Source organism: Pseudoxanthomonas sp. P4_B2 (genome assembly GCF_056402315.1).
Genome location: NZ_JBFUHQ010000003.1, coordinates 169,259 through 278,686 on the forward strand (window position 1 = coordinate 169,259; position 109,428 = coordinate 278,686).

General features: G+C 60.4%; 118 protein-coding genes and 1 riboswitch (2 of these 119 only partly in view). Of the genes, 55 read left to right on the forward strand and 63 right to left on the reverse strand.

Annotated features, from left to right (window positions below; all coding sequences use genetic code 11):
* Nucleotides 1–1,119 carry the 3' portion of an NAD(P)/FAD-dependent oxidoreductase gene (locus AC1DTQ_RS09515; RefSeq protein WP_477849312.1) on the forward strand. Its footprint begins 168 nt before the window's first position, so only the last 1,119 of its 1,287 coding nucleotides appear in the window; its start codon lies off the left edge, out of view; the stop codon is at nt 1,117–1,119.
* Between the two features lie 74 nt (nt 1,120–1,193).
* Here AC1DTQ_RS09515 and AC1DTQ_RS09520 read toward each other — a convergent pair whose 3' ends face one another.
* A complete protein-coding gene (locus AC1DTQ_RS09520; RefSeq protein ID WP_477849313.1) occupies nt 1,194–2,477 on the reverse strand; it encodes an MFS transporter in 1,284 nt (427 codons plus the stop codon).
* 80 nt (nt 2,478–2,557) lie between these two features.
* On the opposite strand from AC1DTQ_RS09520, the gene AC1DTQ_RS09525 reads away from it, so the two are divergent.
* On the forward strand, nt 2,558–2,839 hold the full coding sequence (locus AC1DTQ_RS09525; protein ID WP_477849315.1) for a hypothetical protein: 282 nt from the start codon (nt 2,558–2,560) through the stop codon (nt 2,837–2,839).
* Nucleotides 2,840–2,875: 36 nt separating this feature from the next.
* Here the strand turns inward: AC1DTQ_RS09525 and AC1DTQ_RS09530 are convergent, their stop codons facing one another.
* The 3 genes from AC1DTQ_RS09530 to AC1DTQ_RS09540 form a co-directional block, all read right to left on the reverse strand.
* Complete coding sequence (locus tag AC1DTQ_RS09530; RefSeq protein WP_477849316.1) at nt 2,876–3,493, reverse strand: trimeric intracellular cation channel family protein; 618 nt, start codon at nt 3,491–3,493, stop codon at nt 2,876–2,878.
* 34 nt (nt 3,494–3,527) lie between these two features.
* Nucleotides 3,528–5,030, reverse strand: a complete 1,503-nt coding sequence (locus tag AC1DTQ_RS09535; protein ID WP_477849317.1) for an aldehyde dehydrogenase — start codon at nt 5,028–5,030, stop codon at nt 3,528–3,530.
* Nucleotides 5,031–5,195: 165 nt separating this feature from the next.
* A complete protein-coding gene (locus tag AC1DTQ_RS09540) occupies nt 5,196–5,744 on the reverse strand; it encodes a cupin domain-containing protein (RefSeq protein ID WP_477849318.1) in 549 nt (182 codons plus the stop codon).
* Between the two features lie 161 nt (nt 5,745–5,905).
* Between AC1DTQ_RS09540 and aptA the strand changes: the two genes are divergently transcribed.
* The 3 genes from aptA to ald all read left to right on the forward strand — a co-directional run bounded on the left by aptA (nt 5,906) and on the right by ald (nt 8,770).
* A complete protein-coding gene (gene aptA, locus AC1DTQ_RS09545) occupies nt 5,906–7,282 on the forward strand; it encodes an omega-aminotransferase AptA (protein WP_477849319.1) in 1,377 nt (458 codons plus the stop codon).
* A gap of 79 nt (nt 7,283–7,361) precedes the next feature.
* Nucleotides 7,362–7,592, forward strand: coding sequence for a hypothetical protein (locus AC1DTQ_RS09550; RefSeq protein WP_477849320.1), 231 nt, complete (start codon nt 7,362–7,364; stop codon nt 7,590–7,592).
* 62 nt (nt 7,593–7,654) lie between these two features.
* On the forward strand, nt 7,655–8,770 hold the full coding sequence (gene ald / locus AC1DTQ_RS09555) for an alanine dehydrogenase (protein WP_477849322.1): 1,116 nt from the start codon (nt 7,655–7,657) through the stop codon (nt 8,768–8,770).
* Nucleotides 8,771–9,003: 233 nt separating this feature from the next.
* On the opposite strand, the gene rlmKL is transcribed toward ald, so the two are convergent.
* The 3 genes from rlmKL to AC1DTQ_RS09570 all read right to left on the reverse strand — a co-directional run bounded on the left by rlmKL (nt 9,004) and on the right by AC1DTQ_RS09570 (nt 12,231).
* A complete protein-coding gene (gene rlmKL / locus AC1DTQ_RS09560; protein ID WP_477849677.1) occupies nt 9,004–11,139 on the reverse strand; it encodes a bifunctional 23S rRNA (guanine(2069)-N(7))-methyltransferase RlmK/23S rRNA (guanine(2445)-N(2))-methyltransferase RlmL in 2,136 nt (711 codons plus the stop codon).
* A 61-nt stretch (nt 11,140–11,200) separates the two neighbouring features.
* The gene (locus tag AC1DTQ_RS09565) at nt 11,201–11,746 is read right to left on the reverse strand and encodes a hypothetical protein (RefSeq protein ID WP_477849323.1); all 546 of its coding nucleotides are present in this window, start codon (nt 11,744–11,746) and stop codon (nt 11,201–11,203) included.
* Nucleotides 11,743–12,231 carry an MOSC domain-containing protein gene (locus tag AC1DTQ_RS09570; protein WP_477849324.1) on the reverse strand — a complete coding sequence of 163 codons (489 nt, stop codon included), beginning with the start codon at nt 12,229–12,231 and terminating at the stop codon, nt 11,743–11,745. The genes AC1DTQ_RS09565 and AC1DTQ_RS09570 overlap by 4 nt, the downstream gene beginning before the upstream one ends.
* 103 nt (nt 12,232–12,334) lie before the next feature.
* Here AC1DTQ_RS09570 and AC1DTQ_RS09575 point away from each other — a divergent pair, with 103 nt between their 5' ends.
* The 4 genes from AC1DTQ_RS09575 (at nt 12,335) to AC1DTQ_RS09590 (ending at nt 15,716) form a co-directional block, all read left to right on the forward strand.
* Entirely contained in the window at nt 12,335–12,916 is a 582-nt protein-coding gene (locus AC1DTQ_RS09575) for an N-acetylmuramoyl-L-alanine amidase (RefSeq protein ID WP_477849679.1), read from the forward strand.
* Nucleotides 12,917–13,028: 112 nt separating this feature from the next.
* Nucleotides 13,029–13,943: an acyl-CoA thioesterase II gene (gene tesB, locus AC1DTQ_RS09580; RefSeq protein WP_477849325.1), complete on the forward strand. Its 915-nt coding sequence runs from the start codon at nt 13,029–13,031 to the stop codon at nt 13,941–13,943.
* Nucleotides 13,944–13,945: 2 nt separating this feature from the next.
* Nucleotides 13,946–14,467, forward strand: coding sequence for a putative signal transducing protein (locus AC1DTQ_RS09585; RefSeq protein WP_477849326.1), 522 nt, complete (start codon nt 13,946–13,948; stop codon nt 14,465–14,467).
* An 85-nt stretch (nt 14,468–14,552) separates the two neighbouring features.
* Entirely contained in the window at nt 14,553–15,716 is a 1,164-nt protein-coding gene (locus AC1DTQ_RS09590; RefSeq protein WP_477849327.1) for an RNA polymerase sigma factor, read from the forward strand.
* A gap of 114 nt (nt 15,717–15,830) precedes the next feature.
* Here the strand turns inward: AC1DTQ_RS09590 and AC1DTQ_RS09595 are convergent, their stop codons facing one another.
* Complete coding sequence (locus AC1DTQ_RS09595; protein ID WP_477849329.1) at nt 15,831–16,421, reverse strand: EF-hand domain-containing protein; 591 nt, start codon at nt 16,419–16,421, stop codon at nt 15,831–15,833.
* Between the two features lie 144 nt (nt 16,422–16,565).
* Between AC1DTQ_RS09595 and AC1DTQ_RS09600 the strand changes: the two genes are divergently transcribed.
* The 4 genes from AC1DTQ_RS09600 to AC1DTQ_RS09615 all read left to right on the forward strand — a co-directional run bounded on the left by AC1DTQ_RS09600 (nt 16,566) and on the right by AC1DTQ_RS09615 (nt 19,745).
* On the forward strand, nt 16,566–17,153 hold the full coding sequence (locus AC1DTQ_RS09600) for a phosphatase PAP2 family protein (protein ID WP_477849330.1): 588 nt from the start codon (nt 16,566–16,568) through the stop codon (nt 17,151–17,153).
* 3 nt (nt 17,154–17,156) lie between these two features.
* Nucleotides 17,157–17,888, forward strand: a complete 732-nt coding sequence (locus tag AC1DTQ_RS09605) for an arginyltransferase (RefSeq protein ID WP_477849331.1) — start codon at nt 17,157–17,159, stop codon at nt 17,886–17,888.
* A 121-nt stretch (nt 17,889–18,009) separates the two neighbouring features.
* Nucleotides 18,010–18,423: a hypothetical protein gene (locus AC1DTQ_RS09610; protein WP_477849332.1), complete on the forward strand. Its 414-nt coding sequence runs from the start codon at nt 18,010–18,012 to the stop codon at nt 18,421–18,423.
* A gap of 110 nt (nt 18,424–18,533) precedes the next feature.
* Nucleotides 18,534–19,745, forward strand: a complete 1,212-nt coding sequence (locus AC1DTQ_RS09615) for an endonuclease/exonuclease/phosphatase family protein (RefSeq protein WP_477849334.1) — start codon at nt 18,534–18,536, stop codon at nt 19,743–19,745.
* A 217-nt stretch (nt 19,746–19,962) separates the two neighbouring features.
* Here AC1DTQ_RS09615 and AC1DTQ_RS09620 read toward each other — a convergent pair whose 3' ends face one another.
* Nucleotides 19,963–20,259 carry a hypothetical protein gene (locus AC1DTQ_RS09620; RefSeq protein ID WP_477849335.1) on the reverse strand — a complete coding sequence of 99 codons (297 nt, stop codon included), beginning with the start codon at nt 20,257–20,259 and terminating at the stop codon, nt 19,963–19,965.
* The gene (gene purT, locus AC1DTQ_RS09625; RefSeq protein WP_477849336.1) at nt 20,256–21,458 is read right to left on the reverse strand and encodes a formate-dependent phosphoribosylglycinamide formyltransferase; all 1,203 of its coding nucleotides are present in this window, start codon (nt 21,456–21,458) and stop codon (nt 20,256–20,258) included. Before purT ends, AC1DTQ_RS09620 begins: the two co-directional genes overlap by 4 nt.
* Before the next feature lie 117 nt (nt 21,459–21,575).
* Between purT and AC1DTQ_RS09630 the strand changes: the two genes are divergently transcribed.
* From AC1DTQ_RS09630 to AC1DTQ_RS09670, 9 genes are read left to right on the forward strand one after another with little or no spacing between them, the layout of a single operon-like run.
* Nucleotides 21,576–22,454, forward strand: coding sequence for an SPFH domain-containing protein (locus AC1DTQ_RS09630; RefSeq protein WP_477849337.1), 879 nt, complete (start codon nt 21,576–21,578; stop codon nt 22,452–22,454).
* Nucleotides 22,455–22,475: 21 nt separating this feature from the next.
* The gene (locus tag AC1DTQ_RS09635; protein WP_477849338.1) at nt 22,476–22,655 is read left to right on the forward strand and encodes a type II toxin-antitoxin system antitoxin; all 180 of its coding nucleotides are present in this window, start codon (nt 22,476–22,478) and stop codon (nt 22,653–22,655) included.
* The gene (locus tag AC1DTQ_RS09640) at nt 22,655–22,834 is read left to right on the forward strand and encodes a DUF4177 domain-containing protein (protein WP_477849339.1); all 180 of its coding nucleotides are present in this window, start codon (nt 22,655–22,657) and stop codon (nt 22,832–22,834) included. Before AC1DTQ_RS09635 ends, AC1DTQ_RS09640 begins: the two co-directional genes overlap by 1 nt.
* A gap of 32 nt (nt 22,835–22,866) precedes the next feature.
* Nucleotides 22,867–22,989 carry a hypothetical protein gene (locus tag AC1DTQ_RS09645; protein WP_477849341.1) on the forward strand — a complete coding sequence of 41 codons (123 nt, stop codon included), beginning with the start codon at nt 22,867–22,869 and terminating at the stop codon, nt 22,987–22,989.
* A 16-nt stretch (nt 22,990–23,005) separates the two neighbouring features.
* Nucleotides 23,006–23,602, forward strand: coding sequence for a PH domain-containing protein (locus tag AC1DTQ_RS09650; RefSeq protein ID WP_477849343.1), 597 nt, complete (start codon nt 23,006–23,008; stop codon nt 23,600–23,602).
* 9 nt (nt 23,603–23,611) lie between these two features.
* The gene (locus AC1DTQ_RS09655; protein WP_477849344.1) at nt 23,612–24,415 is read left to right on the forward strand and encodes a M15 family metallopeptidase; all 804 of its coding nucleotides are present in this window, start codon (nt 23,612–23,614) and stop codon (nt 24,413–24,415) included.
* Nucleotides 24,416–24,442: 27 nt separating this feature from the next.
* Complete coding sequence (locus tag AC1DTQ_RS09660) at nt 24,443–25,237, forward strand: DUF4328 domain-containing protein (RefSeq protein WP_477849345.1); 795 nt, start codon at nt 24,443–24,445, stop codon at nt 25,235–25,237.
* Nucleotides 25,234–26,271 (forward strand): NADP-dependent oxidoreductase, encoded by a 1,038-nt coding sequence (locus AC1DTQ_RS09665; protein ID WP_477849346.1) that lies wholly within the window; start codon nt 25,234–25,236, stop codon nt 26,269–26,271. The genes AC1DTQ_RS09660 and AC1DTQ_RS09665 overlap by 4 nt, the downstream gene beginning before the upstream one ends.
* A 26-nt stretch (nt 26,272–26,297) precedes the next feature.
* The gene (locus tag AC1DTQ_RS09670; protein ID WP_477849347.1) at nt 26,298–26,636 is read left to right on the forward strand and encodes a hypothetical protein; all 339 of its coding nucleotides are present in this window, start codon (nt 26,298–26,300) and stop codon (nt 26,634–26,636) included.
* A 10-nt stretch (nt 26,637–26,646) separates the two neighbouring features.
* Here AC1DTQ_RS09670 and AC1DTQ_RS09675 read toward each other — a convergent pair whose 3' ends face one another.
* From AC1DTQ_RS09675 to AC1DTQ_RS09695, 5 genes are all read right to left on the reverse strand, one after another.
* A complete protein-coding gene (locus AC1DTQ_RS09675) occupies nt 26,647–27,321 on the reverse strand; it encodes a DNA-3-methyladenine glycosylase family protein (protein ID WP_477849349.1) in 675 nt (224 codons plus the stop codon).
* A gap of 10 nt (nt 27,322–27,331) precedes the next feature.
* The gene (locus AC1DTQ_RS09680; RefSeq protein ID WP_477849350.1) at nt 27,332–27,703 is read right to left on the reverse strand and encodes a DUF423 domain-containing protein; all 372 of its coding nucleotides are present in this window, start codon (nt 27,701–27,703) and stop codon (nt 27,332–27,334) included.
* Between the two features lie 140 nt (nt 27,704–27,843).
* Entirely contained in the window at nt 27,844–29,007 is a 1,164-nt protein-coding gene (locus AC1DTQ_RS09685) for a polyketide cyclase (RefSeq protein ID WP_477849351.1), read from the reverse strand.
* A gap of 215 nt (nt 29,008–29,222) precedes the next feature.
* Nucleotides 29,223–29,864 carry a response regulator gene (locus AC1DTQ_RS09690; protein ID WP_477849352.1) on the reverse strand — a complete coding sequence of 214 codons (642 nt, stop codon included), beginning with the start codon at nt 29,862–29,864 and terminating at the stop codon, nt 29,223–29,225.
* A complete protein-coding gene (locus AC1DTQ_RS09695) occupies nt 29,861–31,090 on the reverse strand; it encodes a sensor histidine kinase (RefSeq protein ID WP_477849353.1) in 1,230 nt (409 codons plus the stop codon). The genes AC1DTQ_RS09690 and AC1DTQ_RS09695 overlap by 4 nt, the downstream gene beginning before the upstream one ends.
* A gap of 146 nt (nt 31,091–31,236) precedes the next feature.
* On the opposite strand from AC1DTQ_RS09695, the gene AC1DTQ_RS09700 reads away from it, so the two are divergent.
* The 8 genes from AC1DTQ_RS09700 (at nt 31,237) to AC1DTQ_RS09735 (ending at nt 39,027) form a co-directional block, all read left to right on the forward strand.
* On the forward strand, nt 31,237–31,830 hold the full coding sequence (locus AC1DTQ_RS09700; protein ID WP_477849355.1) for a GNAT family N-acetyltransferase: 594 nt from the start codon (nt 31,237–31,239) through the stop codon (nt 31,828–31,830).
* Nucleotides 31,831–31,855: 25 nt separating this feature from the next.
* The gene (gene minC / locus AC1DTQ_RS09705) at nt 31,856–32,653 is read left to right on the forward strand and encodes a septum site-determining protein MinC (protein WP_477849356.1); all 798 of its coding nucleotides are present in this window, start codon (nt 31,856–31,858) and stop codon (nt 32,651–32,653) included.
* Between the two features lie 75 nt (nt 32,654–32,728).
* Nucleotides 32,729–33,538, forward strand: coding sequence for a septum site-determining protein MinD (gene minD, locus AC1DTQ_RS09710; RefSeq protein WP_477849357.1), 810 nt, complete (start codon nt 32,729–32,731; stop codon nt 33,536–33,538).
* Between the two features lie 2 nt (nt 33,539–33,540).
* A complete protein-coding gene (gene minE, locus AC1DTQ_RS09715) occupies nt 33,541–33,795 on the forward strand; it encodes a cell division topological specificity factor MinE (RefSeq protein WP_310094278.1) in 255 nt (84 codons plus the stop codon).
* A gap of 84 nt (nt 33,796–33,879) precedes the next feature.
* Entirely contained in the window at nt 33,880–34,410 is a 531-nt protein-coding gene (locus AC1DTQ_RS09720; protein ID WP_477849358.1) for a hypothetical protein, read from the forward strand.
* Nucleotides 34,411–34,600: 190 nt separating this feature from the next.
* The gene (locus AC1DTQ_RS09725) at nt 34,601–35,278 is read left to right on the forward strand and encodes a YrbL family protein (protein WP_477849359.1); all 678 of its coding nucleotides are present in this window, start codon (nt 34,601–34,603) and stop codon (nt 35,276–35,278) included.
* A gap of 59 nt (nt 35,279–35,337) precedes the next feature.
* Nucleotides 35,338–37,323 (forward strand): M2 family metallopeptidase, encoded by a 1,986-nt coding sequence (locus AC1DTQ_RS09730; protein ID WP_477849360.1) that lies wholly within the window; start codon nt 35,338–35,340, stop codon nt 37,321–37,323.
* A gap of 252 nt (nt 37,324–37,575) precedes the next feature.
* Nucleotides 37,576–39,027, forward strand: coding sequence for a trypsin-like serine peptidase (locus AC1DTQ_RS09735; protein WP_477849361.1), 1,452 nt, complete (start codon nt 37,576–37,578; stop codon nt 39,025–39,027).
* A gap of 80 nt (nt 39,028–39,107) precedes the next feature.
* Here the strand turns inward: AC1DTQ_RS09735 and AC1DTQ_RS09740 are convergent, their stop codons facing one another.
* From AC1DTQ_RS09740 to AC1DTQ_RS09750, 3 genes are read right to left on the reverse strand one after another with little or no spacing between them, the layout of a single operon-like run.
* Nucleotides 39,108–39,494, reverse strand: a complete 387-nt coding sequence (locus AC1DTQ_RS09740) for a hypothetical protein (protein WP_477849362.1) — start codon at nt 39,492–39,494, stop codon at nt 39,108–39,110.
* A 60-nt stretch (nt 39,495–39,554) separates the two neighbouring features.
* Nucleotides 39,555–40,799 carry a multidrug effflux MFS transporter gene (locus AC1DTQ_RS09745; RefSeq protein WP_477849364.1) on the reverse strand — a complete coding sequence of 415 codons (1,245 nt, stop codon included), beginning with the start codon at nt 40,797–40,799 and terminating at the stop codon, nt 39,555–39,557.
* Complete coding sequence (locus AC1DTQ_RS09750) at nt 40,796–41,572, reverse strand: hypothetical protein (protein ID WP_477849365.1); 777 nt, start codon at nt 41,570–41,572, stop codon at nt 40,796–40,798. The genes AC1DTQ_RS09745 and AC1DTQ_RS09750 overlap by 4 nt, the downstream gene beginning before the upstream one ends.
* Nucleotides 41,573–41,776: 204 nt before the next feature.
* A riboswitch (glycine riboswitch) is annotated at nt 41,777–41,896 on the forward strand.
* 39 nt (nt 41,897–41,935) lie between these two features.
* On the opposite strand from AC1DTQ_RS09750, the gene gcvP reads away from it, so the two are divergent.
* The 3 genes from gcvP (at nt 41,936) to AC1DTQ_RS09765 (ending at nt 47,132) form a co-directional block, all read left to right on the forward strand.
* Nucleotides 41,936–44,842 carry an aminomethyl-transferring glycine dehydrogenase gene (gene gcvP, locus AC1DTQ_RS09755; protein WP_477849366.1) on the forward strand — a complete coding sequence of 969 codons (2,907 nt, stop codon included), beginning with the start codon at nt 41,936–41,938 and terminating at the stop codon, nt 44,840–44,842.
* Nucleotides 44,843–45,032: 190 nt separating this feature from the next.
* Nucleotides 45,033–46,682 (forward strand): pectate lyase, encoded by a 1,650-nt coding sequence (locus tag AC1DTQ_RS09760; protein WP_477849368.1) that lies wholly within the window; start codon nt 45,033–45,035, stop codon nt 46,680–46,682.
* Nucleotides 46,683–46,781: 99 nt separating this feature from the next.
* Nucleotides 46,782–47,132 carry a nucleotide pyrophosphohydrolase gene (locus tag AC1DTQ_RS09765; RefSeq protein WP_477849369.1) on the forward strand — a complete coding sequence of 117 codons (351 nt, stop codon included), beginning with the start codon at nt 46,782–46,784 and terminating at the stop codon, nt 47,130–47,132.
* A 40-nt stretch (nt 47,133–47,172) separates the two neighbouring features.
* Here AC1DTQ_RS09765 and AC1DTQ_RS09770 read toward each other — a convergent pair whose 3' ends face one another.
* The gene (locus AC1DTQ_RS09770; protein WP_477849370.1) at nt 47,173–47,421 is read right to left on the reverse strand and encodes a hypothetical protein; all 249 of its coding nucleotides are present in this window, start codon (nt 47,419–47,421) and stop codon (nt 47,173–47,175) included.
* 421 nt (nt 47,422–47,842) lie between these two features.
* Between AC1DTQ_RS09770 and AC1DTQ_RS09775 the strand changes: the two genes are divergently transcribed.
* The gene (locus AC1DTQ_RS09775; protein ID WP_477849371.1) at nt 47,843–49,000 is read left to right on the forward strand and encodes a sensor histidine kinase; all 1,158 of its coding nucleotides are present in this window, start codon (nt 47,843–47,845) and stop codon (nt 48,998–49,000) included.
* 50 nt (nt 49,001–49,050) lie between these two features.
* Here the strand turns inward: AC1DTQ_RS09775 and AC1DTQ_RS09780 are convergent, their stop codons facing one another.
* The 3 genes from AC1DTQ_RS09780 to AC1DTQ_RS09790 form a co-directional block, all read right to left on the reverse strand.
* Nucleotides 49,051–50,433, reverse strand: coding sequence for a glycoside hydrolase family 30 protein (locus AC1DTQ_RS09780; RefSeq protein WP_477849680.1), 1,383 nt, complete (start codon nt 50,431–50,433; stop codon nt 49,051–49,053).
* A 118-nt stretch (nt 50,434–50,551) separates the two neighbouring features.
* Complete coding sequence (locus AC1DTQ_RS09785; RefSeq protein ID WP_477849372.1) at nt 50,552–51,580, reverse strand: GGDEF domain-containing protein; 1,029 nt, start codon at nt 51,578–51,580, stop codon at nt 50,552–50,554.
* A 233-nt stretch (nt 51,581–51,813) separates the two neighbouring features.
* Complete coding sequence (locus tag AC1DTQ_RS09790) at nt 51,814–52,089, reverse strand: hypothetical protein (protein ID WP_477849374.1); 276 nt, start codon at nt 52,087–52,089, stop codon at nt 51,814–51,816.
* A gap of 233 nt (nt 52,090–52,322) precedes the next feature.
* On the opposite strand from AC1DTQ_RS09790, the gene AC1DTQ_RS09795 reads away from it, so the two are divergent.
* The 4 genes from AC1DTQ_RS09795 to AC1DTQ_RS09810 all read left to right on the forward strand — a co-directional run bounded on the left by AC1DTQ_RS09795 (nt 52,323) and on the right by AC1DTQ_RS09810 (nt 55,381).
* Nucleotides 52,323–53,270, forward strand: a complete 948-nt coding sequence (locus AC1DTQ_RS09795; RefSeq protein ID WP_477849375.1) for an aminotransferase class IV — start codon at nt 52,323–52,325, stop codon at nt 53,268–53,270.
* Nucleotides 53,267–54,010, forward strand: coding sequence for a sulfotransferase-like domain-containing protein (locus AC1DTQ_RS09800; RefSeq protein ID WP_477849376.1), 744 nt, complete (start codon nt 53,267–53,269; stop codon nt 54,008–54,010). Before AC1DTQ_RS09795 ends, AC1DTQ_RS09800 begins: the two co-directional genes overlap by 4 nt.
* A gap of 65 nt (nt 54,011–54,075) precedes the next feature.
* Entirely contained in the window at nt 54,076–54,810 is a 735-nt protein-coding gene (locus AC1DTQ_RS09805) for a class I SAM-dependent methyltransferase (protein ID WP_477849377.1), read from the forward strand.
* Between the two features lie 94 nt (nt 54,811–54,904).
* Nucleotides 54,905–55,381: an MgtC/SapB family protein gene (locus tag AC1DTQ_RS09810; protein WP_477849378.1), complete on the forward strand. Its 477-nt coding sequence runs from the start codon at nt 54,905–54,907 to the stop codon at nt 55,379–55,381.
* A 119-nt stretch (nt 55,382–55,500) separates the two neighbouring features.
* Here AC1DTQ_RS09810 and AC1DTQ_RS09815 read toward each other — a convergent pair whose 3' ends face one another.
* From AC1DTQ_RS09815 to AC1DTQ_RS09835, 5 genes are all read right to left on the reverse strand, one after another.
* Entirely contained in the window at nt 55,501–56,154 is a 654-nt protein-coding gene (locus AC1DTQ_RS09815; RefSeq protein WP_477849379.1) for an HAD-IA family hydrolase, read from the reverse strand.
* Nucleotides 56,155–56,392: 238 nt separating this feature from the next.
* A complete protein-coding gene (locus tag AC1DTQ_RS09820) occupies nt 56,393–57,499 on the reverse strand; it encodes an ABC transporter substrate-binding protein (protein ID WP_477849380.1) in 1,107 nt (368 codons plus the stop codon).
* A 145-nt stretch (nt 57,500–57,644) separates the two neighbouring features.
* Entirely contained in the window at nt 57,645–58,256 is a 612-nt protein-coding gene (locus AC1DTQ_RS09825) for a DUF2242 domain-containing protein (protein WP_477849381.1), read from the reverse strand.
* A gap of 123 nt (nt 58,257–58,379) precedes the next feature.
* Nucleotides 58,380–58,790, reverse strand: a complete 411-nt coding sequence (locus tag AC1DTQ_RS09830) for a VOC family protein (RefSeq protein ID WP_477849382.1) — start codon at nt 58,788–58,790, stop codon at nt 58,380–58,382.
* A gap of 134 nt (nt 58,791–58,924) precedes the next feature.
* On the reverse strand, nt 58,925–59,476 hold the full coding sequence (locus tag AC1DTQ_RS09835) for a YdeI/OmpD-associated family protein (protein WP_477849383.1): 552 nt from the start codon (nt 59,474–59,476) through the stop codon (nt 58,925–58,927).
* A 364-nt stretch (nt 59,477–59,840) separates the two neighbouring features.
* On the opposite strand from AC1DTQ_RS09835, the gene AC1DTQ_RS09840 reads away from it, so the two are divergent.
* Nucleotides 59,841–60,383, forward strand: coding sequence for a hypothetical protein (locus tag AC1DTQ_RS09840; RefSeq protein ID WP_477849384.1), 543 nt, complete (start codon nt 59,841–59,843; stop codon nt 60,381–60,383).
* Between the two features lie 15 nt (nt 60,384–60,398).
* On the opposite strand, the gene AC1DTQ_RS09845 is transcribed toward AC1DTQ_RS09840, so the two are convergent.
* The gene (locus AC1DTQ_RS09845) at nt 60,399–61,052 is read right to left on the reverse strand and encodes a TetR/AcrR family transcriptional regulator (protein ID WP_477849385.1); all 654 of its coding nucleotides are present in this window, start codon (nt 61,050–61,052) and stop codon (nt 60,399–60,401) included.
* 117 nt (nt 61,053–61,169) lie between these two features.
* Between AC1DTQ_RS09845 and AC1DTQ_RS09850 the strand changes: the two genes are divergently transcribed.
* From AC1DTQ_RS09850 to AC1DTQ_RS09865, 4 genes are all read left to right on the forward strand, one after another.
* Nucleotides 61,170–61,781: a hypothetical protein gene (locus AC1DTQ_RS09850; protein WP_477849386.1), complete on the forward strand. Its 612-nt coding sequence runs from the start codon at nt 61,170–61,172 to the stop codon at nt 61,779–61,781.
* Between the two features lie 68 nt (nt 61,782–61,849).
* Nucleotides 61,850–62,206, forward strand: coding sequence for a PDZ domain-containing protein (locus tag AC1DTQ_RS09855; protein ID WP_477849387.1), 357 nt, complete (start codon nt 61,850–61,852; stop codon nt 62,204–62,206).
* A gap of 224 nt (nt 62,207–62,430) precedes the next feature.
* On the forward strand, nt 62,431–62,763 hold the full coding sequence (locus tag AC1DTQ_RS09860; protein WP_477849388.1) for an autorepressor SdpR family transcription factor: 333 nt from the start codon (nt 62,431–62,433) through the stop codon (nt 62,761–62,763).
* Nucleotides 62,760–63,191 carry a hypothetical protein gene (locus tag AC1DTQ_RS09865; RefSeq protein ID WP_477849389.1) on the forward strand — a complete coding sequence of 144 codons (432 nt, stop codon included), beginning with the start codon at nt 62,760–62,762 and terminating at the stop codon, nt 63,189–63,191. Before AC1DTQ_RS09860 ends, AC1DTQ_RS09865 begins: the two co-directional genes overlap by 4 nt.
* Nucleotides 63,192–63,226: 35 nt before the next feature.
* Here AC1DTQ_RS09865 and AC1DTQ_RS09870 read toward each other — a convergent pair whose 3' ends face one another.
* The 4 genes from AC1DTQ_RS09870 to AC1DTQ_RS09885 form a co-directional block, all read right to left on the reverse strand.
* Complete coding sequence (locus AC1DTQ_RS09870; protein WP_477849390.1) at nt 63,227–63,526, reverse strand: hypothetical protein; 300 nt, start codon at nt 63,524–63,526, stop codon at nt 63,227–63,229.
* Between the two features lie 115 nt (nt 63,527–63,641).
* A complete protein-coding gene (locus tag AC1DTQ_RS09875; RefSeq protein ID WP_477849391.1) occupies nt 63,642–63,953 on the reverse strand; it encodes a hypothetical protein in 312 nt (103 codons plus the stop codon).
* A 297-nt stretch (nt 63,954–64,250) separates the two neighbouring features.
* Complete coding sequence (locus AC1DTQ_RS09880) at nt 64,251–65,279, reverse strand: NADP-dependent oxidoreductase (RefSeq protein WP_477849392.1); 1,029 nt, start codon at nt 65,277–65,279, stop codon at nt 64,251–64,253.
* A 50-nt stretch (nt 65,280–65,329) separates the two neighbouring features.
* Nucleotides 65,330–66,577: an MFS transporter gene (locus AC1DTQ_RS09885; RefSeq protein ID WP_477849393.1), complete on the reverse strand. Its 1,248-nt coding sequence runs from the start codon at nt 66,575–66,577 to the stop codon at nt 65,330–65,332.
* Between the two features lie 74 nt (nt 66,578–66,651).
* Here AC1DTQ_RS09885 and AC1DTQ_RS09890 point away from each other — a divergent pair, with 74 nt between their 5' ends.
* On the forward strand, nt 66,652–67,674 hold the full coding sequence (locus tag AC1DTQ_RS09890; protein ID WP_477849394.1) for an AraC family transcriptional regulator: 1,023 nt from the start codon (nt 66,652–66,654) through the stop codon (nt 67,672–67,674).
* Between the two features lie 190 nt (nt 67,675–67,864).
* Here the strand turns inward: AC1DTQ_RS09890 and sugE are convergent, their stop codons facing one another.
* The 5 genes from sugE to AC1DTQ_RS09915 all read right to left on the reverse strand — a co-directional run bounded on the left by sugE (nt 67,865) and on the right by AC1DTQ_RS09915 (nt 71,672).
* Entirely contained in the window at nt 67,865–68,194 is a 330-nt protein-coding gene (gene sugE / locus AC1DTQ_RS09895; RefSeq protein ID WP_477849681.1) for a quaternary ammonium compound efflux SMR transporter SugE, read from the reverse strand.
* A gap of 198 nt (nt 68,195–68,392) precedes the next feature.
* On the reverse strand, nt 68,393–68,791 hold the full coding sequence (locus tag AC1DTQ_RS09900) for a hypothetical protein (protein WP_477849396.1): 399 nt from the start codon (nt 68,789–68,791) through the stop codon (nt 68,393–68,395).
* A complete protein-coding gene (locus AC1DTQ_RS09905; RefSeq protein WP_477849397.1) occupies nt 68,784–69,113 on the reverse strand; it encodes a heavy-metal-associated domain-containing protein in 330 nt (109 codons plus the stop codon). Before AC1DTQ_RS09905 ends, AC1DTQ_RS09900 begins: the two co-directional genes overlap by 8 nt.
* Nucleotides 69,114–69,128: 15 nt before the next feature.
* Complete coding sequence (locus AC1DTQ_RS09910; RefSeq protein ID WP_477849399.1) at nt 69,129–69,782, reverse strand: hypothetical protein; 654 nt, start codon at nt 69,780–69,782, stop codon at nt 69,129–69,131.
* Between the two features lie 861 nt (nt 69,783–70,643).
* Complete coding sequence (locus AC1DTQ_RS09915; RefSeq protein WP_477849400.1) at nt 70,644–71,672, reverse strand: NADP-dependent oxidoreductase; 1,029 nt, start codon at nt 71,670–71,672, stop codon at nt 70,644–70,646.
* A gap of 180 nt (nt 71,673–71,852) precedes the next feature.
* Between AC1DTQ_RS09915 and AC1DTQ_RS09920 the strand changes: the two genes are divergently transcribed.
* Nucleotides 71,853–72,062 (forward strand): hypothetical protein, encoded by a 210-nt coding sequence (locus AC1DTQ_RS09920; protein ID WP_477849401.1) that lies wholly within the window; start codon nt 71,853–71,855, stop codon nt 72,060–72,062.
* 27 nt (nt 72,063–72,089) lie between these two features.
* Nucleotides 72,090–75,275 (forward strand): TonB-dependent receptor, encoded by a 3,186-nt coding sequence (locus tag AC1DTQ_RS09925; RefSeq protein ID WP_477849402.1) that lies wholly within the window; start codon nt 72,090–72,092, stop codon nt 75,273–75,275.
* Nucleotides 75,276–75,582: 307 nt separating this feature from the next.
* Here AC1DTQ_RS09925 and AC1DTQ_RS09930 read toward each other — a convergent pair whose 3' ends face one another.
* The 15 genes from AC1DTQ_RS09930 to AC1DTQ_RS10000 form a co-directional block, all read right to left on the reverse strand.
* A complete protein-coding gene (locus tag AC1DTQ_RS09930; RefSeq protein ID WP_477849404.1) occupies nt 75,583–76,314 on the reverse strand; it encodes a hypothetical protein in 732 nt (243 codons plus the stop codon).
* A 97-nt stretch (nt 76,315–76,411) separates the two neighbouring features.
* Nucleotides 76,412–76,921 (reverse strand): HIT family protein, encoded by a 510-nt coding sequence (locus AC1DTQ_RS09935; protein WP_477849405.1) that lies wholly within the window; start codon nt 76,919–76,921, stop codon nt 76,412–76,414.
* Nucleotides 76,922–77,461: 540 nt separating this feature from the next.
* Nucleotides 77,462–77,929 (reverse strand): hypothetical protein, encoded by a 468-nt coding sequence (locus AC1DTQ_RS09940; protein ID WP_477849406.1) that lies wholly within the window; start codon nt 77,927–77,929, stop codon nt 77,462–77,464.
* Between the two features lie 72 nt (nt 77,930–78,001).
* The gene (locus AC1DTQ_RS09945) at nt 78,002–78,409 is read right to left on the reverse strand and encodes a hypothetical protein (protein WP_477849407.1); all 408 of its coding nucleotides are present in this window, start codon (nt 78,407–78,409) and stop codon (nt 78,002–78,004) included.
* Nucleotides 78,410–78,518: 109 nt separating this feature from the next.
* A complete protein-coding gene (locus tag AC1DTQ_RS09950; protein ID WP_477849408.1) occupies nt 78,519–79,067 on the reverse strand; it encodes a DUF805 domain-containing protein in 549 nt (182 codons plus the stop codon).
* A gap of 341 nt (nt 79,068–79,408) precedes the next feature.
* Entirely contained in the window at nt 79,409–79,885 is a 477-nt protein-coding gene (locus AC1DTQ_RS09955) for a VOC family protein (protein ID WP_477849409.1), read from the reverse strand.
* A gap of 145 nt (nt 79,886–80,030) precedes the next feature.
* Nucleotides 80,031–80,426, reverse strand: a complete 396-nt coding sequence (gene arr / locus AC1DTQ_RS09960) for an NAD(+)--rifampin ADP-ribosyltransferase (protein WP_477849410.1) — start codon at nt 80,424–80,426, stop codon at nt 80,031–80,033.
* Nucleotides 80,427–80,544: 118 nt separating this feature from the next.
* Nucleotides 80,545–80,784 carry a hypothetical protein gene (locus tag AC1DTQ_RS09965; protein ID WP_477849411.1) on the reverse strand — a complete coding sequence of 80 codons (240 nt, stop codon included), beginning with the start codon at nt 80,782–80,784 and terminating at the stop codon, nt 80,545–80,547.
* A 592-nt stretch (nt 80,785–81,376) separates the two neighbouring features.
* Nucleotides 81,377–81,793, reverse strand: coding sequence for a hypothetical protein (locus tag AC1DTQ_RS09970; protein ID WP_477849413.1), 417 nt, complete (start codon nt 81,791–81,793; stop codon nt 81,377–81,379).
* 93 nt (nt 81,794–81,886) lie between these two features.
* Nucleotides 81,887–82,228, reverse strand: a complete 342-nt coding sequence (locus tag AC1DTQ_RS09975) for a hypothetical protein (RefSeq protein ID WP_477849414.1) — start codon at nt 82,226–82,228, stop codon at nt 81,887–81,889.
* Between the two features lie 109 nt (nt 82,229–82,337).
* Nucleotides 82,338–82,868 (reverse strand): GNAT family N-acetyltransferase, encoded by a 531-nt coding sequence (locus AC1DTQ_RS09980; RefSeq protein ID WP_477849415.1) that lies wholly within the window; start codon nt 82,866–82,868, stop codon nt 82,338–82,340.
* Between the two features lie 126 nt (nt 82,869–82,994).
* Nucleotides 82,995–83,378, reverse strand: a complete 384-nt coding sequence (locus AC1DTQ_RS09985) for a hypothetical protein (RefSeq protein WP_477849416.1) — start codon at nt 83,376–83,378, stop codon at nt 82,995–82,997.
* Nucleotides 83,379–83,443: 65 nt separating this feature from the next.
* On the reverse strand, nt 83,444–83,974 hold the full coding sequence (locus AC1DTQ_RS09990; protein WP_477849417.1) for a dihydrofolate reductase family protein: 531 nt from the start codon (nt 83,972–83,974) through the stop codon (nt 83,444–83,446).
* Between the two features lie 231 nt (nt 83,975–84,205).
* The gene (locus tag AC1DTQ_RS09995) at nt 84,206–84,676 is read right to left on the reverse strand and encodes a hypothetical protein (protein WP_477849418.1); all 471 of its coding nucleotides are present in this window, start codon (nt 84,674–84,676) and stop codon (nt 84,206–84,208) included.
* 879 nt (nt 84,677–85,555) lie between these two features.
* A complete protein-coding gene (locus AC1DTQ_RS10000) occupies nt 85,556–85,990 on the reverse strand; it encodes a hypothetical protein (RefSeq protein WP_477849419.1) in 435 nt (144 codons plus the stop codon).
* A gap of 598 nt (nt 85,991–86,588) precedes the next feature.
* Between AC1DTQ_RS10000 and AC1DTQ_RS10005 the strand changes: the two genes are divergently transcribed.
* Complete coding sequence (locus tag AC1DTQ_RS10005) at nt 86,589–86,921, forward strand: phage integrase N-terminal SAM-like domain-containing protein (RefSeq protein ID WP_477849420.1); 333 nt, start codon at nt 86,589–86,591, stop codon at nt 86,919–86,921.
* Between the two features lie 199 nt (nt 86,922–87,120).
* Complete coding sequence (locus AC1DTQ_RS10010) at nt 87,121–87,990, forward strand: pepsin/retropepsin-like aspartic protease family protein (protein ID WP_477849421.1); 870 nt, start codon at nt 87,121–87,123, stop codon at nt 87,988–87,990.
* 1,316 nt (nt 87,991–89,306) lie between these two features.
* Here the strand turns inward: AC1DTQ_RS10010 and AC1DTQ_RS10015 are convergent.
* Together AC1DTQ_RS10015 and AC1DTQ_RS10020 are read right to left on the reverse strand one after the other, a co-directional pair.
* Complete coding sequence (locus AC1DTQ_RS10015; protein ID WP_477849422.1) at nt 89,307–90,290, reverse strand: aldo/keto reductase; 984 nt, start codon at nt 90,288–90,290, stop codon at nt 89,307–89,309.
* Nucleotides 90,287–91,201 carry an EamA family transporter gene (locus tag AC1DTQ_RS10020; RefSeq protein WP_477849423.1) on the reverse strand — a complete coding sequence of 305 codons (915 nt, stop codon included), beginning with the start codon at nt 91,199–91,201 and terminating at the stop codon, nt 90,287–90,289. Before AC1DTQ_RS10020 ends, AC1DTQ_RS10015 begins: the two co-directional genes overlap by 4 nt.
* Nucleotides 91,202–91,266: 65 nt before the next feature.
* On the opposite strand from AC1DTQ_RS10020, the gene AC1DTQ_RS10025 reads away from it, so the two are divergent.
* Nucleotides 91,267–91,842 carry a CGNR zinc finger domain-containing protein gene (locus tag AC1DTQ_RS10025; RefSeq protein ID WP_477849424.1) on the forward strand — a complete coding sequence of 192 codons (576 nt, stop codon included), beginning with the start codon at nt 91,267–91,269 and terminating at the stop codon, nt 91,840–91,842.
* A gap of 153 nt (nt 91,843–91,995) precedes the next feature.
* On the opposite strand, the gene AC1DTQ_RS10030 is transcribed toward AC1DTQ_RS10025, so the two are convergent.
* Nucleotides 91,996–92,157, reverse strand: a complete 162-nt coding sequence (locus AC1DTQ_RS10030; RefSeq protein ID WP_477849425.1) for a hypothetical protein — start codon at nt 92,155–92,157, stop codon at nt 91,996–91,998.
* Between the two features lie 403 nt (nt 92,158–92,560).
* On the opposite strand from AC1DTQ_RS10030, the gene AC1DTQ_RS10035 reads away from it, so the two are divergent.
* Genes AC1DTQ_RS10035 through AC1DTQ_RS10045 form a run of 3 tightly spaced genes read left to right on the forward strand, consistent with a single transcriptional unit; the run spans nt 92,561 to nt 98,321 of the window.
* Nucleotides 92,561–94,342, forward strand: a complete 1,782-nt coding sequence (locus tag AC1DTQ_RS10035) for a hypothetical protein (protein WP_477849426.1) — start codon at nt 92,561–92,563, stop codon at nt 94,340–94,342.
* Nucleotides 94,339–97,704: an RHS repeat domain-containing protein gene (locus AC1DTQ_RS10040; protein ID WP_477849427.1), complete on the forward strand. Its 3,366-nt coding sequence runs from the start codon at nt 94,339–94,341 to the stop codon at nt 97,702–97,704. The genes AC1DTQ_RS10035 and AC1DTQ_RS10040 overlap by 4 nt, the downstream gene beginning before the upstream one ends.
* 14 nt (nt 97,705–97,718) lie before the next feature.
* Nucleotides 97,719–98,321 carry a hypothetical protein gene (locus AC1DTQ_RS10045; protein ID WP_477849428.1) on the forward strand — a complete coding sequence of 201 codons (603 nt, stop codon included), beginning with the start codon at nt 97,719–97,721 and terminating at the stop codon, nt 98,319–98,321.
* 140 nt (nt 98,322–98,461) lie between these two features.
* Here AC1DTQ_RS10045 and AC1DTQ_RS10050 read toward each other — a convergent pair whose 3' ends face one another.
* The 7 genes from AC1DTQ_RS10050 to hxsB all read right to left on the reverse strand — a co-directional run bounded on the left by AC1DTQ_RS10050 (nt 98,462) and on the right by hxsB (nt 106,743).
* Nucleotides 98,462–98,938, reverse strand: coding sequence for a hypothetical protein (locus AC1DTQ_RS10050; RefSeq protein WP_477849429.1), 477 nt, complete (start codon nt 98,936–98,938; stop codon nt 98,462–98,464).
* A 547-nt stretch (nt 98,939–99,485) separates the two neighbouring features.
* Nucleotides 99,486–100,430 carry a DUF4238 domain-containing protein gene (locus AC1DTQ_RS10055; protein WP_477849430.1) on the reverse strand — a complete coding sequence of 315 codons (945 nt, stop codon included), beginning with the start codon at nt 100,428–100,430 and terminating at the stop codon, nt 99,486–99,488.
* A gap of 72 nt (nt 100,431–100,502) precedes the next feature.
* On the reverse strand, nt 100,503–101,969 hold the full coding sequence (locus tag AC1DTQ_RS10060) for a nucleotidyl transferase AbiEii/AbiGii toxin family protein (RefSeq protein ID WP_477849431.1): 1,467 nt from the start codon (nt 101,967–101,969) through the stop codon (nt 100,503–100,505).
* A complete protein-coding gene (locus AC1DTQ_RS10065; protein ID WP_477849432.1) occupies nt 101,893–103,236 on the reverse strand; it encodes a hypothetical protein in 1,344 nt (447 codons plus the stop codon). Before AC1DTQ_RS10065 ends, AC1DTQ_RS10060 begins: the two co-directional genes overlap by 77 nt.
* A 149-nt stretch (nt 103,237–103,385) precedes the next feature.
* Entirely contained in the window at nt 103,386–104,120 is a 735-nt protein-coding gene (gene hxsA / locus AC1DTQ_RS10070; RefSeq protein WP_477849434.1) for a His-Xaa-Ser repeat protein HxsA, read from the reverse strand.
* Entirely contained in the window at nt 104,060–105,253 is a 1,194-nt protein-coding gene (gene hxsC, locus AC1DTQ_RS10075) for a His-Xaa-Ser system radical SAM maturase HxsC (RefSeq protein WP_477849436.1), read from the reverse strand. Before hxsC ends, hxsA begins: the two co-directional genes overlap by 61 nt.
* Nucleotides 105,253–106,743 carry a His-Xaa-Ser system radical SAM maturase HxsB gene (gene hxsB / locus AC1DTQ_RS10080; protein WP_477849437.1) on the reverse strand — a complete coding sequence of 497 codons (1,491 nt, stop codon included), beginning with the start codon at nt 106,741–106,743 and terminating at the stop codon, nt 105,253–105,255. The genes hxsC and hxsB overlap by 1 nt, the downstream gene beginning before the upstream one ends.
* 716 nt (nt 106,744–107,459) lie before the next feature.
* On the opposite strand from hxsB, the gene AC1DTQ_RS10085 reads away from it, so the two are divergent.
* From AC1DTQ_RS10085 to AC1DTQ_RS10095, 3 genes are all read left to right on the forward strand, one after another.
* Nucleotides 107,460–107,696 carry an XAC0095 family protein gene (locus AC1DTQ_RS10085; RefSeq protein ID WP_477849438.1) on the forward strand — a complete coding sequence of 79 codons (237 nt, stop codon included), beginning with the start codon at nt 107,460–107,462 and terminating at the stop codon, nt 107,694–107,696.
* Nucleotides 107,697–107,911: 215 nt separating this feature from the next.
* Nucleotides 107,912–108,424: a DUF2975 domain-containing protein gene (locus AC1DTQ_RS10090; protein ID WP_477849439.1), complete on the forward strand. Its 513-nt coding sequence runs from the start codon at nt 107,912–107,914 to the stop codon at nt 108,422–108,424.
* 1 nt (nt 108,425) lies between these two features.
* Nucleotides 108,426–108,683 carry a helix-turn-helix domain-containing protein gene (locus AC1DTQ_RS10095; RefSeq protein ID WP_477849440.1) on the forward strand — a complete coding sequence of 86 codons (258 nt, stop codon included), beginning with the start codon at nt 108,426–108,428 and terminating at the stop codon, nt 108,681–108,683.
* A gap of 303 nt (nt 108,684–108,986) precedes the next feature.
* Here AC1DTQ_RS10095 and AC1DTQ_RS10100 read toward each other — a convergent pair whose 3' ends face one another.
* A protein-coding gene (locus AC1DTQ_RS10100) for a phytochelatin synthase family protein (protein ID WP_477849442.1) crosses the window boundary here: on the reverse strand, nt 108,987–109,428 show its 3' portion. 275 nt of this gene lie beyond the right edge of the window; the window shows 442 of its 717 coding nt (coding positions 276–717); its start codon lies beyond the right edge, outside the window; the stop codon is at nt 108,987–108,989.

The following is a 109,428-nucleotide window of genomic DNA, read 5'->3' on the forward strand; positions in this document are numbered from 1 at the left end:
GTCGTCGTGCTGGAAGCCGAGCGCATCGGCTGGGGCGCCTCCGGGCGCAATGGCGGGCAGGCCATCGCAGGCTTCAGCTGTGGCGAGGCGAAGCTGGAATCGCTGGTCGGCTTCGACGACGCGCGGAAGATGTTCGACCTTTCCCGCGAAGGCTTGCAATGGTTGCGCGAGCGCATCCGCAGGCACGGCATCGCCTGCGACTGGCGCGATGGGCATGCCACCGTGCCGATCAAGCCGAGGCAGGAGCGCGAAGTGATGGCAGCGGTCGAAGACTTCAATACCCGTTATGCCTATCCGGTCGAATGGTGGGACCGCGAAAAGCTGCGTGGAGAACTCGCCAGCGATCGTTATCTGGGCGCACTGTACGACCCCAACAGCGGTCACCTGCATCCCCTGGAATATGCACTGGGGCTGGCGCGTGCCGCGATATCGGCAGGTGTGCGCATCTTCGAGCATTCTCGGGTGACGCAACTCGTGCGCGGGACGAAGCCCGTGTTCAAGACCGCGCAAGGCGAAGTGCGATGCGACTTCGCCATCGTCGCCGGCAATGCGCTGCTGCAGGGCATCGCACCGGAACTGGAATCGAAGATCATGCCCGTCGGCACCTACATCGGCGCGACCGTTCCGTTGGGCGAAGACCGCGCCCGCACGTTGATCCGCAATGACATGGCGGTGGCCGACACCAACTGGGCGCTGGATTATTTTCGCCGCAGCCGGGATCACCGTCTGCTGTTCGGCGGACGCGCCAGTTATTCCACCCTGCCGCCGCCCGACCTGCGCGGCACCATGACCCGGCGCATGCGCCGCGTGTTCCCGCAGCTTGCGGACGTGCAAATCGAGTACGTGTGGGGCGGCTACATCGACATCTCGCTCAACCGCGCGCCGCATTTCGGCCGGCTGACCCCCAACGTCTACTTCGCCCAGGGATTTTCCGGGCATGGCGTAGTCGCGACCGGGCTGGCCGGCAAGCTCATGTCGGAAGCGATACGCGGGCAATCGGAGAGGCTGGACCTGTTCGCCAATATCCCGCACCTGCCCTTCCCCGGCGGCCGCGCCTTGCGCACGCCGATGCTGGTCGCAGCGATGGCCTGGTACAAACTGCGCGACGCGCTCTGGTAGTTCCAGATGTTGTAGATCCGAGCTTGCTCGGACGCTTGCGGCACAGAGTCAGAAGCATCCGAGCAAGCTCGGACCTACAAAGAGTGTGCTTTGGTGCGTGGAGCCAGTAAAAGTGCGATCAAAGTGAGCGTGGCCGCTGCGGCGAGGTAATAACCTACATGCGAGACGCCATGCTTCGTCGCCAGATAGGTGGCGATGGAAGGAGTCAGCGATGCGCCCAGAATGCCAGCCAGGTTGAAGGCCAATGAGGCTCCGGTGTAGCGCACGGCGGTGGGGAACATGTCGGCAAGCAAGGTACCGCACGGCCCGTAGGTCAAGCCGGTCACCGTCATGCCGATGATCAGGAACAGCAACACGCCTGCGCCGCTGCCGACACTGAAAAGCGGTCCGTAGAACAGCCCGAATACGATGATCGAAAGCGTGGCCAGCACCATCGCCAAGCGCCGGCCATACCGGTCCGCCAGCAGCGCCGACACCGGAATGCCGGCTCCGAAGAACAGCACTGCGATCATCAACATCAGCAGGAATTGTTCGCGCGTGTAGCCGAGCTGTGTGGTTCCCCAGGACAGGTTGAACACGGTCATCAGGTAGAACAGAACGAAGGTGGACACCAGCGCAAACGTCCCGGCGAGCAAGGCTCCCGGGTGTTCGCGAAGCACGGTCAGCATCGGCAGGCGTACGCGTTCGCCCTTATCCAGCGTCTTCTGGAAATCGGGCGTCTCGGCGATGCGCAAACGCACCCACAGGCCTACGAAAACCAGCGCGGCGCTGGACAGGAACGGAATACGCCAGCCCCAGGCCAGGAACTGCGTGTCGTCCATCGCTTCGGTAAGCAACAGAAAGATGCCGGTCGAACACAGGAAACCGAGCGGCGCCCCGAGTTGCGGGAACATTCCGTACCACGCACGTTTTCCTGGTGGCGCGTTCTCCGTCGCCAGCAGCACCGCACCGCCCCACTCGCCGCCCAAACCCAGCCCCTGGCCGAAGCGGCAGATCGCCAGCAGGATCGGCGCCGCCACGCCGATGCTGGCGTAGGTCGGCAACAGACCGATGGCGATGGTGGAAAGGCCCATTGTCAGCAGCGCTGCGACCAAGGTGGCCTTGCGTCCTACCCGGTCGCCGAAATGACCGAATAGCGCCGACCCCACCGGCCGCGCGAAGAACGCCAGGGCGAAGGTGATCAGGGATTTAAGGGTGGCGGTGGCCGGATCGCTTTCGGGGAAGAACAGCTGCGGGAACACGATCACCGCGGCGGTGGCGTAGATATAGAAATCGAAGAATTCGATGGTGGTGCCGATCAGACTGGCGAACAGCACTCGGCGGGGGGAGTTGGCAACGGTCGGGACTGCTGTCGTCATCGTCTAAGATCTGGCTTGGCTGGCCCGATTCTGGCAGATTCCCTTGCGGCCAGCGTAGCCCTCACAGCAGGAGGCATGCCGTGGACGAAGATCTCGACCGACTGACCCAGGCGGAGCTGGTTGCAGAAGCGCGCAAATTGCGCGCCGCCATCCGCAAGCATCGCGACTCCACCCTGCACGAGCTTTGCTGGCACCATCCGGACCTGTGGAGTCTGTTGCCGGAGAAGACCGATCCCTTGCCCACGGTCCCGGAGTGGCCGCAATTCATGCGCGGCTGCATCCATTACCGCCAGTCGCTGGATCGCCAGTTGCCCGATGCCGAGCGTGCCAGCGTCGAGTTCAAGGAATCCGACAGGTCGTAGGATGTCGTGGAACGGCCCCATGCCGCCGAAATCACTTCAATCCCAGTCATCCTTGTAGACGAACTTCGGCATTTCCCAGTGATAGCGGATGGCTAGCATGCGCACGGCGAAGCCTGTCACCATTGCGGCCACCAAGCCCACGTCGTGATCGATGCCCACATGCGGTGCGGTCATATAGATCGCGCCGGCCAGTAGCGAGACGCTGGCGTACAGCTCCTTGCGGAACAATAGCGGCACCTGCGTGCAAAGCACATCCCGCAACACACCGCCGAAGGTTCCGGTGATCATTCCGCTAACCAGGATGATCAGCCAGTGCAGATGCAACCCCTTGGCGATATCGCAGCCGACCACGGTGAATACGACCAGACCGAGCCCGTCCAGCACCAGGAAACTGGTGCGCAGGCGCTTCATCATCGGCGCCACCAGGATCGTTACCAGTGCGGAAACCAGCACTATCACCAGATAGCTGGGATGCTCGATCCAACTCAGCGGGTGGCGCCCCAGCAGCACGTCGCGCAGCGTGCCACCGCCGAGTGCGGTGACCACGGCGATCACGCACACGCCCAGCCAATCCATCTGCCGCCGGCCCGCCACCAATGCCGCGCTCATCGCCTCCACCGCGATGCCGATCAGGAAAAGGATATGTAGAAGCATCTTTCTTCCTTCGCTTCCGGCGGCGCCGCGCGGATCAGCCGCCCAGATTGATCCAGGTCGCCTTCATCTCGGTGTACTTGTCGAAGGCGTGCAGCGACTTGTCGCGGCCATTGCCGGATTGCTTGTAACCGCCGAACGGTGCGGTCATGTCGCCGCCGTCCCAATAATTCACCCACACGCTGCCGGCGCGCAGTTTACGCGCCACGCGGTGGGCCCGGCTGATGTCCTTCGTCCACACGCCTGCTGCCAGGCCGTAGTCGGTGTCGTTGGCCATGCGCAACGCCTGCTCTTCGGTGTCGAAGGCGATCACCGACAGCACCGGCCCGAAAATTTCCTCGCGCGAAATGGTGTGTTCGTGCGCCACCTCGTCGAACACGGTCGGTTCGATGTAGCTGCCGCCGGGCACCGTGTCGGCACGCTTGCCGCCCAGCACCAGTTTGGCGCCTTCGGCCACGCCTTTTTCGATATAGCCCAGTACCCGGGAGGTCTGCGTCTCGTCGACCATCGCCCCCATCGGCGCGCCTGGCTCGAAAGGATGGCGCGGCTGCATCTTGCGTCCGGCCTCGACCACACGGGCCACGAACTCGTCTTTGATCGACCGCTCCACCAGCAGGCGCGACGCCGCGGTGCACACTTCGCCCTGGTTGTAGAAGATCCCGCTGGCCGCCGCTTCGGCCGCCTTATCCAGATCGTGAGCATCGGCGAAGATCAGGTTAGGGCTCTTGCCGCCGCATTCCATATAGGCGCGTTTGAGGTTGGAGCGCCCCGCGCATTGCAGCAACTGCTTGCCGACCGCAGTCGAGCCGGTGAATACCAGCCCATCCACGTCCATGTGCAGAGCCAGCGGTTCGCCCGCTTCCTTGCCGAAGCCGGGAACCACGTTGAAGACGCCGGCGGGAATGCCGGCTTCCATCGCGATTCCTGCCAGGCGGATCGCGCTGAGCGGCGATTTCTCGGAAGGCTTCAGCACCACCGAATTGCCCATCGCCAAAGCCGGTGCCAGTTTCCAGGCGGCCATCAGCAGCGGAAAATTCCAGGGCACGATGGCGCCGACCACACCCAACGGTTCGCGCGTCACCAGTCCGAGTTCGTCCGGGCCGGTCGCCGCGACTTCGCCATAGACTTTGTCCAGCGCCTCGCCGGTCCATGCCATGCAGCGGATCGTCGCCGCCACGTCGACCGCACGCGCATCGCTGACCGGTTTGCCCATATCCAGCGATTCCAGCAAGGCGAGTTCGTCGCCGTACTGTTCAATCAGCTGTGCGAACTTGAGCAACACTTTTTTTCGATAGGTGGGCTTGGCTTCGGACCATGCGCCGGAATCGAAACTGCGGCGCGATGCGATGACGGCACGTTCGATGTCCTCTGCCCCGCATTCGGCCACGCGGCCCAGCGAACGCCCATCGATGGGGCTGATGCAATCGAAACTCTTGCCGCTGGCGGAATCGACGTATTTGCCATCGATGAAGGCCTGGGTGCGGATTTGCAAGCCATCGGCAAGGGTTTGCCAGCTGTCACGGGTGCGGGGGGCGTTCATGGGTTGCTCCTGAGTTGTTCCCTTCTCCCACCGGGAGAAGGTGCCCGTAGGGCGGATGAGGGCATGGACTTTTAGTTTGACGGATGGTTTTTCGTGAGTTGGAATTCTCCCGCCCTCATCCGTCGCTGCGCGCCACCTTCTCCCGGCGGGAGAAGGAAATCAAAATCAAAACGTAGCCGGCGTATTGGCACTGAAAATCACCGCATCCACCTCGCCGATGTTGCGGAAGCGATGCGGAATCTTGCTCTCGAAATAATAAGCCTCGCCCGCGCGCAGGACCCGCACCTGATCGCCGACGGTCACTTCGACTTCACCTGCCACCACTACGCCGCCCTCCTCGCCTTCGTGCAACAGCATGCTATCGCCGGTGTCGGTGCCCGGCGGCATCACCTCGCGCAAAATGCACATCTGACGTTGCGGGCGGTGCTGGCCGACCAAGAAATAGTGGATGCCGTTGCTGCCGACGTCCGGCAATTCGTCGGCCGTGTAGAACGGGCTATCGGGCAGGCCGACTTCCAGATCCAGGGTAAAGAAATCGGCCAGCGAGATGGGGATGCCATCCAGCACCTTCTTCAACGAACTGACCGAAGGACTGACCTTGTTCTGTTCGATCAGCGAAATGGTGCTGTTGGTCACGCCCACCCGCTTGGCCAGCTCGCGCTGGCTGAGATCCTTGGATTTGCGAACCAGCTGCAGGCGCGCGCCGATGTCCATCCCTGCCCTTGTCTGTGAACCCGCGTTGTAACGGTGTTGCCGGATACTTTACACGGCATGGGGATACGGTCAATTTTTCGTCACATAACCCCACTGTTGTAAAGTTTTTTCAACGCGCTAAGCTGACGGCCTCCCCTTCCGCGACCCACGGAGCCAGCCGAATGAGCGCCGATTCCACTCCCGATCACGCCGCCCTGGCCGACCATTACGCCACCCAGGCGACCGCCGCGCCCGCATCCATGGACGCATTCTGGATGCCGTTCACCGCCAACAAGCAGTTCAAGGCCTCGCCGCGTCTGCTCGCCAGCGCCTCAGGCATGTACTACAAGACCGTGGACGGGCGCGAAATCCTCGATGCCACCGCCGGCCTGTGGTGCTGCAACGCGGGACATTCGCGGCCACGCATCGTGGAGGCGGTGAAGACCCAGATCGAGACCCTGGATTTCGCGCCCAATTTCTCCATGAGCTCGCCGCTGCCGTTCGTGCTGGCCGAGCGCCTGGCCGAACTGGCGCCGGGCAATCTCAATCATGTGTTCTATACCAACTCCGGGTCCGAGTCGGTGGACAGCGCGTTGAAGATGGCCATTGCTTATCACCGCGCGCGCGGCGAAGGCCAGCGCACGCGATTGATCGGACGCGAAAAGGGTTATCACGGCGTCGGCTTCGGCGGCATTTCCGTTGGCGGCCTGCCCAACAATCGCAAGTGGTTCGGCTTGGGCCTGCCGGGTGTGGACCATATGCGCCACACCCTGGATATCGGCCGCAACGCCTTCTCCAAAGGATTGCCCGAATACGGAATCGAACTGGCCGAAGATCTGGAGCGCATGGTCGCGCTGCACGATGCCTCCACCATCGCCGCGGTGATCATCGAACCGATCTCCGGTTCTGCCGGCGTGGTGATTCCGCCGGATGGCTACCTGAAACGCATCCGCGAGCTCTGCACCAAACACGGCATCCTGCTGATTTTCGACGAAGTAATCACCGGCTTCGGCCGCGTCGGCAACGCCTTCGCCGCGCAGCGCTTCAACGTACAGCCCGACATGATCACCGCCGCCAAGGGCATCACCAACGGCTGCGTGCCGATGGGCGTGGTGATGGTGTCCGACGACGTGCACGACGCGTTCACCCAGGGGCCGGACAACGCCATCGATCTTTTCCATGGCTACACCTATTCCGGACACCCCCTCGCCTGCGCAGCGGCCATCGCGACGCTGGACACCTATGCGGAGGAAAACCTGTTCGACAAAGCCATCGAACTGGGCGACTACTGGCAAGAAGGCATCCATTCCCTCAAGGGGCTGCCCAATGTCATCGATATCCGCAACTACGGGCTAATAGGCGCTATCGAATTGGCACCGCGTCCGGGCGCGCCCGGCACGCGTGCCTACGACGCCTTCACCCATGCCTTCCACAAGGGCAGTCTGCTGACGAGGGTTACTGGGGACGTAATCGCTCTTTCGCCGCCGTTGATCCTGGAGAAGTCGCATATCGACGATATCGTCAACCGGTTGGCCGACTCGATTAGGGAAACAGCCTGATACAAGCCCGTTACAATGGGTAACCAGTCATTGGCTATCTGGCTCGCTCCGTCATCACCGTCAACCATCAGGTAAACACATGCCTACGCTCTATCTGAAAGACAGCAATCAGCTCCTTACCGAGATCAGCGATGCGGATCTTTCGCACATGGTCAATGTGATGGAAGAGGAAAGCTCCACCGACAGGGATTATTTCATCGATCTCAATACGGTCGATCTGCTTAAGAACGCTGGCGCTTCCGAACAAGTGACCTCGGCGCTTGAGTCGGCTATTGCGGGTTCGGAAGGCATCGACGTCGTTTGGCGATAAGCGCCCCCAACTCGAACAGACAATCCAGAGCATTCAAGCACCAGCCCCGGGAGGGCAAAATCATGCTGATCGGCGTCCCCAAGGAAATCAAAAACCACGAATACCGCATCGGCCTCACGCCGGCCGGCGCCCGCGAACTCATCGCCAACGGCCACAGCGTCCTGATCCAGCGCGATGGCGGCAAATCCATCGGCTTGACCGATGAGATGTACGTGCGCGCGGGTGCGGAAATCGTGGAAAGCGCCGAGGAAATCTTCAAACGCGCCGACATGATCATCAAGGTCAAGGAACCGCAGCCGGTGGAGTGCGCGATGCTGCGCCCCGGCCAGGTGCTCTACACCTACCTGCATCTTGCGCCCGATCCGGAACAGACCAAGGCACTGGTGAAATCGGGCGCCACCTGCATCGCCTACGAAACCGTCACCGACCGCAAGGGTGGCCTGCCGCTGCTGGCGCCAATGAGCGAAGTGGCCGGACGCATGTCGATCCAGGCCGGCGCGCACGCGCTGGAGAAGGCGCAGGGCGGTTCCGGCGTGTTGCTCGGCGGCGTACCGGGCGTGAAGCCGGCCGAGGTACTGGTGATCGGCGGCGGCGTGGTGGGCATCAATGCGGCGCGCATGGCCATGGGCCTTAATGCCCAAGTAACCATCCTGGACCGCTCGCTGGACCGCCTGAAATATCTCGACGAGGTCTACGGCGACAGGCTGACCACGATCTATTCCACGCATGATGCGATCGAAGAACGTCTGCCCGACACCGATCTGGTGATTGGTGCCGTACTGATTCCCGGCGCCGCCGCTCCTAAGCTGATTTCGCGCGCGCAGTTGAAGCTGATGCGCCCCGGCTCGGTGCTGGTGGACGTGGCCATCGACCAGGGCGGTTGTTTCGAGACCAGCAAGGCGACGACGCATCAGAACCCGACCTACGAAGTGGACGGCATCGTCCATTACTGCGTCGCCAACATGCCCGGCGGCGTGGCGCGCACTTCGACGTTCGCACTGACCAACGCCACCCTGCCCTTCGCCGTGCAGCTGGCCAACAAGGGCGCGCGCCAGGCGATGTTGGACGACGAGCACCTGCTCAACGGCTTGAACGTGCACGACGGCAAGATCACCTACAAAGCCGTAGCCGACGATCTTGGCTACGAATACGTGCCTTCGACGAAAGCGCTGGGCTGATAGCAGGGGGAACCGTCCTCTGCAACAACTCTATCGAAAGAACCCTTCTCCCGTTTACGGGAGAAGGTGTCCGCAGGACGGATGAGGGCGCTTGTGCCCTTGTCAAAACGATCCCACGTGTTGAGTTCAAGCGAAAAGCGCCCTCACCCGCCCTACGGGCACCCTCTCCCGTTTACGGGAGAGGAGTTAAGCGCGGGTCCCTTCGCGACTTACGTCGCTCCTACAAACGATCGTCATTGGCGCATCAGGCGCCAGCAACGATGGATTCGCGCGTTGCGCTCGAAATCCGGCGGGATGGTCTGCGCGGTGATGTCCTCGCATTGCGCGAACTCCGCGACCGCTTCCATATCCAGCTTGAAGCGGCGGAAGTTGTTGGAGAAGTACAGCACGCCTTCGGTGGTCAGGCGATCCACGCAGGCACGCAGCAAGCGGACGTGTTCGCGCTGGATGTCGAAGTCGTCGGCGCGTGCGGAGTTGGAGAACGTCGGCGGGTCGCAGAAGATCACGTCGTAGCGGTTCTTCTCCGCTTCCAGCCAGCGTAAGGCGTCGGCCTGCACCAAGCGATGCTGGGCGCCGGCGAAACCGTTCAACGATAGATTGGCGGCGCACCATTCCAGGTAAGTGCCGGATAGGTCCACGCTGGTCGTCGAATCCGCACCGGCCACCGCCGCCTGCACCGAAGCGACGCCGGTGTAGCAAAACAGGTTGAGGAAGCGCTTGCCGCGCGCCTCCATAGCCATGTGCCGACGCAACGGGCGATGGTCCAGGAACAGGCCTGTGTCGAGATAGTCGAACAGGTTTACTTGCAACAAGGCCCCGTTCTCGCGCACCTGGAGCAGTTCGCCGCGCTGCTCGAATTTTCCGTACTTGCTGCCGCCCTTGCCGCGCTCGCGGGATTTCATCGCCACCTGTTCGGCCGGCACCGCGAACACCTCGCGCGCAGCAGCCAGCAACTCGTTGCGACGGCGGCGCACATCGGCCTCGGGGATCTCTTCCGGCGCGGCGTATTCCTGCACATGCAGAAAGGTGCGCATGTCGCCCTGTACTTCCCTGTAGACATCGATAGCCGCCGAGTACTCCGGCAGATCCGCATCGTAGACGCGGAAACAGCTCACCTCTTCGCGCGAGGTCCATGACTTCAGCTTGCGCAAGTTCTTGCGCAAGCGGTTGGCGACCATTATCGCGCCTTCGGAAAGCTCCCGCGGCACGCCGCTTTCCTGCTTCGGCACACCGACCGGATCGCAGACGATCAGGGCGCATTCGATGGCGCCGTTGAAAATCTGATACTTCTTGCTGGCGCGCAGGCCGGTGGCGTAGGCCAGCTCGGCATTGCCGCATAGCAGGCTGGCACGCCACTGCGGCACGGTGCGCTTGAGCGCATCGCCCAGCTTGCGGTAGAGCGCGTTATCGGCGGCCAGGCGTTCGTCGTAAGGCGGATTGCAAACCACAGTGCCGCGCTCGAACGGCGGTGCCTGCAGATCGCCGACCTCGCGCGTGCCGAACCAGATATCGTCGGCGACACCGGCCACTTCCGCGTTCTCGCGCGCGGCGCGGATGGCGTGCGGATCGACGTCGCTGCCGAACATCGTCTGCTTCAGGTTTGACCGCCCGGTTTCCTCGCGCTGCTTCGCTTCTTCGACCAGCTGTTTCCAGCCCGCGGCGTCGAATCCGAGCCAGCGGCTGGGCAGACTGCGTCCGTGCCGCTGTAACCCTGGAGCGACGTCCGCCGCCATCAGCGCACCTTCGATCAGCAAAGTGCCGCTGCCGCACATCGGGTCCAGTAATGCGCCACCCTCGTGATAGATCTTGGGCCAGCCGCCGCGCATCAATACGGCGGCGGCAAGATTCTCCTTCAACGGCGCATCGTTCTGCACGTTGCGCCAACCGCGGCGATGCATGGGACCTCCGCCCAGGTCGATGGAAATCGTGGCCCTGCCCTTGCGTAGCGACAGATTGATGCGCACGTCGGGATGGTCCACATCCACCGACGGACGCTCCTGCCCCTGCGCGCGCAGGGTGTCGACCACCGCGTCCTTGACCCGCTGCGCCGCGTAGCGCGCATGGGTGATGGCGTCGCCGGAGACGTGGGCATCGACCGACAGGGTGTGATCGGAACGCAGGTGCTCCTGCCAGGGAATGGCCGCAACGCCATCGTAGAGCGCTAACTCGTTCGGGCATTCGAATTCGGCGATCGGCCACAACACGCGGCTGGCCAGGCGCGACCACAACACCGCACGCTGCGCATCGGCGAGCTCGCCTTCGGTGTTGGCGCCGGAAACGGTGGCGGTGGCCTTTGCAACGCCTAGAGCGAGGAGCTCGTCGACGAGCAGGTATTCCAGGCCTTTGCCGCAGGAAACGAAGAATTTCAAAGTCATTCCTAAAATTTCGAGTCGTCATCCCAGCGAAAGCTGGGATGACGCAGGATGTTGCTCATTTGATCGATTGCAGCAACTGAGCGAACGCCTCCGCAGAAGCCTCCACATGCTCCGACAATCGATGCGTATCGTTCACCAGCAACAGGCGTCCGCGGCGTGCATGCGCCCAGTCGACCACCTGTTGCGCAGGTATCAGTTCGTCATCCCAGCCGTGGATGATCGAAATCGGCACCGATGCCGCATCGAGATTCGGCAGGCGCCCCATCGTGGTCGGCGGCGCCATCAGAAATAAGCCCAGCACAGGAACTTGCAGCGAAACGCGGGCGGAGATGTAGGCGCCCAGGCTGGAACCGGCCAGCACCAGCGGCCCACGGCTCGCGGCGGCGGTCGCCAGCGCCAGCAGGTGCGCCTGGCGCGCTTCCACGTCGCCCAATTCGCTGAGGTCGCGCCGTCCGTCGAAACTAGTGTAATCCGGACGCTCATGGGTCCAGCCCAAACGTTCGGCGGCGATGGCCAACGCCGCGACTTTGGTGGCATCCGGACCGCTTTCGAAGCCGTGCGAAAGAATGCAATGACCCCTTCCGGCAGAGGGCCGGCTCACAGCGCGACCACTTCGTCGCCCACGCGGAAATTTCCTCCGGACACGATGCGCGCGCAAAGTCCGCCCATGCCGCGCATGGCGTTGTAGCCGCCGGCGCCCAATGCGGTTTCCATCCGCGAACACGGATCGCAGGATTCGGTGCCTTGCAGCACCACTTCGCCGATGCGGAACTGGCGGTCCTTCAGCGCGATCAAGGGAATGCCCGACACGACCACATTTCGCCGCAACAAGGCCGGTTCAATTCCGCGTCCAGCCAGCGCCGCGATCGCGGGCAAGTGTTCGGCCTGGATCAGGGTGATGCCGCGCTTGCCGCTGCCGCCTTTGTAACGGTCGCCGCGCAGCCCGCCCTCGGTCACGGCCTCGACCGATTCGACCGCATCCATCCACTCATCGCGCGCCGGACGCAAGCCTATCCACTGCACCACGCCGACCTGCGGCAACGTGGCCATCAGCTTGGCGAGTTCGGAGTCGGGGTTGAGGGGCATCGGCGGCGTCCTGCGGCGGACAGGCGTCCACGCGAACCGCCAGTTTACTTGACCGCGCCTGCCTGGGCCGCTGCGCCCTGGGTCCCGCGAGCCGGGTGCTAGCATTCCGGACATGCTCCCAGACCCGCCGCCCGTGATCCAGTCGCCCCTGCCCTACGAATTGCTGCTGGACGAACGCCCGCGCAGTTGGATCGACCTGGTGGTGATCCACTGCACCGAACTGCCCGACCTGGCCGCTGCGCGCGGCTTCGGCGAACGGGCGCTGTACGACTCGGGCACGGGCAATAGCGGGCATTACTACCTAGACCGCGACGGCAGCGTGCATCAGTACGTGCGGGTGGAACGCGTCGCCCACCATGTGCGCGGCTACAACCCGCGCGCCATCGGCATAGAACTGGTCAACATCGGCCGCTATCCGGACTGGCTGGCGGCCGGCGGCCAGTCGATGCATGAGGCCTATACGGAGGAACAGATCGTCGCGCTGGTGGATTTGCTGCGATACCTGCAACAGGAAGTGCCCACGCTGAAGTTCATCGCCGGTCATGAGGAACTGGATGCCACCGAGGTCCCCGCCAGCGATGACGAGAGTGTGCTGGTCCATCGGAAACTGGATCCCGGTCCGCTGTTCCCGTGGGATCGCGTGATGCAGGCCATTACGCTGGAGCGCCTCGACCCCTCGTCTTAGGAGTGGCCATGGGCGCGAATTTTTGCGTGAATAGCCTTGAAAAAGCTCGCGCCCACGGAGCATTTCTACGGGGCCGGTATAATTTACCAATCGCACTCCACCGGAATTTCTCTTGTCCCCCAGCCCCGAACCCGTCGTCAGCGAACTGATCGAGCTGCTCTCGCTGGAGCGCCTGGAAGACAACCTGTTCCGTGGCCAGAGCCGCGATATCGGCACCAAGTACGTGTTCGGCGGCCAGGTGCTGGGCCAGGCACTGTCCGCGGCGCAGGCCACGGTGGAAGACAGCGGCCGCATGGCTCATTCGCTACATGCCTACTTCCTGCGCGCCGGAGATGTGGATCATCCCATCGTCTACGACGTGGACCGTACCCGCGACGGCGGCAGTTTTTCTGTTCGGCGCGTGACCGCGATCCAGCACGGCAAGGTGATCTTCTTCTGCGCGGCCTCTTTCCAGGGCGAGGAACCGGAAGCCCAGCAGCATCAGCTATCGATGCCGGAAGTGCCTCGTCCCGAAGACATCGAGCCCGCGCCTGCGGTTCCGGCAGAGGTGATGGCGACGTTACCGCCCAAGGTGCAGCGCTGGCTGTCGCGGCGCGGCCCGTTCGAATTCCGTCACGTCTACCCGCGCGATGAGCTCAACCCACCCAAACGGCCGCCGTTCCAGCAGGTCTGGTTCCGCCTGAGCGAACCGGTAGGAGACGCGCCCGAACTGCACCATGCCTTGCTCGCCTACGCGTCCGATTTCCAGTTGCTGGGCACGGCCAACTATCCGCACGGCATCAGCTATTACCAGCCCAATGTGCAGATGGCATCGCTGGATCACGCGCTTTGGTTCCACCGCCCGTTCCGCGCCGACGACTGGCTGCTGTATTCCATCGACAGCCCCAGCGCGCAGAACTCGCGCGGCCTGGCCCGTGGTCAGATCTTCACCCGCGACGGCAAGCTGGTGGCCAGCACGGCACAGGAAGGGCTGATCCGCGTCGTGCCCGATCGCGGCACTGCGGCTCTGGTTCCGGCCAAGGAATAGACATGCGTCAAGTCTTCACCAGCTTGCGGGTCGAAACCGTCGAAGGCGTGGCCAAACTGCTGGAGGACGCCGGCATCGAGGTCTACCTGGCCAACGGGCGCTCGTACCACAGCAAGCGCGGCGGCCAGTTCAGCTATGCCGAGCCGATGAAACTCAAGCAGCAACCCAGCGTCTGGGTGAAACGCGCCGAGGATCAGCCGCGGGCCCGCGAGATCCTGCGCGCGGCGGGATTGCTGGCGACGACTCGCCCGACCCAGGGCGAGCCGTTGGTTTTCGCGGGCGCCGATGCGCTCGATGAGCCGAAGAAGCGTCCGCTGGCCTGGCGCATCCGCATTGCCCTGCTGATCGCCATCGCTATTGCGGCGCTGGTGACGGTGCTGCGCCCCCGTCCAGTGCCGGACCCTGTTCCTCCCCCTGCGCCGGTTGCACCTTTGCCGGCGCAACCGGCGCCACAACCGGCACCGGCCGAGGAGGAAGAAGAAGTCCGCGTGCGCATCTCGGCGCCCACCCCCACCAAGCCGTAGCCGCAATGCCTGCCGCCCTCGTGGTCACATTTGCCGATGCGCGTCGTCCTGCCTGGTATCGACCCGAATGCCAGGACCGTATCCGATGAACGCCGACGCCCTCGGGCTCATGCTGCAACACGAACTGCCCGCCGCCGCCAAAGGCGACCACGGCGCCTACGGCCGCATCGTCGTTGGCTGCCAGAACACGGTCACCGCCATCGCCCTGGCGATCACGCGGGACGTGGCTGCGAGCGAAGATATCGCTCAGGAAGCCTTCCTGAAGGCCTGGCAGCAACTCAACCAGCTGAAGAATTCAACCAGTTTCCTACCTTGGCTGCGGCAGATCACCCGCAATCTGGCGCGCGATCATTTGCGTGCGAACCGTAACCGTCCGCTGTCGGGCGAGAGCGCAGACCTGGCCATCGAGATGGCGGCCGACCCCTCACCCACGCCGAGCGAACGACTGTTGCAGACCGAAGAGGAAGTAGTCGCCACCGACATCATTTCCGCTCTGCCCGAAGAAAGCCGGGAAACACTGCTTCTCTATTACCGGGAAGGTCAGAGTTCGCAACAGGTCGCCACACTGCTGGGACTGAGCGATGCCGCAGTCCGCAAACGCCTGTCGCGGGCGCGCGGCAGTGTGCGGGAGGAAATGCTCAAGCGATTCGGCGAATTCGCGCGTAATTCCGCGCCGTCGACCGCATTCGCCGCCGTGATCGTCAGTGCGCTCAGCGTGGCGAGCCCACCCGCCGCCGCGGCCAGCATCCTCGGCGTAAGTGCGACGGTAGGCGCCAAAACCATCGGCAAGATCGTGCTGGGATCGATGGGAGGCGTCGCGCTGGGGTTAGGCGCCGCATTCGCCGGCATGTACCTGGGATTGCGGCGCAACCTGCGGGGCGCCATCGACGCAGAAGAACGGCGTGCATTGGTCCGCAGCGCAGGCGTCAACGGACTGGCTACGATAGGTTTCATGATCGGCGTCGTGCTGGCCGCCAGATACTCGACTACGTGGATACCCCTGACAACGTTGGCAGCGGCTTTCTTCGCGGCCGTGCTCTGGCAATCCATGGTGGTGGAACCGCGCATCAAGGCGCGCCGCCACGCGTTGGAGGCGGCGCGTGATCCGGTGCGCGCCGCACGTTGCCGCCGACGTGAGCGCATCCTGGGCTGGCTGGGATGCATCGTGGGTTTCGGCCTAGGTGCCGCGGGATTGATCGTGGGAATGATCAACTCCGGGCGTATGCCGGGGTTCTGGATTTTCGGATGACGCTTGCTTCTGCTTCCGCTTAACCCCGCGAAGCGCCGCCGCTTCCTACGAACCTGCACGACAAAGCCCATGTCCTCATGAACATGGGCTCATGCTGCGGCCTCCCAAGCGCGATCAGTTCGTGGGTTCTTCCGGCGTCATCGGCGGACGCGGACCACCGCGTTCACCATGCTTGGGCTTGGCCGCATCCACTTCCGCACGGCTCAACTTGCCGTCTTTGTCGGTGTCGGCAGCGGCGAACCATTCGTCCTTGCGCTGCTTGGCGAGGATTTCATGGTCGGCTCGATCGACGTAGCCGTCCTTGTTCGCATCCATCTGGTCGAAACGCGAGGCCATCCTGCCCTCACCGGCCGTGGCTTCGGCACGGCTGATGCGGCCGTCCTTGTCGGTGTCCAGCCTGGACATCGCTTCGCGCGGGCCATGGCCACGCTTGTCATGACCATGTCCACGGCGCGCTGGCATTTCATCCTTGGTCAGCTTGCCGTCCTTGTTCTTGTCTAGTTCGTCGAACTTGCCGGCCAGGCGCGGATGCTGGGCCGCTTCGGTGCGGTCCACAATGCCATCGCCGTTGCTGTCGAGCTTGACGCGGGCAGCCGGCTGCGCGCTTGTCGCGGAAACGTCGGGGGCGGGAGCCGTGGCTGCGAAGGCGGTGTCGGCGGCCAGCGCGGTCAGTACGGCGAGGGTGAGCAGGGTCTTGCGGGTCATGCGAATCTCCTGGAAGGTGTGGCGCGGTTCCGCCACTGCCCCGGTTAACGCCCCGGCCGTGCGCGGGTTGACCGCCTCGCCTTCCTATTCATTTTGCGGACAGTCGCAACCCACGCGATACGCACCCCGCAGTATCCTGCCCCCATGAATCACGCCTTCGCTCGCGCTGTCTCCATCTCCGGACATCCGATGGTGGTGCTGCCGTTGGCAGCCCTGGCGTTGACGCTGGCGCGTGGGCAGTACCGGATCGCGTTGTGGATGGGGCTTGGATTCGCCGCGTTCGCGGGAATAGTGATGGCCTATTCGGGCTGGCAGGTACGACAGGGGCGCTGGTCGCATGTGGATGCCAGCGACCAGAACGAACGCAGATCGTTGAATCGCTTTCTGCTGATCGCGCTGTTGGTTTCCACCGCATTGACGTTCTGGCTCGACCTTTCCACGGAACTGACGCTCGGGCTGGCCCTTTCGGCGTCGATGGTGGCGATCGCCATGCTGACTTCGCGCTGGTGCAAGCTTTCGCTGCACATGGCGTTCGCTGTGTTCGCCGCCTTCCTGATGCTGGTCAATGCGCCCTGGTGGGCAGGCCTTGCGGGATTGTGTTTCGCAGCCACGGTGGCCTGGTCGCGCCTGGCCTTGCAACGCCACGTGCCGCGCGACCTTATCGCTGGCGCATTGACTGGCGCGCTCGCCGGTATTGCCTTCGCAATGTCCGTCGGCGCGGGAGCGGGCTGAGCGATGGGCAACGATCCGCAGCAACCCGCCGACGACCTGCGCCTGTTCCATACGGGCGAACATCCCTGTGGCTATTGGGAAGACCGCACCGCGCGCGATCTGGTGCTGGATCCGCGCGATCCGCGCCTGGCTTCGTTCTATCCCACTGCGTTGAGCTGGGGGTTCCGCCGCTCGGGCGATCTGGTCTACCGGCCGCATTGCGAAGGGTGCCGTGCCTGTGTGGCGGTGCGCATTCCGGTGCTGGAGTTCCGGCCCGACCGCAGTCAGCGGCGCTGCGCGGCACGCAATATCGAAGTCGAGGCGCGGGTCGTCGCCGCCGAACGCACCGACGAGCATCTGGCGCTGTACCGTCGCTACCTGGCCGCACGCCATCGCAACGGCGGCATGGACGACCACGGCGCGGTGGAGTTCGAGCAATTCCTGGTGGGCAGCTGGTCGCAAGGACGCTTCCTGGAACTGCGCGAACACGGAACGCTCATCGCGGTCGCGGTCACCGACATCACTCCGGATGCCTTTTCAGCCGTCTATACCTTCTTCGATCCGGATCTGGAAAAGCGCAGCCTGGGCACCCTGGCGATCCTGCGCCAATTGGAATGGGCCAAGCGCGAATCGCGCCGGCATCTGTACCTGGGCTACTGGATACAGGGCCACAGCAAGATGGATTACAAGCGTCGTTTCCAACCCTTGGAAGCCTTCGACGGCCGCAATTGGAATCGCTCGCAATTAACCGATTGAAAACATAAGCGATCCGGCTTTTGTGAGAGCATCGCGTGCTCGCTGGGTCGGCAGTTGCCGATCCGCGAGTAAACGAGGTGGATTACCTCGTCCATTCCCATCTGAATAAATGGAGTTTTGCATGATGAAATTGAACGCGCTTTTCCTGGTCGCTGCGGCCACTCTGGCTCTGGCTCTGGCTGCCTGCAAGCCTGCTGAAAAACCCGCTGAAGAAGCCCCCACTGCCGAAACGGCGCCTGCCGCCGAAGTTACGGCACCGGCCGCCGAACCTGCTGCTCCGGCGGCAACAGCTCCAGTCGCCGATACCGCCACCGCCAGCACCGGCGTGCCGGAATGCGACACCTACCTCGAGAAGGTCTATGCCTGCATCAGCGACAAGGTGCCGGAGGCCCAGCGCGCCGCCATGAAGCAAGGCATCGAGCAGACGCAATCCGGTTGGTCCACGGTCACCGACAAGACCGCGCTGGCCACCCAGTGCAAGACCGCCATGGAACAGGCCAAGACCAGCTTTGGCGCCATGGGTTGCACGTTCTGATCAAGCTCCGACAGGCTTAGCCTAGTCGTTAAGTCCTGAAAGCGCCCCGGGAAACCGGGGCGCTTTTCTTATGTCATCGCCAACGCATAGTCGCGTGTCAGAATCGGCGCATGCACAGACTCCTCATTGCCCTGCTCATGCTCCCCAACCTGACCGCCTGCGTGCATGTCAACGTACATGGAGACCCGTCGGCTTACGCAGCGGAAAACAAGATCCGTGTCGCCACCTACAACACTTCGCTGTACTCGGACGAAGACGGCGGGCTGATCCGCGAATTGGAAGGCGGCAGCGCGCACGCGCGCAAGATCGCGGCGGTGCTGCAACGGGTACGCCCGGACCTGGTGCTGTTGAACGAGTTCGATTACGACGACGCGCATCGCGCCGCCGATCTATTCCAGCGGCGCTACCTGGAAGTCGCGCAAGCGGGCGGTGGAGAAGCGCTGAAATATCCCTATCGTTATCTCGCGCCCGTCAATACCGGCGTTCCCAGCGGACTGGACCTAGACGGTAATGGCGAAGCCGGCGGCAACGGCCGCGCGCGCGGCAACGACGCCTGGGGCTATGGCTTGCATCCCGGGCAATATGGCATGTTGATGTTGTCGAAATATCCGATAGACGCTGCCCGCGTGCGCACGTTCCAACACTTGCGCTGGAGTGCGATGCCCGACGCATTGCGACCGATCGATCCGACCTCGCGCAAATTTTTCTACCCGGACGCTGTCTGGAAACAACTGCGGCTGTCTTCCAAATCGCATTGGGATGTGCCGGTTCAGACGCCCGGCGGCGTGACTCACTTCCTGGTATCGCACCCCACTCCTCCGGTCTTCGACGGTCCCGAGGACCGCAACGGCAAGCGCAACCACGATGAGATCCGGCTGTGGTCGGAATATATCTCGCCCGGCGACAAGCCCTGGCTATGCGACGACAAGGGCCGCTGCGGCGGTCTGGCCGGCGACGCGCGTTTCGTGATCGCCGGCGATCTGAACAACGATCCCATCGACGGCGACGGTTCCCACGAGGCGATCGTCGAACTGCTCGAACACCCGCGCGTGATGCGCTACGCCACGCCGCGCAGCGAGGGTGGCGCCGAGGCTGCGCGCGCCTATGCTTCGAAGGGTATCGAACATCACGGATCGCCCGCGCACGTGACCGGCGATTTCGGCCCCAAGACCGGCGCGATGCGGCTGGACTATGTGCTGCCGTCCACCGGCTTCGGCTTGATCGAAAGCGGAGTGTTCTGGCCGCCGACAGCAAGCGAAGACGCCAAGATCGCCGACGGCAGCGATCACCATTTAATATGGGTCGATCTTTCGGTTGAATAAAGCGGCTTTCCGGAGCTGAACCAGGACGCCGCACCGAAAACGACGTCATTCCGACCCAATAATGCGATGTCATCCCAGCGAAAGCTGGGATCCATTTTGACTTTGGCTCTTAAGTAATACCTGTGAATCGAGGTCAAGATCAAGATCAAAATGGATCCCAGCTTTCGCTGGGATGACGATCTATTTTTTCCGCTCGCCTCTCAAGCTCGATCGCTAGCTACATGCCAGCTGCAGGCTCGGCCTTGCGCGGCCCAAAACCGAAGCTGCCGTCGCTGTGCGCCGAGACGATCATGCGCACCATGCTGCCAGGCACCATCAGTTCGATCATCGAAGGCTTGCCGTCGACGGTATGGGACTGCAACGTCATTTCGATCAAGGCGCCGCCGGTGTCAACTTCCTTGCACAGTATGTGCACGCCGGCCGGCCCTTCGGCCAGGTACGGCTTGATGGCCTCGCCCAGTGCTTCCAGCGCTTGCGGGAAGAAGAACACCGCATAACCTTCGCTTCCGTTCATAGCTGTGTGCCTTCGGGTTCGAGTTCGATGGAAATCGCTTCACAGGCCTGCCGCGCGATTTGTCGCGCGGCGTCCAGCGTATCGGCGCGCGACAAGGTGACGCCGACGCGGCGATGCCCTTCCACCCGCGGCTTGCCGAACAGACGTAAGGCGGAGTCCGGCGCCTGCAGAGCGGCTTCGATATTGGAGAACACCGGCACGCCATGGCCGTGCGCCAGCATCGCGCAGGACGCGGACGCGCCGAGCTGGCGGATCGCAGGAATGGGAAGGCCGAGGATCGCCCGCGCATGCAACGCGAATTCGCTCAGGTCCTGCGAAACCAGGGTGACCAGACCGGTGTCGTGCGGACGCGGCGACACTTCGCTGAACCATACTTCGTCGCCTTTCACGAACAGTTCCACGCCGAACAACCCCCAGCCGCCCAGGTCGTCGGTGATCGTCTGCGCGATCCGCTGTGAACGCTGCAGCGCCGTCGGCGACATCGGTTGCGGCTGCCAGCTTTCGCGATAGTCGCCATCCTTCTGCCAGTGTCCGATCGGATCGCAGAATGCGGTGCCGCCGGCATGACGCACGGTCAACAGAGTGATTTCGTAATCGAAGTCGACGAAGCCCTCCACGATCACCCGACCCGCGCCGGCGCGGCCGCCGGTCTGTGCATACTCCCAGGCCGCATCGATATCGGATTCCATACGTAGGGTGCTCTGGCCCTTGCCGGAAGACGACATCACCGGCTTGACCACACAGGGCAGGCCGATGGCGGCCACGGCTTCGCGATAATCGGCGTGCGTGTCGACGAAACGGTAGGGCGAAGTCGGCAACCCCAGGGTTTCCGCGGCCAGCCTGCGGATACCTTCGCGGTCCATGGTCAGGCGCGCGGCGCGAGCAGTAGGAATGACATGCAATCCGGCTTCGGCTTCCAACTCCACCAGGGTCTGGGTGTGGATGGCCTCGATTTCCGGCACCACCAGATGCGGTTTCTCCAGTGCGATCAGCGAGCGCAAGGCCGCCGGATCCAGCATGTCCAGTACGTGCGAGCGATGCGCCACCTGCATGGCCGGGGCGTTGGCGTAACGGTCGGCCGCGATGACTTCCACCCCAAAACGCTGCAGCTCCAGCGCGACCTCCTTGCCCAGTTCGCCCGATCCGAGCAGCAGAACGCGGGTGGCGTGCGGGGAAAGCGGGGTGCCGAAGGTGGTCATGGGCGGGCCGGAGTTGGAGAAGTCGACATTTTAGCGGCCGACCCACTCAGCCGACGAACGGCTGTTGATTATTGATATCAAATTGATATCTAATTTACCGAACCCGGAGAAACCACCATGAAAGAAAATCCCACCCGCTCCCTGCCCGGCCTGCCTTTCCTGCTGGGCGTATTGGTTGTTGCTGTCCTGGCCGTCTGGCTTTTCATCAAGGGCACGGGCGTCGGCGACAACGCGCCCGACGGAATGTCGCTGCTTGCTGCAGTATTGGTAGGCATCCTCGACTTTTTCAGCCTGATCGGCCTGTACACCGTGCAGCCCAATCAGGCGGCGGTACTGAGCCTGTTCGGTAAATACATCGGCACGGTCAAGGACAACGGCCTGCGCTGGAACAACCCCTTCTACTCCAAGAAGAAGGTTTCCCAGCGTGTGCGTAACTTCGAGAGCGGCAAGCTGAAGGTCAACGAGTTGGACGGGAGTCCGATTGAAATCGCCGCAGTGATCGTGTGGCAGGTGGTGGATTCGGCCGAGGCTGTCTACAACGTCGACGACTACGAAAGCTTCGTCCATATTCAGACCGAGTCGGCGTTGCGGGCGATGGCCACCAGCTATCCGTACGACCAGCACGAGGAAGGCCAGGTCGCGTTGCGCAGCCATCCTGCGGAAATTTCCCAACACCTGAAAGAGCAACTGGACGAACGCCTGTCCGATGCCGGCGTCAGCGTCATCGACGCGCGCATCAGCCACCTCGCCTATGCGCCCGAAATCGCCCAGGCGATGCTGCAGCGCCAGCAAGCCAATGCGGTGATCGCCGCGCGCACGCGGATCGTCGCCGGCGCGGTAGGCATGGTCGAAATGGCGCTGGCCGAACTGCAGAAGAACGGCTTCGTGCAGTTAGATGAGGAACGCAAGGCGCAGATGGTCAGCAATCTGCTGATCGTGCTGTGTTCCGACCATCGCGGCGTGCAGCCTGTCGTCAACACCGGTTCGTTGTACTGAGCCGACGGGCCGGACGCTATCGTGGCAGAGAAGAAAGCCTACCCCCTGCGCATCAGCGCCGACGTATTGAACGCGGCGCAGCGCTGGGCCGATGACGACCTGCGCTCGTTGAACGCGCAGATCGAATACGTGTTGCGTGAGGCTCTGCGTAAGGCGGGGCGGCTGCCCAAAGCAAGCGAAGACAAAAAGGAGACGAAGTGATGAGTACGCGCTGGAGCTATCAGGTGGTCGAGATCAAGGCTCAGTTGTTCGGAACGACGATGACGGTGCGTGCCCAGGAAGAACTCAACCGGCTCGGACAACTGGGGTGGGAGCTGGTGTCGTCGGTGCAGTCCAGTGCAGCCGATGCCATCCGCCTGTTCCTGAAGAAGCCCGCATAGTCTTTATTCACCCAACAAAGGAGGCGCACCCCATGCTGCACCTCATGCCTCTGATCGAACGCCGTTTTCCCGGCAATGCACAGGCGCTGTGGCTTGCCCTGGTCTCGGCTTCGGCTGCGCTGCTCGGCGCCGGCGCGTTGCTGGTCCTGCAGTAACTGCGACGACAGGAACATGAGCACACAAACGCTCGACCCGCGTCTGCAACTGGTCCCGCCCGGTACCCAGCCCCGCCTGTGGATGTTCGGCCTGTGCGTACTGCTGCCCGTCCTGGTCACCGCCGCCGCGTTGCTGGCGGTCAAGACTGGCGATACGCATTGGGACTTCGCCGGCGGCGACCCGCTCATAGTGGGTGCGGCGATCATCGGCGCGGAGTCGCTCTTGATGTCTGCCATATGGGCGCTGCTGGACCGGGTCATGCGTCGACACCGGCTTGCGCTTTCGGCCGACTCCCTGGAAGTAAAGACTAGCTTCTACTCCCGGATCGTTCCGTTGTCGGAACTGAGACTCGATCAAGCGCGCGTGGTCGACCTGCACGAGCGCACGGAGTTCAAGCCGGGGCTGAAGACCAACGGCTACTCGGTGCCGGGTTTTCACAGTGGTCACTTTCGCCTGCGCAATCGCGAGAAAGCATTCGTCGCCGTCGCCGGAGAGCGCCGCGCGCTATGGTTGCCCACTGCCCACGATGCCGGCCTGCTACTACAACCACAACAACCCGATGCCCTGCTCAACCGCCTGCGCGAACTGGCGACATCCCCGCCGCGCCGCTAAGCTGCGCTGATGCGCGGCCAACCCCGAATACTGATCAATACCCCGGACGTGGAACTCTGGCCGGGCGGTTTGTTGCGTGCGCGCAGCAATGCCGATGCGCGGGTACTTTCGCGGGCCGGGCATGTATTGCGGCGCAAGCGGGATGGCCGTTATCTGGCTGCTGCGCTACCGGAAGGGATGCTGTCGCTGTCGCCGCGCTGGGCGCATGAACCCGGTGTCGAAGCCGCGCTCGACGCGCTCGATAGCCTGCGCACGGATCGCGGCTTCGACATCGATGCCTCGGGCGAGCTGCCGCTGGACCAGTTGATAGAGCGCCTGGACTCTCTGGGTCTGGACGAAAGCTACGGCGAGCAAGTCGGGCTTGAACTGGTGCCGGAGTCCGCCGCCCTCGCCTTCGCAGGATTCGACCGTTACCGGCGCCCGCTATGGCTCACCGCACGCGCAGCGCGAGCGTGGGAAGGCATGCGGCGTGTGGCCGGAAGCGAAGGAGTCGTGCTGGAAGCCATCTCCGGCTATCGCAGCCACCACTATCAGCTGGGCATTTTCGAACGCAAGCTCGCCCGCGGGCAGACGGTGGAACAAATCCTCACCGTGAACGCCGCACCCGGCTACAGCGAGCACCACAGCGGCAATGCGCTGGATATCGGCACTCCCGGCGAAGCGCCCGCCGAGGAATCGTTCGAAAAAACACCCGCGTTCGACTGGCTGACCGCGCATGCCGGAGATTTCGGTTTCGACATGAGTTATCCGCGCGACAATCCGCACGGCATCGTCTATGAGCCGTGGCATTGGCGTTACTCACGCGGCGGTTAGCCGCAGACCCGGGAACAGGGGAATCGAATGGACAATCCGTACAACGCGCCCGCCAGCGCCGTCACCGGAACCGTGGCCGGCGGCCGGTTCAAACACCCGGCTGTCCTGACCCATCTGGTCAGGCTCTGCCTGGTAGGCAGCGCGGTCATGGCCGCGACGACCTTCTTTGTTTCCTCCGCGCAACGCGCCCTTCTACGCGAAGGGGAAGCCGCCGGCCTGACCGTGGACGACACCTACGCGGACATGCCGTTGCACTTGGTGATGGCCCCGGTATTGCAACTGCTGGTACTGGTGGCCTGCTGGGTGATTATCGCCATGTGGATCTACCGGATGGCCAGCAATACGCGGTTCTTGGCCGGTGCCAACAAGATGGATTACACGCCGGGATGGGCGGTGGGTTGGTACTTCATCCCCTTCGCCAATCTCTGGAAACCGTACCAGGCGATGAAGGAAATCTGGACGCTTAACGTCGTCCGGGATCGCGATTCCAGCGAGCTGATCGCGATGTTGCTGCCGCTCTGGTGGTTCCTGTGGCTGGTCTGGAACTTCGTGTCCAATGCGGCCGGACGAATGAGTTGGCGCGCGACCAGTTTCGAGCAGAACGACAACGCCTTGCTGGCCAGCATGACGTGCGACGCGATCCATGTTCCTCTCTGCATTGTCCTGCTGCTGATCGCCAACCACCTGTACGCCGCGCAGGTCCGCGCGCACGCCGCAAGGCTCTCCGGGGGCATCGACCCCAGGGTGGCAACTCAAGGTCTTGCCACGCCGACGTTTCCGCCCATCCTTCCCTCTTCTACCGCACAGGAATCGACCCCGTGACCGCATTCGGAAACCTGCCCAACCACCAGATCCGACTGGCCAATCGTCCGGTTGGCATGACCACACGTGAGAACTGGCAATTCACCACCGAAGCGGTGACCGAGCCGGTCGAAGACGGCGTGCTGGTGAAGACGCTCTCGCTGTCGCTGGATCCGGCGATGCGCGGCTGGATGAACGAAGGCAAGTCATACATCGCGCCGGTCGAGATCGGCGAGGTGATGCGCGCCGGTGGGATCGGCAAGGTGATCGCTTCGAAGCACAAGAACTTCGCGGTCGGCGATCTGGTAACGGGCGGCCTGGGCGTACAGGAGTACCGTCAATTCGCGTCCGCCGAAATCAAGCGTCACGCCATCAGCAAGATCGACCTGCGCATGGGAACCATCACCCAATGGCTCAACGTGCTGGGCATGCCAGGCATGACCGGCTACTTCGGCCTGATGGACGTGGGACAGCCGAAGGAAGGCGATGTAGTCGTGGTCTCGGGCGCTTCCGGCGCGGTCGGTCAGACCGTGGGCCAATTGGCCAAGATCAAGGGCTGTCGCGTGGTCGGCATCGCTGGCGGCAAGGCCAAGTGCGACTTCGTGGTGAACGACATGGGCTTCGACGCCTGCATCGACTACAAGAACGAGGACGTGCGCGCCGGCCTGAAAACGCACTGCCCCGATGGCATCGACATCTACTTCGACAATGTGGGCGGGGAAATTCTGGACCACGTGTTGGCGCGCCTGCGCCGCAAAGCGCGCATCATCATCTGCGGAGCGGTTTCCCAGTACAACAGCGCCACCGGCGTACAGGGGCCGAAAAACTATCTGTCGCTGCTGGTCAATCGCGCACGCATGGAGGGCATCGTGGTGTTCGATTACGCGGATCGCTACCCGATCGCCATCGCCGAGCTGGCCGGTTACCTGAAAGACGGCCGCATGAAATCGCGCGAAGACGTGGTGGTCGGGCTGGATACTTTCCCGGAATCGCTGGTGAAGCTGTTCACCGGCGAGAACTTCGGCAAGCTGGTCTTGCAGGTCGCATCGGAATAGCGTGCAAATCCAACCAAGGAATGGTTATGGTCAAAGAACAACCGTCGACATCGCCAGGAAAACGCGCGCAGCTCGATCGAAAGGGTACGGCACGCATCTGCGGTATCGCATGCGTGGCTGTGTTGCTCTTGCTGTCTGCCGTCCTTGTCTATGCCCATGCAGGCGTGGGCTGCTACCTGGGTCTGATCCTGATGGCTGCTTCAGTAGTGATCTTGGGCGGTACGGCACTGGTTTTATTGGTGGCATCTGCTTGGTTGCGGCCCGCAGAACTGATCTGGCTAGGCGCCGCCGGCTTGCTGACCACTTTCGCCACCGGTCTGGCGATTCAGCTGCTGCCTGCTGTCGCCTGCGGCTACCCCGGATAGCGCGTTTCTGTCAGTCCTGCGAACGCTTGGTCGGCGTCTTCGCTTCGGCTGCGAAATCGGCGATGCGCCACAGGTACTGGCTCGCATAACTGCGATAAGGCCCCCAGCGCTCGCCGCGCGCGAGCAACTCCTTGGGCGTCGGCATGGCTTCCAGTTTGTCGACACGCTGGGCGCCTTTGCGGATGCCCAGATCGTCCACCGGCAGCACATCGGGCCGCCCCAGGCGAAACATCAGCATCATTTCCACAGTCCAGCGGCCGATACCGCGCACCGGCACCAGGGCGGCGACGATATCGTCCTGATGCATCGTCGACATCTGCCGCAGATTGGGGATTTCCCCGTTGGCTTCGCGGGCAGCCAAATCGCGCAACGCCAGGCTCTTGTTGCCGGAGACGCCACAGGCGCGCAAGGTCGCGTCATCGATGCGCCCCAACGTGTCGAAATGCAGCCGGGTGCTGCCGATGGCGGCCTCCACGCGACCCACGATGGTCGACGCCGCCTTCCCGCTGAGCTGTTGGTACAGAATCGCGCGGGCCAGGGCGTCGACCGGGTCGAATGGCTTGCGCCAACCGGCTTGCGGTTCGAGGTACCCGATGCGCTTCATCCACGCGCCAAGTTTGCGATCGCGTTTGCCCAGATGATCGAAGGCCTGTTCGGTATCGAAACCCCGGGCGTGGCGCGGCATGCAGGCAGACTCAGCGACGGATGGCGTCAAGGGCCCACAGCAGCCAGCCGAGCATCAACACAATGCCTCCTACCGGCGCCAGCTTGGTGCTGATTTGCGCGAGCGCCCCCAAGGCCAGGCTGCCCGAAAACAGCAGTATGCCTATCAGCAATAAGTACAGGCCGGCCCGCCCCAGCGACCTGGACGTACCCGCCGTAAGCGCGGCCAGGGCGACCCCGTGACCGAATGCGTATAACGCGGCAGTCTGCAGATTGGATTGCGCGTGCGCGTCGGCGACGCCATGGGCCGCATAGGCGCCGAGCGCGACGGCGAGCGCCGCGAACAAGGCGCCGGAAAAAGCGAGCAAAGAGGGTTTGCGTTGGCGACGATCGTAATTCAACAAAGCAGCGGCCTCTTCAGGAAGCGGCGTCCTGGCCGGTGGCGGATGGATCTCCTGTTCCGAAATGCAACGCGCCGCAAAAAGCGGCGCGTTACCTCCAAACCGCGCGCGGACCGGGGTCCGCGGCACGTTATTGCTTGCTCTTACTTGATGGCCCAATAGACGTCGAAGGCGCCTTCGGCGGTGAACGCCTGATCCACGCCGCCCTTCCAGGACTCGTAGGGGCGATCGGCCACTTCATATCCATTGGTCATCGCCCAGGCGCGCAGCGAATTACGCACGGCGTCCAGTTCAGCCATATAGCCGGTGTAGTTTGCGGAAGCGGCTCTGTGCGCCTCGACATGCACGTACTCGACCGGCGTACCGGAAACCGAAACCTTCAGCGGACCGGTCGATGCAGCCGGCGTGGCTGGCGGCGTGATCGGCGGCTCGGGCTTGGCCTTGTCGCCGCTGGCCGGCTTGGGCGCGGCGCCACTGCGCTTGCGCACCGGCTGAGCTACATCGAAGGCGTACTTTTCGGTGCCGAAATCGGTGGTGATGATGCGCACCGGACCGGCGGCCTCAAGACCGTTGGATTCCATCACGCGCTTGATCCACTCCTGATTCGCCTTGATCGAAGCCTTGATCATGTCGTTGTTGCGATCGATGTTGCCGGCCTTGACCACCAGCAGGTCTTCGGCGGGCACCTCGGCGATCTTCAGGCCGGTCAGCTTGGAACCTGCGATGCGATAGTCGAAGTTGGGTACCGTGGCCAGCATGTTGGTCAGCTTAGACAAGCTGGCCTTGACCGAATCGCCTACGTGACGGCTGACGTACATGCCGTTGAAACGACCGAACAGGTTCCAGCCGTAGTTGACGTCGTAGGCCTGGGTGACCTTGACGTTGCGGCCGTTCTTGCCGGCCGGCGCCAGGGTGAACACGGTCTTCTTGTCGCCGCCAGGCGTGCGGTCTTCGATGGCGTACGCCACCTTTCCGCCGCCGGTGCCGGCCGGGGCTTCACTCTCGGTGATTTCCCAGTGGCCCTTGCCCCAGCGCTTGTCGGCCGAGTTGAAGTCGACGCGCGCGCCGACGCCGGTGTGGTCTTCGCCGCCGCCGGTGTAGGTGAGCTCGGAAACCTTGCTGGGCATCAGCAGGTTCCAGTCCTTGAGCCGGCGGACGCTATTGATAGTGTCGAACACGATAGTCATGCGTCGGTTGGTCTCGGTGCTTTCCACCAAGTGACGCTTGGAAGGCAGCACCAGGCCGACCACCAGGAACAGCGCTAGGACAAGCGCCAGTGCAATCAGGAACTCGAGCAAACGGGTCATTCAGCAGTCTCCGGGGGCCGATCCCTTGGCCAGTGAAATAGGTGCAGGGCGCATCCTAGCAGGCTTGGCGGATTCGGTCAGCCTGTTGGTGCATCGGCGGGCGCTGCGCCGCAACGCAACGGAATCTTCACCGACCGGGCACTTAAGCAAAAACAGCGGGCCGAACCGGCACAGCCCGCCCGATCCAGCCCGCTTTCCCGCTCAAACCAGCTTGTTCAGACCAGCTGAAGTTCGAATGCCTTGAGCACGGCGCGGGTTCGATCGCGCACGCCCAGTTTGGACAGGATATTGGAGACGTGGTTCTTGATCGTGCCCTCCGCCACGCCCAGCGAATTGGCGATCTCCTTGTTGGAGAAGCCGCTGGCCATCAGGCGCAGGATCTCGGTTTCCCGGTCGGTCAGCGGATCGGGACGGTCCAGGCTGACGAAATCGTTGCGCATGTGCTCCAGACCCGACAGCAGACGCTGAGTCACGGCCGGCTGCACCAGCGAACCGCCAGAAGCCACGGTGCGGATCGCGCCCACCAGTTGTTCAAGCGAGACATCCTTCAGCAGGTAGCCCTTGGCCCCCGCCTTGAGCCCCGCCAACACCAATTGGTCGTCGTCGAAAGTAGTCAGGATGATCGCCGGGGGCAGCTGGTTCGTGGCGGCCAGGGCCTGCAACGCTTCCAGTCCGGACATCACCGGCATGCGCATGTCCATCAGCACCACATCGGGCTTGATCTGCGGTATCAGCTCCACGGCCTGGCGGCCGTCGGCGGCTTCGGCGACCACCTCGATGCCGTCGTCCAACCCCAGCAGCGAACGGATGCCCTCTCTTACCAAAGTTTGGTCGTCGACCAGGCAAACACGGATCATGCGGTACCTCCGGTAAGGGGCTCTGGGCGAAGCTCCAGGGCAAGGGGTTCGGTCGTATCAACGGGAAGCTGCAGGCATAGGCGGAAGCCACCGCCCAAACGGGATTCGATGGTCATGTTGCCACCATGCTGGCGCAGGCGTTCGCGCATGCCGCGCAGGCCGTTGCCGGCGATCACCACGTCGGCGCCGTGTCCATCGTCATGGGCATCGATAACGATCTGGCCGCCGTCGCGCCGGCAATGAATCCAGAGATTGCGCGCCCCGGCATGGCGTACGGCGTTGGTGATGATTTCCTGGGTGCAGCGCAGCAGCACGTGGGCGCGTTCGGCATCGTCCAGCGTCAGCGGTTCCTCGATATTCATGTGGATTGTCAACGCCGGCACCCGCTCGGTCAGCAGCAGCAGCGCTCCTCCCAAATCGATGGCATCGCCCTCGCGCAGCTGGCTGACCACCTCGCGCACGTCGGTCAGCAGCAGCTTGGCCAGGGCATGAGCTTGCTTGACGTGCTCCAGCGCGCGGCCTTCGGTCATATGGCCGGCGACTTCCAGATTCAGGCTGAGCGCGGTCAGATGATGACCCAGCAAGTCGTGCAGTTCGCGGGAAATGCGGGTGCGTTCGTTGACCCGGGCGCTTTCGGCCAGCAGCATGCGGGTGGCGCGCAGTTCCGCATTGAGCCGGCGCTGTTCGTCCCGTGCCTGCGCCTGCTGACGCGCCACGTACGCGGTGACCAGCACGAAGGCGGAGAATCCCACGTAGAAAGTCGACTGGAACAGCGCATCCCAGAAGCTGAAATCGTCGCGGGCCATGAACGACGGCACCAGCGGGATATGGGCCATCAGCAACCACGCCACCGCCGCCCGCAGGCTGAGTATCCAGGGCAGCACGCCCGCCATGACCAGCAGCAGCATCGCGCTCAGCCCGGTCTGGGTGAAATAACCCACGGCCACCGCCGCGGTAGTCAGCACCAGCAGCAGGACGAAATTGCCGCGGGTCGAAGCCACGGCGTCCCGGGAACCCAGCGAACGGGTGGCCAGCCAGTAGCAGAGCCCGAAAGCGAGATAGGAAACGACCGTCATGGGCACGTTGACGCCCAGCCCGGCCGTCTCGTCCACGCCACGCGAAGGCGGCAGGAACCAAATGTTCAGAATGATCGGGATACCCACCAGCGCCCATGTGTACAGACCGGCTGCACGCAGGAGGCGGGTGTGGCTGAGGCGATTCAACATCCATCCATCTTAGGCCGATTGCCCGGCGCCCACCCTGACCGAAAGTCATGCCTGCGCTCTCACAGTCGCCCCGCACCTTGCCGCGCATGCGATAATCCGGGCCGGTGGCTCGCGGCCACCCGTACCATCTCCCCGGAGCGAGCTGAATGTCGATTGTCATCCGCGACGTGCGCGAGCACGAGCTGGATTCCGTCCTAGCCCTGAACAACAACGCCGGACTGGCGATCCTGCCGCTGGATTCGGCCAGGCTGCACCGTTTCCATGAGCAGGCCGAATATTTCCGCGTCGCCGAGCGCGACGGCAACCTGGCTGGCTTCCTGGTCGGTTTCGGGGCCGATTCCGATCACGACAGCAGCAACTTCGCCTGGTTCCGCGAACGCTATCCGAAGTTCTTCTACATCGACCGCATCGTGGTGGCCAGCCGCCGCCGCGGCGGTGGCGTCGGCCGTGCGTTTTATGCCGATGTGCAGAGTTACGCCGAGTTGAGGTACCCGCAGCTGGCCTGCGAGGTATTCCTGGACCACGGCGCCGACCCGGCCCTGCTGTTCCATGGCAGCTTCGGTTTCAAGGAAGTCGGCCAGACCCAGATGCCCGATGCCGGCGTGCGCGCCAGCATGCTGATGAAGGAACTGTGCAGCTATCCGTGGGTGCGCGAGACCTACGGCGATGCGCTCCCCGACCTGCCCTGGGCGCGTAGCCGTCTGATCGCGGCGGCGGCGGAAAGGTCCACCGGAACATGAGCATGGTCTACATGAGCATGAGTCCATGAGCACGACCTCGGCGAACCTGGATTACGAACAGGCCGGCGAACTCAAGATCGGCCAGGTCGGCATCGCCAACCTGCGCGTACGTACCCTGGACGTGGCCCAGCTGTCGCGCGAAATGCGCGAACGCGTCGACCGCGCGCCCAAGCTGTTCGGCCGCGCCCCGGTCATCATCGATTTCGGCGGACTGGCGCAAATGCCCGACGTCGCCACCGCCCAGGCCTTACTGGAGGGGCTGCGCGGAGCGGGCGTGCTGCCAGTCGGCCTTTCCTACGGCACGCGCGAAACCGAACAACTGGCCGAACAGCTGGGATTGCCGCTGCTGGCGAAGTTCCGTGCGCAATACGAACCTGTCGGAGCCGCCGCACCCACAACCTCTGCCGCGCCGCCTGCTCGCCGGGAAAGCGCCGAGGCCGCTCCCGCAAAGACCGCGAAAGCGCCTGCCGCTAATGCGAGCAGTCCCGGGCTGGTGCAGAAAACGCCAGTGCGTTCCGGCCAGCAGCTGTATGCGGAGAACCGCGACCTCACCGTGCTCAGTACGGTCGGCGCGGGCGCCGAAGTCATTTCCGACGGTTCCATCCACATCTACGGCAGCTTGCGTGGCCGCGCGCTGGCCGGCGCGCAGGGCAACACCGATGCACGCATCTTCTGCCGCGAGTTCCATGCCGAACTCGTGGCGATCGCCGGCCACTACAAAGTGCTGGAAGACGTACCCAAGGAACTGCGCGGCAAACCCGTGCAAGTCTGGCTGGAACACGGCCCGGACAAGCAAGACCAACTCATGATTGCCGCCCAGTGACCTCGCTCCGCGCTCAGACGCAGACCGACCCTCTGAAGAAGCATTCCCCCGAACGTACAAGCAGGAGATACACCATTGGCTGAAATTATCGTTGTCACTTCCGGCAAGGGCGGCGTTGGCAAGACCACCACCAGCGCCAGCATCGCCTGCGGTCTGGCGCGTCGCGGCAAGAAGGTCGCGGTCATCGACTTCGACGTCGGCCTGCGCAACCTTGACCTGATCATGGGCTGCGAGCGTCGGGTGGTGTACGACTTCGTCAATGTCACTCATGGCGAAGCCACGCTGAAGCAGGCGCTGATCAAGGACAAGCGCTTCGATACGCTGTTCATCCTCGCCGCCTCGCAGACCCGCGACAAGGATGCGCTGACCAAAGAAGGCGTGGAAAAAGTGTTGAAGGATCTGGAAGCCGACGGCTTCGACTACGTGGTCTGCGATTCGCCGGCCGGCATCGAGAAAGGCGCCTACCTGGCCATGTATTTCGCCGATACGGCGGTGGTGGTGGTGAACCCCGAAGTCTCCAGCGTGCGCGACTCCGACCGCATCCTGGGCCTACTGGATTCCAAGACCCGCAAGGCCGAAAACGGCGAAACGCTCAAGCCCTATCTGCTGCTGACCCGCTACAGCCCCTCGCGCGTGGAAGGCGGCGAAATGCTGAGTATCAAGGATGTCGAGGAAGTGCTGGGTCTGAAGACGATCGGCGTGATCCCCGAATCGGGAGACGTCCTCAACGCCTCCAACAAGGGCGAACCGGTCATTCTGGAACTGGAGTCCACCGCCGGCCAGGCCTACGACGACGCCGTGGGCAGGCTGTTGGGCGAAGAACGTCCGCTACGCTTCACCACCGTGGAGAAGAAGGGTTTCTTCAACAAGCTGTTCGGAGGTTGAGCATGGGACTGTTCGATTTCCTCAAGCCGAAGAAAGAAACCGCCTCGATCGCCAGGGACCGCCTACGCATTATCGTGGCGCAGGAACGCACTACCCGAGGCGGCCCGGATTATTTGCCCATGCTGCAGCGCGAACTGCTGGAAGTGATCAAGAAGTACGTCAACGTGGATGCCGATGCGGTCAACGTGAAACTGATCAAGGAAGGCGAACACGACGTGCTGGATATCTCGGTGTCGTTGCAGGAAGGTAGCGCCTGAATTCTGCAGGGAGCGCCCTGGGTACGAGCGCTTGGCGATTTGCAGCCGAAGACTCGCGCCCAGGGCGCTCCTACAAAAGTCCCTATGATTCCCGCTATTGCCATCGTCGCCCCTCATCCCGATGTGTTGCGGGTCGCCGACCTGCCGTTCGACGATCTCGCTGCCCTGCTCGCCCGCCACGACTTGCGCTTGCAGACGGTCGAAGACGGACTTCCCATTCCCGGCAGCTTCTGGGGCGATCCGGAGGCCGGCGTGATCGGCAGCACCGTGTATGCGCGCGGCGACACGCCGGTGCATTCCCTACTGCACGAAGCCTGCCACCTCATCGTATTGCCGCCCGAACGTCGCGAGCAGGTGCACACCGACGCCACCGATTCGGATATAGAGGAAGACGCCACCTGCTACCTGCAGATCGTGCTTGCGGATGATTTGCCTAGTGTCGGTAGCGAACGGTTGATGGCCGACATGGATGCATGGGGTTATTCGTTCCGTCTGGGATCGACAAAAGCGTGGTTCGAGAAGGACGCTGAGGATGCGCAGGCATGGCTGATAGAGCGAGGCTTGCTGTCAGACCGGGAGCATTGCGACCTTTGCAAAGTCGGAAGCACAGCTTGAAGTGAATCGTCATCCCAGCGGCTTTCAACAGCCAAATGGCTGGTCAAGCTGGGATCCATTTTGCCTTTTGCTTTATGCGCCAAGTCGAAGATCAAGGTGGATCCCAGCTTTCGCTGGGATGACGGTTCATTTTTTGCAGGAATTAATTCGTCACTGCTCAATGGCGGGTTTTGTCAGGCAAAATTGCGGGATGCTTCCGCCCCCCCACACCGGCACAAACAACTGGCAAGGCCTGGAGGTCATTTCGCGCGGTGCCAACCGCTTGTGCGCCCGTGACCCCGGCGATCCTGCGCAGTGCCTGAAATTCGAGCTGCCACCGGCCGAACGCACGCGAGTAGGCGCGCGACAAAGCGCGCGCCGCTGGCTGGCGCGCCATTTCTCCCGGCTCGGCGAAAACGAGACGGAACTCAGCGCCTACCGCGAGCTGCGAGCGCGTCTGGGAGCTGGCACCGAAGGACGGCTGGCTGCCTGCCATGGCTTGGTCGACATGCCGCAGGGCACGGCATTGCGTTGCGATTGCGTGCTGCTCGAAGACAGCAGCCCCGCGCGCAGTCTTTACCATCACCTGTTCGTGGACCCAGGCTATCCGGCCGCAAGCCTATGCGCCGCGGTGGGTTCCTTCGAAGTCTGGTTGCTGGACAACGACGTCCCTTTGTTCGACCTCAATGCGGGCAATTTCGTAGTAGTCCCGTATGCCGACCGGGTCGAACTGATCTGCGTCGACGCCAAGTCCGTATTAAACGGCAAGGAAATTCTGCCCTTTTCGCGCTGGTCCAAGCGCCTGATGCACCGCAAGGTGGCGCGCCGCGCTCAGCGCCTGCGCGAGCGCATTCGCGCCGCGCTGCAGGACGGGGCGAACTTGCAGTAACTCCCCCGCTTCACTAGCCTTCGCGTTCCAGCGCTCGTCGCCGCCGCCAAGGACTTCCTGTGAAGCAACGCCACCTCCTGCTCGCGCTCGCCATCGGCGCGAGCGCGATTTCGCTTTCCGGCTGCAAGAAAGAACCCGCCGAACCGGCCACGACCGCGGCGCCCGCCGCGGCCAAAGGAGAAACGGCTGACGAGTTCATAGCCCGGGTGAACGACGAATACCGCAAGCTCTATCCGGAGATCAACTCGGCACAGTGGCTGTCTTCTACCTATATCAACGACGACAGCCAGATGCTGGCAGCCAAGGCCAACGAGCGCTATCTCACCCAGCTCAACGGCTGGATCGAACAGGCCAGGAAGTTCGAAGGCCAAAAAATGACTCCGGACACTGCGCGTTCCATCCAGTTGCTGAAACTGATGACAGCCATGCCCGCGCCCAAGGATCCGGCCAAGCTCACCGAGCTGACCCAGATCGCGACCAAGATGGAAGGCATGTACGGCTCCGGCAGTTACTGCACCGGGGAAGGCGCCGCCAAGCAGTGCCGGCAGCTGGGCGAACTGGAGGACGTGTTGCGCAGCAGCCGCGACTACGACAAACAGCTGGACGCCTGGCAGGGCTGGCACACCATCGCCCAGCCGATGCGCAAGGACTACACGCGCTTCGCCGAACTGGTCAACGAAGGCGCCAAAGAAATGGGCTTCGCCGATACCGGCGAAATGTGGCGCAGCGGCTACGACATGACCCCCGTCGAAATCGCCGCCGAAACCGATCGACTGTGGGGACAGGTCAAGCCGCTGTACGAACAGCTGCACTGCTACACGCGCACCAAACTGGAAGCGCAATACGGCAACGATAAAGGCCAGGTCAACGGCCTGCTGCCGGCGCACCTATTGGGCAATATGTGGCAGCAGGACTGGGGCAATCTGTGGGACATGCTGGAACCCTACAAGGGTGTCGGCAGCCTGGACATCACCAGTGCGCTGGAGAAGGAATACCAGGCCGACTACGCGCGCGAACTGGCCAAGGCCGGCGCGGCGCCCACCGCCGACAAACAGTTCGCCGCCGAGCGCGCCGCGCAGCTGGAGGTGGCTAAGCAAATGACCGAACGTGCCCAGGACTTCTATACCTCGCTGGGCATGCCCAAGCTGCCGGAAAGCTACTGGACCAAAACCCAGTTCATCAAGCCGCTGGACCGGGACGTGGTCTGCCATGCCAGCGCCTGGGACATGAACATGGCCGGCGACGTGCGCACCAAGATGTGCATCAAGCCCAACGAGGAAGACTTCACCACCATCTACCACGAACTCGGCCATATCTATTACGACCTGGCCTACAACAAACAGCCGCCGCTATTCCAGGGCGGCGCCAACGACGGCTTCCATGAAGCCATTGGCGACACCATGGTGTTGGCGATGACGCCCAAGTACCTCAACTCGATCGGCATGGTAGACACGCCGCAGCAGGGCAACGAGGCGTTGATCAATTCGCAGATGCGCATGGCATTGGCGAAAGTGTCGTTCCTGCCGTTCGGCCTGATGATCGACCGCTGGCGCTGGGGCGTGTTCGACGGCTCCATCAAGCCCGATCATTACAACCAGGCCTGGTGGGAACTGAAGGCCAAGTACCAGGGCGTAGGTCCGGCAACGCCGCGCGGCGAGGAATTCTTCGATCCAGGTGCCAAGTACCATGTGCCGGGTAATACCCCGTACACCCGTTATTTCCTCTCGCATATCCTGCAGTTCCAGTTTTACAAGGGCCTATGCGACGCGTCGGGCTACAAGGGTCCGCTGTACGACTGCACCTTCTACGGCAACAAGGTGGCCGGTCAGAAGTTCTGGGCGATGCTGGAAAAAGGCTCCAGCCAGCCCTGGCAGGCCACGCTGAAGGAGCTGACCGGCAGCGACAAGGCCGATGCCGGCGCGGTGCTGGAATATTTCGGACCGCTGCAGACGTGGCTGAAGCAGCAGAACGAGGGCAAGACCTGCGGCTGGCCGGCGCCGGCTGCCGCATCGGCCGCACCCACGCCAACCACTGGGAAAGGCTGAATCATTCAGGGAGTGGCGCAAGAAGGCCGGCGTTTGCCGGCCTTCTTGTTGCAGTCCGCAGCTGCTAAATTGAGCTTGGCGCGTACCTGTGCGTTTCCGAAAAAGAGCATTCCTGCTGGAAGGGACCTGCCGATGAATTCGAACCGTTTTCTTTTCGCCGCCGTTTTTACGGCTGCCTGTGCCATGACTTGCCGGATATCACCGGCATCCGCCGCAGAGAGTGTCCCTAGCGAGCGCAGCAGGACCGCTCCGGTGCTGGTAACGCCACGCTGGCGCGCCGACGCGTACCCCACCAAGCTGGTGACGCATCTGCAATACCGGGAAATGCCGATTGCCAAGATTCTGAAAGTGGAGCAGTACAACGCCAGCCGCCGAATGAAGCCCGCTCAAATCGGCATCGGCCGTCTTGCGTCCAGCGAAGGCGAGGCACGTACTTTGCAAGCGCTGAAGTGGATCGCCATGCCCGATGGCAGTTCGGTCGCCCGTATCGAAATCGGTTCGCCGGTGGCGCTGGGCATTCGCGTCGGCCTACAAGTGGGCGCGCTGGATCCGCGCGTCGAATTGCGCTTCGCCGGCTCGGACGACCCATCGCATGTTGTTGCGATGATGACTGGCGGGGAGGTTCGCGAGCTGGCCAACACGCGTGGGATTTTCTGGACGCCAGGAACCGATGGCGAGCGGCAAATCGTCGAAATCTACTTACCCGCCCGAGTGCCTCGCGGTGCGGCGAAGCTACAGGCTCCGGAGCTTTCGCATCTGCTGGCCAACAGCCGCAACGATTTCAAGATCATCCAGAAGATCGGCGAATCGGGGAGCTGCAACGTGGACACGGCCTGTCGTGTGGTCGAACTGGGGCCCAATTTCGTCAGTGCCAAGAACGCCGTCGCGCATATGCTCTTCACCTACAGCACCGGCGTGAGTTACATCTGTACCGGCACGCTACTTGCGGATACGGTGGCCGCTACTCAGATTCCCTATTTCTACTCGGCCAATCACTGCTTTGCTGGCGGCTCCGATGGAGTCCCGGTGCAGAATTTCCAGACCGTGGCCAATAGCCTCAATACCTATTGGAAGTACGAAGCGACCTCCTGCGGTAGCGGCGTGCAGGCCGCCAAGGTGCTGTTGGCGGGCGGTTCGGACTATCTTTATTCGAACGCGAATACCGACGGCATGCTCCTACGGCTCAAGAATGCCCCGCCCGCCGACTCGGAATTCTCCGGCTGGGATTCGGCTGTACTTGCCGCTTCCAGCAACATCATCGGCATCCATCACCCTAGCGGCGATGCCAAGAAGGTTTCCTTAGGCCAACAAGTCTCCGCCGATGCAAGTCAGGTCGCCGTGGGCTGGCTCAGCGGCACGACGGAAGGCGGCAGTAGCGGCTCCGGCCTCTTCACCACCGATCCTGGTGGTTACCGTCTGCGGGGGGGGCTGTATGGAGGCAGCGCCTCGTGCGCCAACAGCGGCGCATTGGGCAACGCAGGCAATCGCGATTACTACTCGCGCTTCGACGTGGTCTTTCCGAACATCAGCCAATGGCTGTCGCCGCCATCCGCCACTCCGATACGCCTGAACGGCTCGCATCCCCTGACTCATGCCGGCGCTAGTCCTGCAGCGGCCGCTAAACCGGCCACGTCAGCAGCGCAGACAGTCCCGGCAGACAGGATAATTCGTCGCCGCGCACGCACGGACCGGCTAGAACGCTGATTCCAATACCCCCGTCGTCCGCCTGCGGCGATCCGGTTCGCACGACCGACAGAATGGGTCGATCGTGCGATGTCGCAGGCCTAGGGCTTGGTCGCCGCCATGCTCGACTCCAACTGCGCCTCGAATTGTTCGAAGCTGCTGCCGTTCGCCTCCACTTCGCGTAGCGCGGCGTCCTTCAGCGCATCCGAATATTTCAGCCGCACCGGCGTGCCATGCGCTTCGTGGAGCCTGGCGGCGCGCTTGATCAAGGCCAGCACCTGCGCCGCGCTTTCCGAGCCGCCGGCGATCTGTCCGCCCATGCCCAACACCCATTCGCCATCGCGGCGCACTATGCCGGCCAGCAGTTGCCCTTCCTGGTCCCGCAACTCGGCGTGCGGCTCGATCGGAGTCGCGGTGGGATTGCCGGTACGCGCCTTGGCGGTGTTGCGCTTCTTCGCCTCGCGCTTGACCTTGGAGTTGATTGACATGGATTCGCTTGCGGGGAATGAAGTAGGGATACGGCGGCGGCGATAGCTGCGGACGGTACGTCAAAGCTGGTTGGGAGGTTCCACCGCGACGATCTCCTGCGGGCACGCCGGCAGCCGCTTGCAGACATTGCGCTCCCAGCGCCAGAAGATCCAGCCGAGCAGGGTCAATGAGGCGCTGCCCAGGGCCAGATGAAAGGGATTGTGGCTGAGCCAGGGCGACATCGCGCCGGACACCAAAGCCGCCACCACCAGGCTGGTAAAGGCCTGCAGAGAGGAAGAAGAGCCGCGGTGGCGCGGGTACATGTCGAGGATCGCCAGGGTCAGGATCGGGAACACCAGCGCCACGCCCACACCGGTCAGGAATAGCGGCAGTACCGCCCATGGAATGGTGAACGGATCGGCGAACGCGGCGTAGGTGATGTGCAACAGCGCGCCGATGCCACCCACAGCGAACCCGATCGCGGTCAGCCGATCGCCATCCATGCGTCCCGCAGCACGGCCGGACAGGTAGGAACCCACCACCATGCCGCCGATGGTCGGGATGAACAGCCAGGCGAAATCGCGCTCGCCCAGGTGCAGATGCTGCATCACAAATACCGGCGCCGAGGCGATATACAGGAACATGCCGGCGAAGTTGAACGCGCCGGCCGCCGCCAATCGCTGGAAACGCGGATTGAGGAAGATCGCCGCGTAGTCGCGCACCAAATGGCGCGCGACCAACGGCGCGCGCGCGGAAGCGGGATTGGTCTCCGGGAACCAGAACCAGGTAGCCAGCAGCAGCACCGCCGAGAACGCAGTCAGGAACCAGAAAATCACCGGCCACTGACCCCAACCCAGTATCCAGCCTCCGACGATGGGCGCGATGGCCGGTGCGATGCCGAACAGCATCGACACTTGGCTCATCAGCCGTTGCGCATCGTCGCCGTGGAAGAGATCGCGTATCGCGGCGCGTCCCACGATCTGTCCCGCACCGGCGGACAAACCCTGCATGGCACGGAACATCAGCAGCGTCGGCAGATCCTTGGCCAATGCGCAGCCGACCGAAGCCAGCGTGAAGACCACCATTCCGCCGATAATCACCGAGCGCCTGCCGATCGCATCGGACAACGGCCCATGCACGATGCTCATGGCCGCATAGGCGACCAGGTAGACGCTGATGGTCTGCTGGATCGCCAGCGGCCCCGCATTGAGCTGCGCGCCCATCTGCAGGAATGCGGGGAAGATGGTGTCGATGCAGAACGGGCCGAGCATGGACAAACCGGCGAGCAGCCAGGTGAGGCGGCGGGTGGAAACGCTGGACTTCACCGCGGAGCCTTTGTCGCGGGTGCCGGCCGTTGAAGTGCCGAGGGCAGCGAAGGTGTGTCGATCGACTCGATCCTGGATATCGACTCGATCGGCACTATTTCTACCTGGTTCGTCGCGGACCACCACAAGAAGACGAAAGCACTGGTGGTTCCCAGCAACGATGCCTCGGCTGGCAGGGTTTCGCCGGTGGAAAGACGAACTTTCACAAGGTGGCCCTTGTCCTTGCCTTTCAGGATCGCAACTGCCGAAGTGGTGCTATGCGAATACGCCAGATGGACCGCGAGGAGTAGGAACCCTCCCAGCAGCAAGGTTTCGCTGCGAACGCCCCAGAAACTGAGCCAGCTCCGGCTATCCGGAAAGAACAACTTCCCCCACCAGTACTTGCGCCGGTATTCGGCGGCGCGTTCGACATTGCGCTCCGTCCACCGCATCGGCCAAGCGCTCAACCACAGCCCTATCAGACTTATTCCCAGGAGCACGAAGAGCTCCGGGCGGCGTAGTCCGGCAACGAAAAAATCGCTGCTCTGCAGATATTGGAGTATCGGGATGTTGAACCTACGGAAGAACCAATAGCTCGACCACAGGCCGAGGATCGAGACGAAAACGTAAGCGATGGTCACGAACAGCACCGGTTCGCGCTTGAGTACGCCCAACAAACGTACGACGATCGAAGTCTCAGCCGACGCAGGGAATTCCGACGCTGCCGTCATCGTGATCGGCGCCTCGACGAGTTCGATGTGGGGCGTATGGCGGGGCTCGACCGGCTGGGTCATGTCGTATCGCTATGGTTTCGGCTATTCATTTTAAGCCAATCCCTTGCATCTGGCCGGATTTGCGACCTTTCCATGCTCATCTCGTCGGGCCAAAGGCTATAATTCCCTCGCAGCACGCAGTGGGAGAAGCGGACCAGCCTGGAACAGGTAGGCCCGCTGCCGAAGGCGCAACGCCCGTAATCGCTCAGGCTAGTGACCGCCGCGTGCACACACTCTGGAGAGATCGGCAGAATGCCGGCGCCGAAGGGGCAAGAAGCAGGACGGAAAAACGGCAATTGCCGTCGTCGCTTCCAAACTCTCAGGCAAAAGGACAGAGGGGCGCCCCACGTGCGGCTTCGCGCGTGCCCTACGGACGTCCCCGCCATGTCAAAGACACCCTCGCCCTCCCTGCGCGACCTCAGCTTGCTTGAACTGGAACACCATTCCGCCTTCGTCGAACGCCACATCGGCCCCAACGACGCCGAGATCGCGCACATGCTGCAGGTCATCGGCCACGATTCGCTGGACGGCATGACCGACGCCATCGTGCCAGGTAACATCAAGTCGCCTGCGCCGCTCGCTCTGCCCGAAGCGATCACCGAGGTCGAGGCGCTGGCTAAGATCCGCCTTATCGCCGACCGCAACGAAGTCTTCCGCAGCTTTATCGGCCAAGGTTATTACGGCACACATACGCCGAACGTCATCCTGCGCAACATCCTGGAGAACCCAGCCTGGTATACGGCCTACACGCCCTATCAGGCGGAAATCTCGCAGGGACGCATGGAAGCGCTGATCAACTTCCAGACCCTGGTCGCCGACCTCACCGGCATGGAAATCGCCAACGCGTCGCTGCTGGACGAAGCCACCGCCGCCGCCGAAGCGATGACTCTGGCCAAGCGTTCGGCCAAATCGAAATCGAACGTGTTCTTCGTCTCCAACAACGTGCACCCGCAGACGCTGGAAGTCCTGCGCACGCGCGCCGAGCCGATGGGCATCGAACTGCATGTCGGCGACGACAGCGAAGCGCTCACGCTGGACAGCTACGGCGTGCTGCTGCAATACCCGGACACCTTCGGTCGCATCGGCGACCACCAGGCATTGGCCGACGCCGTGCATGCGCGCAACGGCATCGTCGCCGTCGCCGCCGATCTGCTGGCGCTGACCCTGGTCAAGTCGCCCGGCGAATGGGGTGCGGACATCGTGGTCGGCAACAGCCAGCGTTTCGGCGTGCCCTACGGTTTCGGCGGGCCGCACGCCGCCTTCATGGCCTGCCGCGACGCGTACAAGCGCTCCATGCCTGGCCGCTTGATCGGTGTATCGGTGGATGCCGAAGGCAAGCCCGCCTATCGCCTTACCCTGCAGACGCGCGAGCAGCACATCCGCCGCGAGAAGGCCACTTCCAACATCTGCACCGCGCAGGTATTGCTCGCGGTGATGGCCAGCATGTACGCGGTCTACCATGGCCCGGAAGGCTTGACCCGCATCGCCCGTCGCACGCACCGGCTGGCGACACTGCTGGCTTCCGCGCTGCGCGATGCCGGCGTAGAGGTGGGCGACAATTTCTTCGACACCCTGCACATCACCGGCGTCGACGCCGCGGCACTGCATGCCAAGGCCGCCGCCGCGCGCGTCAACCTGCGCCCCATCGATGCCGGCAGCGTCGGCATCAGCCTGGATGAGACCACTACGCGCGAAGACATCGTCGCGCTGGCGAAGCTGTTCGGCGCCACCCTCGCCGACATCGACGCGCTGGATGCGAAGACCCAGGACACCCTGCCCGCTTCGTTGCTGCGCACCAGCGCCTTCCTGACCCACCCCGTGTTCAACACCCATCACAGCGAACACGAAATGCTGCGCTACATGCGTTCGCTGGCGGACAAGGACCTGGCCATGGATCGCACCATGATCCCGCTGGGTTCCTGCACCATGAAGCTCAACGCCACGGCGGAAATGATCCCGGTCACCTGGCCGGAGTTCGGCAACCTCCATCCGCTCGCGCCGGCCACCCAGACCGCTGGCTACAAGCAGCTGATCGACGAACTGGAAGCCATGCTGGTGGAATGCACCGGCTACGACGCGGTCAGCCTGCAGCCCAACTCCGGCGCGCAGGGCGAATACGCCGGCCTGCTGGCGATCCGCGCCTACCACCGCTCGCGCAACGAAGGCCACCGCGACATCTGCCTGATCCCCGAGTCCGCGCACGGCACCAATCCCGCTTCCGCGCAGATGTGCGGCATGCAGGTGGTGGTGACCAAGTGCGACGCCAACGGTAATGTCGACGTCGAAGACATCCGCAAGCAGGCGGAGAAATATTCCAACCGTCTTGCCGCGCTGATGATCACCTACCCGTCCACGCACGGCGTGTTCGAAGAGGACATCGTCGCCATCTGCGAAATCGTGCATGCGCACGGCGGCCAGGTATACACCGATGGCGCCAACATGAACGCACTGGTCGGCGTGGCCAAGCCGGGCAAGTGGGGTTCGGACGTCTCCCACCTCAACCTGCACAAGACCTTCTGCATTCCACATGGCGGCGGTGGCCCCGGCGTGGGTCCGTGCGCGGTGAAGTCGCATCTGGCGCCGTTCCTGCCGCGCACCTTGGGCAGCGAAGGCGATGTGGGCATGGTCAGCGCGGCGAGCTTCGGTTCTGCTTCGATCCTGCCGATCTCGTGGATGTATATCACCCTGATGGGCACGGCCGGCCTGCGCAAGGCCACCCAGGTCGCCTTGCTCAACGCCAACTACATCGCCCGCAAGCTCGCGCCGCATTACGAGACGCTGTACACCGGCCGCAATGGGCTGGTGGCGCACGAATGCATCCTGGATCTACGCCCGCTCAAGGACGCCACCGGCATCGGCGCCGAGGATGTGGCCAAGCGCCTGATCGATTTCGGCTTCCATGCGCCGACCTTGAGCTTCCCGGTCGCCGGCACGCTGATGGTGGAACCGACCGAAAGCGAATCGCAGCACGAGCTCGACCGTTTCATCGACGCCATGATCGCGATCCGCGACGAGATCCGTGCGGTGGAAGACGGCCGCCTGGACCGCGAAGACAACCCGCTCAAGCACGCGCCGCATACCGCGACCATGGTCATGGCCAGCGAGTGGACGCACGCCTACCCACGCGAACTGGCGGCGTTCCCACTGGCCACGTTGAAGTTGCAGAAATACTGGTCTCCGGTCGCGCGTGTGGACAACGTGCACGGCGACAAGAACGTGTTCTGCAGCTGCATCCCGATCAACGAGTTCGCCGGCGAGATCGAGGCCTTCAGCGAACCGGACGTGATGTAGTCCGAGAATGCCCCGATCGATGCAGAGAAGCCCCGCGATGCGGGGCTTCTTTTTTCCGGAGCCGGAGTGCGCTTGCGCCGAATCGGAATGTCTCGGGACAACGCCGACGACGAAGAAACCAGCGCTTGACGTGTCCGTACAAGCCGGCAAGATCGCACTCGGCAAACACGCCGCAAGGAACACGATCGCCATGCCCGTACGTTCCCCACTACGTCTCCTTGCTGCGATGGTCGTTTCGATCCTGGCGCTGGCCGGAACCCCGTTGCTCGCCCTCTCGCACGATGTGTCTGCGAAAGAAGCGAAGACGCCTGACGCATCTCTCGCGCCCGACGCCGACACGATCCGAGCGACGATGAAGCGGGCGACCGAGTTCATGGTCGACAGGGTGTCCACGCAGGGAGGTTATGTGTGGTCGTACCTGCCGGATTTCTCGCGCCGCTGGGGCGAGCTAGAAGCGACCCCATCGATGATCTGGGTGCAGCCTCCCGGCACCGCGACCATGGGCCATCTGTTCCTCGATGCCTGGCATGCGACCGGCGACGATACCTACTACCGCGCAGCGGCCGCAGCCACCGACGCGTTGCTGCGCGGCGAGAAGCCCAGAGGCGGCTGGAATTACTTCATCGATTTCGATGGTCCGGAAGCCACCGCCAAGTGGTACTCCACCGTCGGCAAGAACGCATGGCGCATGGAGGAGTTCCAGCACGACTGGGACAACGCCACTTTCGATGACGACGGCACCGGCGAAACCATGCAGCTGATCCTGCGTATGGCCGAGGCCGGCCGCGATCCGCGCTATCTGGGCGCCGCGCGCCGCAGCCTGGATTTCGTGCTCGCCAGCCAGTACGGCAACGGCGGCTGGCCGCAACGCTGGCCGGTGCAGAAGCCCTATGTCCACCATGGCCACCAGGACTACACCGGCTACCTCACTTTCAACGACGATGTGGCGCGCAAGAACATCGAGTTCCTGCTGCTCGCCTACAAGCTGCTGGGCGACGAACGCATCCCCGGTTCCATCGCCCGCGCGATGGACATCTACGTCAAGACCCAGCAATCCGCGCCGCAAGCGGGCTGGGGTCTGCAGCACACGCTGGATCTGAAGCCCGCCGCCGCCCGCACCTACGAACCCAAAGCCCTGGTCACGCATACCACCGCCGACAACGTGCGCGCGCTGATGGCCTTCTATCGCGAAACCGGCGACCGGCGTTTCCTCGCGCGTATTCCCGAGGCACTGGACTGGCTGCAATCGGTGCGCTTGCCCGACGACAAGATCGAGCATGGCCGCGCGTTCCCCACTTACATCGAAATCGGCAGCAACCGTCCGCTGTATGTGCACCGGCGCGGCTCGAACGTGGTCAATGGCGAGTACTACGTCGACCACGATCCAGCGCATGTGATCGGCCACTACGGACAGACGCGCGCTATCGATCTGCAAGGACTGCGCGACGAATACACGGAACTGGCCGCGATGGATCCTGCGCAAGCTACGCGCGATTCGATCCTCAAAGCCGAGGCCCGGGGCCCGCTGCCGCGTTATTTCATGCAGAAGATCGGCGAAGTGTCCGACCTGAACCTCACTGCCGGCGGCAAGACCGCCGTGCAACTGGTGCAGGGCCTGAACGCGGAGGGTTACTGGCCTACCCCGTTGCTCGCGACCAGCCATCCCTACCGTGGCGACGGCCCGGCGGTGCCGCCCGAGGGCGATTTCGGCACCACCCGCGCAGGCGACGATAGCGACACCAGCCCCTACCTGGCCGACAAGCCGGCGATCGGGATTTCCACCGGCACTTATATCGAGAACATGGCGCGACTGATCGAGGCATTGCGAACCGAGCAATAGGAAGTATCGGCGCCTATGGCGGTCGCACCGGAACAGATCGCGGGCATGGACCGGGCTGCTGATTTACGATGCGACCCAACGCAAGGATCGAGTCGACCCATGAGCCGGAACCTGGACGAACTGCAAGCCGCCCAACGCGCGTTCGCGCAAGAACGGGAGTGGGGACAGTTCCATACGCCGAAGAACCTGGCTTCAGCCCTCGCCGTGGAAGCGGCCGAGTTGCTGGAACACTTCCAATGGCTCACCGAAGAGCAAAGCCGTACGTTGCCGGACGACAAGCGCGTGCAAGTCGGCGAGGAGATCGCCGATGTATTGCTCTACCTGTTGCAGCTGTCGGACAAGCTGCAGATCGATGTGATGGAGGCGGCCTGGCGCAAGATCGGGCTCAACGCGGAGAAATATCCGGTGGACCGCTCGAAGGGAAGCATCAGGAAGTACAGCGATCTCTAGCGTCGGCAGCGATCGAGAGGGAAAGGTACCCGCCCAGTGCTTACGGCCGGATCTTGAAACCTGGATTCTCGTTGATGGTGCCATCAGCTTCCAGCACGGCGAAACGCACGCCATCGCGGTGGAACACGATCGGGATCGGCGCCATGAACATCGGGCGACGCACGAAACGCAATCTCCAATGGAATTGCTCCATCGTGTGCAGCGTCGCTAGCTGTTGCGGCGTCAGCCCTTTCTTCAACTCGGATGTATCTTCCTGAATGATCGAACTGCGTCGCTCGCGTTCGGACATGGTGGACTCCGTTGTACGACCACACGATTGTGCCCAAGATTTTTCCCGGATCGCGTGAAAAAGCGGCATTGCCGATGCGCATCGCGGCAAAATGCGCACGGCATCACAAGTGGATGCAGGCAGGCGCCGAGCTATCTCGATTTGCACCGCGAGATCGACGCGGATGCTGCATGGCTCGTTCACCTGGCCACACGCCGGACGTTAAGCGCATCAGCGCCATTCGCGCGGAATGCGGCGCCGATCGTCCGTCAGCGACTTTCCGAAGATGCCCGCCCAGCTCGTCGAAGTCGGACCACAAGTGCGTCTCTACATGGCTTTCCGGCCCGTTGGGCCGGCTTTGCGGAGCTCTTGGCCAGTGGTCAAGCTACCGCCGGTCTCCTGCCCGCCTTGCGCCGCAACAAACAGCGTATGGTGGGGAATGATGCATGAGTTCCTCACCGCCAACCGGGCCGAGTTGATCGCGCGCTGCCGGGTCAAAGTCGCGCTGCGCGCGCCGCCAGGCGTGCCGGAAGACGAGCTGGCGCATGGCGTGAGCATCTTCCTGGACCAGTTGATCAAGACCCTGATCATGGAGCGGACCACCAGTCCGCTGCAGAGCCGTCGCGTCTCCGGTCCTTCGGGGGGCGGCAAGCCGGCGCTCTCGGAAATCGGCGAATCGGCGACCCTGCACGGCAAGGAATTGCAGGCGCACGGTTTCACCGTCGAAGAAGTGGTGCACGACTACGGCGACCTGTGCCAATCCATCTCCGACCTGGCCGTGGAAACCAACGCACCCATCGGCGTGGACGAGTTCCGCACGCTCAACCGCTGCCTGGACAACGCCATCGCCAGTGCGGTGACCGAATACGGTTACCAGCGCGACTTCACCGTCGCCGACAGGCAGGCGGTGGAATTGAACGAGCGACTGGGCTTTTTCGCCCATGAGTTGCGCAACCAGTTGTGCACCGCCACGCTGGCGCTTTCCATCATCAAACAGGGCAACGTGGGCCTGGGCGGCGCCACCGGCGGCGTACTCGACCGTGCGCTGGTGGGCTTGAGCAATCTCATCGACCGTTCGCTGGCCGAAGTGCGCATGACCGCGGGCATACCGTTACAACAGCTTTGCTCTCTCGCCGACTTCATCGCCGAGATCAAGCTCTCCGCTTCGCTGGAAGCGGAGGTGAAGGAATGCGTGCTGACCGTATCGGACGTGGATCCATCGCTGGCCATGGATGTGGACCGCGACCTGTTGCTGGCGGCAGCGGGCAACCTACTGCAGAACGCCTTCAAGTTTACCCATCCGCACAGCGAGGTGACCCTGAATGCGTATGCCCTGGCCGGCCGTATCCTGATTGATGTGCAGGACCATTGCGGCGGCCTACAGCCGGGCAGCGCCGAAAGCATGTTCGTTCCTTTCGTGCAGGAAGCGGAAGACCGTAGCGGCCTGGGCCTGGGCTTGTCGATCGCACGCCGCAGCGTGGAAGCGAACGGCGGCGTGCTGAGCGTGCGCAACCTACCCGGCTTGGGCTGCGTGTTCACCATCGATCTGCCGCGGCATTCGCTGATCGAGGGCGCTCCTCCGCTGCCACAGGCTGCGTGACCCGCCTCGCCCATCGCCGCAATTGGCAGCGGCGAAGAGCAGACGCTACTTCAATGCACCAGAGTCTGGATCGCATGCGCGGGGATCTTCACCTGCGCCGAGTCCGAACCCACGTAGTAGTTGTACGCGATCTCCTTGTCGGTCGGATTCATGACCACCGTCGCTAGCTTGTTGTCCTCATTGAGGAAGGACGTGGCCAGCAGCGTGCTGCGGCTGCTGGCCGCGCTGACGCGCCGCGCGTTGGGGCGGATGAACTTGGAGAAATGGCCGATGTAGTAATAGCTCGGCGTATAGATCAGTTCGCCGGTATTGGTATCGGCATGGATCGGCGCGAAGCACAGATTGCCCACGTGGTTCGGGCCGCCGGTTTCGTCCAGCAGGATGTTCCAATCGGTCCAGCCCACCGCGCCGTTGTTGAGGTCGTTGATCATGGCGCTACCGTAGCGCTCGGCATTGAGCCAGTACTGATAACGCGAGGCGTCGAATTTCTCCACCGTCGCTTCGGTCAGCAGCAGCGGCTTGTCCGGATAGGCTTCGGCCACGGCGGCGACGTTGCGGTACATCGGCTCGAAACCGGCCCAGGTCTCGTACCAGTGGAAGCCCATGCCCCAGGCGTATTTCGCCGCTTCCGGATCGTCGAAGATCACCCGCGCGCGATAGGCCATCATGTCGCGATTATGATCCCAGACCACGATCTTCTTGTCGGCGTAGCCGGCCTTGTGCATGGTCGGACCCAGGTGGTTCTTCAGGAAGTCGCGCTCTTCCTCGGCGGTGTACAGCATCGATTCCCAAGTCTGCGTGGCCATCGGTTCGTTCTGCACGGTGATGCCCCAGATCGGAATGCCCTCCTTCTCGTAGGCGGCAATGAACTTGGTGAAATACTTGGCCCAGGCGTCGTTGTATTCCGGCAGCAGCGCCCCACCCTTCAGCATATTGTTGGTGGTCTTCATGAAGGCTGGCGCGCTCCACGGGCTGGCGAACAGGGTCAGTTTGCCGCCCGCCGCGGCGATGGCCTGCTTGATCAGCGGGATGCGTGCTTTGCGGTCGTGATCGATGGAGAAAGTGGACAACGTCTTGTCGCCTTCCTTGATGTAGGTATAGCTGGCGCTGCTGAAATCCGAACTGTGGATGGTGGTGCGCGCCAGGGAATAGCCGATACCGTTCTCCTTGTCGTAATAGGCCTTGAGGAATTCGGCCTGGCGGGCGGAATCCAGTTTGGCGAACACTTCGGCGCTGGAATCGGTGATGGCGCCGCCGATGCCGAGCACGGACTGGTAGCGCTTGTCGGGGTCCACGAAGATCGAGTTTTCCACCTCGACCAGTTTGTGCCCGGGCTGCAGCGTGGCCGTGCCGCTCTTACTGAGCCGCTGCTCCGAGCCCTGCGCGCTGGTGTAAATGGCGACGGTGTTGCCGTTGCTGGAGAATTTCTTCATGGGGGTTTCGGCGGCGTAACTGGAGGAATGGGCCATGAGTACGGCCAGCATTGCCGTTGCTGGCGGAGAAAGGAAATTCTTCATCGATTGCCTCGTGGTCGGGTGGGTCTGGCGGGTATCAGGGTACTTGCTCCGGCGCCGATTGGGTTTCCCGTTCGCGGTCGGGCGCCGCGAGGCCGGCGATCACCGAACTGTCGCGGCCTTTGTTCTTGGCCTGGTACAGCGCTCCGTCGGCCAGCGAAAACCATTCCTGCCAGCGCACTTCCTCGCCGACCATCGCGCCGCCCAGCGATATCGTGATTCTGCCGCCGGGTCCGCGCAGCGCGCTGCGCACCGCCTGACGCAGGCGCTCGCCGGCGGCCCGTAGGTCTTCATGGCTGTCGACTTCCAGCAGCACCACGAACTCTTCGCCGCCGAAGCGGAAGACCTTGTCGTGCCTGCGCATTTCGAACTTGAGAATAGCGGCCAGATCGGCGATAGCGGCATCGCCCGCCGCATGGCCGTGGGTGTCGTTGACTTCCTTGAAGTGATCGATGTCCGCGATCAACAAGCCGTGGTTGCGCTTGCCGATACGCTGCAGCGCCACGGCTTCCTCGAGCGCCGATTCCATCATGCGTCGGTTCGGAAGGCCGGTCAGCGCGTCCAACGAGGCCAACTGTTCCAGCACCTGATGGTCGCTGCTGACGCGCAGAGCGAACAGGTAGGCGAACAAGGTGACCAGTGCGGCGGCGGCGGCGGCGATGATGCGGTCGATCGGCACTGCGAACATGTGCGGCATCAGCAACAGGGAAAAGGTCAGCAGCAGGTTGAAAGACAGGGCCTGGCGCGAACCGGCGATGAAGAAGTTGGTCATCAGCACCAGGTACACCCAGGGCAGCGACGCAGGCCCGATGACGTAGCAGGCGACGGCGCAGCCCAGGCTGTTGGTGATGCACATGAACGCGCCCGGGCCGGCGGAATTGCCGGTACGCATGGCATGGAACACCGGTGCGCAGATCAGCACGACGATGCTGGAGTCGACGAACGCGGCGGCCCACTGTCCATGCAGGGCGCGGTAGACGGCGAAGAGCGCGAGCGTGAAAGCGGTGGTCAGGCCCAACAGAACGATGATGCCGAGTTGGGAATTACGCTGTAGCCGTTTGAGCAAGGCGTTCAATCCTCTGCATGCGGCGCAGGCGGGTGCCAGGACGCGTCCATTAGGGAGCGGATCAATGCTAGTGGGCACAGGGTTGCCTGGCAGTGAACCCCTCCACACCCAGGCGAACGGAGCGCAACCCCCTGATTCCACCGGAGCTTATCGACAGCCGGGCTTGCCAACAAGTCGACCTATGACCTACCCAGACTGCGAAATCGGGCCGCACGCAAGCCGGCGGCTTCTCGTCACCCTTCCTGCGCATCCGGCGGGGGCTGCAGCTCCGTCTTCACTTCCTCCAGCTCGGCGATGACGGTTTCCAAGGCGTCGTGGAATTCGCTCTGGCGCATCATCAGGTTTTCGATCTTGCCGGCCTGCTTCAGTTTGGAAAGCTCGCCATCGAACATCAGCCATTGCGTGGTCAGCAATTCAACGTTGTTCTTGGAGTAATGCCGCATCTCCTTGAGTTGCGACAGCGTATCGGCAACGTGATCGAGCGGGGTCTTGGGATTTTCCTCGGACATGGCGAACTCCTCGGTGAGAAAGACGGCACTTGGGAATGCTACCTCGCAAGGATGAACGGCACTGTCACGAAGGAACCGACGACGACGGGACTACCAGGAACGGTAGCCCGGGCAGAGCGCAGCGGCTCCCAACAGCGAAGCTGCTCAACCCGGGGCTTTTCGCTTCATGTCAAAAGGCCCCGGGTTTCGCTACGCTCTACCCAGGCCACATCACGACAACGGAGAAACCGCGCATGACCCAGGGCACCCAGCATTCGGCCGACGATCCACGCAACGCCGACATCCTGATTTCCATCAACGGCGTGATGAAGCACCGCAGCGAGGCGATGGTGTCGGTGTTCGACAGCGGCTTCGTGCTGGGAGACGGAGTATGGGAAGGCTTCCGCGTGATGAGCGGGCATCCGCTATTCCTGGAAGCGCACCTGGACCGCCTGTACGAAGGCGCCAAGGCGATCCTGCTGGATATCGGCCTGAGCCGCGAGCAATTGACCCGCGCCCTGTATGCCGCCCTGGACGCCAACGGCATGCACGGCGATGGCGTGCACGTACGGCTGATGGTCACCCGCGGGGTGAAGAGCACGCCCTATCAGGACCCGCGCGTCACCGTGGGTCCGGCCACCGTGGTCATCATTCCCGAATACAAGACCGCCTCCACCGACACCGCCGCGCGCGGCCTGTCGCTGCACACCGTGCATGTGCGCCGCGGTTATCCGGACGTGCAGGACCCCAAGCTCAACTCGCACAGCAAGCTCAACTGCATCACCGCCTGCATCCAGGCCTATGGCGCGGGCGCGGACGAGGCGCTGATGCTGGACCCGCACGGCTTCGTCGCCACCTGTAATTCCACCCACTTCTTTATCGTGCGCAAGGGTGAGGTGTGGACCTCCACCGGCCAGTACTGCCTGGGCGGCATCACCCGCGCCAACGTCATCACCCTGTGCCGCGACAACGGCATTCCGGTGTTCGAAAAGTCGTTCAGCCTTACCGATGTGTACGGCGCCGACGAGGCCTTCGTCACCGGTACCTTCGGCGGCGTGGTGCCGGTGCACACGGTCGACCATCGCAGCATCGGCGAGGCGCCGCGTGGCGACGATGCGCGCGGGCCGATGGTGCAGCGCCTGCAGTCCTTGTATCGGGCATTCGCGGCGGCGGACGCGGCTCGGCGCGTGCGTCCGACATGAGCGCGCCCGTGGAAGCGGTGCGCGTGGCGATGTGGTCGGGGCCGCGCAATATTTCCACAGCGATGATGCGGGCCTGGGAGAATCGCGGCGACTGCGCGGTCAGCGACGAGCCGCTGTACGCGCACTATCTGGACCAGACCGGTTTGGATCATCCGGCGCGCGAGGAGGTGATCGCCGACGGCGACACCGATTGGAGGCGGGTGGTGGATTCGCTGTTAGGTCCGGCACCCGGCGGTTCTGCGGTGTGGTACCAGAAACACATGACCCACCATCTGTTGCCGCACATGGACCGCGAATGGATCGCGGGGCTGCGCAATGTGCTGTTGATCCGCGATCCGCGCGAAGTGGTGGCGTCTTACGTGAAGTCGCGCGCGACAGTCACTGCCGACGATATCGGTTTGCCGCAGCAGGTGGCGCTGTACGACGAGCTGTGCGCGGCCGGTTCGCCGCCGCCGATCCTGGATGCGGGCGATTTCCTGCGCGCGCCGGAGCCGCACCTGCGTGCGCTCTGCGATTGGCTGGGCATCGCCTTCACCGAGCGCATGCTGCATTGGCCGTCAGGACCGCGCGACAGCGACGGTATCTGGGCGCCGCACTGGTACGCGCATGTGTGGGAGTCCACGGGCTTTGAAGCGCCGGTGGAAAAGGAGATCAGTCTGTCGGGTGCGGCAGCGGAGGTCGCGGAGGAATGCCGGCCGCATTTCGAACGCTTGCATGGGTTGCGGATGCGGGTGGGTTAGCGATGGAGCGCCGCCGGTTTGTCAGCTTCACCCGGCGAAACCCGCAGCAGGTCTATGCTGTGCGCATGCCAACCCCTTCACTGCATGCCGAGCATGAGCTGGTCGAGCGCAATCGCCGCTTCTACGATGGGCTGTGGCGCGGCGCGCAGCTGACCGAACCCCAGCGTTTCAATACCTGGCCACTGGTCATGCGGCTGATCGCCGGCGCTACGCAGCGGCTCGAAGTAGCGCCCGGCCTGCGACCGCGATTCCCGCTTAAGGGCACCCACTTCGTGGACATCAGTGCGCCAGCGCTGCAGCGCCTGCAAGCCGGCGGCGCCAATGCCTTGCAAGGCCACGTGACCGCGCTACCGTTCCCGGACGCGACCTTCGATGCCGTCTGCGCGCTGGATATCATCGAACACGTGGTAGATGACGAAGGTGCGCTTACCGAGCTTGCCCGCGTGGCCAAACCTGGCGCGGCGGTGCTGTTGTCGGCACCGCTGCACCCGGCCAGTTGGACGGCGTTCGACGACTTCGTTGGCCACTACCGCCGGTACGAACCGGAACACCTGTTGGCCAAGCTCCGTGCGCACGGCCTTACGCTGGAGCACAGCGCGATCTACGGAATGCAACCCAAGTCTTCGAAGCTGCTGGATGTAGGCATGTGGTTCCTCACCCATCGGCGTCGGCAAGCGATGTGGTGGTACAACCGCACACTGCCACTTTTCGTGCGCTTCCAGAAGCCGCTGGCGCTGGTTCCGGGCATGGTCGGCACCGCACAGGTGGATGAGGTCTTGCTGGTTTGCCGCAAGGTCTGAATGGATACGCACCACTAACGGCGGGTCGCAGACAATCCGCTATTGATCGCGCGGGCATTACCGGCTTGCGCCGCTCACCATCGAGGGAGCTTGCATGAGCGTGACCGCAGAGATCGGACAGGCGCTGGCCAAGGAGTTCGCGCTGCCGGATGCAGGCACCACCACCGCCATCGTGGTGCGCTTGCTCACGGCCGCTGCATTGGGCGGCATGTTGGGCCTTGAGCGGGAGCGCAAGGGACGTGCGGCCGGGCTCAAGACGCACATTCTGGTCTCGATAGGGTCGGCGTTGTTCGTGATGGCGCCGCTGTTGTCGGGGATATCTCCGAGCGATGTGACCCGGGTGATGCAAGGCATCGTGTCGGGCATCGGTTTCCTAGGCGCGGGTGCGATCATCAAACTGGAACGCGACGAACGCATCGAGGGGCTCACCACCGCCGCCGGCATCTGGATGGTCTCTGCCGTAGGCATGGCCGCCGGCATGGGCATGGAAGTCATGGCCCTGGCCACCACGTTGATTGGGCTAGCGGTGGTGAACACTATTCCCAGGATCATGCGTAACGAAGAGCAGTAAGTGGCAGTTCGCTGGTCCCTCGAGTGTCGCCTTCAGCCAGCACGTGGGCGAACCACCCAGCCGCTATGCCAAAGGGTGACGCGTGACCGCGGACGAAGCGGACATCCCCGGATGGGAGGTCAATCTGCGATTAACTTGAAGTGCCCGCCTTGATCTTCAACGCACCTCAACGAGACATAGTCGGGAATGCTCATGTGGGGCGAATAATCCGCCTCACGCGCATGAGCGGAGGTAATCACGCACACCTCCGCAGCCGCGGCCTCAGCTGCCAGGATGCCCGCCGGGGCATCTTCGAACACCAGGCAATCGCTTGGCGCAACACCCAATAGGCTCGCCGCCAATGCATAACCCTCCGGACTGGGCTTGCCTAAAGCGACATCCTCGGCGGACACCAGCACTGCGGGGATAGGAAGGCCCGCAGCCTGGATACGCCGCCTGGCGAGTTCGCGAGGTGCCGAGGTCACGACGGCCCATTTGTCCGATGGCAGTGAGCCGATGAACGACTTGGCACCCGCGACTGCCTCCACACCCTCCATGTCCTCAAGCTCTGCTGCCGTCACTGCCTGCGCCTCAAGATGGATGTCGATGCCCGCCAATCCCTGGCGTGCGATGGAGTCCTCGGCGCGCATGCCATGGATCGTCGGAAGCAGCACAGCCGGGTCGATACCGTGCTTTCGTGCCCAGGCACTCCATACCCGCTCGGCTGCCACGATCGAAGTCAGTATCGTTCCGTCCATATCAAAGAGGAACGCGCGATAACTGCTGAATGGCATTCTATTTCTGCTCTTGGCGATGGCAACAGTTTCCGTCAGCTAGGCATTTTCATCGTAGTTCCTATGACGATCCCCTACTAGGTTCACAGTTCGCGGGCGATCTGCGCCGACTCCTGGCTCGATTCTCTGCGAACACATGGCACCCGCATTCAATGCGGTTCTGGATTGGGCTGGCGATGGTCAACACTATTCCCAGGGTTGTGCGGAACGAAGAGCCGTAAGTAGCCGCTTGCTGCTCTCAGCTGGCGTAGAGAATCCGAAAGCGATCGGGTTGCACCGGATCTCGATCAACGATCTGGATTGGCGCCCCGGCCCATTGCCAAACGCTGATGCCCGGCGTGCGGGAGAACCGGATCTGTCCGCGGCTGCCTTCGACTGCAACGCGCGGCCAAGCGTCGGCAATGCGCGCCCGGTCCGTACCATGAGAACGCAGCACATCGGCGAGGACGGTGATCGTGTCGTAGCCTTCGAAGGCGACGAAGGAAGGCGCTTCGCCCAGCCGCTCATGGAGAGCCGTCCCGATCCGTGCACCGAGTGGGCCGAAGCGCTCGGGCAGATAGCGCAGGAACGGGATCGCGGTGCCGTCGTCGCCCAATAACGTCGCCCATTCGGCGAACTCCGGTTGCCCGGCCGGAGCACCCATCATGATCTCGGCCAGGCGCTGGTCGCGGCGGACAGACTTGACGATCGACACTGCCGGCTCGGGTTGGCCGACCAGAAGAAGGAGGGCTGTCGCGCGAGCTTCGACGAGTTTGTCGCACACGGCCGTGGGGGCCAGCGCGCTCATATCCAATTCGATGACGGTGCCGCCGCGTGCAGCGAGCTGGTCCCGCAGAATGCGGGTCCCTGATGCCCAGTAGACACTCGGCGCGGCTGCTACGGCGATTCGACTGTGGCCCCGGCTGAGGAGGAAGTCTGCATAGATCCGCCAGCCGCGGGACTGCGGCGGGGAGAGGCGCGCGACCCATTCCGTCGGTTGTTCGGTGAGCGCGTCCAGAACCGCTGACGAGCACAGGAATGGCAGACCGAGGGCGTCGGCCCTGGCAGCGGCGGCGCGAGCGACGACGCTGTGATACTCCCCCGCCAAAGCAGCCACGCCCAAGCTGGCCAATTCATCGACCACTGCCGCGGCCTTCTGAGGATCAGCTGCGGTGTCTCGGATCACCAGCTCGAGTGGTCTTCCACCGATCCCGCCTGCGTCATTGACTTCGCGAACGGCCAGCTCAAGTCCGGCGAGCAAGTGTCGACCTGCCTCGACCCAGCCTGGCCGAGTCAGCGGAACGAGAGCGCCGATCTGCACGGCCGATTCGTCGGTCCGCTTCACTCCATAGGGCGACTTGTTCATGCGTTGGCGTCTTCCTGATGAAGATTTCAGGTCGCATCCTGAGCTATCAACCCAGCGCCTGGCACTCCGCAAAGCTGATGACAAAGCCAGCCTAGCGTACGGCCCTGATAAGTAAACCTAACCCCGTTCTTTTCTCTGCCGCTTCTCACTGCTTTGGCGTGACCGGATCGGGCGGGCCTTCCGGTTCCGGCGGGGGCGGTGCGTTGGCGGGGGTGCCGGGCAGGTAGAACGTCACGCGGTCGAATAGGCGGCGGTAGAAGTCCTGGTTCTGCACGGTATTGCTGCCTACCCGCACCAGGTTGGCATTGCTGGCGCCGATGGGGATCGGCAGCGACACAGAGCCGATCATGCTCACGCCGACGCTGGCCGAATTGGATTGCGACTTCAATGCGTAGAGGTCCTGCACCGCATTGATAAAGACGATCGAACCACCGTCGGACTTCGGCACACAGGTCGTGAGCACCTTGAGTTGCGTGTGCACCTCGGCCTGGGGCTGGAAGTTCTTGATCGCCTCCACCGCCTCAGGGGACATCTTGCCGATCACGTAGCCCTGCCCCAACAAAGCGCGCCGCGTGGCTTCGCACGCAGTGGACGGCGCCACCGCATAGCTACGCGAATAGGTGTCGTCGGCACCGAAGGTCTCGCCCAAGGGCGCCGGTTCTTCCTTTTTAATCCGGCTCGAGCCGCAGGCGGTCAGCGATGCCACCAGGACCAAAGCGAGCGTGAGGGATCGGGCGAACAGGTTGGCGGAGAACATGAGAGAAATATCCGTTTTTCCAGGTCCGCCCGAGTGTAGCCACCAGATGTGCAAGGCAGCTGAACACGGCGTCACTTCAAAACCATTGAAATGACGCCGTATTCACATGGGTTGCTTAGCTTGTCACTCGCCGGTAGGAATGGCGGCCGGATCCATCCAGAAGGCTCCCCAGACGTGGCCGTCGGGGTCGGCTATATCGCGGCCATACATGAAACCGAGGTCCTGTATCGGATTGATATCGCCAGTTCCCCCGTTGGCCGCGGCGGCCGCGTTGAACGCATCCACAGCCTCGCGGTCGTCGAAGGAAAGAGCGTTGGAAACTTCGCTGGAGGTGTTGGGCGGAATGGGGCGGGTGGTGAAGGTCTTCCACTTTTCGTGGGTCAATAGCATGACGTGGATCGTATCGCTCCAGACCATGCAGGCGGCGGTGGCGTCGGTGAAGTGGGGGTTGTTGTGGAAACCCAGGGCCTCGTAGAACTTCATGGAGGCGGCAAGGTCGGTGACGGGAAGGTTGACGAAGATCATGCGTGGCATTGGTGCGGTCCTGGTTGGTGGGTATATACCGGCGACGAACGGCAGCGGTGGAAATCGACAAGCGCGTGGCGCGCCACGCCTAGCAGCCACGGTCGTCGTCTGGGGACTTATCGATTGCGGCCGCCTCTTCCGGTTTATTCGGCCGCTTCGGGCGCGCCCATGTTGCCTTTGCTGTACATGCCGGAGCGGTCGAAGCAGCAGGCGCGGCGATTTCCGCAGGCAAGCTTGTCGCAGGCCACGCCGATGCGCTTAGCGCGCGTCTCGGCCTTCTTGCCGGAGGTGATCCAGTGGATCCAGTCGCGCCGCGCCACCGGGGTGATCTCGGCCCAGGTCGCCTTGGCAGCGGGGTTGCTAGCCAGCGCCTGCTTCAGGTCGACGGGCACCTTGGGTTCCGGTTCCTTTTCCACTGGCGCGATCTCAAGCGCGACGCTGTCGCCCGCGGCGACGCCGGCCGCTTCGCGCAGCGGCTTGTCGATCTTGAGCCAATGGCTACCCTGGCCATCGGGCTCGAGCGTGGCCTGGAAGGGCTGGCCTGCGAGCATGCCGTCGACGGTGACCATGCTCCGCGTCGGCAGCTTCTTGCTTGCGGCCGCAGGCAGCACCAGAAAGGTCCAGGCCGCTCCCTTGGGCGCCACGGGCCGCGACAGTTTCGCTTTGAACTTGATCGGATCGAGTGGTTTGGCCATGGCGAAAAGATAACACCGACAGTTCGTAGGTGGATGGAGCCGAAGGCGATACCCACCCTGCAGCAAGGTCCGCCCGAGTGTAGCCACCGCGTGTGCAAGACAGCTGAATACGGCATCCCCTGGAAACAAGCGAAATGATCCTTTTTTCCTTGGGCCGCTTAGCTGGCAAGGGGAACAAAAAACACATCAGCGCAGGGTCGCACCTGCGTCAGTCGTCATGAGCGGTCGAATGGTCATGAGCGCTGGCGACCGTGTTTTTCCCCGAGGGAAACATTCAATCTTCACAGTGTCTGAAAACCAGGTTTAGTAACGTCGCCGGGCAGGACGGACACGCGGCGGACTCCTAAAACCCAGCGAAGATCCCATGTCGACCAATCCACGATTCATCGCGGCGCTTCATGCCGAAAAACCGGCGCAAGACTATGCCGATGCTCTTAAGTTGTATGCCTTTCTCATAGGCAGTTGGCGCGCGGACGTTCTCACCTACGACGACGCTCCCACCCCGCATCGCGGCAGTGCCGAGATCCATGCCGGCTGGGTATTGGAGGGGCGAGCGGTTCAGGACGTATGGATGATTCCGCAGAGCGATTTGCGAAAACTGCATATGCCATCGTTGCCGGTCGCCGGAAACTGGTATGGCTCCACTATGAGAGTCTATGATCCAAACCTCGATGCGTGGCGCATTTTCTGGATGGATCCTGCGACGCAATATTTCGCGCTTCAGATCGGCCGCCGACAGGGCGATCGCATCGTCCAGGTGAGCGACGAAGAGAAAGGGACGCGGGGACGCTGGAGTTTCAGCGACATCACCGCGAACTCCTTTCACTGGCGCGGAGAGCAGTCGACCGATGATGGATCGACGTGGACGCTGCTCGTGGAAGTCCTTGCGCATCGCACTTCGGCTTGAGCCCGCCCTATGGGCTTACCTGGTGACCATCTCGATAAATTGGTCGAGGACGCGTTCGACCGTCTGCAACTCTTTGGCTTGAGATATGTTCCACTCTTCGTAGTGCCGATCTATGGCCATTCGTGCCAATCCATAGACGAGCGCGCGGCACGCCAGCCGCCTGGCGGCCAAATCCTTACCGTCGGTGTCCGGGAACAGACCCAGGATGAAAGGATTCATCTGTTCCATGACGCCTTCGCTCAACTCCGATAAGTGATCGCCCTTGGCAAACTCGATCTCATCGCGATTGGAAATGATGGCGAACTGGGCTCGGTTCTTCAACGCCCACCGAAGGTAACCGCGTCCGATAGCTCGCAATCCGTCCGCGGGCGTACCGCCGGGCGACGCATCCATTTCTTTTTGGATTGCGGTAGAGAAGCTTTCCATGGCTTCGGTCGCTACAACGGTAAGCAAAGCCTTCTTGCTTGCGAAATGACGGAACGGTGCGCCTGGTGATACGCCCAAGCGTTTGGCGATCTCGCGAATCGATACGGCCTTGACTCCCTGCTCTTCGACAAGGACCAAAGTGGCCGCGACGATCGCCTCGCGCAGGTTCCCGTGGTGATAGGCGTTCTCGTCCTTCTTCACACCGGGCGTTGTCTTTTTTTTGGTTCGCGACACTGACGTCATCGGGGGGATCCGTATTGAATGCATTCCAATCCGCGGGATCTATTGTAATCACCGCTTACATAGCCTATACTGGTAATGTTATCACTGATTACATCAAGAAAAAACATGCCAACCCTTATGAAACTCGTACGCGGGCCGAAATTGATCGCGGTGGCCACCGTTCTGATTGCGGCAGGGGTAATTTTGACATTGTTGCTGATCCCAGACCCGGAACAAGCCTGGCGATCAGCCATTCGCTTGACCGCGCGAAGTTCGGCGGTGCTGTTTCTACTCGCGTTTGGCGCTGCTGCCGCGGCGACGCTTTGGCCCGGCAAATTTACGCGCTGGATGCGCGGAAACCGCCGTTATCTTGGCCTGTCGTTGGCTGCTTCCCACACGATCCACGCGTTTACCTTTCTGAGCCTGGCGGGACAGAGCCAGTTGCTTGCCGACCAGGTATTGCCGAAGGGAATGGTCGTGCTGGGCAGCATTGGATACTTTTTCATCTACGCGCTGGCGGCGACCTCATCCAACAAGGCCCAAGCGGTCCTTGGCATGCGTTGGTGGCGCCGGCTGCATGTAGTCGGAACGCATTGGCTGTGGCTGCAGTTCCTTATCTCATTCATCAAACACGCGCCGGATCATCCTGAAGATTGGGTAGGTGTAGTTCTTGTCGTCGCGGTGATGACCTTGCGGATCGTAGCTCGCCTAAAAGTAAATCCTGACTCTCAGACGGTTGCCTCCGTTTGAAGCCGACACACTGCCGGCGTGCGCAGACGTCTCCCAGCAGCAATGCATTCCTAACCTAAAGGCCTAACGTGAAACCTTTCTCCTCCGTCGTCTACGCGCTCCTTCTGTTCGGCTTGCTCGTTCCTGCCACCGCGCTCGCTAAACCCCGCTTGGGCTTCGGGGTCGCAGTGGCGACCGACGGCTTTTTCAGCACGACTCTCGCCGAAGTGAAGGTGGTATCTGTGCAGGTCGGAAGCCCTTCGGAAAGGGCGGGGCTGAAGGGAGGTGATCTGATCGTCGAGATGAATGGAATGGCGATCAAGGGAGCCAGCGGACCCGCGATGAAGAAAACGCTGGCAAGCATTAAAGCAGGTGAACACCTCCTGCTGAAGGTGCAGCGGGGGCGCGACGGCATGCTCGTCATCGATATCGTGGCTGGCCCCTGAAGCGTGCAATCAAAAATAGGGGCGGAGTACGTTTTTAAGGAAAGAGGCTCAGGCCTCTTTTTTGAGTTCTGCCCTCGTCGACCGCGGTCAGGTCATGGCGGAGGTTGAGATAGTCGAGGTCGGCGGGCGAGACGCCGGCGGCATTTAAGCCTTTAGTGTCAATGGCTTGGCAGGCGCGAGAATTTCGCTTGACTTTAATTTAGATGTTTAGCTAAATAGCGACAATGAACACCGTCTTCAAAGCCCTGGCCGACCCTACCCGCCGCAAGGTGTTGGAGTTGCTCCGCCAGCGTCCGATGACCGCTGGGGAACTGTCGGAACAGTTCCCGGTATCGCGGCCGACCATGTCCGCGCATTTTGCGGTGCTGCGCGAGGCCGACCTGATCGAGTCCAACAAGATCGGCACCAGCATCCTCTATCAGTTGAAGTTGTCGGTGCTGGAGGACGCGCTGCTGGGCTTCACCCAGTTGTTCGGCATCGGTACTGCAGCGCGCGCGCCAGCGGAGTCCGCTGGCGAGGCCAAGCCCAAAGCAACCCGTGCAGGAGTCGACGAATGAACGAGAACCCCACTACACAAGCCAAAAAACACATCTTCTTCTCCCTCAAGCTGGCGGCCGTAATGATCGGGGCCGGCCTGCTGCTTTCCCTGGCCCGCAAGCAGGGATTGATCGACGGAGAGCTGGTCGAGCGTGCGATCGGCGTCATCATCGGTCTGGCCCTCGCGACCTACGGCAATGCCATGCCGAAGATGTTGTACGGCCCCCCTCCCCGCTCCCTCCATCACGCGACGTTGGCGCAGGCGGCGGTACGCGTCGGCGGTTGGACCATGACGCTGGCATTCCTTGCCTGGGCCGCGCTATGGGCATTCGCGCCGCGGGATCTCTTCCTCATCGGCTCACTGGCCGTTGTCGGCGCCAGCGCCACGATCATCCTTGGCTACTCGATGTGGAAGTACGTCGCCTGCCGCGCGTCGCGGAGCGACTGAGCCGGACATCCAAGAATGCTCGCAATGCCGTGGAATTAGTCCGCTGCTTCGGGGGCGACCTGTTCATCGAGGTGGACGCCGCAATAGGGGCAGAAGTTGATGGGGCGGGCCAACCTGCGGGGGCTTATGCTCATCGATGCTTCAATGCCGATACCACAACGCGGGCAGGCGGCGCCCCGTTGGTACATGAATACCGCTAATGCGCAGCCTGCAACCGCGAACAGCAGCATGAGCCATGGCCAGCGATTGCCGGTAAGCATTATGCCAGTCAAGCACACGAAGAACAGCGCCCAGAAGATTCGTCTTCGTTTCCGCAAGTAGTCACGAATTGTCATAGCCGCCTAACGTCTGAGTTAAGCCGACGCACATCAGGGCGGCGACTGAGTGTGAATATAGCCGAAGGCGCACACTGAGGCGCCGCCCTGATGTGGGTTCGGCTTGAATGAATTATTAGGCCGCATTGTAAGTAGCAATGCGTGCTTCGAGCGCCTTCCAGACGTCGAATATGTTGCCCGCTCCATCGTGCGCTGGCTCGAGAATCGCTCGTCCTGAATCAGTGACTACGAAGAACTTCCCATTCTTTTTGACCAACTCGTGCTGAGTTAGAAATCGAATGGCGAGCTGAAACTCGCTTTCCAGGGGAACAGCATGGTTAATGGCGTCGGCGGAATGCAATATTTCCGATCTTGTGACCGGATTCTTGTCCCAAAAGGAAATTGCTAGAAAGATCCACGCGATAGTGTTTGCCTCGGTCGTGTTCATCCCAGCCTAACTACCAATAGACCCCAAAGTGGGGTATAGCGCGGATTGTGGGTGTGGCCTGGGAGGCGCGTCAATCAGTTCGCAGGATAGCTTGAGCCGAAGGCAATACTCATCACTCGGCAATAGCCAAAACGACCATTTTCTTGAACTCCGAACTCTTTTTCCATAGGCGTGGATTGATCGACAGAACATGAAATGAAACAAGGCCCCAACATGCGGGGCCTTGTTTTGCTCACGGAGCAATGACGGCGCTCGGATCTGTCGCACTGGAGCGCCGGCCGCCTTGGTTCCTCACTTTTAGGCGACATCCACAATGAGCTTGCCGAAATTCCTACCTTCGAGCAGTCCAATGAAAGCGGCCGGCGCTTGCTCCAATCCGTCGACCCGGTCCTCTCGCAGTTTTACCCGGCCCGTGTCGAGCCACCGCCCCATGTCGCGGCGGAATTCCTCGAAACGATCGGCGTAGTGGTCGAGGATGATGAAGCCCTGCATGCGAACGCGCTTCTGCAACACGGTGGCCAGCAACTGCGGACGCAGGTCCTCGCGGGAGGACGGCGATGATGAGTTGTAGTGCGCGATGAAGCCGCAGACGGGCACGCGTGCGCCCAGGTTGAGCAGTGGAAGCACCGCGTCCAGCACTTCGCCGCCGACGTTTTCGAAATACACGTCGATGCCATCGGGGCACGCTGCAGAAAGGCGCTCCTGCAGCTGCTCTTCGCGACGATCCAGGCAAACGTCGAAACCCAGTTCTTCCACGGCGTAACGGCATTTGTCGGCGCCACCGGCAATCCCGACCACGCGAGCGCCCTTGAGCTTGGCCAACTGTCCGACCACGGCGCCGACCGCACCGGTCGCGGCAGCGACGACCACGGTATCGCCGGGACGAGGCTGGCCGATGACCAGCAAGCCGACGTAGGCGGTGAAGCCCGGCATCCCCAGACCTCCCAGGGCCAGCGACGGCTGCGTCACGTCGTCCAGCAATTGCAGATCGGATCCATCCGACAGTGCGTAGTCCTGCCATCCCGCGCTAGCAAGCACGATCTGGCCTTCGCGGAAGCGGGGATTGCGCGAGGCGACGATACGGCTGACCGTGCCTCCCACCATCGGTTCGCCCAGCGGCACCGGCGGCGCATAGCCCGGGCCGACTTCGTCCATCAGGTTGCGCATGTAGGGATCGAGCGACAGGTGCAACGTGCGCAGCAGTACCTGGCCGTCGACGGGTTCGGGAATCGGTTGTGTCTCGAGCTGGAAATCCTGCAGCGCCGGCAAACCTTTCGGGTGCGCCGCGAGAAGGATACGGCGATTGAGCGTGGCATCGAGGTTCATGCGCTTTCCTTGCATCGATCAGCTTGAGTCGATTAGTCGGCTTGCGTCGATCAGTCGGCGGAAAGTTCGGATGGCGACACCGCACTGCCTTGTGCCGTCGCCGCGTTAGGCCCGTAGCGCAGCGTAAGCAACGTTCCCAGCGTCATCGCGACGACGGCGAACAGCGGGCCTCCGGAAGCACCGATGTGGTCGACCAGCAATCCACCACCGATGGCGCCGGTAGCGATGGCGATCTGGAATGCCGCGACCAGCAGGCCGCCGGCGCCTTCAGCCTGATCGGGAGCGGCGCGCGCGATCCAGATCTGGAAACCGACCGGGAACGCACCGAAGGCGAAGCCCCACAGCACTACCGCAACAGCAGTGACCGCGGGCGAATGACCCGCCAGCAGCAGGCTGGCCGCCAACACCGCGATCAGCGTGCCGCCGAAGACGATGGCATGGCGTTCGCTGCGTCCGGCGATATAACCGCCGACGAAGTTGCCGAAGAAACCGCCGATGCCGTAACCCAGCAGGACGGCCGAGATGGCGCCGACCGACAGCCCGGCGATGTTTTCCATCAACGGACGAATATAGGTGAAGCCGGCGAAGTGAGCCGAGATCACCAACAGCACGGCCAGCAGCGCCATACGCACGGCGGGGCGCGTCAAAAGTTCGCCGAGCACGCGCAGATTGGGGTTGGCGTTGGGCGGTAGCGCCGGCAGCGAGAACAACTGCGCCATCAGAGTGATCGCGCTGACCGCACCGGCGGCGACGAATGCGCTGCGCCACCCCCACAGCTCGCCCATCCAGGCACCTATCGGGGCGGCGCAGACGGTCGCGACAGAAACCCCGGTCAGGATGAGCGACATCGCCCGCGCGAAGTGGTGCTCCGGCACCAAGCGCATGGCCAAAGCCGCCGCCATGGACCAGAACCCGCCCAGCGCCACGCCCAGCATCACCCGGGCGATGAGCAAGGTGGACAAGCTGCCGGCCATGGCCGCCAAGCCATTGGACAGCACCAGCAGCAAGGTCAGCGCGATCATCACGTGCTTGCGATCGATGCGACGCGTCAGCAAGGGAATGGAAGGCGCGGCGATGGCGGCGATCAGCGCGGTGGCGGTGACCGTCTGGCCCGCCACGCCTTCGCTCACGGACAGGTCCGAGGCCATGGCAGTCAACAGGCTGGCCGGCAAGAATTCGGCGGTGACCAGGCCGAACACGCCCAAAGCCAGAGAGACGACGGCGGTCCAGCGTGGCGCGACGATGGTGTCGGAAAGCAGGGGAAGATCAGGGCATTCTGAACAGGCGGTGGAGGACACGTGGGATCGCTTGGTTGAACCGGGCTGGCAGTTTGGCGTTATCCTGTCGGTGTTTCCATGCCGTAAATACCGAAATGCTTGTCAATTCCTCCGAGCCCGCGCTCCTACCCAGTCCCGGCCCCACCTCGCCAGGCGCGCACGACATGCTCACCCAAGTGCTGCTGGGGCTGCGGCTGGAGGGCGTCGAATACGGTCGCTGCCTGATGCAGGCGCCGTGGGCAGTCGCTTTTCCCGCCAGTCGTGAAGCCCGTTTCCACTTCGTCGCTCAGGGAGGTTGCTGGCTGCGCACGGCGTCCTCGGAGTGGATGCGGTTGGAATCCGGAGACGCAGTGTTGTTGCCGCACGGCAGCTTCCATGTCCTGGCCAGCGCACCCGAGGTGCCGAGCGTAGACATCGATCGGCTGGCCCACGTGCCGATCTCCGAAAACATCTACCTGGTGCGGGGCGAGGCCACCGGCAGCGACGCGGCGCCGTCCAGCGTCATGTTCTGCGGGTCCATGCGCTTCAACCTGGATCCGCTGCACCCGCTGCTGGCGATGATGCCGGAGGTGATGCACGCCGGCGCGCTGGTCAAGCGCGATCCGACCGTGCCCGGTCTGCTGGAGGCGATGGAGCGCGAGGTGTCGCTGGACCGGATCGGCGCTTGCGGCATCCTGGCGCGACTGGCGGACGTGCTGGCCGCCAGCATCATCCGTGCGTGGGTGGAGTGCGGTTGCAGCGACTCGACCGGCTGGATCGCGGCCGTGCAATGTCCGCGGATCGGCAAGGTCATGGCCGCCATCCATGCCGAGCCGGAGCGCGACTGGAGCGTGCCGGTGTTGGCCGAGCTGATGGGCGCTTCGCGCTCGACCTTCGCCGATGCGTTTACCCGCACCGTCGGCGAGAGTCCCGCCAAATACGTCGCCAAGGTGAAGATGTTTCAGGCCCGCCGTTGGATCGCACAGGAAGGCATGCGCATCACGGTCGCGGCCCATCGGCTGGGCTACGACTCCGAGGCTTCGTTCAGTCGAGCTTTCAAGCGCGTCGTCGGCCAACCGCCCAGCGCGGTGCGTAGCGAACAGGTGCAGCACCGGAACAAGTCTCGCCTCGCGGATTGAGCGCCAGGACGGAGATCATCGCTGTCCGAACCAGGCTCATCGAACCGTTGAATCCGCGGTCGAAAGCGATTCGCCGATAGCCTATGGAATGAAACAAGGCCCCGACTTGCGGGGCCTTGTTTGCTCACGGACCAATCAGGGCGCGCCTGACATAGCCGACCCGCGAAGCGGGTTCGGTTTGAGTGAATTGTTAGGCCGCATTTTCTGCACCTAGGAACTTGAGGCCAGCGATGCCGATAACGATGAGCGCGATGCATCCGATGCGCACGAAGGACAGCGACTCGCCGAAGAGCACGATGCCGAGTATTGCCACTCCGACTACCCCTATGCCGGTCCAAACCGCATAGGCTGTTCCAGCTGGAAGCTGCCGCATCGCCAGCCCGAGAAGCCAAAAACTGAGCGCCGCCGCAATCAGCGTGATTACAGCGAAGTGGAGTTTGGTGAAGCCCTGCGAGGCTTTCATGCTTACCGCCCAAACGATCTCGAGCAAGCCCGCAACCACGAGGAGTATCCAAGCCAAGTTCGGTGAGAAGGTTGTAGGCATTGTGGCCTCTCGGTTCTTCGGATGATTAGTGCATGGGGCGGACCCCGGCCCATCGAATGTAATCGCTATTGCCGCATTCGGCGGGCTTGAGCCCGCCCCCGTATCAAGTACGGGGCAGGCACTATGAGCCCTACATGGATGAGGAAGGCGGTTGGTAAACCGCCTCCCAAAACATCATGCCACCGCGGGTAAAAGGAAGGCAAAAACAGATCCGATTACGGTGCACAGCAAAGCGAATAACCACAGCACCATGCTTATACGTCGCAGCCTCGCGCAGGTATGGGCCAGCATGGGATCCGCCGGACACGGAAGCGATCGTGCGCGCAGCAAAAGCCCACCGGACAGAGCAAGCATCGCAAAAGCCAGCCCGAATACACCTGCCTTATGCTCCGAAAGCCATATCAATTGTGGAACCGCGGTGACCAGGCCCGCCAACGCGGCTCCGGCGCCCAGGGCGACCATGACGGCAGGTAGCACGCAGCAGATCAAGGTTCCGCTACTTGCGACCAGTGCCAGGAAGGTCACCCCTACATTGCGGCGAAGCGGTGCATTGGCCGAATGAAGTTCATTCATGGTGGGCCGCCCGTTTGCGGATGTCGTCGAGCGAAGTATTGGTGCGTCGAATGGCCACCACTGTGTATCCCGAATCGGTTATCGCCTTGCGCAGCGTCGCATCGTCGATATCGCTGCCTTCCTTGAGCTTGACGGCGACGATCCGATTCTCGAGGCTCACATAGACCGCTTCAGTGGCAGGGAACGCCTTTAAGGTCTTCTGGATGCCTTGCGCGCAGAAAGCGCAAACCAATCCATTAACATCCATTTCGATGGTCTTGGCGGAAACCAACGAAGAAAAGCCGAGCAGTAGCGAGAAAACGATTGTATTCATCAGTTTCATTGGAGTGTCCTGTGTTTAGAAGTTGACCATGGCCATGGCTTGGAGTTTGCCGTCGGTGGTGGCGCCGAACTCGACCCAGGTGCGGCCCTTGAACAGACGAACCAGCACCGCGGTTTCGGTGCCCTCGTACAAATCGCCCGTGTACTGACGCCCCTGCACCACGATCCAGGTAGCCAGCGTGTCGTAGTCGTGTGCGTAAGGGGACCATCCGAGTTGCACGGTGTCGATGCGATGCGAGAATTCATCGCTCTCCTGCAGATCCGAGCGCAGCGAGCTGTAGAGGCGCCGGGTTTCGTAGTCGGCTTGAAAGCCGACATTGCGCGACAAGGTACTACCCTCGAAGTCGTTGCCCGTCGCACGGCCCACACCGCCCCAGACGAAAATGTTCGCTTGTGCGCCCGGCAGGTTCCATCTTTTGGCAAGGAGGTTTCCGCGCACATAGGTGATGTGTCGCTGCTTCTGCCCGCCCTCGCTTTTCAGCTCGAGCCAGCCACCCCCTACGGAATACCAGTACTTCGGTGCGTAGAACAGTTGCGCCTCGTTCATGGTCCCGGCGCCGTACTCGGCCATGACCGTCGTGCCTTTCGCGAACGCGATCGGTTTTGCTGCCGCCGATAACGGCAGACTGCCAAGCAGCATGCAAGCTGCCCAGCCTAGTTTGAATTTCATTTCCTGATCTCCATCGAATGTCGCGCGAGGCGACACAGGGCCCGCCAAAGCGGGCCTATTGGGGTCGAACGGGGATCATCAGGCGATGGGAGGTCGGAGCGCGGTTTCTAGCGGGCGTACAGGCGGTTCGGCCGTATGCCAAGAAAACACGAGCGAAGCGGCTGGCAACGCGGTTGGCATCCAGGCAAGCCCAGGAAGAACGCCCGTCGCCAGGCAAGCGGAGAAATCGCAAGATGACTGCGGACAGCAACCTTTGTCGCAAGGGTCGCCGTGATCAGGCTCCGGCGGGGACATCTTCATCCCCATGGCTTCGTCGCAGGGCATCCCGCCCATCGCCATAGCTTCCGCCGCAGGGGCCTCATGCCGTCCAGTCTCTCGGAACGGCCAATTGCCACCTGGCAGCAGAAAAGCCGCAACAAGCAGCAGGAGCACGGACTGACGAAGGAATGGGGAGTACCGCATGCGCTGATTGTAACCCTCAAATTTTCATTTGGGCGCAGCCAGAGGCGCGGTGCTTGGCCATTCGGTGATGCATATCGAAATCTGCGTTCGTGCAGGCGGGCCGGGCGTACGAGGCGGGGGCGCAGGGCTACTCAGGAAGCCAGTAGGATGGGTTGAGCCGAAGGCGATACCCACCACTCCACCGTAGCCAAAAACGACCATTTTTCTCGAGCGCCGAGCTCTTTCTCCATAGGCGTGGATTTGTCGACAGCACCTGGAATGAACAAGGCCCCGACATGCGGGCCCTTGTTCGCTTACGGATCAATGAGGGCGCGCTCAGATCTGTTGCTCCGGAGCGCTGGCTACCTTGGTTGCGGTACGGTCGAAGCGCGCCGACAGCATCTTGCGCAGGCTGTCGCCCTACCCTGCAATCAGCTTCACCACCAGCTTGCCGAAGTTGCGACCTTTAAGCAGACCGAAGAACGCTTCGGGCGCGTTCTCCAGTCCTTCGATGATGTCTTCGCGATAGTGGATGCGGCCTTCCTTGAGCCACTGACCCATCTCGTTGAGGAACTGGGGAAACAGGTGGATGAAGTCGCGCTGGATGAAACCGCGTACGGTCAGGCGCTGACGCAGAACCTGGCTGAGGAAACCGGGCAGACGATCCGGCCCCGGCAAGATTTGGCCGCGGGCGTTGTAGGTAGCGATGGTGCCGCATACCGGGATGCGCGCGAAATCATTGAGCAATGGAACCACCGCATCGAATACCTTGCCGCCGACGTTCTCGAAGTACACGTCGATTCCGTTCGGAACCGCCGCATGCAACTGTTCGGCAAAGCCCTCGGAACGATGATCGAGCGCGATGTCGAAACCGATGCTTTCCAGATACTTGCGCTTATCCTCACCGCCGGCGATACCAACCGTGCGGGCGCCCTGCATCTTGGCAATCTGGCCGACCGTGGCTCCGACCGGACCACTGGCGGCGGCGACCACCAAGGTTTCACCGGGTTGCGGCTTGCCGATCTCATGCAGGCCAGCATAGGCCGTAAAGCCGGGCATGCCGTACACGCCCAGCGCGGTGCTAAGCGGTAGCCCACTCTCCTCTAGCTTGCGAGTCAGCGTATCGCCTTCAACTATGGCGAAGGTCTGCCAGCCGCCGGTGGTCTGCACGAAGTCGCCGACGGCGGCGCTGAGATGATTGGAGACCAGCACCTCGGAAACAGTACGTCCCTCCATGACATCGCCGATCGCCACTGGCGCTGCGTACGAACGTCCTTCGTCCATGCGACCGCGCATATACGGATCCAGCGACAAGTAATGGTTGCGCACCAGCAGCTGGCCGGGGCCTGGCGTCGGCGCCAGCACACGCTCAAGACGGAAGTTGGCAGCCTCGGGTTCGCCGTTGGGGCGTGAGGCCAGGACGATGCGGGTATTGACGAGATCGTTCACTAGACAAGATGCCTATATGGGCGCCGCGACGGCGGGACTGCTTCAAGCAAGGGTCGCGACCGGGTTGCCGAGGACGCAGCGAACAGCATCGCAGCGACAGTCGAATACGTTTTCCGCATTGGGCGCTCGCGGGAAGTGGTGGACAAAAGGAAGTGTCGGTCGCCCCAGCACCGGAGCAGTATGCCGGCCGATCTCGCCGACAGCAGTCAGAACGGAGTGATCGCTTATGGCATTGCATTATGGGAGCGGCTCGTATATTTATTACAACAGCCTTACGATAAATTTATATTTGATTCGGGGCTGTTCTCAGTCGACAAGTTTAAAAATCGCAGAAAACCGGCCAGGAAGGGGGTCGGCGAATCGGCGGCGTGTAACAGCGCCCCGCAGTAGCTTCCCCCCCACCCAGGAGCCGGCAACATGAAGAAGAATCCACGTCGTATTGCAAAAGTACGCTTGTCCAAATCCGTCCTTGCCTTGGCCTTAGTTCTGGCCGGCGGCTCGGCATTCGCGCAATCCACCACCGGCGGTATTTCCGGCAGCGTCGCTGATGCTGCCGGCAAGACCGTCCTGATCGAAAACAACAGCGGTTTAAGCCGCGAAGTGGCGGTCGACGATCGCGGTCGTTATGCCATCGGCAATCTGCCGCTGGGTACCTATAAGGTGACCGTCAAGCAGGGCGAGGCGGTGCTCGAGACTCGCGAGAACATCGGTATCACCGTCGGCGCCAGCACCGATGTCTCGTTCGCCGGCGGCATGCAGACCCTTGGCGTGGTGAGCGTGGTAGGGACTCGCGTCGCTCCCATCGACGTAACGCAGATCGATACCCGCACCGTCATCACTTCGGAGCAGTTGGCGCAACTGCCGCTAGGCCGCACTGCGGAAGCCATCGCCCTGCTGGCCCCCGGCGTAGTCAACAATTCCGGCGGCTTCGACAACGGTCCACTGGGTGGATCGCTGCCAAGCTTCGGTGGTTCGGCGGCATCGGAAAACGCGTACTACCTCAACGGTTTCAACACCACCACGGCGGCGAATAGCCTCGGCGGCCTGACCCTGCCGTACGGCGCCATCGACCAGCAGGAAATCTTCACCGGCGGCTACGGTGCGCAATACGGACGTTCCAACGGCGGCGTCATCAACCAAGTCGGCAAGCGCGGCAGCAACGAATGGCACTTCGGCGCAGCGGTGATCTGGGAGCCGGATAGCCTGAAGGCCAAGCAGAAGGATCTGTATTGGCGCCCTGACAGCCTGACCTCCAGCACCAACAACACGGCCTACAACTACGCCAGGGCCGCCAACGGCCTCTATCTGCCGCAGAGCGAGCAGGAATCCAGCACGACCACCTATAGCGCCTACGTCGGCGGCCCGATCGTACAGGACAGGCTGTTCTTCTTCCTGGCCGCCGAGCAAGCGGATTCCGATGGCGTGCGCATTCTTTCCAACCGCGACTCGGGCAATGGCGCGACCGGCGGCTGGACGGACTACGAATACACGCAGCAGCGCTGGTACGCCAAGCTGGACTGGTACATCACCGACGATCACCTGCTCGAAGTCACTGGCGCCAGCGATGAGTATGAAACCGGGGGCGAGATCTACCGGTACGACTACCTCAACCGCGAGCGCCTGGCCTATCGGACCGATGAATCGACGCAGGAAGCCGGGCCGACACTTTACTCGGCCAAGTACACCGGTCACTTCGGCGATGACCTCACCGTAACCGCGTTATACGGCGAGCAATCCACGCCGGACAAGGTGACACCGTTCGGCTATGACGCGGCCAACGGCCCTGTCATCACCGACGCCGCTCTGCAGAACCCGGCCTACGCGCCCACCCCGATCCAGGGCACGCAGTTGATCACTTCGATCACCGACCCCGACCGGGAATACAAGAAGACCAATACCCGCCTGAACCTCGAGTGGCGCATCGGCGACCACACCCTCAGCTTCGGCATCGACAACCAGAAATCCGAAGGCATCAACATCGGCTCGGTCCGTTCCGGCCCCGGCTATTCGTGGGCCTACGGACGGACCGCCGACCCGTATGGCCTGTTGACCGGTGGTCTGATCAGTCAGGCCGCGAACGAAGATGGCGGCATAGGCGCGCCCAGCCCGGCCCTGGTGGATCCGACCTATGGCGCGTCGGGCTACTACGTCGTCAGGAACATCGACACCAGCCTGTATTCCTACGAGGCCAAGCAGAAGGCGTACTACATCGAGGACAAGTGGCAGGTCACCGACAACCTGCTGCTTAGCCTGGGCCTACGCAAGGACGAATTCACCAACTACACACCGTCCGGTGAGGCTTACATCGACGTAGACGACGCGTGGGCGCCGCGCATCGGCTTCAGCTGGGACGTGAACGGCGATTCCAGCCTGAAGGTATTCGGCAACATCGGCCGTTACTACCTCGGCCTGCCGCTGTCGCCAGTGGGCCTGTTCACCCCCGCGATCAGTACCAGCACCTACTACACCTACAGCGGCATTAGTGCCGACGGCACGCCGATCATTTCCCAGCAATTGGGGTCCGCAGTGTCAGCCAACTCACGCTTCGGCCGCATCGCGGACGTGCGTACCGCTGTGGCCCGGGACATTGAGGGCGAAAACCAGAATGAAATCATCCTCGGCTTCACCAAGGAACTGGAAAGCGGTTGGGTGCTGGGTGTGCGCGGCACACATCGCCGCCTGAATGCCGGCATCGACGACCAGAACTACGACGTGTCGAACGAGGCGCTGATCGAGGCCGCCGCCGCGCAAGGGGTGACGATCGACTTCTCAAGGGTTTCCGGCGCGGCGCTGGTCAACCCCGGCCAGGACAACGTCTGGGGCGTGATTGGTACGGACGGCCAGTTCCACGAAGTACTAGTGACCCGCGAAGCGGCCGGGTTCCCGGAATTCAAGCGCAATTATTCGGCGGTCGAATTCAACTTGGAACGTCCGTTCGACAGCAAGTGGTACGCCAAGCTCAACTACGTGTGGTCGCACAGCTACGGCACTACCGAAGGCCAGTTGCGTTCGGATCTGTGGCGCACCGGCGGCGCGCTGGGCAGCTACCAGGGTCAGGCGTCGGTTTCGACCACGCAGAGTTGGGACCACGCGGCGCTGATGGAGCACTTCAATGGCGACCAGTCCAACGACCACCGCCATCAGTTCAAGCTGTATGGGTACTACCAGTTGACCGGGGAGTGGGGCGTTTCCGGCAACTTGAGCATGATTTCCGGCGCACCGAAGAACTGCCTGGGCTCATACGGCGGTACCGAGTTCACGGGCAGCGACCCGGCCGGTTATGGCGGCAGCGCAATCACTGGCGGCCCGTATCACTACTGCTACGACCCGGCGACCAGGACCCTCGAACCTTCGCCCCCAGGTTCGCAAGGCCGCCTGGGCTGGGTGAACCAGATCGACCTCGGCGTGACCTACAAGCCGGGTTTCGCCAAGGGCAAGCTCGCCTTCAACCTAAACGTGTTCAACATCACCAACGAGGACACTGCGACCAACATCTATCCGTTCTCGCAGTTGCCGGACCTAACGGGGAACCCGCTGTGGAACCAGCCGGTCGCGTACCAGACGCCGCGTTATGCGCGCCTGTCTGTCACCTACGACTACTGAGTGAGCACCGCCGCAGGAAACTGACGCGACCGACGCAATGCCATGCGCGTCAAGCAATTGGACTGCCGCCCCTGGGCGGCAGTCCGTTTCCGGAAGCCGCGAATCCACAACATACGCAGTCTGTGCATCGGTGCGGAACCGTGGGGAACGTTACTAGATCATTACTAACGATTGTTATTCGGTCGACGCGCCGCGCAATAGATTCGTCTATGAAAGCGCTGGATCGAGTCGTCCGCAACGAAGAAGGAGTTAGAGAACATATGCGATCGAAAACGCATATGTTCTCTGCCCCCTTTCTTGCTAGCTTCTACAGCGGCAAGAACGTGTACACCGCGTCGTACGGGTATTTGCCGTTGGTGCGTTCGGAATGGACGTGCAGACCATCGTACTTCAAGGCGCCGTCCATCTTGAACGCGCCGAACGCGGCTTTGAGTCGCGCGCTGAACGCATTCGCGCCGGGTTTGTAATCGCCTTTGACGACGAAACTATCGCCGGCGATAAAGGTGTCCATCACTGCACGCGCCGGGAAGCGTCCCCCGATGCTTTGCCAGAAGATCTTGCCATCGGCGGTGAAGCACAGGTAGCTCCAGCTTTTCTCCATACTCGATTCGTAGACGCCGTCGAAGCGCAGGCCGGATCTGCATTGAATCGGGGCGCCGTGCTCAGGGGCGGCCATCGCCGGAACGCCGGCTTCGCTGCCATCGGCGAGATACAGCACATGGCCTTCCGGATCGAAGATATGCACGCCGTGATGCTTGGCGATCGCGCGCAGATGTTGCAGTCGCTCGGCGTCGAACTCGCTGAGTTCGAATGTCATCTCAAGCATCGATCCCGCGGGCCGATTGTGGTCAAAGTCTTCATGCCAGACAACACCCTTCGATCCATCCTTCGGCCAAGTCTGCAACAGGCGCACGAAGAGGGTCGCGATGCGCGCGGTCGGCGCATCCTTGTTGTCTTGCCACTTTTCGACGAAATGCACGGCCGCATCCGCGTTCTTCACTTGCGGCGCATCAATCGCGTACAGAATTGCTTCGCTCATCGCTACTCCTGCCAGTCCAGAATCTAACGCCAGTGTCGGCAAGCATAGGACTCTTCATGGAGCCCAACGCCTGAGCCGGAACACTACAACAACTTAGCTACTCCGGCAGATTCGAACGAATTAGGTCCACGGTTTCAGTAAGTTGCTTGGCAGAAACTTGAACTCGCTCTCGACGTAGTGCATCCCCGCTTGGATCATGTGAGGCCCCCCTTTTGCGTCCGGCGCCATCGAATGTCGCGAGTTGAGGCGGACCTATACCCCAATCACTGCCCTTCTGCCGGGGCACAACATGGAAATGGAAGTGCGGTGTTTCCTGTCCGCTATAGACTCCGTTGTTTTGGAACGTAAGTATTCCGAGGGGCCGATAGGTCTTGACGAGCGCCTCTGCGACTCTCTTGGCCGAGGCCAATATAGCCCCGCACTCTTGGTCAGAAAGATCGAGCAGCGTCGCGACATGCCGGCGTGTGATCACGCAGCATTGACCAACTTCGAATTGCAAGGGATTGATCACGGTCAATGTATGTTCGCTTTCGTCGATGATCTTCCATCTTTCTTCGCGACCTGCTACACAAAGGTCGCACGGATCTCTTATAGGAAGTTCAATCATTTTCCCTCTCCGATTAAGCTAGTTTGCCCAAGCGGCCTAACGTCTGACACAGCCGACCGGCGAAGCGGGTTCGGCTTGAATGAATGGTTAGGCGCGTCCCAGCTGTCTTGCACGCACCCAACCCCCAAGAACTGCACTTGGAGCCATAAGCACCAAAGCAGCCACCTGCGACCAGATGGCCCCGTGGCCAAGTGTACTCACCAAGGACGCTGTGGCACCCAGGGCCAGTACCAATGCAACGGCAACACCATGCGCCAAAGGCCGCCGACCCGCCAGCCAGGCAGCGGCATACCCACCGAGGAATGCGGCGATAGTAGCTATGGCAATACTGCCGAACATGACGGCGGGCGATGCATCTTGGTGCGGCGCCTGTCCTGAGATTTGGAAGAATGCAAATGCTGAAAAAGCGAAGAGCAAATACCCGCAAACGACTGCGCCGACCGAGCGAAGTATTTTCATAAATGGATCCCGGAATACTTGCTGACGCGCTTAACGCCTGACACAGCCGACCGGCGAAGCGGGTTCGGCTTGCATGAATTATTAGGGCTTACTTGGAACGATGCCAAGCTTCTTCTGCAGCCCACTAAAATCGATCTTGCTGTAGAAGCTCTCCGCACCTTTTGCAACTTCAGGCGAGGCGAAAATCTGTTGTCCAGCGACTTGGCCAAGCAGTTGAAAGGCTGAGTTGAAAGCACTGGCACCCTCGTATTTGAGCGCATCTGCCGCTTCTGTCTTACATGATTCGCCCACTAGCTTCTCGAATAGCGCGGCCATGTTCTCGTCAATCTCGCCGCGCTTCTCTGACGGTATGTTGGTGTAGGGACTAATTGCTGGGTTGAGCGAGATTGCAGAAAAAATCCATTCCACTAGCTGCTGCTTATCAGTATTTGTGGATGAGCTGACCAAGCACTTTCCGAGGCTGTCAGCGTATACGCCGGCGTAGGCGCTGGAGGACACCAGTGCGGTCGTGAGTAGCGACGCAAGAAGAGCGCTTTTCTTGAAGTTCATAAGGAATCCTTGGGTAAGCCCTAACGCCTGAGTTAAGCCGCGTCGCAAAGCGGGGCCGGCTCAAACGAATTGTTAGGCTGGCGCGCCGACAACAAACAAGGCATGCACCGCAATGCCCATGCTAATGGATAGGAGCCAAAGGGCCACGCCCTCAAAGAGGCTTTCTACTTTCTTCACCTTCTCGTGGGGGTGGGGCTCTTTCTCGCTGTGGCGCAGAAGGTCATGAGCCTGCCTGACTCGCTGCACAAGTGAGAATTGGGACAAAAAGGAAAGTAGCGCAGATATAAACATGAGACTTGTGGCAATCATGATCTTTATGAAGAACTTCTTGTCGCCATCTACGAACTGAGCAAGTGCGATAAGTCCGCCAGCCGCGGTCATGGCAATTGTTCCAAGCTGCTTTAGGTAGTCGAAAGACAGCCCAACAGCTGTATCCAGACTGATTGCCGAGGGGTCTTGAGCGGGTGGGACCTTTTCCATAACGAACTCCGTACTCGATTCCTGCAGCCTAACACCTGACACAGCCGAGCCGCGGAGCGGGCTCGGCTTGAATGAATTTTGGATCGCCGAGTGCATGGTTGTGGCGGCCTCACCCCGGGGTTGCCTCGACCGGCTCCTTTGTTTTGGTCGGATAGGTGAGCAGATAGAGCAGCACTAGGATGCCGCCTACCGGCGCCAGGCTGATGAGTTGCCACCAAGGGTTAAAACCAGCGTCGCGCAGGCGCCGCGTGCAGGCCGCTATCCACGGCAGTAGCACCAGCAACGAAGCGATTTGCAGCGGCAGTGGACCGACCGACTCGGCGAACAGCTGGGCGAAGGCCAGCACCATGGCCACCGCGAGCGCGAACCACCAGAAATCAGCACGCGGGGTGATGCCTGTGAATTCCAAGCCACGCAGGACTCCTTCGCGCATTGCCTTAAGAGCCGGCTGGCTGGGTGCCGGATCGCCCACCAGCAGACTCTCGGCCGGCACCTCAAAGACAGCGGCCAGCGCCCGCAAGGACTCTGTCGAGATTTTCGCGCCTGATTCGAGGCGCTGGATGGTGCGCAGGTTTAAGCCACTCAGATTGGCTAATTGCTCCTGCGACCATTGACGAGCGGCGCGCAGCTCTCGAAGTCGGGCGCTGTTGATGTGCATGGATGCTCCTCGGAATTAGCTGGCGGGTTCCCGTCATGATCCTGCCGCACGCCTGCCCTCCGTGACGACACGACCCCGACACGGGCAGGACACGAATCCGACGACGCGCTGTCGGGCGGACTTCCACTGCCTCCGAACGACCTAGGGCCGCCTCCTCGAACGGCCGCTCCTAGTCGGAAGGCGGGATTGGACTGGTCAAGCCGGATCAGCCTCGTCGAGGTGCACATTATGGTCGGTCTATGGGGTCCGGTCTCTGCGGATGAGCGGTCTAGCGTCAGCCACAGCCGAACCGCGAGGCTGTTTCGGCTTGAATGGATTATCGGAAGCCAACCCCTGAGTTCTCAACGCGTACCTTCCATCGGATTCTCTCGCGAAGTCTGCCGCCCGAGCTGTTGGGCGAGTCCGATGAGAATTCCTTCGGGGCCCCGGAGGTAGCAGATCCGGTAGATGTTTTCGTAGTTGACGACTTCGTCGACCACTGTCGCGCCTAGCTTGCTGAGCCGGGTGAGGGTGTCGTCGATGTCCTCGACGGCGAACATAACGCGCAGGTATCCCAATGAGTTCACGGGGGCTGTGCGGTGATCGGACGCGATCGCCGGGGCGTCGAAGCGCGAGAGCTCAAGGCGGCTGTGGCCGTCGGGGGTGCACATCATGGCGATCTCGACGCGCTGGCCGCGCACTCCGGTGACGCGGCCCGCCCATTCGCCTTCGATCGGCATGCGGCCTTCAAGGGTAAGGCCGAGTTCGGAGAAGAACTCAATGGCGGTATCGAGGTCTTCCACCACGATGCCGACGTTGTCCATACGCTTGACTGTCATGAGGTCTCCCTGGCGTCTAACGCCTGAGTTAAGCCAGACCGATTTGCGGCCGCGGCAGAGGCTGAGAATACAAGAGTCTGCCGGGGCCGCGAAGCGGTCTCGGCTTGAACGAATTGTTAGGTGTCCGCCTGGATCTTCTGGCTTGTCAGTTGATGATTTCACCTGTGCCTGTTTCGATAGCTTCCCTGAGTTGTCGGACGAACTCCCGATCGTAGAGTTCCCAGCTTTTGAGCTCGCCGATGATCTTCACGGGTAGCTTGCTCCGATATGAGCGCGTTGGATTACCCGGGAATTTTTTGTCGGTGACGTTTGGGTCATTTTCAAATTCCCCGGTTGGCTCGACGACATAGACTCGCGGAGGGCCATCCCCTTTCGCAATTTCCGCAGCAAGACCGGCGCCTTTTGGCAATGCTGTGAAATAGATGTGGTTCATCACTACCGTTTCTCTGTAGTTCGATCTGAAGCCTGCAGTCAGCAAATCACCAATTTTCAGGTCGGCTCTTGTGCCATGGAAGAATGGCCCAGTGTCGAGAACTCCCATCAGCATTCTCCATAACAAGCACTGGCAGGAGCGCCGATCTCTCGAGCACACCTAACGCCTGACACAGCCGACCCGCGAAGCGGGTTCGGTTTGAATGAATTGTTAGGCATCGTGCCGATCACTTGGCAACCAGACCTTTTGCACCAGAAAAACAAATCAGCGCACCGCCAACGACATAAATGACATAGACCAACGCGGCAGACTCTCCAGTCAGTCCAAACGGAAATCGCGACGAAGGGCCATAGCTGGATTGACCAAAAACAATGAATTGGTAAAGCGAGTCCGCGCCAGATCCCAGAAGGAATCCACCAAATAGGAACTTACACCAGTCGGAGAAGTTATCTTTTTTGGCGGCCATGCTTCTAGATGCCTAACGCCCGAACTAAACCGACCCGCGAAGCGGGTTCGGCTTGTGAATTGTTAGGGCCCGTGCCCGCTGGGGCAAAGAATGTTGGACCTTCAAAAGAAATGATCATAGGGCCTGACGCCTGACACAACCGACCCGCGAAGCGGGTTCGGCTTGAACGAATGGTTAGGCCCCAACACTAGCTGCCAAAGCCCCAAATGAGTGTAACGAAAAGAACGCCAAAGAAAGCCGTCGACACGAGAATTCCCAAGAGGGCAGCGGCCAAACCGGAGCGCGCAGCCCGCGGCTTGGCGAAGTAACTGCACCCTGTCACCAACAGGCCGACAGCAAGTGCGCCAAACAACATTGGCAGATAGCCGCTAGGCTGACCGGCACGATGGGCTTGGATGTACTGAAGCAATGTAGCAACGGTTGCGAGAGTACTACCGATAGCTGCGAGTGACACTGGCCAAGAGGCAGATCTTTCCATTGGGGCCTAACTCCTGAATTAAGCCGACCCGCAGCGGGCAGCGACTGGGTGCGAATATAGCCGAAGGCGTGCACTTAGGCCCCGCCCTGATGCGGGTTCGGCTTGAATGAATTGTTAGGCGGCGCGAGTGCCACGACGCGGTCTACTGAAGCGCTTGCCAGGAGCGCCCGCATATTGGTCAGTGGACCGCCGTCCATCTGAAGATTCAACCGTAACCGAAAAATGTCGGCCAAAAACCTTATCGGTACCGAAGCGAGCCGATAGGGTTTTAATATTTTGAATGTCCAGATTATGTTTTTTTGCGAGCTCCGGAAGTAGCTCGGAATAGCGTTTGATCGCGTGCCTGAGATCTTCGGATACTGAGCTTCCAGACGATGAGCCAGTCATGAAATCCACAACGATGTACCCTTCTGGCGAGGCAGACGCCTCGTCATGGATGTCTATCGCGTAGAGGCCGACCATGAAACAAATTCCGCTTGCCAGCGAGTCAGCAATATTGTGGCCAAAGGATGTGAGCTCACCGATCTTCATACTTCGACTTACCTAGTAAATGGGTGCGCCGCCTAACGCCTGACACAGCCGACCCGCGAAGCGGCTCCGGCTTTAGTGAATTGTTAGGCCTGGTTACTCAATCTTGAGCGGCTCGCCCGGGCCAGCAACTTGGCCTGTACGAGTATTGACTGACCATGTCCCGACCACACGACCATCAATCGTGTAGCTGACCACGAAGTAATGCGTGCTATCGATCATTCCTGGAGCGAATGGTCGCTTGACCGACCAAACTCGCTCCTTTGTGTCATGCCACCAATCCGGATTGTCATCCACTCCTTTAATCTCATCAGCCCGAACTTGGGTGACCAAGCGGATCGCTTGCGCATGAGGTGATTCCGTCTGGGACAAGTAATCTTGTGCCATCACAGAAGCGGGGGTAGCGAAAAGAATCAGAAACAGCCCCAGAGCTTTCATCGCACGTCCAGTGTATATAGAGGCCTAACGCCTGAAACAGCCGAGCCGCGAAGCGGCTTCGGCTTGAATGATTTGTTAGGCCGCGGCCCGTCTGACGGCGCAACCAATTTCATATTGCCATCCTCATGCGACATACGGGCACCTCTATATTGCCAGGAAGATTCAGGTTAAAACGTTCTAGGATCGAGAAGCCGGCAGCAAGATAGAGCGGCTCGCCGGGAGAAGTGGCGACCAACTCGAGCGAGTTAAACCCTTCCTGTTTTGACGCAGCGATGCATGCGTCCATGAGTTGACGGCCAAGGCCGCGGCGAGCCATGGACGGGGTAACAAAAAACGCACGGATGCGCGCTGATTCTCTGGATGAGTCAAGCAATGGGTCGGGGCCACTCTTTGTCTGATCTCCGCCAAAAAGTGTGCGTCGTTTGCTCCAGCCGCCACAGGCGACAATGTCTTTGCCGTGCTCAATGACGAAGTACGTCCTGTCATCAATTAGCTGAGTATCGACGCCAAAGACGTAGCGGGTTATCGCCTCTGCTTGCGGTGGGGAATAGTAATCGGCGCTCAGCACCCGCCCGGATAGTGCGATAAGGGAGTGAAGACGGGGAATGTCGGCGTGCTCAGCAGGACGGAGCTCTGGCATGCGAGGACCTTATCTAGCGGCCTAACGAATTAAGCCGACCCGCAGCGGGGCGGCGACTGGGTGCGAATATAGCCGAAGACGTGCGCTCAGGCGCCGCCCTGATACGGGTTCGGCTTGAATGAATTGTTAGGTGCCTAGCCGCGAGTACTTACGGCGCAACGCTAAACCAACTCGCGCAAGCAGGAGGACGCCGAATGCAATGGCCGCTACTTGAGCAAGCTCCGGGCGCTCGACAGGCAGCTCAGGCCGGAAGGCAAGCCACAACATGCCCGATGCAAGAACAAACATAACGAGCACGCCCAGAGCTTTGGCCAATCCAACGGAGAATGGGTAAGAAAGCAACGGTGATGCTGCCAGCATAAAGCTAGCACCCGCTACATAGCCTGCTGCTTGCCCAGCCCTCATTGCACCCGATGCCGCGATGACAATCCAAGTCAGGCCAAGCAGCAAAAGACAAGCGCCCATAAGGAATGAGAAAACCTTTACTACCAGCCTGTGAGACTGCGACATGGGCATCTAACGCCTAAGTTAAGCCGAGCCGCGAAGCGGCTTCGGCTTGAATGAATTGCTAGGCCTCATTTGAGTTCGTAATTAAGCAGCACAAGGCCGCTGTTGTAGGCGGTCGATTTTACGAGTTTGAATCGTTGCGAGTCCGCGAGCCCGCTGAATATTGATTTGCCTTTTCCAAGAGCGATAGGGTTAACGAACAAATGAAACTCATCGATTAGCTTCTCCTTGATCAAGGAAGCGACGAACGAAACGCCTCCATAAACAATGATGTCTTTTTTGTTCGTGGCTTTTAGCCTTTCTATTGCCTTTACGACATCTCCTCTTTCAACAGAGGCGTTATTCCATTCTGGTTTGTCAAGCGTTCTTGAAAAAACGATTTTCCTCGCCTCAGCGATCCGTTTGGCAACTTCATACCATGAGCCGTCAGGTTGGGTAGCTGCCGTATCCCAGTAAGGAATGAAGTCGGTCGCAGTCTTTCTGCCGATAACAATCGTATCCGCGTTATCGAATAGATCGCGGGAATAGTCCCTGATTTCATCCCATGCCAGATCGTCGTTTGGGCCGTTTGCGTCAAAACCGTCGACGGTAATCTGCATTTGTAGTTTTAGTCTGCCCATGGCGCGGCTCCAATATGAGTTGTGCGGACCTCGAGTCGTCGAGGGGAGCCTACTTTGGCTTCCTTGGAGTCGACGAATGAAGGAAGCTCAAATCGACAACTCCTGCGGGCCAGAACAAAGAACAAGCGCTCGCAGTTTCCGGGTGGCCGCGTGCGAGGCCTAACGCATGACACAGCCGACCCGCGAAGCGGGTTCGGCTTGAATGAATTGTTAGACCGCGGGCTGATCACTTGGATTGACAATCCAGTATCCGCCAGAATGATCTCGATCTATCCAATAGTGATGGTTATTGTGTTCTATTGCGTCTATTGCCGCCGCGGCATCCTCCCGAGTCTTTGCATTCCGGTGCTGCAATAGCTCTTGTAGAGTAGGAATTGCCGCCTTGTCGAGTGAATAAGCCATAATCCCGCATGCCTGCATGCGTACCATATAGGCTGAGTCATGAGCTGCGGATAATGCGAGTCCAACAACATCGTGGTGCGTCCTGGCATATCGAGTCATTTCAAACAAGATCGCGTTGCGACCCTGCCAGCTCTTGATCTGCGGAAACGCCAAAATCAATCTGGGCAAGAGCGTTTCAATCGAGTTTTGCCCATAGATGCGATTTTCGGAAAGGGCGATATCGCTCTGACGCTTCAAGTCAAACGCGAGTATCAATTCGGCAACAGTTGGTATGGACATTGGTAGGTCTAACGCCTGACACAGCCGACCTGCGAAGCGGGTTCGGCTTGAATGAATTGTTAGGCCCGGAACTGAAGGGCCGCCATACCCACGATTGTGAGTGCTTGCGCAAGCAATACAACCGCCAAGTCTCGGCGCAAAAAATACGCTGAAATGCCGGCTGCTGGGAGAGAGATTATTAGGATGGCGATGGTACCGGCAACAAGCCCCAAGAGGTCTTGGCCGCGACCACCTACGGCAATACTCGCGCACAGTACTAGAAGAGACGCTGTGGAAAATGCGAGCAGGAAGCGCGCCGGGTACTTACGTTGAGCAATAGCTGGGATTTCCATGGGCTCTCTACTTTAACGTCCAGATTTGGCCTAACGCCTGAGTTAAGCCGAACCGCGAAGCGGCTTCGGCTTGAATGAATTATTAGCGCCCACAAGCGACGCCGACGTCTTCCGAGCCAGCGGGATGCTCGAGACTGATTTGAATGTGCTTGAGTATGCCGTCAAATGCCCCGAGCGTTGCGTTGCGAGCGCAGCCATGCAACGTCGGAATCGCTGCGCCACAGTTATGCCTCTCGTAGAATACGGTGCGATCAGAATTTGACAGTTTTTCTGACGAAGAGGCTATACATGTGAATCCGTTGGCTTCAAATTCCCGGATCACTTGGCTCAGCGGTCGTCCAGCAACTGCGATGTTTAGCACGGTAGTGGCGAAAGCCTGATCAGACAAAGGCAAGGACGCCGGCACGGTATCCGGAGACGATTGAGCGAATGCGGCTGAGCTGTACACGCTCGCGAGGGTTATGAGTAGAAGCCGGCAATGGTCTTTCATGGGCGCTAACGCCTGAGTTAAGCCGATCCGCGAAGCGGATTCGGCTTGAATGAATTGTTAGCCGCCACCCGCGGCCAACACTGAATTTTGATTCTTAAGCTTATGGTAGGCGAAGGTTCCGGAAACGCCTTGCCAGAAGTAGTAGATAAAGACGATCGACAGGATAACGCCGGAGGGCTTACCTGCCTCGATCATGAGGAAGATCTTGGAGATGACAAAGTAGGTGAGCATCACTACCGCGCAGGCGCGGCTTTTTTTGTAGATGCCAAAGGCCAAGCCAAAGATCAGCCCAACGTCGATAAGCTCCCAGGCGGAGAATCCGAGTATGTCGGCTCCCGACATCGCAAAAACTGTGACTACAAGGGTGATAGAGCCAGAAATGGCTGCCGCGACCCAAGCGCTCTTAATCTTCTTGCGAACATCCTCTGGAATTTCCGGAGCGGGATCTGCGACATGAGCGGTCGGCGCTGAGTACGGATTTTGGGTTTCCATGATTTCCCCTGTGGCGGCTAACGCCTGAATTAAGCCGACCCGCGAAGCGGGTTCGGCTTGAATGAATTGTTAGCGCTCATTGCTCGACCAGAATTCTGACGCTCTTGTCATTAATGCATGAGCTCTCTTGCGTGATCTTCATTCCATGGTTTGCTCCATGCACGCGAACAATCAGTTCGCTATCTGATGCCCATTCCAGTGAGACTGATTGATCATTGTCAAACCTAGCTGAGGCAATTGATGTTCCTGCATCACCACAATCAGCCGTATTTAGATCTGGGGGCGGGCCGGACGCAAATACAGATACCTGGCCATAAAAGCCGGTATTGGTAGTGCACCCGTACTTCCCAGCTTTCGCTATGTACTTCCCATTGGGTGAGGGTAGTTCAATAAACGTGTCATCCTGACAAAGCCAGCATGAAGTGAGAAGGAGGGTGCTGAGAAGGAGCAGGATGCACTTCATGAGCGCTAACTACGATTAGACCCCAAAGTGGGGCGTAGCGCGGATTGTGGGTGCGGCCTGGGAGGCCCGTCAATCGAGTTTTTCTTCGCTACACAAGAGGTTACGGCGGTATCGCGGGTTAACCGTGCATGCAACATGGCGGATGTTTACCGGTACGGAGGCCGTCTAACGTCTACTGCGGAAGATGCCGCGGTCATAAGCAATCCAGGATCTGCTCGGCCAAGGTCCAGGCTGTTCGATGAAGTTCGGCGCGGATTGCGAGTGAAGCACTACCGTTTGCGAACGGAACCGATCTATCTGTATTGGATTCGCCGCTATATCCAGATCAACGGCCGCAGGTACCCATGCGAATTAGGCGGTACGGAAATCGAGTACTTCCTGAGCGATCTGTCCATTGGCATCGAGTCGCCCCCAGTACCCAGAACCAGGCGCTGGCCGCCCTGCTGTTCTTGTATCGGGAGATGCTGACCTTGGACATGTAACTGGGCCCACGGGTAGCACCTGAAACAGGTTGAATCCACAGTCCAGGCTGTGTGAACCGGCTCATTGAGCTAGGATCTGGAGTGATTTGCTTCGGGGATAGGCGCGGCAGCCTTAGTCCGAAATCGGCGAGCCAGGCGTTGGAGGTCGGATGGTGCGGTTATGGGACTTTTCGCTATTCAAGAGGATGCGCCAAGCCGTGATGGGGGCCATGGTCCTATCCGGCGCCTTCCTTTCCGTGGGCGCGCTCGCGGCCGCTCGGAACTCGGACCAGGTGCAAGTCCTGCCGGCGGCGTTCAAAGAGGGCTTGGTCTATCTGCAAGTTTCGCTCGAAGGTGGGGCGTCCGTCTGGATGTTGCTGGACACCGGGGATGAGGGCTGCTCGCTCGATGTTTCGGAGGCTAGGCGGCGGGGCTTGCGGCTGACCTCCGATCCCGCGGGCGTTGGCGGATTTGGCGAAAGACGGCAGGAGGCGTTCAAAACAAAAGTTGCGCTGCAAATTGGCGCGCTGTCCCTGAGGCGCGTCGCCTGCCGCGCCTACACGCTGGCGCCGGTTCAAGGTCCCGATGGGCAGCCGGTCGCCGGGGTCCTGGGTTACGCCGTACTAGCCGGCAAGGTGCTAACCATCGACTACCCCAATCAGCGCGTGCAACTGGACTCGGGGCCGCGACAGAGTGGGATAGCGGTCGACCTGGTGGCGCATCTTCCCGTCGTCGACATTAAGATCGGGACGCGCTCGGCAAGGGCGCTGATCGACACGGGTGGCGCTTATGGGTTGCTCATCGTGCCCGCCGCCGCCGAAAGCTTAGGTTTGTCCGAGCAACTGGGGCAGGCCCAGGCGATCGAAGGCGTCGGCGCCTCCGGGCGGCAGGCAGTGAAGCTAGGCACCGCGCCGAGTTTTTCGGTCGCGGGCGTGGAGCAGTCGAATCCCCTAGTGGTGTACGCCAGCTTTGGGACAGAGACCGTCTCCTTCGATGCGGCGCTTGGACGAGATGTCCTGAGCCGTTACAAGCTTGTGCTGGACTATCGGGCGCGAACGTTCCGCTTGGACCGATGATCGCCCTGCATCGGGATTCAGATTATTCCTACACCGCAAAGCGGTATCGGCCGATGTCGGCGGCTGGGCTCTACCTACACTCTATGCCCGCCCCGGCAGCACGCCCTAGCACCGGCGACGGATGCCGCTCAGCTAAGGACCATAGGGCGCCGCCTTGAGCAAGCGGTGAAGCTGGGCCGGGGCACTCTCTATCTCCTCCTCTTTGCCCTCCTCTCCTCTATCTCTCGCCGGATCCGCGCCTCGTGGCGCAGCGCGCAGATCATGACGACGGCCTTGCCCGATTCGTAGCTGGCTGGCAGATTTCTCGCTCGAAGTGATGCTCTTGTGCAGGTTCATTGCGACATTCTCTTTAGCCGCACTTCGTTGGCAATCCCCGTATTCGCTATTCGCGAATTGCGAATATTCTTGTTTTCCTGCAAGTGACTCCGACACCGTTACGGATGCGGGTTCGGCTTGAATGAATTGTTAGGGCGCAATCGACTTGAGCCAAACGTGGCATAGGTCAATCGCATGATCCAGCAATCGACGATAGCGAGCATGCCTTGACCTCAGTGATTTGAGCGGCCGATTCAAACTCTAGGAGGTGCGACGTGCCGTGTGGCCCTAGTCGAGGAATCCCGGTTATGTCCATCTCGTAGGCGGACCCAAGCACTTTGAACAGATTCTCGTACTGAGCAAGGATATCTTCATTCGTGCGATCTACGGTCATGACCGTTATTAGATGATTCGCAGTTAGAGAGGGGTCGCAACTAACTACTGCTACCGCACCCAGCGGGTGAGGATAGGTGCAGGCATGAACGATCACCCGCCTGTCTTTATACGAAGAGAATGACTCCTTGAGCTGCAGCATATCGATATGAGGCAGGGAACTGGTGGTCAAAGTCCCGCATGCAGACATGCAGATCGCTAAAGCTGATATGAAGACCACTGAAATTTTCATTGCGCCCTAACTACGATTAGACCCCAAAGCGGGGTGTAGCGCGGATTGTGGGTGGGGCTTGGGGGGGCGTCAATCGGCCCTTTACCTATACGACACAAGGGATTACGGTGATCACGAGTCGGCAGCGCATGCAACATTGCGGGTGTTTACCGGCACCGAGGCGGTCTAATGCCTACTACGGAAGATGCCGCGGTCATAAGCAATCCAGGATCTACGCTGCCAAGGCCCTGGCTGTTCGATGAAGTTCGGCGCGGAATGAAACAAGGCCCCGACCTGCGGGGCCTTGTTTGCTCACGGACCCCTGAAGGCGCTCAGATCTGTTGCATTGGAGCGCTGGCTGCCTTGGTTCCCTCTTGGTTGAGGCGAACCGATGCGCTCACTCATGGCCCAAGACACGGTGTGGCTGGTAATGCGCTTCCAATGCAGCGAGTTCGTTCGCATCAAGCGTCAGCGAGCATGCTGCGATTGCCTGATCCAGATGGATCATTTTCGTGGCGCCGATGATGGGGGCCGTCACACCAGGCTGGTGAAGTAGCCAGGCCAATGCGACTTGCGCAGGCGACATCGACGCGCCGCGTCGCGCGGCGACCTCGGCAACGCGTTCGGCGACTTGGAAGTCGGAGGGCAGGTAGTACATGTTGTGGGCGAATGCATCCGTTTTCGCCCTGACCGTGTCGCCGCCGTCTTGCGAGCGATTGCCGGCAAGGAAGCCGCGCGCCAATGGACTCCAGGGCACCACTGCGATGCCTTCCGAGCGGCAAAGCGGCAGCATCTCTCGTTCTTCTTCGCGGTACACAAGATTGTAGTGATTTTGCATTGAGACGAACCGTGCCCATCCCTGGCGCTCTGAAGTCGCCAGTGCCTTCATGAACTGCCAGGCATGCATGCTGGAAGCACCGATATAGCGGACTTTTCCGGCTCGTACGATATCGTTCAACGCCTCAAGCGTTTCTTCAATAGGCGTTTCGTAATCCCAGCGATGAATCTGGTAGAGGTCGATATAGTCCATGCCGAGGCGGCGCAAGGACGCATCGACCGCGTGCAAGAGGTGCTTGCGGGAAAGGCCTCGACGATTCGGGCCATCGCCCATCGGGTAGTAGACCTTGGTAGCCACCACGACCTCTTCGCGGCGCGCGAAGTCGCGCAATGCGCGCCCGAGGATCTCCTCGCTGGCACCCTGCGAGTACATGTCTGCGGTATCGAAATAATTGATGCCCTGCTCCAAGGCATGCTGGATGAACGGACGACCTTGTGCTTCCGGCAGTATCCAGTCCTTTGATTCGGGCAGACCATAGCTCATCACGCCCAGACAGAGGCGCGAGACTTTAAGACCCGTCCGTCCGAGGTTCACATACTTCATGGCGCTACTCCTGGATCTTGTTGGTTTTGGTCCGGGGCCTGGCGATGGAGGCCGACACCCAAAACGACTAAGGCAATGCCGATCAGTTCGACAACGGAAGGAATCTGGTGCAACACGACGACTCCAATCGCCACGGCGGTCGCGGGAAGTAGCGCTATGAATAGCGCATAGGTCGCTCGCGAGAGACGGGCCATGGCGAGTTGGTCGAAGACATACGGGATGACGGACGAACTGATGCCCACGCCGATGCCCGCGGCCAGTGCAATCGGATCAACCAGCGCCGGCGCCGCATCGATCAGGCCAAGCGGGGTCACGACGACGGCGGCCACCAGCATGGCCGCACCCAGACGATCGAGGGAGTTTGTCCCCGGTTCCGCCCGCGCGACCCGATGCGCGAGGACGATGTACAGCAGGAACAAAGCGGCGTTGGCGAAGGCCCAGGCAAATGCTTCGGGATCGCCCGCTAAGCGAATATCGGTAAGCAAGTAGACCCCTGAGATCGCGAACACCAGAGCGACGAGGTTGCGAACCGAACGACCGCTGACCAGGGCCAAGACGATGGGGCCAAGGAATTCGATGGCCGCGACCGTACCCAGGGGCAGTCTGTCGATCGCAACGTAGAAGCTGTAGTTCATCAGCGCAAACACGACGCCGAGCGCCACAACGATTTTCTGCGTGGATGGCCTGGCGGCGAAGAAAGATTTCCATGGTTTGCGCCAAAGGGCGAAGACCGCGGCGGCGGAAACGATACGCAACCAAGCCACGCCGCCCACCGGAACCCGGGCGAACAGAAGTACGGCGAAGGACGGTCCCAGGTAGTGGAAGATCGCGCTGCCGACGAAATACACGTGCGGTGGAACGCGGTCCATAAGCGTAGGCGTTGCCCTGTTATTACCGGTTAACTCGTTCATGATGGTAATAACAGTATCCCTCAATGTATTACCTGTCAAATGCGTTTTGGTGGTAACATTTTCCGATGGACGCATTACCTCTTGATCCCGGCAGCTACCGCGGTACGTACAAGCTTGTGGGCGGTCGCTCCTCCTTGGACTTGGTCAACACGGTGAGTTGGCCTGGCACCGAGCGCACGCACGACTGGTTCGACTCGGTGGCCAACCTGAGGCGCTGGATGGAGGCGGTGGGGGTGCCGGCAAGATCCCTGAAACCTAGAGACCTAAGTCTGGCGATCGAAATCCGCGACGTGCTGGCCGCCGTCTTGCGCCCACTCGCGCATGGCGAGCTGCCTTCGCGAAACGCGGTTGGGCGCCTCAACGTCCGGGTAGAAGAGGCGTGTGCCCGGCGAACCATCGACCCCGCCACGCTGGCGTGGACCTGGAAGCAACCAATGGCGCTAGCGGATGCGTTTGCGCCGATCGTTCTGGACGCTGCCGATCTGGTCACCGCTAGCGGCCATGAACGACTTCGTTATTGTCCCGCCTGCGACTGGCTGTTCGAAGATCAGACCCGCAACGGCCAGCGGCGCTGGTGCGACATGGCGGATTGCGGTAGTCGGGACAAGGCCAGGCGTTACTACCACCGCTCTCAGGAATAACGCGCGTAGGCAGGTTAAAACCACTACTGGCCCTGCCTCTGTGCAACTCCCGGAAGGCGGTCAAGATCCGCCGGGCTGCGCTCTTTTTCGGTATCTGGATGAAACAAGGCCTCGACATGCGGGCCTTGTTTGCTTGCGGACCGATGAGGGCGTTTAGACCTGTTGCACAGGAGCGCTGGGCACCTTGGTTGCGTTGCGGTCGAAGCGTGCCGACAGCATCTTGCGCAGAGCGTCCAGGCCTTCGCCTTTGCCGGCGATCTTGAGGAAGGCGTAGCCCTCGAGTGCGTTGGTCATCAGGTCGCCGCCCAGGGCCATGGCGGTGTGTCGGCTGGCTCATGTTAGAAAATAGCTAGAGAACATATGCGATCGAAATGCATATGTCATCTGATGTCATTTTCTTACCAGAGAGCGACGCGCGTCGCATTAGATAGCCCTTCGGATTGCCAAACCAGCAAAGAAGACACCATTGGTCACCCGGACACCAGTAGTCATAGGCACGGAGGTCATAGTCTCGGCCGCTACCCTGATTGGGTTAGCAGAAGTCAACACTATTCCCTAGATGCGAAAAGAAGAGCCTTGAGTGGCTGTTCGTAGGGTGAATTTCCCCTATCCCATAATTGATGGCAATAATGCCTGTAATTATTGGTTACGAGGTCCGTTGCTACGCCCATCGGAAACTTGTTGCGACAAGATTCCCGCCGGCGTATACAGAAATCCGATGCGGCTTCCAGAAGCTGCTGATTGGGGCGTAGTTAGAAAAGGAGATTCACCGGCCAACTTGTGGCTCGGTGAGTTTTTAGACTATCCAAATAAGGGGAAGACAAGGATGTTTACAGCACCGACGCGGCTTCGTTTCTTTTTTGCAATTGCTATCGTACTGCAGGCGCCGCTCGCCCAGGCACAGAGCGGTCGATATACCTTCCAAGAGTACGCCGATTCGATTACGGCAGCCCAGAAGCGCACAGCACTCGGAGATGACACTTTCGGCGAGCGTGTTTCTCTCTTCTCCGGTTCTACAGAATTTTCGATAACCGACGTTAGCATACCTGGCAACAATGATTTGCCAGTGTCGCTTGGCAGAAGGCTAGTCATCCAGGATCGGCGCCGAGGTTCTGTCGATCTATCCAACAATTTTCTTGGCGGTTTTGACGACTGGGATGTAGAAGTTCCGTACCTAGAGGGAACCTTTTCGGCTGCGGGTTGGGTAGTCCAAGATCAGAACGCCCAGGCAACTGCCAACCGTTGCTCAAATGCGGCGCGCCCTCATCCGGAAAGCACAACGCATTATGCCGTGTGGGATATCTGGAGCGGTTACAACCTCCATATTCCTGGCAGTTCCGATGAGAAGCTTGCTTTCTCTGTAGCGGGCGCTCATGGCACGCCGTCGGATGGACAGCCTTATCCCTGGGTTGCGAGAGGCAACATTCGATTCCGATGCTTGACCCAAACAGCCAATGGCTACCCGGGTGAGGGATTTATTGGTGTTACTCCTGAGGGAGAAAAGTACTACTTCAATTGGGTAATTGAGCGACAAGCAGTCTCGATGCGCTCCAAATATCCACTCTATCCTTTCACTGTAATCCCTAGAAAGCGGGTACTCATCCTGGCGACGCGTATTGAAGACGTTTTTGGGAACTGGGTCAACTATACGTATGCAAGCGACAAATTGACGCAAATATCGTCGAGCGATGGGCGCGTGATTGACCTCACCTATACCAACGGGAAAATTTCGAGTGCGACAGCCAACGGTAAAACCTGGCTGTACGCTTATTCTCCAACGACCACTGCCAATGACGGCGGATTATCGTTGGTAACGCTTCCGGATACTTCTAGTTGGGCCTACTCGAAAGCAGGGCACTTATACGAATTGACACCCATACCAAACGGCGAGGGCCAAGAATGCGACCCCATAGATGGAGACCGGCCAGGTCCATTTAGCTATAACGCCGTTCACCCTAGCGGATTGCGCACAACATTTCTTTTTCAAAGCTATCGAATTTACCGTGGAGCCGCCTCCACTTGCAGCGGACCGCAACCCTCGTATTACGACGTCTGGGGATTGATTTCCAAAGTTGCCTCTGGCCCAGGAATCAATTCTCAGACAACCACCTACTCAACGAGCAATGGATATCCCGCAACCGCGATAGGGAAATGGACTTCCGTGACTCGTCCTGATGGAACCAAATCCCGTTACCGATACGGCACAACCGTCTATTCGAACGAAGGGTTATTGCTGGAAGAGCAGGTTCTTGATTCTGCAGACAACATCAAGTTCAAAAAGGTATCCGACTATCAGCTGACCACGGACGCCACAGCGCCTTTCGCCATCCAAATTGGCCTCAACCCGCATTATTCGCAATACGACAGCACGCTCATTCGGCCGGTAAAAAGCACGGTTATTACACAAGATGGAGTTGCATTTTCAAGTACCGTCAACTCTTTCGATAGTTTTGCTCGCCCATTGAACATCACGAAATCCAGCGCGCCGGTGACACCGTGAGTTCCGCAGATTCTGCGGATAATATTCAGCTTGAGGACCTGCGCGAAGGAGTCTCTGTCAGCTTGAATCGCAAAAGAAGGATCGCTATGAACAACTTTAGACCATGGATTGGACTAGGCTTTCTTTTGCTGGTGATACCCCTGGCGGCGCAGTCACAATCCTATAGCAGAACTGAAAGCATCGCCTATCACGACAATACGACCAAATGGGTGCTGGGCCAGACAGCCGAGGTGAAGTGCGTGGCCCCGACAACCGCGCTCCCTGTCGGTTGCGGTGCCTCGGGAACAGTCATATCCCAGACTACTTACGATGCGACGTACGCACGTCCGCTCACTATTAAGTCTTTCGGCAAGCTGCAGCAGACTCTGACCTATGACACCACGTCCACCGTTGTCAGCGGTCAGTTGGGTACCGTAAAGACAGTCGCTGATGGCAACAACAGCGTGACTACATTGAGCAATTGGAAACGTGGTACTCCGCAAACCATCCAATATCCGGGTACACCCGAGTCGCCAGCCGGAGCTACCCGATCAGCGATAGTCGATGACAACGGTTGGATTATGGCGGTCACCGACGAGAACGGCTTCGTCAACACTTATGGTTATGACGCCATGGGCCGCATGTCGAGCATTGTCTATCCAACAGGCGATAGTACGGCCTGGAACACAGTGACAATGGCATTCCAGCAAATCAATGCCGACGAACATAGCCTACCGGCCGGCCATTGGCGACAGAGCCGTTACCAAGGCAACAAGCACGTCAATACTTATTACGATGCTATGTGGCGTCCAGTGTTGGAAGAACAGCTGGATTACGCCAATATCGGTGGAACATTAAGCCAGACGGTAAAGCGTTATGATGTAGGCGGTCGCTTGGCTTTCCAGTCGAACCCGACAGCCAATGTGGGTGATTTCAATTCCGTTACCCAGGGGATGCGCACGACCTACGATGCGCTGGATCGGGTAGTTCGCATCGAGCAGGATTCGGAGCTCGGCGTATTGACCACAACCACCGAATACCTGACGGGCTTCAAGACCCGCGTTACTCCCCCTAAAGGCCAGCCGGGCAACACCGCTTGGCAGACCACAATAACCTACATGGCGTATGACACGCCGACGTTTGATTTGCCGGTCACCATTCAAGAGCCGGAGGGGAGGGACACGACGATCGTCCGCGATATTTTTGGGAAACCTACCGCGCTAAACCGAGGTGGGAATGGAGTAATCGCCACACGGAATTATGTGTATCAGGCGGATCAGCAGCTGTGCAAAACCATAGAACCCGAAATCGGCGCTACCGTATACGGGTATGACGGCGCGAGCAACCTGATCCAATCGGCCTCAGGCCTGCAAGGTTACGGCGATCTCAACAGTTGTAACCATCCCCAGGCATGGACCTCGGGGCGAGTCGTTAACCGAACCTATGACGCCCGCAGCCGACTCAAGACATTGAGCTTTCCGGATGGTAACGGTAACCAGTCCTGGGACTATACGCCCGATGGATTGCCCAGCTTGGTTACCACTACCCAAGCAAATGTCGTACCCACGACCAATACCTACAGCTATAACAAGCGTCGCTTGCTAACCAATGAGCAAACCAGCATCGCGGGGGCCCCTCTTTCGCTGGGATACACCTACGACGGCAATGGTTCGCTCAGTGTGCTGACTTATCCCAACACGCTGACAGTCAGCTACGCGCCCAATGCGCTGGGCCAGGCAACCCAGGCCGGTAGCTACGCTACTAGCGTGCAGTATTACCCCAACGGGGCCGTCAAGCAGTTCACGTATGGCAATGGTCTTACACATAACATGTCACAGAATGCTCGCCAACTGCCGTCTCGCGTGACCGATGGCGGCAACGCGCTTGATTTTGAGTATCTATACGATAAAGCCGCGAATGTGAGCGCCATATATGACTATGTCATCGGCACGCCCACACCCCAACACCGTTGGATGGGTTACGACGGATTAGACCGGCTCAGATGGGCGTCCTCCGTGATGTTTGGAGTCAGCCAACAGTTCAACTATACCTACGACGCCCTAGACAATTTGAAGTCTGCCAAGCTGGAGGGCGTAAAGGACTATGCGAATTATGTGTACGATCCTGTGACCAACCTCCTGACCAATATAAAGAATAGTAGCGGGGCCACGATAGTGGGCATTGGCTACGATGTGCAAGGTAACGTAAGTAACAAGAATGGCGCTAACTTTGGCTTTGATTACGGCAATCGTCTTCGTGGTAGCGATACCGAGTGGTATGCCTACGATGCGCATGGGCGTCGGATTCTGAGCTGCAACGCCACCGCTTGCGATTACCAGCAGTATGCCTCCGACGGAAACCTCTACTTCCATCTCGATTATCGTAAGGGCAAGCGCTACAACAACATTTATCTGGCCGGCAGCGTAGTTGCGATCCGCGAGGCAGGCGTCCACGATGAAAGCAATCCGCAATTGAAATACCAGCACACCGACGCGCTAGGCAGCCCAGTGGCAGTAACCGACGCGGCCGGCTCAGTGATCGACCGCACCAACTATGAGCCCTACGGCGCAGCGCTGAATGAGCCGACTTATGACGGCATCGGCTACACCGGCCACGTAATGGATAGCGCCACGAGCCTGACTTATATGCAGCAGCGGTATTACGACCCTCAGATTGGCAGGTTCCTGAGTGTCGATCCAGTAATGGCAGGCAGCAGCACGGGAGCGAACTTCAATCGGTATCGGTACGCCAACAACAATCCTTACCTATTCACTGATCCCGATGGGCGCCAGGCAGCTGAAACGATACGCGAACTAATACTACCAACGAGCGCTGAACTTGTTGAAAGAGGTGAGTCTGGCACGGCGGGCACGAACACCGTAGGGGCGTTGAAGCAGGTAGGCAATACGGCGCTGCAGACTGCTTCTCTTGCGTTAGACCCGATTGGAACGTTTCTGAGGGGCGGAGCACCCCAGATACCAATTCACAATAATGAACTTGAAGGTGCGGCCGCAACGGAGCTTGGTGTTGCAGTTTTCGGTGCGCTAGCGGGCGGGGGCGGCACGGGCGCTGGTCTTGCAAGGAATGGTGCTGGTTTGGTTGACGATGGGGCAAGAGCACTAGCGGGTAGCGGAAAGAACTGGATTTACTCTGCTCGTGAGCTGATCCGTCGAGCAAGCGAACCTGGACCGTTTCATAATTTCCCTGAGTCATTTAACAAACACATCTTTGCCGGGAATAGGGAGATCATCAGCAATAGCTACATTCTCTACACTAGGCCCGGGATGCTTAACGGCAAAACTGGGGCCTTCCAGATTGGTGTTAGACCATCTCCATCCGGACGGACGGAGATCATAACTCATAGATTCTTCAGACCAGATTAGTATGGAGGCGTGACGTGTTCCTGAGTAAAAATGGGTTCAGCTCAAATTACGATGTAGGACTCTCACTAAGTAGGCCTCTCAACAGCTTGCGGTTTTATAGGAAGAATGATCGCAATGACAAAACGATGGTTGAGTTGGACACAATTGGGCGAGACGTCCTACTGGAGGTTAGGCCGGTTGAGGGAGAGCCTTGGGTCGGCCATTTCATAGGGGGTTCAGAGGGGCTAAGTGCAGTTCTGCCAACGCCCAATTCCAATGTCGTCTGCGTAGTCGTCGATGGACAAGGATATTGGGTTCCTGTTGACGACCCGAGAGGCTACTCGGTCATTGATGTAGTACCAATTAAGCGCGCAATAGTTATCGAAAAAAAACATTTAATGATTTTTGTAAGTTTCACCAGACTGGCTGCATATAGTGAAGGAGGCTTCAGTTGGGCTACGAATCATCTTTCTTGGGATGGGCTTGAGATCAAACTCATCACCGACGATCGAATCGAAGGTATCGGATGGGATGCAGCTATTGGGGAAGAGGTGAATTTTTCTGTGGATATCCTAAGTGGTGAATCTGAGGGCGGATCGAGCCCGGAAATGTATAGGACAGGTCTTAAAGGGCTGTAGGATGGGCTTCAGCTCACCGCTGCTTTTTTTTCTAACCTCTTTTTCCCTAGGGACTGGTATCTGAATTTTTCGGTAGCACGCGAAATGAAACAAGACCCCGACATGCGGGGCCTTGTTTGCTTGCGGACCGATGAGGGCGCTTAGATCTGTTGCACCGGAGCGCTGGCTACCTTGGTTGTGTTGCGGTCGAAGCGTGCCGACAGCATCTTGCGCAGGGCGTCCAGGCCTTCGCCTTTGCCGGCGATCTTGAGGAAGGCGTAACCCTCGAGTGCATTGGTCATCAGGTCGCTGCCCAGGGCCATGGCCGTGTCGTCGCTGCGCTCTTGCAGGCGGGCCAGGCGTATGAGGCGCGGGCGCAGGGCGTCGAGCATGGCCAGGTCGCGGCGGAAGCCGGGGTAGTCGAAGTTGACGGGCAGGATGCCGGGATTCTCGCCCAGGACGTCCACGGCCTGCCGGCAGAAGGCTTCAGACTTGTCGCCCATTTTTGTGAGTTGGCGGCGTTGGTCGGGGCTGAGTGCGAGCAAGCCGCTTAGCTGGGTCTCCAGGGTGTTGAGGGCGCCGTCGATGGCGTTGAGTGCTTCGGGGGTGAGGCTGAGGTCGATCAGGTTCTGACTCATGTGCGTTCCTTCATTCCTTGTCAGTGTTACCGGCCCGCTTGGCCGGCAAGTCAAGCCTAGTCCTCCTTTCACGGGCTTCCTACTCACAATTGCAGGAGCCAGCCGCCCAGGGTTCGCCGGCCGAATCGTTGGCGCGAGCCGTAAATCCCAGTGGCGGACCGCACGCGCTCCACTCGCAACCCTCCGAGCCCCGATCCAGGGCAAACAGGCTCGCGCGGCCAGCAAAAAGGTTTGCGAAATTCGGGCTTTGGGAGCCAGGCGCAAGGCTCTGCAGTCCATCGCTGAAGCGTTCTGCCCTACTCCCGACTTTCCCTGCCCGGCGATCGGCTCGGCAAGGCTCGGATTTGCAAGCTCCTTTGCCTTGCGCGCGGGAAGTTTTGCTCAGAGGTTGGGAATTTAGGGGGGGAGGCCAGAGCTCTCTGGCAAACAGGCGGGATGATTTGGGTGGCGACCCGGCCTAAAAGGCTGGCGGGGATGAATTTGGATGCCTGCAGCCGAGATAGCCCCTCGCAAGCTCTGTTATGGGTTCTGCAAGCAAACCCCAGACTTACTCGGGCGCCGGCCACACGTGAGGCTGAATGCCGCTGCCGAACATCTGATACGGACCCACCCTAGCGTGCGAAGGCTCGATTCTAAAATTAGAGTTCTTAGAAATGAACCTTCTTAAAGAGTCATCCATCGTGGATGAGTACACAGTGCTTTCAGCACACCGCACGATGCTCTGATTCACCACTCCAACCTCGTTTCTGCCCAGCGTCCCGAAGAACATTCTGTTGTTTGGAAACTGGAACTCTTCGTCTGACACTCTTGAATCTTCTCGGCTTCTTATCCTTACCGCTAACGTAGGACTAAGTGGAAACGTCCTGTACTGGAAGGGACCAACTGTCTCAGGACCGTAGGCAACCGGAAAATCACTACTCATGAATGGCCTATCGGTATTGTTCGTTAAGACCACCCAGTCAGAGTTTCCAAACGTACTCAGCCGAGAATAGATCTGACTAACGCCTATGGCGTGTGGATACATCTGGTCCACGCTCACCGTAAGCCGGCCACTTTGAATCGCTTCTTCAAATGTAGAGCCGAGAGAAGATGGCATTTCAGGAAACTCACCTGCGCTGTCTAGCGCGCTGCCGACCTGCTCGATCATACGTGCCATAGGATAGGACTCGAGGCGCAGCGTTGCCGGCGTGCAAGTTAGAACATATGCAATGAAGCCCGCAATAACGTAAAGGTCCTCCCTCGTTGGCTCTCGAATGGCGAACGCCCTTAGTGCACGGTCATAGTTCGGCTCTATGGTTGTGAGGAAGTCCTCAATAGCGCGTGGTTCATTCAAATACCTATTCGTATTGCCTTCATCTATCCGACAGATGGAGCGAGCGTTTGGAGTGAAGTAGAACCCATCACGCTTCCGCACTGCATGCAGGAGCCGATTCAGATCGTGCGCATAGAACTTCCTCAAATGCACCTGAGAAACGTAGTGATCGAGGGCCATCTACTAGAAACCTCCGCGGTGATTGATCCAGCACCCTCAGATCAGGTACTGGCAGGGTATGCGCCTGTATCTTCAAACAAAGCTACCCATACGGCCGTAACAGCTATTGCCGAACCTGTCCGTGTGCTTGTTGAGCCTCGCATCAAAGGAGGAACGACTAAACTTCTTCAGGCAATAGGGGCACTGAAGGACATAAGCTCGAGTCGCCGACAACCCCTTTTTTTGCGCTCTAACGCGTGCGACAGATGACGGCTTGGGGCTTGCTCGACCAGATCCAAACCGCCCTGTCCCAAAGAACGAACCCGCCTTCGCGAGTTCAATCGGATATCGAGGCTCGAACTCTTGCTGAGTCTCAGCAATGGACTCGATCTTGTCGGCCGTGAAGGTCTTTATGCTTGTCGTTCCGCTGCTGCCACCCGTCCTATCGTATGCGTAAAAATATTCTCTCCCCACTCCATCTGATTTACGCTTGAATACAAGAGCGTACGGCTCAACGTGTCTTTCGTATCCTCCGTACATCAAGATTAGGAGGCGCTTGAGGCGACCGCCTTCCATGATCGTATTTCTTATGTCTGAGGAGAAATAGATCGACCCAGCCCCATGCGTCCCTGAATTGAATCGAGGTTCCGCCAAAGAAAATATCTCAACAACCAAACTTTTAAACCAGCTTTCGGCGTCATCGAAACCAATCTCAGAGTTTGCCGGGCACACCAAATATTCGTTCCAGAATCCTTTGATCAGCTGGAACGGGAGTGAGAGAAGGAGGCCTTTTGCCGCTTCCGGACTACCGTCATAGATCGTTTGTTTCAAGAAGGTCGATAGAATCTCGCGCTTAGATACCGCAAGCGACTTCTGAAAGAACAGAGAGTGCACGAAATCGTACAAGTCAGGTGAATGGCGTCGTTGAAGAAGAGCTTTGAGCTTTGACGCCAATAACTCTTCCAGCTTGAAGCATCGAATGTTCGCCCGACACAACGCAAAATCAGAGTAGCTATGGATAATCTGTCTCGACTGCACTGGCAAGAATATGTTGTCGAAGTCCTTTACGTCCAAACTTACCCTAATCCGGAGGTCTTCATCTTCTCCGTAAAAACTCTTGAAGTAGACCCGAGCTTCAAAGAAGCGGGACTCTCCATCTACCATTCGCTTCTCGCCAACTCTAGATTCATCGATCAAAAACTCAATGCCACTGTTTTCATTAGCATGTGCACATGCTTGCTTTATAGATTCAAGCAGAAAGCCGGCGTCAACTTTTGACTTTGTCGAAAAATCAAGATCGCTTGAGTATCGAGCAAACTCAAAATAAGCTTTTCGGAAGCAGTTTCCACCTTTCAAGACCAAGTGTTCAGATAATGCGTTGTTCGGCTGATAGAACGAGGAAAGCAACCAGCCGAATGCGTAGTCCCTTTGCACATTGGCAGTATTGACCCCCAGCTCACTGGATTTTTCATCAATCTCAGAATCATAGATCATCGGTCTTAGCTCCAGAATCTGGCGAAGGTTCATCGCCCGCACTGCTGTCGCTTGCTGTCTGATCATCCATCGACGAGAGTGCGACGCACTTTCTGATGTAGGCTGTGCTGATCCGGTGGACAAGCTCTATAAGACTGTGTATTCGCTCGTCAAGCTCTTGCGTTGACCATGGAGAAACTAAAACACCATGCATCACTTGATTTCGTACTGACTGCCACGTATCGATATGCAACTTGGTGATAGCACCGTTTTTAGCAAGAGCTTTAAGCGACTGAACGATGCCTTTAGTTTCAGCGTGAGCAACGGAGTTTACGATCCTCTGCTTTAGCAGTTTGTCTCCCTCCCAAAGCTCAACATGACGCTTAATGCTTTTAAGGTCACTCTCTTGAAAGTCTGACTTTCTTTCGTCGCTAGTAAACATCAGATTTGAGACTCCCTCCACAACGCTAGCCAGCGTCATGCAAAGAACCCAATGAGATCCCGTAGATGCCTGGATTATCTCGTGGTAATACTGAGTAAGAGGGTGCGACTCAAAATTCGGTTCGCCGGATTTGTCTCTGGCATGGACAATCATTGTGAGAATATCGCTGTACATTTCCCAAAAATGATCCCCTGCAAGATACGAATCTTGCTCCAGGATCGAAGATGTCAAAGCGAAGGCATTGTGAGTAGGAGATGGCCTCAGCCAAACAATCGCCTTCCCGCCCCCAAAGTTCCTAGCTACTAATCTCGGAAAAACCAGCTGTCCTAGCAGCAAAGACAGGGGCTCGCTGATCCAGTTCTCTGCATACGGATGTGGGAATAACTTGGAAGCATGAGCTTTCGCCCAGATTATGTTTCCCTCCGGTGCGTGAAAGAACTCGACATGCGTACCGACAACTTCTATCGATTTCGATCCGGGCCCTCTGGACCAGAACACCTCTCGATCCGCTCGTTTTATCGAGGTCACCATGTTCATTGGTATAGGAAGACGCAGTTTTGAATCGTAAACGACCTCTACGCCAGGCTCCTTAGAAACCCAACGTCCGGACACGTCAGTCATCAAGGAGCGAATACTTCCAGATATTCGCCATACACTAGCTGTGGTTTCCCCCAGATCCAGATGGGTCCACCCGCCATTCCACTCGGTTCCGTCGTAAGCAGTTGCAACGATCCTGAACTGGTCACGGATGTTATATGGATTCTTTTGTGCGCGAACTATGCGCTTGAAGGCCTCACCCCCGTCCGCTGGGGTTGCATGCATGACGAAGCCGATCCGCGTACGTGAGAGGATTTCAATATGACCCGGCCCGGAGAAAAGAGGTGGTTCGAAATCCCGGCCGATGATTTCCATAGTCGGGCATTCAATCGTGCTGGGAATACGCAGGACGCGGTCTACCCATCTACTTAGTGTTCGGACTGATTGATGCGCTTGCTCTTCGGTCGTCATCGCAATACCTCTGCAATCCATTCTATGGGCTCGCGAAATCCGACATTCCGATGCTATGGCCGCAATGACACGCCAAGCGCATTCAAAGTCTCCGTAGTCATGGCCCCAGATGAAATTAGCCCATGGTCGGTCTGAAATTTTCCTAGCGCAGACTTCGTTGTAGCACCCAACACTCCATCTATGGCGCCGGGATCGTATCCCTTGGAGTAGAGCGCCGCTTGAACTCGCATAATCATCAACTGAAGCTGATCAGTTGAAGGCCGTGGTGAACGGCTTGGCTCCAACGATTGCTGGGTTCCATAATTACGCCAAGGCTTGCTGGTAACACTGGAAGACTTGGGAGTGCTGGGCTGATAGCTACTCGGCTCCGGCGCCGTAGAAGGTCGATACGTGCTTGGAGGTGTGTAGGTAGTTCGCGGCACCGGAGGTGGCGCGTAAGTGGGGCGCGGCGCCGGAGGTGGCGTGTAAGTGGAGCGCGGCGCTGGAGGTGGTGAGTATGAAGAGCCACTTCCCGAGTAGTGCGAACTATGGGACCTGTGCGAGCTATGGCTGCTATGGGACCTATGGCCCGCATACATATTTTCCATATTCACGTTGAGGGGCGCACTGAGGGTCACCGCATAACTGGCATCCCGTTCGGCAAGCGCGGATACGTTGGCATCTAAAACGGAGGTGCTTTGATCCTGCAAAGACCCATGCAGACTGGAAAGCGCAGCCCCGGTGAATGTCAGTGTCTTGCGCATACTTGTTCCTCCACCTTTACTCGCCTGATTCCGCGACTGGTCCATTCAGGGGTAATCCACCCAAAAAAGCCACCGCAGTCTGATTTGATGTCGCATTCTGCACACGCTGGCAGATAGTCTTGCTTCCAATTTGAAATGCTTCGACGCGCGAATGGCCTTAGTGCATCTGGCAATGTGCAGAGTGGCAAATTGTAAAGGGACACCGACATACCTCTCTGATCCAAGAAGCCGACTGCCTCACGGAGCGTTCCAGCCATGTCAACTGGATCAATCCATAGGGCTTCGTGATGCGCCTTGGCAAACCCAATTGGCTCGATGCCCATCAAAGCCACATGCTCAACAAATGGCAGGTTCTGATAGATGTATCTCACCAGCGAGGACAGTCTTTCGACCGTGGGCTTCACTAAGACCACGCGAATCTCAATGCGCTGCCTCGCCGCATGCAATGCATACAGCCCTTTGATAGTTTCAGCAAAAGCCCCGCTGCTCTGCACTATGTAATCGTGCAGCCGGAAATGGTCGCCATATAGCGGCACGCCCCAGGTCAATGAAGGATGCAGGGCCTTGAACTTGTCTGCATACATCGCATTTTCAAAGTTGCGGCCATTAGAAAGAATGTGGATATGCGTATCAGGCAGCGCATCCGCACATACTCTAATAATCTGGGTTAATCCATCTCCCAGCAGAGTGGGTTCGCCGCCGCTAATCGCAATCGAGGGCTCTTCCTTATCGATTAGCTTTGCAAGCTCGCAGAGATGCGACACGCGCCAATCGTCTTCAATCTGACGCGGAGGCTGCGAACACATTAGACAGAAGCTGTTGCATCGCTCAGTAGCAAATAGAACGTTGCCGTTATCGCCGCGTCGATACCGCACCGCGACCTTCGATACGGAGGGTTTGACTTCAATCACATCCCCCGCTTGCGCAATGGCTTGGTCGCCAAGCAGCTTAAGACTTGGACGCCCGCTCGGAGCAGCCACGCCATCACTGCTCAAGAATCCGGCCCAAGGGAGAGCCAGTAGGGATTCCGAGGAGACTTTTGCTGGATCAGACCGAAGATCCAAGATCATATTTTCTAACGGGAATTTCCCCTGCCAGAATTCCTTCAGGCTGGCCACCTTCAACAGCGCGGGCTCTTGCCACCCCTGCATCTCAACCTTGGCTTCGAGGGCGAGCATTAGGCAACTTCCTTTAGGGCCGTTGGCTCGCGAGAGCGAAATACCCAGCGCTCCAACGTAGCCAGATCGATGGAGGAGAGCGTTTCCATTCTTTCCAACAGCAAGTCAAACAGACCCATCTGCTTGCGGCAGAAATCACTTGTCGGCCGATGCCCGATGGAGTCCCCTTGGCGTGCGTAGTGATCGATCGGATCTGCGCCGCAGAGAGGGACATAAGCGCAATCAGAGCAGGTCGGTAGCGACTCAGCTACGCCAGCGGTCATGAGCCTCTTCATTGCTGGTGAAGCAAGCCAAGTAGCAACAGACTGATCCACCCTTCCCATAGAGAAGGTGTGATCACCCATAGCGGCTAGCATGCGTGCCTCATCTGATGGGTAAACCTGGCCGTCATAGTCGTAGACCACCGTGCCCAGCCCAGCGCCGGTCGGTGAACGGAGATCGACATAGCCGTGGCTAAAAGGTGTCAGCAATTGCGATAACAGCAAGCTTCCATAGGTCTCCTCCATGGCGTATCCACCACGGTTTACCGACAAGATATGATCAAGTGCGGCCTCGTAGAATCGCAAAAAGTCTGGGATCGTGTATCCGTTTCGAATCTTGGTCTTTTTTGCGAAGCCGTAGGGGCTCAGCGGACGCAAGGAGATCGAGTGGAATCCCTGCCTCTTATATTCATCGATGATCTCAATGGGAACTTCCAGGCTTCGACTGGTTAAAGTCGTTAATGCGGATACTGAATCCTCACCCAGGGCCCTTCTGCCTCGCTCTATTCCCTCCACTGTTCGACGATAACTATCACGCTCCGGTCTTGGCCTGTTGGCGTTGTGGAGCCACTCGGGGCCATCTAATGAGGTCGACAGCTGAAACTGGTGTTCTTTAAAGAAAGCCAACTGATCTTCTGTCAGATTGTGAAGCGTAGAGGCCAAGACAAACCGAAGAATCCGATTTTCGGTCTTGTTGCGCGCTTCTATCATCTCGGTCAGCGATTTCACCCTGTCAAAATGCAGCAAGGGCTCGCCGCCCTGAAACTCAATCGTGAGTCGTTCAGAAGGCCATTCGAATAGACGATCTACCGCATGCTGTGCAGCGATACCCGACATGTCGAACTCGGCTTTGGTCGTCGGCTGTCTGGAAACCTGGCAATAGGAGCAGGTGTGGTGACAGCGCAGGGATACGACAAAGATGTGTAGCGCTGGCCCACCTTGCAGATAAGCCTTTCGTGTCCGGTACTGACTAAGTAGTGGCGCCAAAGTAGAACGGTCTGGATCTGTTGCGATCAGATTTCGCGCTTCCATGTCCGCGAACAGCGATTCACCCGGATTCAGAGAACCACTGACCGCGCGCGCGAGATCAGCATGAAGCATTACCAGCCAGTCACCCGACATGGAGGAGACGAAAACACGTTCCTGATCCCAAGGTAGCCTGCGGAAACGCAAGGGCAGCAAGCGGTAACCCGAAGCGCCTTCGAACGCATCTTTGGTGGCGAATCTCATTTCTACTCTACGGTTCGCGGCTGGGCTTGCCGTAGCGCTGCTTGCGTCAGAACAACGTGTAGTTCTGCGGTTTGGCTTCTGACCCTTTCTCTCAGCAAGTCATCCAATAAGTCGTTGCGGAAACGCCGCTCTATGTCGTCTATTTGGACATCGCCCCTTATGGGTATCAGACGGACCTGAATTCCCGCAGCCTCAGAGTTGATCTCTACGAAATAATCGCCGGTATAACGATGCGCTGTTCTGGCGACAACGTCTATCGAGAAGACATCTCCCAAAGCGATGTTGAAAGCCTCGTGAGCTTCCATAATTCCTCCCCCATTACCTGCTTCCCCAAGTCCGATGCTGCTCCCCATTAGCTTCGGCTGCAACCTTTGCTCTTTCGCGCATGCGATCATTCGCCGCCACGGTATGCAACGTAAATAATTCACACGCAGCCGATCCTTCAATCATTTGTGAGTTGACGCCCACCGGCGCGCGCAACAGACTTCCGCCACGGGGCCTAGAAACTCCACACAGAGCGGTACCCACCTCCGAAACACTGGTGGGTTTTTTATGCCCGAAGTTGGGCATAAGACCGGCGCAGATTTCTGCGTCGGGAGTGGGCTAATAAAACACCCGAAAGGGGAATACGCCCGCCGTCTCTGTGCGGTTTCTAGCCTCCCGACATCCCGCCTGCCCCCTAGCAAGCGGGCGTACCCACGGATCGGAGTACCGCCATGTCCAAGTCCCGCCGCACCGCCGTGCCCACCCCCGGCTACCACCTCCCCGAAGAAGCCCACCAACAACTGCAGTCCCTCTGCCAACACCTGCACCTACTGGCCGAACTCAGCCACCCCGAAATCCTCCACCCCGACCACCTGATCCTGCCCCGCACCGGCCTGGCCCACTGCTTCAGCCAGCTGGCTGAGGTGGCGGACCAGATTGTGGGTAGTACTACCTTCCAGCCATCGTAAGGGGTGGGCTGGGGTGGCATTCTGGGGTTTGGGGGTCCGCGCCAAGAGCGCCCTCACCCGGCCTTCGGCCACCCTCTCCCGTAAACGGGAGAGGGGTTATCAGTTGGGGGTGGCCGCCAAGAGGCCCGCCCCTCCACGACATGACCTCCGACATGCTTGCGCATCGTATTTCGATGCGCTTAATATCGTTAAACGATATCTCCGGAGACCGTGCCATGACCCGCACCAGCGCCCAAGCCCTCGCCCTTGCCCGGCCCGTCATCCAGGGCCTGACCCTCCTCAACGCCTTCTATGCCCTGTGCATCACCGCGCTCCTGGTCTTTAGCTTCTTCATAGAAGGCTGGCCGCAACGCCCCCTCGGCTTCGACCTGGTCAACGCCCACCCCCAGGTAGGCAACGGCCTGCGCGCCATCATCGTCGTTGGCCTGGCCGGCGCGGCCATCGTCCACACCGTCCTGCGGCGCCTGCTGGCCATCGTCGACACCGTGCGCGTCGGCGACCCCTTCATCCTGCAGAACGCCCAACGCCTCAACGCCATCGCCTGGAGCATCGCCGCGCTCGAAGGACTGCGGCTGATCGTCGCCGCGATTGCCGCGGTGGTGTGGGAACCGGGCAAGGTCGACGCCTTCTCGCCCGCCGCCTGGCTGGCGGTGCTGCTGATGTTCGTCCTGGCCGGCGTCTTCGCCCACGGCGCGCGCATGCGCGCCGACCTAGAAGGCACGGTGTGACATGGCGATCCTGGTACGCCTGGACGAAAAACTGCACGAACGGCGCATGACCCTGACCGAACTGGCCACGCGCGTGGACATCACCGTGGCCAACCTGTCCATCCTCAAGACCGGTAAGGCGAAGGCGATCCGCTTCTCCACGCTGGAGGCGATTTGTGTGGCGCTGGATTGCCAGCCGGGGGAGTTGTTGGAGTTTCGGCGGGAGGGTCAGGCGGGCGATGCGGTTGCTGCGGATGCAAGCGACGAAGCGAGCGCTTGAAGAACGGCAAGGAGAGCCTGGAAGGCGCAGAGCTAATTGATTCGTCATTCCCGCGAAGGCGGGAACCCAGTGACTTTCGCTCTTACATGACGAAACGAACCAAGCAAAGTCGCTGGGTCCCCGCCTTCGCGGGGATGACGGCTGAAAGTTTTATGCAGTGCGGGTTTCTGAAGAATGTGTGGGATCACGCGAAGAGCACCCCTCCCCAACCCTCCCCTGCTTTCGCAAGGGAGGGGGCAAGAGCGGAGCACCCCTCTCGCACCTTCTCTGCGTCGCGAAGGGGGTCCCTTCGGCCAACTCTTTTTAGACAGCCCCTTCCCGGACAATAAGAAAACCGCGAGTGCGTGGGGACGAAGGGTTGAGCGGCGCGCTCATCGCTTCCCACAACAAGGTTGCGGGTACCCAGACCGGTGGATATTTGTGGGCGGCTACGTCGAGGATCAGGAAACGGTCTGTGCCGGCGTCATAGGCGGCGAGCGGTGAGATGTGGCCGCCTTCGGCCTGGCCGAGTTCGGCGCGTTGATAGTTCACCAGTAGAAAATCCCCGGACGTCATCAGATTCTTTCGTGCGATTCGGCGGAAGGTTTCCAAGTCCGTGTCGGAGGCATAGACCACCGTCGTCCTGACGCCATGCGCACGCAACAGATCGCTGAGCTGGTTCAGCGACATTCCCGACACGCTCACCCGCCAGGAAGGCTTGATCTCTTCGACGGGGTCGGTGAAGAACGTGGATTGATCGAGATGC

What these genes read in the sequence shown, in the direction of transcription:
- AC1DTQ_RS09520 (WP_477849313.1), bottom strand. Translation starts at nt 2,477, where the DNA reads ATGACGACAGCAGTCCCGACCGTTGCCAACTCCCCCCGCCGAGTGCTG.
- AC1DTQ_RS09530 (WP_477849316.1), bottom strand. Translation starts at nt 3,493, where the DNA reads ATGCTTCTACATATCCTTTTCCTGATCGGCATCGCGGTGGAGGCGATG.
- AC1DTQ_RS09535 (WP_477849317.1), bottom strand. Translation starts at nt 5,030, where the DNA reads ATGAACGCCCCCCGCACCCGTGACAGCTGGCAAACCCTTGCCGATGGC.
- AC1DTQ_RS09540 (WP_477849318.1), bottom strand. Translation starts at nt 5,744, where the DNA reads ATGGACATCGGCGCGCGCCTGCAGCTGGTTCGCAAATCCAAGGATCTC.
- aptA (WP_477849319.1), top strand. Translation starts at nt 5,906, where the DNA reads ATGAGCGCCGATTCCACTCCCGATCACGCCGCCCTGGCCGACCATTAC.
- AC1DTQ_RS09550 (WP_477849320.1), top strand. Translation starts at nt 7,362, where the DNA reads ATGCCTACGCTCTATCTGAAAGACAGCAATCAGCTCCTTACCGAGATC.
- ald (WP_477849322.1), top strand. Translation starts at nt 7,655, where the DNA reads ATGCTGATCGGCGTCCCCAAGGAAATCAAAAACCACGAATACCGCATC.
- AC1DTQ_RS09570 (WP_477849324.1), bottom strand. Translation starts at nt 12,231, where the DNA reads ATGCCCCTCAACCCCGACTCCGAACTCGCCAAGCTGATGGCCACGTTG.
- AC1DTQ_RS09585 (WP_477849326.1), top strand. Translation starts at nt 13,946, where the DNA reads ATGCGTCAAGTCTTCACCAGCTTGCGGGTCGAAACCGTCGAAGGCGTG.
- AC1DTQ_RS09590 (WP_477849327.1), top strand. Translation starts at nt 14,553, where the DNA reads ATGAACGCCGACGCCCTCGGGCTCATGCTGCAACACGAACTGCCCGCC.
- AC1DTQ_RS09595 (WP_477849329.1), bottom strand. Translation starts at nt 16,421, where the DNA reads ATGACCCGCAAGACCCTGCTCACCCTCGCCGTACTGACCGCGCTGGCC.
- AC1DTQ_RS09600 (WP_477849330.1), top strand. Translation starts at nt 16,566, where the DNA reads ATGAATCACGCCTTCGCTCGCGCTGTCTCCATCTCCGGACATCCGATG.
- AC1DTQ_RS09605 (WP_477849331.1), top strand. Translation starts at nt 17,157, where the DNA reads ATGGGCAACGATCCGCAGCAACCCGCCGACGACCTGCGCCTGTTCCAT.
- AC1DTQ_RS09610 (WP_477849332.1), top strand. Translation starts at nt 18,010, where the DNA reads ATGATGAAATTGAACGCGCTTTTCCTGGTCGCTGCGGCCACTCTGGCT.
- AC1DTQ_RS09615 (WP_477849334.1), top strand. Translation starts at nt 18,534, where the DNA reads ATGCACAGACTCCTCATTGCCCTGCTCATGCTCCCCAACCTGACCGCC.
- AC1DTQ_RS09620 (WP_477849335.1), bottom strand. Translation starts at nt 20,259, where the DNA reads ATGAACGGAAGCGAAGGTTATGCGGTGTTCTTCTTCCCGCAAGCGCTG.
- purT (WP_477849336.1), bottom strand. Translation starts at nt 21,458, where the DNA reads ATGACCACCTTCGGCACCCCGCTTTCCCCGCACGCCACCCGCGTTCTG.
- AC1DTQ_RS09630 (WP_477849337.1), top strand. Translation starts at nt 21,576, where the DNA reads ATGAAAGAAAATCCCACCCGCTCCCTGCCCGGCCTGCCTTTCCTGCTG.
- AC1DTQ_RS09640 (WP_477849339.1), top strand. Translation starts at nt 22,655, where the DNA reads ATGAGTACGCGCTGGAGCTATCAGGTGGTCGAGATCAAGGCTCAGTTG.
- AC1DTQ_RS09645 (WP_477849341.1), top strand. Translation starts at nt 22,867, where the DNA reads ATGCTGCACCTCATGCCTCTGATCGAACGCCGTTTTCCCGGCAATGCA.
- AC1DTQ_RS09650 (WP_477849343.1), top strand. Translation starts at nt 23,006, where the DNA reads ATGAGCACACAAACGCTCGACCCGCGTCTGCAACTGGTCCCGCCCGGT.
- AC1DTQ_RS09655 (WP_477849344.1), top strand. Translation starts at nt 23,612, where the DNA reads ATGCGCGGCCAACCCCGAATACTGATCAATACCCCGGACGTGGAACTC.
- AC1DTQ_RS09660 (WP_477849345.1), top strand. Translation starts at nt 24,443, where the DNA reads ATGGACAATCCGTACAACGCGCCCGCCAGCGCCGTCACCGGAACCGTG.
- AC1DTQ_RS09670 (WP_477849347.1), top strand. Translation starts at nt 26,298, where the DNA reads ATGGTCAAAGAACAACCGTCGACATCGCCAGGAAAACGCGCGCAGCTC.
- AC1DTQ_RS09675 (WP_477849349.1), bottom strand. Translation starts at nt 27,321, where the DNA reads ATGCCGCGCCACGCCCGGGGTTTCGATACCGAACAGGCCTTCGATCAT.
- AC1DTQ_RS09685 (WP_477849351.1), bottom strand. Translation starts at nt 29,007, where the DNA reads ATGACCCGTTTGCTCGAGTTCCTGATTGCACTGGCGCTTGTCCTAGCG.
- AC1DTQ_RS09690 (WP_477849352.1), bottom strand. Translation starts at nt 29,864, where the DNA reads ATGATCCGTGTTTGCCTGGTCGACGACCAAACTTTGGTAAGAGAGGGC.
- AC1DTQ_RS09695 (WP_477849353.1), bottom strand. Translation starts at nt 31,090, where the DNA reads ATGTTGAATCGCCTCAGCCACACCCGCCTCCTGCGTGCAGCCGGTCTG.
- AC1DTQ_RS09700 (WP_477849355.1), top strand. Translation starts at nt 31,237, where the DNA reads ATGTCGATTGTCATCCGCGACGTGCGCGAGCACGAGCTGGATTCCGTC.
- minC (WP_477849356.1), top strand. Translation starts at nt 31,856, where the DNA reads ATGAGCACGACCTCGGCGAACCTGGATTACGAACAGGCCGGCGAACTC.
- minE (WP_310094278.1), top strand. Translation starts at nt 33,541, where the DNA reads ATGGGACTGTTCGATTTCCTCAAGCCGAAGAAAGAAACCGCCTCGATC.
- AC1DTQ_RS09720 (WP_477849358.1), top strand. Translation starts at nt 33,880, where the DNA reads ATGATTCCCGCTATTGCCATCGTCGCCCCTCATCCCGATGTGTTGCGG.
- AC1DTQ_RS09725 (WP_477849359.1), top strand. Translation starts at nt 34,601, where the DNA reads ATGCTTCCGCCCCCCCACACCGGCACAAACAACTGGCAAGGCCTGGAG.
- AC1DTQ_RS09740 (WP_477849362.1), bottom strand. Translation starts at nt 39,494, where the DNA reads ATGTCAATCAACTCCAAGGTCAAGCGCGAGGCGAAGAAGCGCAACACC.
- AC1DTQ_RS09750 (WP_477849365.1), bottom strand. Translation starts at nt 41,572, where the DNA reads ATGACCCAGCCGGTCGAGCCCCGCCATACGCCCCACATCGAACTCGTC.
- gcvP (WP_477849366.1), top strand. Translation starts at nt 41,936, where the DNA reads ATGTCAAAGACACCCTCGCCCTCCCTGCGCGACCTCAGCTTGCTTGAA.
- AC1DTQ_RS09760 (WP_477849368.1), top strand. Translation starts at nt 45,033, where the DNA reads ATGCCCGTACGTTCCCCACTACGTCTCCTTGCTGCGATGGTCGTTTCG.
- AC1DTQ_RS09765 (WP_477849369.1), top strand. Translation starts at nt 46,782, where the DNA reads ATGAGCCGGAACCTGGACGAACTGCAAGCCGCCCAACGCGCGTTCGCG.
- AC1DTQ_RS09770 (WP_477849370.1), bottom strand. Translation starts at nt 47,421, where the DNA reads ATGTCCGAACGCGAGCGACGCAGTTCGATCATTCAGGAAGATACATCC.
- AC1DTQ_RS09775 (WP_477849371.1), top strand. Translation starts at nt 47,843, where the DNA reads ATGCATGAGTTCCTCACCGCCAACCGGGCCGAGTTGATCGCGCGCTGC.
- AC1DTQ_RS09780 (WP_477849680.1), bottom strand. Translation starts at nt 50,433, where the DNA reads ATGAAGAAATTCTCCAGCAACGGCAACACCGTCGCCATTTACACCAGC.
- AC1DTQ_RS09790 (WP_477849374.1), bottom strand. Translation starts at nt 52,089, where the DNA reads ATGTCCGAGGAAAATCCCAAGACCCCGCTCGATCACGTTGCCGATACG.
- AC1DTQ_RS09795 (WP_477849375.1), top strand. Translation starts at nt 52,323, where the DNA reads ATGACCCAGGGCACCCAGCATTCGGCCGACGATCCACGCAACGCCGAC.
- AC1DTQ_RS09800 (WP_477849376.1), top strand. Translation starts at nt 53,267, where the DNA reads ATGAGCGCGCCCGTGGAAGCGGTGCGCGTGGCGATGTGGTCGGGGCCG.
- AC1DTQ_RS09805 (WP_477849377.1), top strand. Translation starts at nt 54,076, where the DNA reads ATGCCAACCCCTTCACTGCATGCCGAGCATGAGCTGGTCGAGCGCAAT.
- AC1DTQ_RS09810 (WP_477849378.1), top strand. Translation starts at nt 54,905, where the DNA reads ATGAGCGTGACCGCAGAGATCGGACAGGCGCTGGCCAAGGAGTTCGCG.
- AC1DTQ_RS09815 (WP_477849379.1), bottom strand. Translation starts at nt 56,154, where the DNA reads ATGCCATTCAGCAGTTATCGCGCGTTCCTCTTTGATATGGACGGAACG.
- AC1DTQ_RS09820 (WP_477849380.1), bottom strand. Translation starts at nt 57,499, where the DNA reads ATGAACAAGTCGCCCTATGGAGTGAAGCGGACCGACGAATCGGCCGTG.
- AC1DTQ_RS09825 (WP_477849381.1), bottom strand. Translation starts at nt 58,256, where the DNA reads ATGTTCTCCGCCAACCTGTTCGCCCGATCCCTCACGCTCGCTTTGGTC.
- AC1DTQ_RS09830 (WP_477849382.1), bottom strand. Translation starts at nt 58,790, where the DNA reads ATGCCACGCATGATCTTCGTCAACCTTCCCGTCACCGACCTTGCCGCC.
- AC1DTQ_RS09835 (WP_477849383.1), bottom strand. Translation starts at nt 59,476, where the DNA reads ATGGCCAAACCACTCGATCCGATCAAGTTCAAAGCGAAACTGTCGCGG.
- AC1DTQ_RS09840 (WP_477849384.1), top strand. Translation starts at nt 59,841, where the DNA reads ATGTCGACCAATCCACGATTCATCGCGGCGCTTCATGCCGAAAAACCG.
- AC1DTQ_RS09845 (WP_477849385.1), bottom strand. Translation starts at nt 61,052, where the DNA reads ATGACGTCAGTGTCGCGAACCAAAAAAAAGACAACGCCCGGTGTGAAG.
- AC1DTQ_RS09850 (WP_477849386.1), top strand. Translation starts at nt 61,170, where the DNA reads ATGAAACTCGTACGCGGGCCGAAATTGATCGCGGTGGCCACCGTTCTG.
- AC1DTQ_RS09860 (WP_477849388.1), top strand. Translation starts at nt 62,431, where the DNA reads ATGAACACCGTCTTCAAAGCCCTGGCCGACCCTACCCGCCGCAAGGTG.
- AC1DTQ_RS09865 (WP_477849389.1), top strand. Translation starts at nt 62,760, where the DNA reads ATGAACGAGAACCCCACTACACAAGCCAAAAAACACATCTTCTTCTCC.
- AC1DTQ_RS09870 (WP_477849390.1), bottom strand. Translation starts at nt 63,526, where the DNA reads ATGACAATTCGTGACTACTTGCGGAAACGAAGACGAATCTTCTGGGCG.
- AC1DTQ_RS09875 (WP_477849391.1), bottom strand. Translation starts at nt 63,953, where the DNA reads ATGAACACGACCGAGGCAAACACTATCGCGTGGATCTTTCTAGCAATT.
- AC1DTQ_RS09880 (WP_477849392.1), bottom strand. Translation starts at nt 65,279, where the DNA reads ATGAACCTCGATGCCACGCTCAATCGCCGTATCCTTCTCGCGGCGCAC.
- AC1DTQ_RS09890 (WP_477849394.1), top strand. Translation starts at nt 66,652, where the DNA reads ATGCTTGTCAATTCCTCCGAGCCCGCGCTCCTACCCAGTCCCGGCCCC.
- AC1DTQ_RS09900 (WP_477849396.1), bottom strand. Translation starts at nt 68,791, where the DNA reads ATGAATGAACTTCATTCGGCCAATGCACCGCTTCGCCGCAATGTAGGG.
- AC1DTQ_RS09905 (WP_477849397.1), bottom strand. Translation starts at nt 69,113, where the DNA reads ATGAAACTGATGAATACAATCGTTTTCTCGCTACTGCTCGGCTTTTCT.
- AC1DTQ_RS09910 (WP_477849399.1), bottom strand. Translation starts at nt 69,782, where the DNA reads ATGAAATTCAAACTAGGCTGGGCAGCTTGCATGCTGCTTGGCAGTCTG.
- AC1DTQ_RS09920 (WP_477849401.1), top strand. Translation starts at nt 71,853, where the DNA reads ATGCCGGCCGATCTCGCCGACAGCAGTCAGAACGGAGTGATCGCTTAT.
- AC1DTQ_RS09925 (WP_477849402.1), top strand. Translation starts at nt 72,090, where the DNA reads ATGAAGAAGAATCCACGTCGTATTGCAAAAGTACGCTTGTCCAAATCC.
- AC1DTQ_RS09930 (WP_477849404.1), bottom strand. Translation starts at nt 76,314, where the DNA reads ATGAGCGAAGCAATTCTGTACGCGATTGATGCGCCGCAAGTGAAGAAC.
- AC1DTQ_RS09935 (WP_477849405.1), bottom strand. Translation starts at nt 76,921, where the DNA reads ATGATTGAACTTCCTATAAGAGATCCGTGCGACCTTTGTGTAGCAGGT.
- AC1DTQ_RS09940 (WP_477849406.1), bottom strand. Translation starts at nt 77,929, where the DNA reads ATGAACTTCAAGAAAAGCGCTCTTCTTGCGTCGCTACTCACGACCGCA.
- AC1DTQ_RS09945 (WP_477849407.1), bottom strand. Translation starts at nt 78,409, where the DNA reads ATGGAAAAGGTCCCACCCGCTCAAGACCCCTCGGCAATCAGTCTGGAT.
- AC1DTQ_RS09950 (WP_477849408.1), bottom strand. Translation starts at nt 79,067, where the DNA reads ATGCACATCAACAGCGCCCGACTTCGAGAGCTGCGCGCCGCTCGTCAA.
- AC1DTQ_RS09955 (WP_477849409.1), bottom strand. Translation starts at nt 79,885, where the DNA reads ATGACAGTCAAGCGTATGGACAACGTCGGCATCGTGGTGGAAGACCTC.
- arr (WP_477849410.1), bottom strand. Translation starts at nt 80,426, where the DNA reads ATGGGAGTTCTCGACACTGGGCCATTCTTCCATGGCACAAGAGCCGAC.
- AC1DTQ_RS09965 (WP_477849411.1), bottom strand. Translation starts at nt 80,784, where the DNA reads ATGGCCGCCAAAAAAGATAACTTCTCCGACTGGTGTAAGTTCCTATTT.
- AC1DTQ_RS09970 (WP_477849413.1), bottom strand. Translation starts at nt 81,793, where the DNA reads ATGAAGATCGGTGAGCTCACATCCTTTGGCCACAATATTGCTGACTCG.
- AC1DTQ_RS09975 (WP_477849414.1), bottom strand. Translation starts at nt 82,228, where the DNA reads ATGAAAGCTCTGGGGCTGTTTCTGATTCTTTTCGCTACCCCCGCTTCT.
- AC1DTQ_RS09980 (WP_477849415.1), bottom strand. Translation starts at nt 82,868, where the DNA reads ATGCCAGAGCTCCGTCCTGCTGAGCACGCCGACATTCCCCGTCTTCAC.
- AC1DTQ_RS09985 (WP_477849416.1), bottom strand. Translation starts at nt 83,378, where the DNA reads ATGTCGCAGTCTCACAGGCTGGTAGTAAAGGTTTTCTCATTCCTTATG.
- AC1DTQ_RS09990 (WP_477849417.1), bottom strand. Translation starts at nt 83,974, where the DNA reads ATGCAGATTACCGTCGACGGTTTTGACGCAAACGGCCCAAACGACGAT.
- AC1DTQ_RS09995 (WP_477849418.1), bottom strand. Translation starts at nt 84,676, where the DNA reads ATGTCCATACCAACTGTTGCCGAATTGATACTCGCGTTTGACTTGAAG.
- AC1DTQ_RS10000 (WP_477849419.1), bottom strand. Translation starts at nt 85,990, where the DNA reads ATGGAAACCCAAAATCCGTACTCAGCGCCGACCGCTCATGTCGCAGAT.
- AC1DTQ_RS10005 (WP_477849420.1), top strand. Translation starts at nt 86,589, where the DNA reads ATGGCGGATGTTTACCGGTACGGAGGCCGTCTAACGTCTACTGCGGAA.
- AC1DTQ_RS10010 (WP_477849421.1), top strand. Translation starts at nt 87,121, where the DNA reads ATGCGCCAAGCCGTGATGGGGGCCATGGTCCTATCCGGCGCCTTCCTT.
- AC1DTQ_RS10015 (WP_477849422.1), bottom strand. Translation starts at nt 90,290, where the DNA reads ATGAAGTATGTGAACCTCGGACGGACGGGTCTTAAAGTCTCGCGCCTC.
- AC1DTQ_RS10020 (WP_477849423.1), bottom strand. Translation starts at nt 91,201, where the DNA reads ATGAACGAGTTAACCGGTAATAACAGGGCAACGCCTACGCTTATGGAC.
- AC1DTQ_RS10025 (WP_477849424.1), top strand. Translation starts at nt 91,267, where the DNA reads ATGGACGCATTACCTCTTGATCCCGGCAGCTACCGCGGTACGTACAAG.
- AC1DTQ_RS10030 (WP_477849425.1), bottom strand. Translation starts at nt 92,157, where the DNA reads ATGGCCCTGGGCGGCGACCTGATGACCAACGCACTCGAGGGCTACGCC.
- AC1DTQ_RS10035 (WP_477849426.1), top strand. Translation starts at nt 92,561, where the DNA reads ATGCGGCTTCCAGAAGCTGCTGATTGGGGCGTAGTTAGAAAAGGAGAT.
- AC1DTQ_RS10050 (WP_477849429.1), bottom strand. Translation starts at nt 98,938, where the DNA reads ATGAGTCAGAACCTGATCGACCTCAGCCTCACCCCCGAAGCACTCAAC.
- AC1DTQ_RS10055 (WP_477849430.1), bottom strand. Translation starts at nt 100,430, where the DNA reads ATGGCCCTCGATCACTACGTTTCTCAGGTGCATTTGAGGAAGTTCTAT.
- AC1DTQ_RS10060 (WP_477849431.1), bottom strand. Translation starts at nt 101,969, where the DNA reads ATGATCAGACAGCAAGCGACAGCAGTGCGGGCGATGAACCTTCGCCAG.
- AC1DTQ_RS10065 (WP_477849432.1), bottom strand. Translation starts at nt 103,236, where the DNA reads ATGGAAATCATCGGCCGGGATTTCGAACCACCTCTTTTCTCCGGGCCG.
- hxsA (WP_477849434.1), bottom strand. Translation starts at nt 104,120, where the DNA reads ATGGACCAGTCGCGGAATCAGGCGAGTAAAGGTGGAGGAACAAGTATG.
- hxsC (WP_477849436.1), bottom strand. Translation starts at nt 105,253, where the DNA reads ATGCTCGCCCTCGAAGCCAAGGTTGAGATGCAGGGGTGGCAAGAGCCC.
- hxsB (WP_477849437.1), bottom strand. Translation starts at nt 106,743, where the DNA reads ATGAGATTCGCCACCAAAGATGCGTTCGAAGGCGCTTCGGGTTACCGC.
- AC1DTQ_RS10085 (WP_477849438.1), top strand. Translation starts at nt 107,460, where the DNA reads ATGTCCAAGTCCCGCCGCACCGCCGTGCCCACCCCCGGCTACCACCTC.
- AC1DTQ_RS10090 (WP_477849439.1), top strand. Translation starts at nt 107,912, where the DNA reads ATGACCCGCACCAGCGCCCAAGCCCTCGCCCTTGCCCGGCCCGTCATC.
- AC1DTQ_RS10095 (WP_477849440.1), top strand. Translation starts at nt 108,426, where the DNA reads ATGGCGATCCTGGTACGCCTGGACGAAAAACTGCACGAACGGCGCATG.